At 72.6% G+C, this 112,941-nt stretch carries 103 protein-coding genes, 1 other RNA gene and 3 riboswitches (2 of these 107 cut by a window edge); of the genes, 55 read left to right on the forward strand and 49 right to left on the reverse strand.

What is annotated here, in order from left to right; genetic code table 11:
* On the reverse strand, positions 1-450 hold the 5' portion of the coding sequence (locus RB608_RS16855) for a response regulator transcription factor (RefSeq protein ID WP_308089201.1). It extends 222 nt beyond the left edge of the window; only the first 450 of its 672 coding nucleotides appear in the window; the start codon lies at positions 448-450; its stop codon lies beyond the left edge, outside the window.
* A 127-nt stretch (positions 451-577) separates the two neighbouring features.
* Between RB608_RS16855 and RB608_RS16860 the strand changes: the two genes are divergently transcribed.
* The 6 genes from RB608_RS16860 to RB608_RS16885 are packed head-to-tail and all read left to right on the forward strand — an operon-like array spanning position 578 to position 9,305.
* Positions 578-1,639: an Acg family FMN-binding oxidoreductase gene (locus RB608_RS16860; protein ID WP_308089202.1), complete on the forward strand. Its 1,062-nt coding sequence runs from the start codon at positions 578-580 to the stop codon at positions 1,637-1,639.
* A gap of 39 nt (positions 1,640-1,678) precedes the next feature.
* Positions 1,679-3,112: a cytochrome ubiquinol oxidase subunit I gene (locus RB608_RS16865; RefSeq protein WP_308089203.1), complete on the forward strand. Its 1,434-nt coding sequence runs from the start codon at positions 1,679-1,681 to the stop codon at positions 3,110-3,112.
* Positions 3,113-3,133: 21 nt separating this feature from the next.
* Positions 3,134-4,162, forward strand: coding sequence for a cytochrome d ubiquinol oxidase subunit II (cydB, locus tag RB608_RS16870; protein ID WP_308089204.1), 1,029 nt, complete (start codon positions 3,134-3,136; stop codon positions 4,160-4,162).
* Positions 4,159-7,527 (forward strand): thiol reductant ABC exporter subunit CydD, encoded by a 3,369-nt coding sequence (cydD, locus tag RB608_RS16875; RefSeq protein ID WP_308089205.1) that lies wholly within the window; start codon positions 4,159-4,161, stop codon positions 7,525-7,527. The genes cydB and cydD overlap by 4 nt, the downstream gene beginning before the upstream one ends.
* A complete protein-coding gene (locus tag RB608_RS16880) occupies positions 7,524-8,459 on the forward strand; it encodes a universal stress protein (protein ID WP_308089206.1) in 936 nt (311 codons plus the stop codon). Before cydD ends, RB608_RS16880 begins: the two co-directional genes overlap by 4 nt.
* Positions 8,460-8,468: 9 nt before the next feature.
* Complete coding sequence (locus RB608_RS16885; protein WP_308089207.1) at positions 8,469-9,305, forward strand: universal stress protein; 837 nt, start codon at positions 8,469-8,471, stop codon at positions 9,303-9,305.
* On the opposite strand, the gene RB608_RS16890 is transcribed toward RB608_RS16885, so the two are convergent.
* The 4 genes from RB608_RS16890 to RB608_RS16905 form a co-directional block, all read right to left on the reverse strand.
* The gene (locus RB608_RS16890) at positions 9,306-10,061 is read right to left on the reverse strand and encodes an endo alpha-1,4 polygalactosaminidase (protein WP_308089208.1); all 756 of its coding nucleotides are present in this window, start codon (positions 10,059-10,061) and stop codon (positions 9,306-9,308) included.
* The gene (locus tag RB608_RS16895; protein ID WP_308089209.1) at positions 10,061-10,411 is read right to left on the reverse strand and encodes a UBP-type zinc finger domain-containing protein; all 351 of its coding nucleotides are present in this window, start codon (positions 10,409-10,411) and stop codon (positions 10,061-10,063) included. The genes RB608_RS16890 and RB608_RS16895 overlap by 1 nt, the downstream gene beginning before the upstream one ends.
* Positions 10,412-10,449: 38 nt before the next feature.
* Complete coding sequence (locus RB608_RS16900; protein WP_308089210.1) at positions 10,450-11,685, reverse strand: endonuclease/exonuclease/phosphatase family protein; 1,236 nt, start codon at positions 11,683-11,685, stop codon at positions 10,450-10,452.
* Positions 11,686-11,808: 123 nt separating this feature from the next.
* Positions 11,809-13,344, reverse strand: coding sequence for an SDR family NAD(P)-dependent oxidoreductase (locus RB608_RS16905; RefSeq protein WP_308089211.1), 1,536 nt, complete (start codon positions 13,342-13,344; stop codon positions 11,809-11,811).
* 133 nt (positions 13,345-13,477) lie between these two features.
* A riboswitch (glycine riboswitch) is annotated at positions 13,478-13,574 on the forward strand.
* A 155-nt stretch (positions 13,575-13,729) separates the two neighbouring features.
* On the opposite strand from RB608_RS16905, the gene gcvT reads away from it, so the two are divergent.
* The 3 genes from gcvT to RB608_RS16920 all read left to right on the forward strand — a co-directional run bounded on the left by gcvT (position 13,730) and on the right by RB608_RS16920 (position 16,734).
* Complete coding sequence (gene gcvT / locus RB608_RS16910) at positions 13,730-14,848, forward strand: glycine cleavage system aminomethyltransferase GcvT (protein ID WP_308089212.1); 1,119 nt, start codon at positions 13,730-13,732, stop codon at positions 14,846-14,848.
* A gap of 24 nt (positions 14,849-14,872) precedes the next feature.
* Positions 14,873-15,253 (forward strand): glycine cleavage system protein GcvH, encoded by a 381-nt coding sequence (gene gcvH, locus RB608_RS16915; RefSeq protein WP_308089213.1) that lies wholly within the window; start codon positions 14,873-14,875, stop codon positions 15,251-15,253.
* 98 nt (positions 15,254-15,351) lie between these two features.
* Positions 15,352-16,734, forward strand: coding sequence for an L-serine ammonia-lyase (locus RB608_RS16920; RefSeq protein WP_308089214.1), 1,383 nt, complete (start codon positions 15,352-15,354; stop codon positions 16,732-16,734).
* 25 nt (positions 16,735-16,759) lie between these two features.
* Here the strand turns inward: RB608_RS16920 and RB608_RS16925 are convergent, their stop codons facing one another.
* Positions 16,760-17,356 (reverse strand): helix-turn-helix domain-containing protein, encoded by a 597-nt coding sequence (locus RB608_RS16925; protein WP_308089215.1) that lies wholly within the window; start codon positions 17,354-17,356, stop codon positions 16,760-16,762.
* A gap of 50 nt (positions 17,357-17,406) precedes the next feature.
* On the opposite strand from RB608_RS16925, the gene RB608_RS16930 reads away from it, so the two are divergent.
* Both RB608_RS16930 and RB608_RS16935 read left to right on the forward strand, forming a co-directional pair.
* The gene (locus tag RB608_RS16930) at positions 17,407-18,252 is read left to right on the forward strand and encodes an oxygenase MpaB family protein (RefSeq protein ID WP_308089216.1); all 846 of its coding nucleotides are present in this window, start codon (positions 17,407-17,409) and stop codon (positions 18,250-18,252) included.
* Between the two features lie 18 nt (positions 18,253-18,270).
* Positions 18,271-19,461, forward strand: a complete 1,191-nt coding sequence (locus tag RB608_RS16935) for an acyl-CoA dehydrogenase family protein (RefSeq protein WP_308089217.1) — start codon at positions 18,271-18,273, stop codon at positions 19,459-19,461.
* On the opposite strand, the gene RB608_RS16940 is transcribed toward RB608_RS16935, so the two are convergent.
* The gene (locus tag RB608_RS16940) at positions 19,455-21,137 is read right to left on the reverse strand and encodes an EAL domain-containing protein (RefSeq protein WP_308089218.1); all 1,683 of its coding nucleotides are present in this window, start codon (positions 21,135-21,137) and stop codon (positions 19,455-19,457) included. The genes RB608_RS16935 and RB608_RS16940 overlap by 7 nt on opposite strands.
* A 166-nt stretch (positions 21,138-21,303) precedes the next feature.
* On the opposite strand from RB608_RS16940, the gene RB608_RS16945 reads away from it, so the two are divergent.
* Both RB608_RS16945 and RB608_RS16950 read left to right on the forward strand, forming a co-directional pair.
* Complete coding sequence (locus tag RB608_RS16945; protein ID WP_308089219.1) at positions 21,304-22,707, forward strand: glycosyltransferase family 2 protein; 1,404 nt, start codon at positions 21,304-21,306, stop codon at positions 22,705-22,707.
* A complete protein-coding gene (locus RB608_RS16950) occupies positions 22,704-22,937 on the forward strand; it encodes a hypothetical protein (protein ID WP_308089220.1) in 234 nt (77 codons plus the stop codon). The genes RB608_RS16945 and RB608_RS16950 overlap by 4 nt, the downstream gene beginning before the upstream one ends.
* Before the next feature lie 170 nt (positions 22,938-23,107).
* Here RB608_RS16950 and RB608_RS16955 read toward each other — a convergent pair whose 3' ends face one another.
* The 3 genes from RB608_RS16955 to RB608_RS16965 all read right to left on the reverse strand — a co-directional run bounded on the left by RB608_RS16955 (position 23,108) and on the right by RB608_RS16965 (position 28,363).
* On the reverse strand, positions 23,108-26,035 hold the full coding sequence (locus RB608_RS16955; RefSeq protein ID WP_308089221.1) for a bifunctional [glutamine synthetase] adenylyltransferase/[glutamine synthetase]-adenylyl-L-tyrosine phosphorylase: 2,928 nt from the start codon (positions 26,033-26,035) through the stop codon (positions 23,108-23,110).
* 289 nt (positions 26,036-26,324) lie between these two features.
* Positions 26,325-27,665 carry a glutamine synthetase family protein gene (locus tag RB608_RS16960; RefSeq protein ID WP_308089222.1) on the reverse strand — a complete coding sequence of 447 codons (1,341 nt, stop codon included), beginning with the start codon at positions 27,663-27,665 and terminating at the stop codon, positions 26,325-26,327.
* 23 nt (positions 27,666-27,688) lie between these two features.
* Positions 27,689-28,363: a helix-turn-helix domain-containing protein gene (locus tag RB608_RS16965; protein ID WP_308089223.1), complete on the reverse strand. Its 675-nt coding sequence runs from the start codon at positions 28,361-28,363 to the stop codon at positions 27,689-27,691.
* Between the two features lie 122 nt (positions 28,364-28,485).
* Here RB608_RS16965 and RB608_RS16970 point away from each other — a divergent pair, with 122 nt between their 5' ends.
* Positions 28,486-28,950, forward strand: coding sequence for a hypothetical protein (locus tag RB608_RS16970; protein WP_308089224.1), 465 nt, complete (start codon positions 28,486-28,488; stop codon positions 28,948-28,950).
* A gap of 6 nt (positions 28,951-28,956) precedes the next feature.
* Here RB608_RS16970 and RB608_RS16975 read toward each other — a convergent pair whose 3' ends face one another.
* Positions 28,957-30,972: an NAD(+) synthase gene (locus RB608_RS16975; protein WP_308089225.1), complete on the reverse strand. Its 2,016-nt coding sequence runs from the start codon at positions 30,970-30,972 to the stop codon at positions 28,957-28,959.
* 9 nt (positions 30,973-30,981) lie between these two features.
* Positions 30,982-32,613 carry a SigE family RNA polymerase sigma factor gene (locus RB608_RS16980; protein ID WP_308089226.1) on the reverse strand — a complete coding sequence of 544 codons (1,632 nt, stop codon included), beginning with the start codon at positions 32,611-32,613 and terminating at the stop codon, positions 30,982-30,984.
* A 117-nt stretch (positions 32,614-32,730) separates the two neighbouring features.
* Between RB608_RS16980 and RB608_RS16985 the strand changes: the two genes are divergently transcribed.
* Positions 32,731-33,192 (forward strand): VOC family protein, encoded by a 462-nt coding sequence (locus RB608_RS16985; RefSeq protein WP_308089227.1) that lies wholly within the window; start codon positions 32,731-32,733, stop codon positions 33,190-33,192.
* Here the strand turns inward: RB608_RS16985 and RB608_RS16990 are convergent.
* On the reverse strand, positions 33,176-33,754 hold the full coding sequence (locus RB608_RS16990; protein WP_308089228.1) for a TetR family transcriptional regulator: 579 nt from the start codon (positions 33,752-33,754) through the stop codon (positions 33,176-33,178). The genes RB608_RS16985 and RB608_RS16990 overlap by 17 nt on opposite strands.
* A gap of 64 nt (positions 33,755-33,818) precedes the next feature.
* Here RB608_RS16990 and RB608_RS16995 point away from each other — a divergent pair, with 64 nt between their 5' ends.
* The 3 genes from RB608_RS16995 to RB608_RS17005 all read left to right on the forward strand — a co-directional run bounded on the left by RB608_RS16995 (position 33,819) and on the right by RB608_RS17005 (position 36,441).
* Positions 33,819-34,253, forward strand: coding sequence for a DUF3995 domain-containing protein (locus RB608_RS16995; protein ID WP_308089229.1), 435 nt, complete (start codon positions 33,819-33,821; stop codon positions 34,251-34,253).
* A 139-nt stretch (positions 34,254-34,392) separates the two neighbouring features.
* Positions 34,393-35,268: a 3-methyl-2-oxobutanoate hydroxymethyltransferase gene (panB, locus tag RB608_RS17000; protein WP_308089230.1), complete on the forward strand. Its 876-nt coding sequence runs from the start codon at positions 34,393-34,395 to the stop codon at positions 35,266-35,268.
* 45 nt (positions 35,269-35,313) lie between these two features.
* Positions 35,314-36,441: a PQQ-dependent sugar dehydrogenase gene (locus RB608_RS17005; protein WP_308089231.1), complete on the forward strand. Its 1,128-nt coding sequence runs from the start codon at positions 35,314-35,316 to the stop codon at positions 36,439-36,441.
* 25 nt (positions 36,442-36,466) lie between these two features.
* Here the strand turns inward: RB608_RS17005 and RB608_RS17010 are convergent, their stop codons facing one another.
* Positions 36,467-38,494, reverse strand: coding sequence for a M3 family metallopeptidase (locus RB608_RS17010; protein WP_308089232.1), 2,028 nt, complete (start codon positions 38,492-38,494; stop codon positions 36,467-36,469).
* Positions 38,495-38,503: 9 nt separating this feature from the next.
* On the reverse strand, positions 38,504-39,691 hold the full coding sequence (locus RB608_RS17015; RefSeq protein ID WP_308089233.1) for a hypothetical protein: 1,188 nt from the start codon (positions 39,689-39,691) through the stop codon (positions 38,504-38,506).
* A gap of 132 nt (positions 39,692-39,823) precedes the next feature.
* Here RB608_RS17015 and RB608_RS17020 point away from each other — a divergent pair, with 132 nt between their 5' ends.
* Positions 39,824-40,495, forward strand: coding sequence for a thymidine kinase (locus RB608_RS17020; protein WP_308089234.1), 672 nt, complete (start codon positions 39,824-39,826; stop codon positions 40,493-40,495).
* Here RB608_RS17020 and RB608_RS17025 read toward each other — a convergent pair whose 3' ends face one another.
* The 4 genes from RB608_RS17025 to RB608_RS17040 form a co-directional block, all read right to left on the reverse strand.
* Positions 40,496-41,293, reverse strand: a complete 798-nt coding sequence (locus tag RB608_RS17025) for a hypothetical protein (protein WP_308089235.1) — start codon at positions 41,291-41,293, stop codon at positions 40,496-40,498.
* 23 nt (positions 41,294-41,316) lie between these two features.
* Positions 41,317-42,465 (reverse strand): alkaline phosphatase family protein, encoded by a 1,149-nt coding sequence (locus RB608_RS17030; RefSeq protein WP_308089236.1) that lies wholly within the window; start codon positions 42,463-42,465, stop codon positions 41,317-41,319.
* A gap of 4 nt (positions 42,466-42,469) precedes the next feature.
* Positions 42,470-43,039 (reverse strand): DUF5998 family protein, encoded by a 570-nt coding sequence (locus RB608_RS17035; RefSeq protein ID WP_308089237.1) that lies wholly within the window; start codon positions 43,037-43,039, stop codon positions 42,470-42,472.
* A gap of 71 nt (positions 43,040-43,110) precedes the next feature.
* The gene (locus tag RB608_RS17040; RefSeq protein WP_308089238.1) at positions 43,111-45,834 is read right to left on the reverse strand and encodes a GNAT family N-acetyltransferase; all 2,724 of its coding nucleotides are present in this window, start codon (positions 45,832-45,834) and stop codon (positions 43,111-43,113) included.
* A 71-nt stretch (positions 45,835-45,905) separates the two neighbouring features.
* Between RB608_RS17040 and RB608_RS17045 the strand changes: the two genes are divergently transcribed.
* From RB608_RS17045 to RB608_RS17060, 4 genes are read left to right on the forward strand one after another with little or no spacing between them, the layout of a single operon-like run.
* On the forward strand, positions 45,906-48,386 hold the full coding sequence (locus tag RB608_RS17045; RefSeq protein ID WP_308089239.1) for a DNA topoisomerase IV subunit A: 2,481 nt from the start codon (positions 45,906-45,908) through the stop codon (positions 48,384-48,386).
* A 4-nt stretch (positions 48,387-48,390) separates the two neighbouring features.
* Positions 48,391-49,113: an LppX_LprAFG lipoprotein gene (locus tag RB608_RS17050; RefSeq protein WP_308089240.1), complete on the forward strand. Its 723-nt coding sequence runs from the start codon at positions 48,391-48,393 to the stop codon at positions 49,111-49,113.
* A 10-nt stretch (positions 49,114-49,123) separates the two neighbouring features.
* Positions 49,124-50,857: an MFS transporter gene (locus RB608_RS17055; protein ID WP_308089241.1), complete on the forward strand. Its 1,734-nt coding sequence runs from the start codon at positions 49,124-49,126 to the stop codon at positions 50,855-50,857.
* 10 nt (positions 50,858-50,867) lie between these two features.
* On the forward strand, positions 50,868-51,362 hold the full coding sequence (locus tag RB608_RS17060) for a carbonic anhydrase (RefSeq protein ID WP_308089242.1): 495 nt from the start codon (positions 50,868-50,870) through the stop codon (positions 51,360-51,362).
* On the opposite strand, the gene RB608_RS17065 is transcribed toward RB608_RS17060, so the two are convergent.
* Positions 51,323-52,717: an MFS transporter gene (locus RB608_RS17065; RefSeq protein ID WP_308089243.1), complete on the reverse strand. Its 1,395-nt coding sequence runs from the start codon at positions 52,715-52,717 to the stop codon at positions 51,323-51,325. The genes RB608_RS17060 and RB608_RS17065 overlap by 40 nt on opposite strands.
* A gap of 133 nt (positions 52,718-52,850) precedes the next feature.
* Between RB608_RS17065 and RB608_RS17070 the strand changes: the two genes are divergently transcribed.
* Entirely contained in the window at positions 52,851-53,441 is a 591-nt protein-coding gene (locus RB608_RS17070) for a TetR family transcriptional regulator (RefSeq protein WP_308089244.1), read from the forward strand.
* On the opposite strand, the gene RB608_RS17075 is transcribed toward RB608_RS17070, so the two are convergent.
* Entirely contained in the window at positions 53,438-53,824 is a 387-nt protein-coding gene (locus RB608_RS17075) for a hypothetical protein (RefSeq protein ID WP_308089245.1), read from the reverse strand. The two genes, RB608_RS17070 and RB608_RS17075, sit on opposite strands and share 4 nt — an antisense overlap.
* Positions 53,825-53,834: 10 nt before the next feature.
* Positions 53,835-55,832 (reverse strand): DNA topoisomerase IV subunit B, encoded by a 1,998-nt coding sequence (locus tag RB608_RS17080; RefSeq protein ID WP_308089246.1) that lies wholly within the window; start codon positions 55,830-55,832, stop codon positions 53,835-53,837.
* A gap of 423 nt (positions 55,833-56,255) precedes the next feature.
* Here RB608_RS17080 and RB608_RS17085 point away from each other — a divergent pair, with 423 nt between their 5' ends.
* From RB608_RS17085 to RB608_RS17110, 6 genes are all read left to right on the forward strand, one after another.
* On the forward strand, positions 56,256-56,477 hold the full coding sequence (locus tag RB608_RS17085) for a hypothetical protein (RefSeq protein ID WP_308089247.1): 222 nt from the start codon (positions 56,256-56,258) through the stop codon (positions 56,475-56,477).
* A 134-nt stretch (positions 56,478-56,611) separates the two neighbouring features.
* Positions 56,612-57,631 (forward strand): ABC transporter substrate-binding protein, encoded by a 1,020-nt coding sequence (locus RB608_RS17090; RefSeq protein ID WP_308089248.1) that lies wholly within the window; start codon positions 56,612-56,614, stop codon positions 57,629-57,631.
* A 7-nt stretch (positions 57,632-57,638) separates the two neighbouring features.
* Positions 57,639-58,685 (forward strand): iron ABC transporter permease, encoded by a 1,047-nt coding sequence (locus tag RB608_RS17095; RefSeq protein ID WP_308089249.1) that lies wholly within the window; start codon positions 57,639-57,641, stop codon positions 58,683-58,685.
* Positions 58,682-59,758: an iron chelate uptake ABC transporter family permease subunit gene (locus RB608_RS17100; RefSeq protein ID WP_308089250.1), complete on the forward strand. Its 1,077-nt coding sequence runs from the start codon at positions 58,682-58,684 to the stop codon at positions 59,756-59,758. The genes RB608_RS17095 and RB608_RS17100 overlap by 4 nt, the downstream gene beginning before the upstream one ends.
* Positions 59,755-60,558, forward strand: a complete 804-nt coding sequence (locus tag RB608_RS17105) for an ABC transporter ATP-binding protein (RefSeq protein ID WP_308089251.1) — start codon at positions 59,755-59,757, stop codon at positions 60,556-60,558. Before RB608_RS17100 ends, RB608_RS17105 begins: the two co-directional genes overlap by 4 nt.
* 37 nt (positions 60,559-60,595) lie before the next feature.
* Entirely contained in the window at positions 60,596-61,987 is a 1,392-nt protein-coding gene (locus tag RB608_RS17110; protein WP_308089252.1) for a CapA family protein, read from the forward strand.
* Here RB608_RS17110 and RB608_RS17115 read toward each other — a convergent pair.
* From RB608_RS17115 to RB608_RS17135, 5 genes are all read right to left on the reverse strand, one after another.
* Positions 61,977-62,852 carry a M28 family peptidase gene (locus RB608_RS17115; RefSeq protein WP_308089253.1) on the reverse strand — a complete coding sequence of 292 codons (876 nt, stop codon included), beginning with the start codon at positions 62,850-62,852 and terminating at the stop codon, positions 61,977-61,979. The two genes, RB608_RS17110 and RB608_RS17115, sit on opposite strands and share 11 nt — an antisense overlap.
* 200 nt (positions 62,853-63,052) lie before the next feature.
* Positions 63,053-64,552: an RNA polymerase sigma factor gene (locus RB608_RS17120; RefSeq protein WP_308089254.1), complete on the reverse strand. Its 1,500-nt coding sequence runs from the start codon at positions 64,550-64,552 to the stop codon at positions 63,053-63,055.
* Between the two features lie 148 nt (positions 64,553-64,700).
* Positions 64,701-65,264, reverse strand: a complete 564-nt coding sequence (locus RB608_RS17125; protein ID WP_308089255.1) for an HhH-GPD-type base excision DNA repair protein — start codon at positions 65,262-65,264, stop codon at positions 64,701-64,703.
* Positions 65,219-65,425, reverse strand: coding sequence for a hypothetical protein (locus RB608_RS17130; protein WP_308089256.1), 207 nt, complete (start codon positions 65,423-65,425; stop codon positions 65,219-65,221). Before RB608_RS17130 ends, RB608_RS17125 begins: the two co-directional genes overlap by 46 nt.
* 62 nt (positions 65,426-65,487) lie before the next feature.
* The gene (locus tag RB608_RS17135) at positions 65,488-66,153 is read right to left on the reverse strand and encodes a helix-turn-helix domain-containing protein (RefSeq protein ID WP_308089257.1); all 666 of its coding nucleotides are present in this window, start codon (positions 66,151-66,153) and stop codon (positions 65,488-65,490) included.
* Positions 66,154-66,236: 83 nt separating this feature from the next.
* Between RB608_RS17135 and RB608_RS17140 the strand changes: the two genes are divergently transcribed.
* Positions 66,237-67,118 carry an SDR family NAD(P)-dependent oxidoreductase gene (locus RB608_RS17140; protein WP_308089258.1) on the forward strand — a complete coding sequence of 294 codons (882 nt, stop codon included), beginning with the start codon at positions 66,237-66,239 and terminating at the stop codon, positions 67,116-67,118.
* Positions 67,115-68,359 (forward strand): NADH:flavin oxidoreductase/NADH oxidase family protein, encoded by a 1,245-nt coding sequence (locus tag RB608_RS17145; RefSeq protein WP_308089259.1) that lies wholly within the window; start codon positions 67,115-67,117, stop codon positions 68,357-68,359. Before RB608_RS17140 ends, RB608_RS17145 begins: the two co-directional genes overlap by 4 nt.
* Before the next feature lie 23 nt (positions 68,360-68,382).
* Here RB608_RS17145 and RB608_RS17150 read toward each other — a convergent pair whose 3' ends face one another.
* Genes RB608_RS17150 through RB608_RS17160 form a run of 3 tightly spaced genes read right to left on the reverse strand, consistent with a single transcriptional unit; the run spans position 68,383 to position 69,325 of the window.
* Positions 68,383-68,661, reverse strand: a complete 279-nt coding sequence (locus RB608_RS17150; RefSeq protein WP_308089260.1) for a hypothetical protein — start codon at positions 68,659-68,661, stop codon at positions 68,383-68,385.
* Positions 68,662-68,698: 37 nt separating this feature from the next.
* A complete protein-coding gene (locus RB608_RS17155; protein ID WP_308089261.1) occupies positions 68,699-68,893 on the reverse strand; it encodes a hypothetical protein in 195 nt (64 codons plus the stop codon).
* A gap of 9 nt (positions 68,894-68,902) precedes the next feature.
* Positions 68,903-69,325: a tetratricopeptide repeat protein gene (locus RB608_RS17160; RefSeq protein ID WP_308089262.1), complete on the reverse strand. Its 423-nt coding sequence runs from the start codon at positions 69,323-69,325 to the stop codon at positions 68,903-68,905.
* Positions 69,326-69,377: 52 nt separating this feature from the next.
* On the opposite strand from RB608_RS17160, the gene rnpB reads away from it, so the two are divergent.
* Positions 69,378-69,752, forward strand: an RNA gene (gene rnpB, locus RB608_RS17165) — RNase P RNA component class A.
* A 51-nt stretch (positions 69,753-69,803) separates the two neighbouring features.
* On the opposite strand, the gene RB608_RS17170 is transcribed toward rnpB, so the two are convergent.
* The 7 genes from RB608_RS17170 to RB608_RS17200 all read right to left on the reverse strand — a co-directional run bounded on the left by RB608_RS17170 (position 69,804) and on the right by RB608_RS17200 (position 78,750).
* Positions 69,804-70,790 carry an ABC transporter permease gene (locus RB608_RS17170; protein ID WP_308089263.1) on the reverse strand — a complete coding sequence of 329 codons (987 nt, stop codon included), beginning with the start codon at positions 70,788-70,790 and terminating at the stop codon, positions 69,804-69,806.
* The gene (locus tag RB608_RS17175) at positions 70,787-72,322 is read right to left on the reverse strand and encodes a sugar ABC transporter ATP-binding protein (RefSeq protein WP_308089264.1); all 1,536 of its coding nucleotides are present in this window, start codon (positions 72,320-72,322) and stop codon (positions 70,787-70,789) included. Before RB608_RS17175 ends, RB608_RS17170 begins: the two co-directional genes overlap by 4 nt.
* Positions 72,323-72,326: 4 nt before the next feature.
* Positions 72,327-73,343 (reverse strand): sugar ABC transporter substrate-binding protein, encoded by a 1,017-nt coding sequence (locus RB608_RS17180; RefSeq protein ID WP_308089265.1) that lies wholly within the window; start codon positions 73,341-73,343, stop codon positions 72,327-72,329.
* A 146-nt stretch (positions 73,344-73,489) separates the two neighbouring features.
* Positions 73,490-75,070: a helix-turn-helix domain-containing protein gene (locus RB608_RS17185; RefSeq protein WP_308089266.1), complete on the reverse strand. Its 1,581-nt coding sequence runs from the start codon at positions 75,068-75,070 to the stop codon at positions 73,490-73,492.
* A gap of 32 nt (positions 75,071-75,102) precedes the next feature.
* Positions 75,103-76,098, reverse strand: a complete 996-nt coding sequence (locus RB608_RS17190) for a membrane dipeptidase (protein WP_308089267.1) — start codon at positions 76,096-76,098, stop codon at positions 75,103-75,105.
* 31 nt (positions 76,099-76,129) lie between these two features.
* Positions 76,130-77,680: a hydantoinase/oxoprolinase family protein gene (locus RB608_RS17195; protein WP_308089268.1), complete on the reverse strand. Its 1,551-nt coding sequence runs from the start codon at positions 77,678-77,680 to the stop codon at positions 76,130-76,132.
* Positions 77,680-78,750 carry a DUF917 domain-containing protein gene (locus RB608_RS17200; RefSeq protein ID WP_308089269.1) on the reverse strand — a complete coding sequence of 357 codons (1,071 nt, stop codon included), beginning with the start codon at positions 78,748-78,750 and terminating at the stop codon, positions 77,680-77,682. The genes RB608_RS17195 and RB608_RS17200 overlap by 1 nt, the downstream gene beginning before the upstream one ends.
* A gap of 141 nt (positions 78,751-78,891) precedes the next feature.
* Here RB608_RS17200 and RB608_RS17205 point away from each other — a divergent pair, with 141 nt between their 5' ends.
* Complete coding sequence (locus RB608_RS17205) at positions 78,892-79,890, forward strand: hypothetical protein (RefSeq protein WP_308089270.1); 999 nt, start codon at positions 78,892-78,894, stop codon at positions 79,888-79,890.
* Positions 79,891-80,329: 439 nt separating this feature from the next.
* A complete protein-coding gene (locus RB608_RS17210) occupies positions 80,330-81,364 on the forward strand; it encodes a leucyl aminopeptidase family protein (RefSeq protein WP_308089271.1) in 1,035 nt (344 codons plus the stop codon).
* A gap of 156 nt (positions 81,365-81,520) precedes the next feature.
* Here RB608_RS17210 and RB608_RS17215 read toward each other — a convergent pair whose 3' ends face one another.
* Positions 81,521-83,941: a DUF262 domain-containing protein gene (locus tag RB608_RS17215; protein WP_308089272.1), complete on the reverse strand. Its 2,421-nt coding sequence runs from the start codon at positions 83,939-83,941 to the stop codon at positions 81,521-81,523.
* A gap of 73 nt (positions 83,942-84,014) precedes the next feature.
* A complete protein-coding gene (locus RB608_RS17220; protein ID WP_308089273.1) occupies positions 84,015-84,539 on the reverse strand; it encodes an ACT domain-containing protein in 525 nt (174 codons plus the stop codon).
* 146 nt (positions 84,540-84,685) lie between these two features.
* Between RB608_RS17220 and RB608_RS17225 the strand changes: the two genes are divergently transcribed.
* Positions 84,686-85,708, forward strand: a complete 1,023-nt coding sequence (locus RB608_RS17225) for a PASTA domain-containing protein (RefSeq protein WP_308089274.1) — start codon at positions 84,686-84,688, stop codon at positions 85,706-85,708.
* Between the two features lie 4 nt (positions 85,709-85,712).
* Here the strand turns inward: RB608_RS17225 and RB608_RS17230 are convergent, their stop codons facing one another.
* From RB608_RS17230 to RB608_RS17240, 3 genes are read right to left on the reverse strand one after another with little or no spacing between them, the layout of a single operon-like run.
* The gene (locus RB608_RS17230; RefSeq protein WP_308089275.1) at positions 85,713-86,174 is read right to left on the reverse strand and encodes a MaoC family dehydratase; all 462 of its coding nucleotides are present in this window, start codon (positions 86,172-86,174) and stop codon (positions 85,713-85,715) included.
* A complete protein-coding gene (locus tag RB608_RS17235; RefSeq protein ID WP_308089276.1) occupies positions 86,171-86,908 on the reverse strand; it encodes a 3-oxoacyl-ACP reductase family protein in 738 nt (245 codons plus the stop codon). Before RB608_RS17235 ends, RB608_RS17230 begins: the two co-directional genes overlap by 4 nt.
* A gap of 16 nt (positions 86,909-86,924) precedes the next feature.
* Positions 86,925-88,070 (reverse strand): acyl-CoA dehydrogenase family protein, encoded by a 1,146-nt coding sequence (locus RB608_RS17240; protein WP_308089358.1) that lies wholly within the window; start codon positions 88,068-88,070, stop codon positions 86,925-86,927.
* Positions 88,071-88,404: 334 nt separating this feature from the next.
* Here RB608_RS17240 and RB608_RS17245 point away from each other — a divergent pair, with 334 nt between their 5' ends.
* The 3 genes from RB608_RS17245 (at position 88,405) to RB608_RS17255 (ending at position 91,683) form a co-directional block, all read left to right on the forward strand.
* Positions 88,405-89,025 (forward strand): TetR/AcrR family transcriptional regulator, encoded by a 621-nt coding sequence (locus RB608_RS17245; RefSeq protein ID WP_308089277.1) that lies wholly within the window; start codon positions 88,405-88,407, stop codon positions 89,023-89,025.
* Between the two features lie 112 nt (positions 89,026-89,137).
* Positions 89,138-90,049: a hypothetical protein gene (locus RB608_RS17250; RefSeq protein WP_308089278.1), complete on the forward strand. Its 912-nt coding sequence runs from the start codon at positions 89,138-89,140 to the stop codon at positions 90,047-90,049.
* 68 nt (positions 90,050-90,117) lie between these two features.
* On the forward strand, positions 90,118-91,683 hold the full coding sequence (locus tag RB608_RS17255) for a multicopper oxidase family protein (RefSeq protein ID WP_308089279.1): 1,566 nt from the start codon (positions 90,118-90,120) through the stop codon (positions 91,681-91,683).
* 133 nt (positions 91,684-91,816) lie between these two features.
* On the opposite strand, the gene RB608_RS17260 is transcribed toward RB608_RS17255, so the two are convergent.
* On the reverse strand, positions 91,817-92,020 hold the full coding sequence (locus RB608_RS17260; RefSeq protein WP_139621200.1) for a cold-shock protein: 204 nt from the start codon (positions 92,018-92,020) through the stop codon (positions 91,817-91,819).
* Between the two features lie 197 nt (positions 92,021-92,217).
* Positions 92,218-92,282, forward strand: a riboswitch (guanidine-III (ykkC-III) riboswitch).
* Between the two features lie 15 nt (positions 92,283-92,297).
* On the opposite strand from RB608_RS17260, the gene RB608_RS17265 reads away from it, so the two are divergent.
* Together RB608_RS17265 and RB608_RS17270 are read left to right on the forward strand one after the other, a co-directional pair.
* Positions 92,298-92,612 carry a multidrug efflux SMR transporter gene (locus RB608_RS17265; protein WP_308089280.1) on the forward strand — a complete coding sequence of 105 codons (315 nt, stop codon included), beginning with the start codon at positions 92,298-92,300 and terminating at the stop codon, positions 92,610-92,612.
* Positions 92,613-92,665: 53 nt separating this feature from the next.
* The gene (locus RB608_RS17270; RefSeq protein WP_308089281.1) at positions 92,666-92,929 is read left to right on the forward strand and encodes a hypothetical protein; all 264 of its coding nucleotides are present in this window, start codon (positions 92,666-92,668) and stop codon (positions 92,927-92,929) included.
* A gap of 6 nt (positions 92,930-92,935) precedes the next feature.
* On the opposite strand, the gene RB608_RS17275 is transcribed toward RB608_RS17270, so the two are convergent.
* The gene (locus RB608_RS17275; RefSeq protein ID WP_308089282.1) at positions 92,936-93,451 is read right to left on the reverse strand and encodes a 2'-5' RNA ligase family protein; all 516 of its coding nucleotides are present in this window, start codon (positions 93,449-93,451) and stop codon (positions 92,936-92,938) included.
* Positions 93,452-93,489: 38 nt separating this feature from the next.
* Here RB608_RS17275 and cobT point away from each other — a divergent pair, with 38 nt between their 5' ends.
* The 3 genes from cobT to RB608_RS17290 are packed head-to-tail and all read left to right on the forward strand — an operon-like array spanning position 93,490 to position 96,177.
* Entirely contained in the window at positions 93,490-94,548 is a 1,059-nt protein-coding gene (gene cobT / locus RB608_RS17280; protein ID WP_308089283.1) for a nicotinate-nucleotide--dimethylbenzimidazole phosphoribosyltransferase, read from the forward strand.
* Positions 94,545-95,312 (forward strand): adenosylcobinamide-GDP ribazoletransferase, encoded by a 768-nt coding sequence (locus RB608_RS17285; RefSeq protein WP_308089284.1) that lies wholly within the window; start codon positions 94,545-94,547, stop codon positions 95,310-95,312. The genes cobT and RB608_RS17285 overlap by 4 nt, the downstream gene beginning before the upstream one ends.
* On the forward strand, positions 95,305-96,177 hold the full coding sequence (locus RB608_RS17290; RefSeq protein WP_308089285.1) for a DUF1707 domain-containing protein: 873 nt from the start codon (positions 95,305-95,307) through the stop codon (positions 96,175-96,177). Before RB608_RS17285 ends, RB608_RS17290 begins: the two co-directional genes overlap by 8 nt.
* Positions 96,178-96,196: 19 nt before the next feature.
* Here RB608_RS17290 and cobU read toward each other — a convergent pair whose 3' ends face one another.
* Together cobU and RB608_RS17300 are read right to left on the reverse strand one after the other, a co-directional pair.
* Complete coding sequence (cobU, locus tag RB608_RS17295) at positions 96,197-96,718, reverse strand: bifunctional adenosylcobinamide kinase/adenosylcobinamide-phosphate guanylyltransferase (RefSeq protein WP_308089286.1); 522 nt, start codon at positions 96,716-96,718, stop codon at positions 96,197-96,199.
* A 7-nt stretch (positions 96,719-96,725) separates the two neighbouring features.
* Positions 96,726-98,183 carry an RNB domain-containing ribonuclease gene (locus tag RB608_RS17300; RefSeq protein WP_308089287.1) on the reverse strand — a complete coding sequence of 486 codons (1,458 nt, stop codon included), beginning with the start codon at positions 98,181-98,183 and terminating at the stop codon, positions 96,726-96,728.
* Positions 98,184-98,206: 23 nt separating this feature from the next.
* On the opposite strand from RB608_RS17300, the gene yaaA reads away from it, so the two are divergent.
* Positions 98,207-98,986 (forward strand): peroxide stress protein YaaA, encoded by a 780-nt coding sequence (gene yaaA / locus RB608_RS17305; protein ID WP_308089288.1) that lies wholly within the window; start codon positions 98,207-98,209, stop codon positions 98,984-98,986.
* 82 nt (positions 98,987-99,068) lie between these two features.
* Here yaaA and RB608_RS17310 read toward each other — a convergent pair whose 3' ends face one another.
* Genes RB608_RS17310 through RB608_RS17320 form a run of 3 tightly spaced genes read right to left on the reverse strand, consistent with a single transcriptional unit; the run spans position 99,069 to position 102,125 of the window.
* A complete protein-coding gene (locus RB608_RS17310; RefSeq protein ID WP_308089289.1) occupies positions 99,069-100,244 on the reverse strand; it encodes a bifunctional RNase H/acid phosphatase in 1,176 nt (391 codons plus the stop codon).
* Positions 100,241-100,984 (reverse strand): C4-type zinc ribbon domain-containing protein, encoded by a 744-nt coding sequence (locus tag RB608_RS17315; RefSeq protein ID WP_308089290.1) that lies wholly within the window; start codon positions 100,982-100,984, stop codon positions 100,241-100,243. Before RB608_RS17315 ends, RB608_RS17310 begins: the two co-directional genes overlap by 4 nt.
* Before the next feature lie 10 nt (positions 100,985-100,994).
* Complete coding sequence (locus RB608_RS17320) at positions 100,995-102,125, reverse strand: Nif3-like dinuclear metal center hexameric protein (RefSeq protein ID WP_308089291.1); 1,131 nt, start codon at positions 102,123-102,125, stop codon at positions 100,995-100,997.
* Between the two features lie 31 nt (positions 102,126-102,156).
* A riboswitch (cobalamin riboswitch) is annotated at positions 102,157-102,333 on the forward strand.
* A 54-nt stretch (positions 102,334-102,387) separates the two neighbouring features.
* On the opposite strand from RB608_RS17320, the gene RB608_RS17325 reads away from it, so the two are divergent.
* The 10 genes in view from RB608_RS17325 to cobC are tightly spaced (at most 6 nt apart) and all read left to right on the forward strand, a layout consistent with a single transcriptional unit that may run on beyond the window.
* A complete protein-coding gene (locus RB608_RS17325; RefSeq protein WP_308089292.1) occupies positions 102,388-103,260 on the forward strand; it encodes a nitrite reductase in 873 nt (290 codons plus the stop codon).
* Complete coding sequence (locus tag RB608_RS17330) at positions 103,257-103,922, forward strand: precorrin-8X methylmutase (protein WP_308089293.1); 666 nt, start codon at positions 103,257-103,259, stop codon at positions 103,920-103,922. Before RB608_RS17325 ends, RB608_RS17330 begins: the two co-directional genes overlap by 4 nt.
* Positions 103,923-103,927: 5 nt before the next feature.
* Positions 103,928-105,490, forward strand: coding sequence for a precorrin-3B C(17)-methyltransferase (gene cobJ / locus RB608_RS17335; RefSeq protein WP_308089294.1), 1,563 nt, complete (start codon positions 103,928-103,930; stop codon positions 105,488-105,490).
* Positions 105,478-106,683 carry a precorrin-6y C5,15-methyltransferase (decarboxylating) subunit CbiE gene (cbiE, locus tag RB608_RS17340; protein ID WP_308089295.1) on the forward strand — a complete coding sequence of 402 codons (1,206 nt, stop codon included), beginning with the start codon at positions 105,478-105,480 and terminating at the stop codon, positions 106,681-106,683. Before cobJ ends, cbiE begins: the two co-directional genes overlap by 13 nt.
* Positions 106,680-107,438, forward strand: a complete 759-nt coding sequence (locus RB608_RS17345; protein WP_308089296.1) for an SAM-dependent methyltransferase — start codon at positions 106,680-106,682, stop codon at positions 107,436-107,438. The genes cbiE and RB608_RS17345 overlap by 4 nt, the downstream gene beginning before the upstream one ends.
* Entirely contained in the window at positions 107,435-109,453 is a 2,019-nt protein-coding gene (locus RB608_RS17350) for a VWA domain-containing protein (protein ID WP_308089297.1), read from the forward strand. The genes RB608_RS17345 and RB608_RS17350 overlap by 4 nt, the downstream gene beginning before the upstream one ends.
* On the forward strand, positions 109,450-110,103 hold the full coding sequence (bluB, locus tag RB608_RS17355) for a 5,6-dimethylbenzimidazole synthase (protein ID WP_308089298.1): 654 nt from the start codon (positions 109,450-109,452) through the stop codon (positions 110,101-110,103). Before RB608_RS17350 ends, bluB begins: the two co-directional genes overlap by 4 nt.
* Positions 110,096-110,692 (forward strand): cob(I)yrinic acid a,c-diamide adenosyltransferase, encoded by a 597-nt coding sequence (gene cobO, locus RB608_RS17360; RefSeq protein ID WP_308089299.1) that lies wholly within the window; start codon positions 110,096-110,098, stop codon positions 110,690-110,692. The genes bluB and cobO overlap by 8 nt, the downstream gene beginning before the upstream one ends.
* 6 nt (positions 110,693-110,698) lie before the next feature.
* Positions 110,699-112,063, forward strand: coding sequence for a cobyrinate a,c-diamide synthase (locus RB608_RS17365; RefSeq protein WP_308089300.1), 1,365 nt, complete (start codon positions 110,699-110,701; stop codon positions 112,061-112,063).
* On the forward strand, positions 112,056-112,941 hold the 5' portion of the coding sequence (gene cobC, locus RB608_RS17370; protein WP_308089301.1) for an Rv2231c family pyridoxal phosphate-dependent protein CobC. Its footprint extends 107 nt past the window's final position; the window shows 886 of its 993 coding nt (coding positions 1-886); it begins with the start codon at positions 112,056-112,058; its stop codon lies off the right edge, out of view. The genes RB608_RS17365 and cobC overlap by 8 nt, the downstream gene beginning before the upstream one ends.

The following is a 112,941-nucleotide window of genomic DNA, read 5'->3' on the forward strand; positions in this document are numbered from 1 at the left end:
GGAGCGGATCCGGTCGAGCACCTGCGCGGTCACCGACGGATCGAGGGTCGACTGCCCGGCAGCCACCCGGCGCACGATGTCGAGCAGGTCGTTGCCGCGCACCTGCTTGAGCACGTAGCCGGCCGCGCCGGCCATGATCGCCGAGAAGAGCGCGTCGTCGTCGTCGTACGACGTCAGGATCAGGGCCTTGATCGACGGGTCCTGCGAGCGTACGTCGCGGCACACGTCGATGCCCGAGCCGTCGGGCAGCCGGCCGTCGAGGATCGCGACGTCGGGACGCAGCGCGGGGATCCGGCGGGTCGCCTCCTGGGCGGACTCCGACTCGCCGACGACGACGATGTCGCCCTCACTCTCGAGCAGGTCGCGGATCCCCCGACGGATCATCTCGTGGTCGTCGAGCAGGTAGACCCGGATCTGGGCCGCGGCGGTCGCCGTCGCATCGTCACTCACCCCACCCACGGTAGCCGCGAACCGAGCCTCCGGGGAGGACCGCGCGCCCGCCGGCTCGGGACCTTCGACCCTCCCGTGGACGACGCCGGGCGAGCAGGCTGGTCCGGAGACCGAGAGGAGCAGCGCCATGAGCAGTCCCGCTGTGCCGCGCATCGAGCCCGCACCGACGACCGACGTCGAGCGCCTGGTGTCACTGGCCTGCCGGGCGCCGAGCGTGCACAACACCCAGCCCTGGCGCTGGCGGTACGCCGGCGGACTGCTCACCCTCTCCGCGGACCTGTCCCGCCGCCTGGCCGTGGAGGACCCGCGCGGCCGCGACCTCACCCTCAGCTGCGGAGCGGCCCTGCACCACCTGCAGTTCGCGGCCCGGGCGCTCGGCTGGGCCACCGACGTCGAACGGCTGCCGCCGGGCCCCGACGAGACCGAGCTGGCGCGGATCCGGGTGCACCGGACCGACCGGACCGTCGTCGTACCCGAGGACCTGGAGCTGCTGGACGCCCGCCGTACCGACCGCCGCCGGTTCACCGCATGGCCGGTCCCCGGGCACCGGCTCGATGACCTGTGCCGCCTGGCCGCGCCGTGGGGCGTACGCGCCGCCGCGGTGAGCGACGACGGCGCCCGCTTCCGGCTCGAGCTGCTCGCCAACCAGGCGCTGACCGCCCTGGAGCTCGACGCCCGCCGCCAAGCCGAGCAGGACCACTGGATCGGCCGCGGCAGCGCCGACGGCATCCCCCCAGACCTGCTGCCCGACGAGCCCGATCCGCTGCAGGCCCGCTCGCGCTTCCGGCCCGGGCTGCTGGAGGACACCCGAATGGTGCTCCACGGCGGGGACCGGGTGATCGCGCTCGGGGGTGCCGACGACGACGTGGCCGGGTGGCTGCGCTCCGGCGAGGCGATGAGCGCCCTGTGGCTCGAGGCCACCCGTGAGGGGCTGTCGGTGGTCCCGATGAGCCAGCCGACCGAGGTGGAGGAGACCCGCCGCGAGATCGGCCGCTCCGTGTTGGGCGGCGCCTTCGAGCCGCATGTCCTGCTCCGCGTGGGGTGGCAGGCGATCGGCCGCGGCGGGCTCCCCCGGACACCCCGGCGCCCGCTCGCCGACGTCCTCGAGGTCCAAGGCCCAGCCTGGGGGCCGAAAGTCCCGTCGCGCGGGGGATTCCGGCCGTGGGGCCGCACCCCGGGTGCTTCCTAGCGTGGGCCTGTCAGCCCCCGCCCTCTGCCAGGAGCACCTGTGGACCCGACCGACATCGCGCGATGGCAGTTCGCCATCACGACCGTCTACCACTTCCTGTTCGTCCCGATCACGATCGGCCTCTCGGCGATCATCGCCGGCTACGAGATCACCTGGTTGCGCACCCGGGACGAGCGCTGGCTGCGGCTGACCAGGTTCTTCGGGAAGCTGTTCCTGATCAACTTCGCCATCGGTGTGGTGACCGGCATCGTGCAGGAGTTCCAGTTCGGGATGAACTGGAGCGACTACTCCCGCTTCGTCGGCGACGTGTTCGGCGCGCCCCTGGCGATCGAGGGCCTGTTGGCGTTCTTCCTCGAGTCGACCTTCCTCGGCCTGTGGATCTTCGGCTGGGACCGGCTGCCCCCGCGGCTGCACGCCGCCTGCATGGTGCTGGTGCACGTCGGCACCCTGTTCTCGGCGTACTTCATCCTCGCCGCGAACTCGTGGATGCAGCACCCGGTCGGCTACGCCTTCAACCCGGACACGGGACGCGCGGAGATGAACGACTTCGCCGCCGTCCTCTTCAACAAGGTCCAGCTCGTGACCTTCCCGCACGTCGTGCTGTCGGCCTACATGACCGGCGCGGCCTTCGTGGTCGGCATCGCGCTGTGGCACCTCCGGCGAGCGCGCACCCCCGAGGACCGGGCGGTCTATCGCCCCGCAGTCCGCACCGGCGCCTGGATCGTGCTGGTCGCGGCGCTCGGCGTCGTCGTCAGCGGCGACGTCCAGGGCAAGATCATGACCGAGGTCCAGCCGATGAAGATGGCCGCGGCCGAGGGCCTCTACGAGACCGAGGCGCCCGCCGACTTCTCCGTCTTCCAGCTCGGGACGCTCGACGGTGAGCACGAGACGTTCTCGATCAAGGTCCCCGGCCTGCTGTCCTTCCTCGCGACCGGCACGCCCGGCGGCGAGGTCGACGGGATCAACGACCTGCGCGAGAAGTACCGGGAGACGTACGGCGCCGATCCTGGCGCGGCGTACTACTCCCCCGGCGACTACACCCCGGTCATCCCTCTGACCTACTGGTCCTTCCGGCTGATGATGGGCCTGGGCATGGCCGGGGCGGCGATCGCCGCGTGGGTCCTGTGGGCTACCCGCCGCGGCCGCGCACCCACCGGGAGAGCCGTGCTCGCCGCGGCCATCGCGCTCCCCTTCCTGCCGCTGTTCGCCAACTCCTTCGGCTGGATCTTCACCGAGCTGGGCCGCCAGCCCTGGGCCGTCTTCGGCCTGATGACGACCGAGCACTCGGTCTCCCCGGGGCTCTCGACCGGCGAGGCCTGGACCTCGCTGATCGCGCTGACGGCGGTCTACGGCGTGCTCGCGGTGGTGGAGGTGCGCCTGCTCCTCACCTGGATCCGGAAGGGCGCCGAGGAGCTGCCGCCCGACGTACCGACCGATGCCGGCGAGGATCGCCCGCTCGCCTTCGCCTACTGAGAACCGGAGACAGACACCGCCATGGAGCTCACCACCGTCTGGTTCGTCCTGATCGCCGTCCTGTGGATCGGCTACTTCACCCTCGAGGGGTTCGACTTCGGTGTCGGCATGCTGCTGCCGGTGCTGGGCCGCGACGACACCGAGCGCCGCGTCATGATCAACACCATCGGACCCGTGTGGGACGGCAACGAGGTGTGGCTGCTGGTGGCCGGCGGCGCCACCTTCGCCGCGTTCCCGGAGTGGTACGCCACGCTGTTCAGCGGGTTCTACCTCCCGCTGCTGCTGATCCTGCTGGCGCTGATCGTCCGCGGCCTGGCCTTCGAGTACCGCGCCAAGCGTGACGACCTGCGCTGGAAGGGCCGCTGGGACCTGGCCATCATCGTGGGCTCGTTCGTGCCGTCGCTGTTGTGGGGAGTGGCGTTCGCGAACATCCTGCGCGGAGTGCCGATCGACGCGGACCTGGAGTACGCCGGCGGCTTCTTCAACCTGCTGAGCCCCTACGCACTGCTCGGTGGCCTGACCACGCTGGCCCTCTTCCTCACCCACGGCGCGCTCTTCATCGCACTCAAGACCGACGGGGAGATCCGGCACCGGGCCCGGCGCCTGGCGGTCCCGCTGGTCGGCGTGGCCGCGCTCCTCGCGGTGGCCTTCCTCGCCTGGACCCAGCAGCAGACGGGGACGGCGGGCTCCGCGGTCGCCTTCGTGGTGGCGGCGCTGGCCCTGGTCGGCGCGGGTCTGGGGGCCCGCGCCGGCCGGGAGGGCTGGGCGTTCCTCGGCACCTTCGTGGCGATCGGGCTCGCGGTCGCGGGGCTCTTCCTCGCGCTCTTCCCCGACGTGATGCCGACGACCCTCGCCGACGGCGCCGGACTGACGACGACCAACGCCGCCGCGACGGCGTACACGCTGAAGATCATGACGGTCACCGCGGTCGTGTTCACGCCGCTGGTGCTCGCCTACCAGGGCTGGACCTACTGGGTGTTCCGCAAGCGGATCGCCACGCACCACATCCCGCCCGCTCCCGCGGCCACAGTGACCGCGGCCGCCCGATGAGGCCCTCGGACCCGCGCCTGCGCGCGATGCTCGCCCCGGCCCGCGCCGGCCTCACCGGCGTCGTCGTGGCCGGGGCGCTGGGCGGGGCCCTGGTCATCGCCCAGGCCTGGGTGGTGGCGGGGCTGATCATCGCCGTGCTCCGCGGCCAGGAGCTGACCGGGTGGGCGCTCGGCGTCGTCGGGATCCTGACCCTGCGCGCGGTGGTCGGCTCCGCCGCGGACCAGTGCGCCGCACGCGCGGCCGCGGTGATCAGCACGGTGCTGCGGCACCGCCTGGTCCGCGCCCATGTCGAGCGGACCGGCGCCGCGGCGACGTCGGGCGAGGAGGCGGTGCTGGTCACCCGAGGCGTCTCCGCCGCCGAGCCCTATGTCACGCGCTACGTACCCGCCGTCGTGGTGGCGGCGGTCCTCCCGCCGCTCACCGTGCTCGCGATCGCCACCCAGGATCTGCTGAGCGCGATCATCGTGCTCGCCACGCTGCCGCTGATACCGGTCTTCGGCGCGCTGGTCGGCCTGGCGACGCGGGACCGCGCCGAGGAGCAGTGGCGCGCGATGGCCTCCCTGTCGGGACACTTCCTCGACGTCGTGCGCGGCCTGCCGACCCTGGTCGCGCACCGCCGGGCCCGCGCCCAGTCCGGCCGGATCGCGGAGGTCACCGACCGCTACCGCCGCGCCTCGCTGCGCACGCTGCGGGTCGCGTTCGCCTCCTCCGCCGTGCTCGAGCTGGTCGCGACGCTCTCGGTCGCGCTGGTGGCCGTCACGATCGGGGTTCGGCTGGCATCGGGGTCGGTCGGCCTGCAGACCGCACTCGTCGTGCTGCTGCTCGCTCCGGAGGCGTACTGGCCACTGCGTCGGGTCGGTGCGGAGTTCCACGCCGCCGCCGAGGGCGCGGCGACGTTCACGGAGGCGCACGACCTGCTCGCCGACGGCCTGACCGAGACCGTCGACGCTGCTGCCCCATGGGGCGCGCCACTCGTGCTCGACGGCGTCACGGTGACCTACCCCGGTCGGGCCGTCCCCGCCGTGGCCGACGTCTCCGCGCTCGTCCCCGCGCGCGGGATCACCGCGCTGGTGGGGCCGTCGGGCTGCGGCAAGTCGACGCTGCTCTCGGCCGTCGCGGGCCTACTCCCGGTACCGGCCGGGAGCATCACCGCCGGCGGCCGGCCGGTCGGCGGCCCGTCGTGGCAGACGCAGGTCGCCTGGCTGCCACAGCAGCCGCGGTTCGTGGCGGGAAGTGTCGCCGACAACCTCCGTCTCGCGCGCGCCGATGCCGACGACGAGGCACTCTGGGCGGCGCTGCGCGAGGTCGCCCTCGAGGAGCGGATCCGCGCGCTCCCCGCCGGTCTCGCCACGCCGCTGGGCGAGGACGGGCTGACCCTCTCGGCCGGAGAGCGAGCCCGGCTGGCGCTGGCCCGGGTGGTGCTGGCCGAGCGGCCCTGGGTGCTGCTCGACGAGCCGACCGCCCACCTCGACGACCTGACCGAGCAGGTCATCGCCGACACCATCGTCGCCCTGGGCCGGCGCAGCGCCGTCCTCGTCGTCGCGCACCGGCCACGGCTGGTCGGCCTGACCGAGCACCGGATCGTGCTGCCGGCCGCCGCATCCCGGCCTGCCCCGGCGTCCGGTCCCGCGCCCCGGATCACGGTCCCGACCGGCTCCACCAGCACCTCGATGCCGGCCACCACCTCCGCTCCGGCCGTCCGTGAGCGCCGCCTGCTCGCCGGCGCCGCCGTGATCGGCGCACTGGCCTCCGCGTCCGGTGTGGCGCTCACCGCGACGGCCGGCTGGCTGATCGTCCAGGCCTCGACCCGCCCGGCCGTGCTCACGCTGCTCGTCGCGATCGTCGGCGTCCGAGCCTTCGGCCTCGCCCGGCCCGTGCTGCGCTATGTCGAGCGGTTGCGCGCCCACGATGCGGCGTTGCGCCTGCTCGCCCGCCGCCGGGTCGAGATGTACGACCTTCTCGTCCCCCTGGTGCCCGCCCGGTTGGGCCGCCGACGCGGCGACCTGCTCAGCTCCGTCGTCGACGATGTCGACAGCGTCGTGGACCGCCAGCTGCGGGTCCGGATGCCACTGGTCCAGCTCTGCCTCGTCGGCCTGCTGGCGAGCGCGGGCGCGACCCTGCTGCATCCGCCGGCGGGCATCGTGGTCGCGGGCGCGGTGCTGGCCGGGCCGATCGCGTTCCTCGTCGCCCGCCACGGCGCTCGCTCGGCCGAGCGCAGGCTGGTCGGCCTGCGCGCCGAGCTCTCGGCGTCCGTGGTCGAGGCGGTCCAGGTCGCGGACGAGCTGCGCATGTGGCAGCGCGCGACGGCGACGGCCGACCGGGTCGCAGCGACGAGCGCCCGGATGGGCGCCATCGCCGCCGTCGCCGTCCGCTGGCTGGCCGCCGCTCGCGCCCTGGTCCTGGTCGGGAGCGGCGCAGCCGTGGCCGCCACCGCCGCCGTGACCACGGGAGCCGTCGCCGACGGATCACTCTCGGGTCCGCTGATGGCGCTGCTGGTGCTCCTGCCCCTGGCACTCGCCGACGTCGCGCTCCCCTGCGCCGACGCGGGCCTGCTCGCCGCGCGCACGGCAGCCGCCGACGCACGGCTCCGGGCGCTCGAGCACACGACACCCGCGGTTGCCGACGTCCCGGGCCGCGCCGCCCCGCACGGTCACGACATCACGCTCGACCGGATGGAGGCCCGGTGGGACACCCGGGCGCCCCTGACCGCACCGGTCTCGCTCGAGCTCAGACCGGGCGACCGGGTCGCCGTGGTCGGGCCGTCCGGATCCGGCAAGAGCACGCTCGCCGCGGTCCTGCTGCGCTTCCTCGACTCCGCCCGCGGCACCGCGGAGCTCGGCGGCGCGCCGCTGGAGCACCTCGGCCTCGACGACGTACGACGCCGGGTCGGTCTCGTCGACGACCACCCGCACGTCTTCGCCACCACCGTGGCCGAGAACGTCCGTCTGGCCCGGCCGGAGGCCACCGACGCCGAGGTCGACGACGCGCTGCGCCGGGCCCACCTGGGCCCCTGGCTCGACGCGCTGCCCGACGGACTCGGCACCTGGGTCGGCGCGGGGCATGCGGACGTGTCCGGGGGCGAGCGGGCCCGGATCGGCGTGGCCCGCGCGCTGCTCGCCGACCAGCCGGTCCTGGTGCTGGACGAGCCGACGGCCCACCTCGACGGGGCGACCGCCGCCGCCCTGGCCCGCGAGGTCCTCGCCGGGGCGCGCGAGCGATCGGTCCTGTGGATCACCCACGGTGCCGCGGGACGGGACCTGGTCGACCGGACGGTCCGTCTGACGCCGCGGGCCGAAGGTCCTGCCCGGTCCAGGGCCTCGGCCCGTGTCGCGCCCGGCCCGCTCCCGGAAGGCTTGGATCCATGACCACCACCGACACCGACACCGGTGAGCACCGGATCGCACCCACCAGCATCGTCGTCGCCACCGACGGCTCCGACGATGCCGACCGGGCGGTCCACTGGGCTGCCGAGCAGGCCTTCCTCGAGCGGCGGCCGCTGACCGTCGTGACCGCCATCGGCATACCCGGCGTACCGGCGGTCGCGTGGAGCGGAGTGGGCGCGGCGTACGCCTACGACCCCGAGCAACTCCAGGAGAGCGGCCGCGCCATCACTCGTCAGGCGGTCGAGCTCGCCCGGCACCTCCACCCCGGACTGGACGTCTCGAGCGTCGTCCTGGTCGGAGATCCCCGCAGTGTGCTGGTCGACCTCTCCCGCGATGTCCACCTCATCGTGATGGGCTCCCGCGGACGGGGCGTCTTCCGCAGCAAGGTCCTGGGCTCGGTGAGCGCGGCGGTCAGCCGCGACGCCGACTGCCCGGTCGTCGTATGCCGACCCCAGCGGCACGAGCAGCCGCCCGACGGGGGCGTCCTCGTCGGCGCCGACGGCACCCCGGAGTCGTTGCCGGTCCTCGAGTTCGCGTTCGCCCAGGCCTCCCTGATGGACCTGCCGCTCACCGTGGTCCATGCCGTCTGGGACGAGATCGGCGCCGCGCACGGACCGGTGATGGTCTCTCCCCGCGAGTCCGGCCTGGACGAGTACCGCGTGCTCCTCGGCGAGAGCGTCGCCGGCATCTCGTCGAAGTTCCCCGAGGTCGCCGTCGACCTGCGGTTGGCCCGCGGCATGGCCGAGGACTGCCTCACCGACACGAGCGCGACGTGGAACCTGATCGTCGTCGGCCGTCACCCGGTCGACTCGCTGCTGCGCCTGGTCACCGGCGCGGTCGCCACCACCGTCGTGGAGAGGTCGCGGACCACCGTGGCCGTCGTACCGCAGGCCGACCCGCCTGCCGAAGTCTGAGGAGGATCCTTGAACACCATCCGACCGGGCAGCATCGTGGTCGCTGCCGACGGCTCCACCCACGCCGCCCGCGCCCTCGACTGGGCCGCGACGCAGGCGGCCCTCGAGGGGCGGCCGTTGGCGGTGGTGACCGCCGGCGAGGGCGACGTACGGCGGGTCAACGACGCGGCGCTCCGCCAGGCCGGGGAGCTCGCCCCCGACGTCGACGCGATCGGGCTGACCGCCCCCGGCGACCCGCGCGCGGTCCTGGTCGACCTCTCCCGCGACGCCCACCTGCTCGTCCTGGGCTCCCGCGGTCGCGGCACCGTGCGCAGCATGCTGCTCGGCTCGGTGAGCACCGCGGTGAGCGGGCTCGCCTCCTGCCCCGTCGTCGTGTGCCGGCCACAGGCCGACGAACACCCGGGCAAGGGCGTGATCGTCGGCATCGACGGCACCGCCTCCTCGCTCCCCGTCCTCGACTTCGCCTTCGCCCAGGCGGCGCTGCGCGGCCAGGGCCTCACCGTCGTCCACGTCGTGTGGGACGTCGTGGCCGCCGTCGCCGGGCTCCGCAACGTGCGGGTCGACGACCTCGACCTGGGTCCCGAGGACGAGGCGCACCTCCTCCTCGCCGAGTCCGTCGCCGGATTCGGCGAGAAGTACCCCGACGTGCGGGTCACCCTCCGCGTCACGCACGGACTGGTGGACGACGTGCTCGGCAGCCGCACCGCGGCCTGGGAGCTGGTCGTCGTCGGTCGGCATCCCCTCGACACCGTCGGCCGCCTGGTCACCGGGTCGATCGCGACCGCCGTCGTCGAGCGCGCCCGCACCACCGTCGCCGTCGTGCCCGAGCCGTCGGATCAGAGCTGATCAGCACCACGCCCGGCGGCCGTCGGGAGCCAGGTCCCGGTCGTGGAGCACGATGCCGAGCCGGGAGCCGTAGGCCGCGCAGGCCCGCCGGAAGTCTCGGGCGCGGTACTCGACGACCAGCACCCGGTCGCCGTACGACGCGACGTAGCAACCGCACTCGTCGTAGCGCCCGCACTCCTCGGCGACCGCGAAGTCGAAGCCGAGGGCGCGCCCGTCCAGCCCCGCCCAGTTCTTCTGGGCGATCGCCAGACCGGCGGCGTGGGCCCGGGCGGTGAGCAGCCGGGCGTACCGCTTCGCGTGGCGGGGCCGGAGCAGGCCGTGGCTGCGGGAGAAGGAGTCCAGGTTGTCGATCTCGACGGCGTCGTACCCGGCCTGGGCGCAGCCGTCGATCCAGCGGCCCACGACCCTGGCCAGTCGCTCGCGCTTGGCGGCCGTGCGGATGTCGAGCAGCCACTCGCCCCAGGCATCGTCGACCACCGGCCGGCCGCCGTCGCGCAGGACCAGCGCGGGATGCCGGAGCCACCGCCTCCGCTCGTCCGGCTGGGTCTGGAAGCCGTTGACGTAGCAGACGTTGTAGCGTCCCGGCTCCGGCGCCGCCCGCCTGTCCCGGACGACGATGCCGACGGTCGCGGCGGGCGGGACCGCGCCACCGAGCTGGTAGTCGAGGTCCACCCCACCCGGCGGCGGAGTCACCGGCGGGGTCGCCGGCGCCGACCCGAGCGCGAGCGCGAGACCGAGCAGGAGCGCCGGCAGCATCAGTGGATGAGCTCGCGCCAGTTCAGCGGCACCCGGCCACGCGGGCCGGGCGCCGGCTGGTCGTCGGGATGGCTGGTCGGCGCCGCGAGCTCCGGGCCGGACCCGTAGTCCTCGGCGGCGTAGTCCCAGAACCAGTCCTCGCCCGGCTCGAACGACTGGACGACGGGGTGTCCGGTCGCCCGGAAGTGTGCGCTCGCGTGCTGGGCGGGCGAGCTGTCGCAGCAGCCTACCCGTCCGCACGCGGCGCACCGCCGCAGGTGCACCCACCAGCCCTCCGCTGCCGCGCAGTCGGCGCAGCCCGGCCCGCTGGGTGGGACGTCGGTCGCGATCGCGGGGATCTCCTCAGCCATGTCCCGACCCTAGGAACCGGGCCAGGGGATGTACAGCCTCACGGGATGTACAGCGTCGCCTTCACCGGGTTGTGGTCGGAGGCCATCGGGGTGGCGTAGCGGCCACCCGCGAGGGCCGCGAGGTTCTCCCACCGCGGCACCGTGATGCCGGGCGAGACGAAGATCCGGTCGACATGGGTCGGCCAGGTCGACGAGCGCGGCGGGTTGGTGTCGAAGCCGTGCGCGGAGTTGAGGTACGGGTAGGTGAGCTGCGCGGCGATGTCGACGGCGTCGGCGTAGCCGGCCGACTCCATCACCAGGCGCGGGGTGTCGGTCTGGCCACGGCGGTCCAGGCCGCGGTGGGAGTTGTAGTCGCCCAGCAGCACGGTCGGCACGCCCGGGAACGCGGAGGTCACCCGGTCGACGACGTACTTGGTCTCCTGCTGCCGCAGGCCGTCGGCGCCGCCCTTGCCGTCGCGGAGGTGGACGGCGCCGACCGCGACCTGCTTGCCGGTGCCGCGGTGCTGGATCAGCGCCTGGCAGAAGCCGTGGTCACGGTCGCCGAACATGGTGAAGCGGGTGCCCTTGCTGTTCTGCTTCTTTCCGACGACGGCGTACGCGCTGGTGCGCACATAGGCGGTCTGGCTGAACAGCTTGCGCTTCTTGCTCTTCTGGGTCTGGCAGGCCAGCGTGTAGCCGCGCTTCTTCATGACCTTGCCGATCCAGCGCTTCTTCTTGCCGTACTTGTGGGCGAGATGGCCCTCGACGAACACCATGACGTCGGCATTGACGCGGCCGATGTCCGCGACGACCTTCTTCTGGCGCTTCTTCCACTTCCAGCCCTTGTTGCAGTTCTTCTTGGCACCGCACGCGACGTTGAAGGTGGCCGCCGTCGTCGACAACGCGGTCGCCACGACGGCGCGCGAGGCCGGGGGCGTCACCTTGCAGGAGCGGGGGCCGCCGTTGCCGTTGCCCCTGCCGTCGCCGTTGACGACGACAGCGAAGCAGTAGGTCGTGTTCGGGGTCAGCTGCCGGATGTCGGCGTGGTTGCCGGCGATCCCGCCCAGCGTGATCCGGTGCGGGTCCTCGCCCGGGTAGGTGTCCGGTCCCGCCGTGGAGATCCAGACGTCGTACGACGAGGCGCCGGCGACCGGGTCCCAGTCGAGGTTGACGGTGACGGCGCCGCCGGTCACCTGCTGGCCGGAGACCCAGGGGGCGTCGGGGGTGGCCGCGGCCCGCGCCGGCGAGGCGGAGGCCAGGACCGCCAGCCCGAGGGCGAGGGCGGTGAGGAGCACGAGGGCATGACGACGTAGGGGGGTTGTCGAACTGGGAGCCATAGATCTACCTTCTCGTGAAGTGGCACCAAATGTGGAGCGAAACAAGGAATCCGGTCGCGACCGTTCTCTTCGGCACGCGCGTCACCAAGGTGAGGGTTGATAGTCCTTGACGAAGCAGCCGTAGAGATCGTCGCCGGCCTCGCCGCGCACGATCGGGTCGTAGACCCGGGCCGCCCCGTCGACCAGGTCGAGGGGCGCGTGCCAGCCCTCGGCGGCGATCCGCAGCTTCTCGTGGTGCGGCCGCTCGTCGGTGATCCAGCCGGTGTCGACGGCGGTCATCAGGATCTTGTCGGTCTCGAACATCTCGCCCGAGGACGTGCGCGTCATCATGTTCAGCGCGGCCTTGGCCATGTTGGTGTGCGGGTGCCCGGCGCCCTTGTAGCGGCGGGAGAACTGACCCTCCATCGCCGAGACGTTGACGATATATGCGCGGCGGGCACCGTTCTGCACCGCGGCCCGCAGCGCCGGGCGCAGCCGGGAGTTGATCAGGAAGGGCGCGATCGAGTTGCAGAACTGCACCTCGAGCAGCTCCAGCGGGTCGACCTGGTCGAGGACCTGGGTCCAGGAGTTGTTGTCCTGGATGTCGGGGATGAGCCCGCCCGCGTCGACAGCCGTGCCGGCGAGGTGGGCCTCCAACGAGGCGTTGCCGGCCTTGAGCGCCAGCGCGGTGAGCGACGCGGCGTTGTGGGAGGCCAGGGCGGACTCGGCCGACTCCCCCTCGTGGTGGGCGACGGCATGGTCGGCCAGGGCGCCGGCGATCGCCGCCGGGTGCGCCTCGGAGATCGAGTCGAACGCCACCATCTCGGGCAGCTCCCTGACTCCGAGCGCTGAGGCGGTCGGCAGCGGCGCCAGCTCGCCCTCGGTGAGGTGCGTGTAGGCGCCCGGGAGGCGTCGTACGGTCTGGCAGGCGTTGTTGATGATGATGTCGAGCGGGCCGTCGGCCGCTACGTCGTCGGTCAGCGAGATCACCTGGGTGGGGTCGCGCAGGTCGATGCCGACGATCTTGAGCCGGTGCAGCCAGTCGGCCGCGTCCTCCATCGCGGCGAACCTGCGCACGGCGTCCTTCGGGAACCGGGTGGTGATCGTGGTGTGCGCGCCGTCGCGGAGCAGGCGCAGCGCGATGTACATCCCGATCTTGGCGCGGCCGCCGGTGAGCAGCGCGCGCTTGCCCGTCAGGTCGGTGCGCTGGTCGCGCTTGGCGTGGCTCATCGCGGCGCAGCGCGGGCACAGCCAGTGGTAGAACGCGTCGACGAGGGTGAAGTCCTCCTTGCAGATGTAGCAGCCGCGCGCGGTGAGCAGCTCACCGGCGAAGGCCCCCTGCGCCGTCGAGACCAGCGGGATGCCCGCGGTCTCGTCGTCGATCCGCAACGCGGAGCCGGTCGCCGTCCGCTCGATGATCTCCTGGTCGTGCTTCTGCCGCTCCATGCGGATCTCGGCGCGCCGGGCCCGCTTGATCATCTTGTACATGTACGACGCCGCGCGCTTCACCGTGCGGATGTCGTCGTGGTCCGGGGGCAGCTGGGGCAGCTGGCCGAGGACCTTGAGCGCGATCGCGAGCTCGTCGGGGTCGATCCCGGCCAGCTGCTCGGAAGGATCGACGAAGTACGGGCTGGGCACCGGCGCATCGTACGTGCGGGTCGGCCCAAGTCACGGATCAGGACCGCCACCCCACGTTGACCCCACCGTCGCGGGCTCCTAGGCTCGGCCGCGCACCACCCCCCACCGCACGACAACTGAACATCGCGCCGTTCGAACCCCGGCGGGAGAGTCTCCGTCCCACGAGGACGGGGCGCCGAAGGAGCAAATCTCCCCAAGAATCTCTCAGGCACCCTGACCGCCGGGACGAGGCGAACTCTGGAAAGTCGGACCGGATCCACCGGCCCGCACCCACGGTGCAAGCCGTCCGACCGGGCGGTGAAGCTCTCAGGTAGCGATGACAGAGCGGGGAGGCAACCCAGCCACGAGCCGGCGTACGCCGTGCTCTCCACGAGGAAGCCTCCCGATGACCACTCCCTCAGGGACCCCGCGGCTCACCCCGCTGCACCACGTCCATAGCGCCCTCGGCGCGTCGTTCACCGACTTCGCGGGCTGGCAGATGCCGGTCCGCTACGGCTCGGAGACCGCGGAGCACCGCGCGGTCCGCACCCGGGCCGGGCTCTTCGACCTGACCCACATGGGCGAGATCGAGCTGACCGGGACCGGCGCCGGCGCGGCTCTGGACCACGCGCTGGTGAGCCGGCCGTCCGCGATCGGCGTCGGCCGGGCGCGCTACTCGATGATCTGCGCCGAGGACGGCGGGGTCATCGACGACCTCGTCGTCTACCGGCTCGCCGAGGAGCACTTCCTGATCGTCGCGAACGCGAGCAATGTCGCCGTCGTGGCCCCGGAACTGGCCGTCCGCGCCGAGGGGTACGACGTGCAGGTCCGTGACGCGTCGGCGGACTGGGCGCTGCTCGCGGTGCAGGGCCCGGCCTCGGCCGCCATCGTCGCCGACCTGACCGACCTCGACGTCCCGTCGCTGCGGTACTACGCCATCGACGCCGGCACCCTCGCCGGGATCGACGTGCTGCTGGCCCGCACCGGCTACACGGGCGAGGACGGCTTCGAGGTCTACTGCCGGCCGGCCGACGCGGCGGCCGCCTGGGCCGCGCTGTCCGCGGCCGGCGAGCCGCACGGGCTGGTCCCGGCCGGGCTCGCCTGCCGCGACACGCTGCGCCTGGAGGCGGGGATGCCGCTCTACGGTCACGAGCTGGACCGGAAGACCACGCCCTTCGAGGCCGGCCTCGGGCGGGTCGTCGTCCTCGACAAGCCGGGGGGCTTCGTCGGCGACGCCGCCCTCGCCCGTCGCAAGGAGGAGGGCGTGCAGCGCACGCTGGTCGGGATCGTGTCGAGCGGCCGTCGCTCGCCGCGCGCCGGCTACCCGGTCCATGATCCGGCCACCGGCGCCGAGGTCGGCGTCATCACCAGCGGCGCGCCCTCCCCCTCGCTGGAGAAGCCGATCGCGATGGCCTACGTCGCGCCGGCGCTGGCCGCACCGGGCACCCGCCTCGCCGTCTCGCTGCGCGGCACCCTCGAGGACGCCGAGGTCGTCGAGCTCCCGTTCTACTCCCGCACCCGCTGACCCACCGACCTCCAGGAGACCCCCATGAGCAACCCCACGCACCTGCGCTACACCGCCGAGCACGAGTGGATCGCCGTCGACGGCGCTGGCGGCGACCTCGCCAAGGTCGGCGTCACCGCGTACGCCGCCGACGCCCTGGGCGATGTCGTCTACGTCGACCTCCCCGGGGTCGGCAGCGGCGTCACCGCCGGCGAGACCTGCGGCGAGCTCGAGTCGACCAAGTCCGTCAGCGACCTCTACGCCCCCGTGACCGGCGAGGTCGTCGAGGTGAACGGTGCGGTCGACGCCGACCCCAGCCTGATCAACAGCGACCCGTTCGGTGAGGGCTGGCTGTTCGTCGTCAAGGTCACCGGCACCCCCGAGCTGCTCGACGCCGCCGCGTACGAAGCCCTCCTGGAGGCCTGAGGTGGGCGGCATGCCCGACCGGTCGGCGGCAAGCCACGGATCCAGGCTCAGGGCCTCGTTGTACCGTCGAGTCATGGACCGCAGGAGCCCGTGATCTCATGGCGCTGAGCGTCTTCGACCTCTACTCGATCGGCATCGGGCCGTCGTCCTCGCACACGGTCGGGCCGATGCGCGCCGCGCGCATCTTCGCGGAGGGGCTCGCCGCCGACGGGGAGCTGCCCCGCGTGGCACGGGTCCGAGCCGAGCTGTTCGGCTCGTTGGGCGCGACCGGCCACGGCCACGGGTCCGTCAAGGCGGTCATCCTCGGCCTGGAGGGCGACGACCCGGCCACGACCGACACCTCGACGTACGACGCCCGGGTCGCGGCGATCCTCCAGCGGGAGGAGCTGGACCTGGCCGGAGACCGCCGGATCCGGTTCGTCGCCGACGACGTCGTCATGCACCGGCGCCAGTCCCTGCCCGCGCACCCCAACGGCATGGTCTTCACGGCGTACGACGACGCGGGCACCGCGGTGCGGGCGCGGACGTACTACTCGGTCGGGGGCGGCTTCGTCGTCGACGAGCACCAGGCCGGCGCGGGCCGTGTGGTCGCCGACGAGACGGTGCTGCCCTACCCCTTCAGCACGGGCGGCGAGCTGCTCGCCGTCTGCGAGCGCGAGGGCATGTCCGTGTCCGACGTGATGCTCGCCAACGAGCTGACCTGGCGCGACGACGCGGAGATCCGTGCCGGGCTGCTGGAGATCTGGCGGGTGATGGCGGCCTGTGTCGAGGAGGGCTGCCATCACGAAGGCGTGCTGCCCGGCGGGCTGAAGGTGCCCCGCCGAGCACCCGAGCTCTACGCGAAGCTCTGTCGGACCGGGAGCGACGACCCGCTCGACGTCATCGACTGGGTCAACCTGTTCGCCCTGGCCGTCAACGAGCAGAACGCCTCCGGCGGCCGGATCGTCACGGCACCCACCAACGGCGCCGCCGGCATCGTGCCCGCGGTGCTGCACTACTGGGTGCGCTTCGCCGCAGCCGGGCGCACGCCCGAGCAGGTCGACGACGGCATCGTCCGCTTCCTGCTGACCGGCGCCGCGATTGGCATCCTGGCGAAGATGAACGCCTCGATCTCCGGCGCCGAGGTGGGCTGCCAGGGCGAGGTCGGCTCGGCCTGCGCCATGGCCGCCGGCGCGCTCGCCGAGCTCCTCGGTGGCACGCCCGCTCAGGTCGAGAACGCCGCCGAGGTCGGCATCGAGCACAACCTCGGCCTGACCTGCGACCCGGTCGGCGGCCTGGTCCAGATCCCCTGCATCGAGCGCAACGCGATCGCGTCGGTCAAGGCGATCAACGCCGCTCGACTGGCGATCCACGGCAACGGCTCGCACAAGGTCAGCCTCGACAAGGCGCTCAAGACGATGCGCGAGACCGGTCGCGACATGAAGACGAAGTACAAGGAGACCTCGCGCGGCGGCCTCGCCGTCAACGTGATCGAGTGCTGAGCACCGGCCGGCCGCGGCATCGGGCTCAGAGGCCGGGGAGCACGTCCCGCACGATCGCCAGCAGAGCCTCCCTCAACAGCAGGTGCGCCTGCTCGCGGCTGAGTGTCCGCTCCCGCGACCACTCCCGGATCGCTCCCCGAGCCAGCTCGCCGAACGAGCGCACGACGGCCCGGGCCGCAGGGTCCGCCGGGTCGCCGCCGACCATCTCCAGCACCCGGCCGGCCGCCAGGTCGTGCGCGCCGTCGAGGATCGCGCGGACCTCGGCGTCCTCCCCCACCCCCTCCGGGCCCCGCACCGTGAGATAGGTCGCCCGCTCGGGCGTGATCGAGCCGAGGAACCAGTACACGGCCGCGTCGACCCGCTCGGTCAGCGAGCCCGTCGGCAGCGGGACGTCCTCGAGCGTCGGCAGCAGCGAGGCGCGCCGGACGACCTCCAGGTAGAGGCTCCGCTTGTCACCGAAGTAGTGATTGAGCAGGCCCCGGGCGACCCCGGCCTCGCGGGCGATGCCGGTGGTCGACACCTCGACGTAGGGCCGCTCGGCGAAGAGCCGCTCGGCGGCCACCAGGATCTGCTCGCGCCGCTCGTCGGGGGCAAGGCGCTGGCGACGAGCGGTCTCGGTCATGACCCCAACCTACTATTGGCACTGTGCCAATAAAAGGCTACCTTGAGCCCATGGCGACCAACCTCCGGGTCCGCGATCTCCCCGTCCCCGCCGGCTTCGACATGCGCGACCACGTGTCCGGCGTCGGCGCCCACCTCGCCGGCCCGGCCAACGTGATCATGCAGCTGAGCTGGCCCGGCGTCGGCTACGGCGTCATGAACAGCCGGGTGCACGACGGAGCGGCCATGCGGCGTCCCTTCAAGCGCGGCCGGACGACGTTCACCTACCTCGCCGTCGCGCTTCTCGGCACCGACGACGACCGGGCGGCCTTCCGCAAGGAGGTCAACCGCCAGCATGCGCAGGTCGTGTCCCGGCCCGACGAGAAGGTGCAGTACCGCGCGATGGACCCGCGGCTGCAGACCTGGGTCGCCGCCTGCCTCTACTACGGCACCGTCGACATGATCGAGCGAATGCACGGCCCCCTGCCCGACGCCGAGGCGGACGCGCTCTACGCCCACTGCGCCCGCTTCGGCACCACGCTGCAGATGCCGGCCGACGCCTGGCCCGCGGACCGGGAGGCCTTCCGGCGCTACTGGGAGGAGGCCGAGGCCGAGGTCGACATCGATCCCGCGGTCGCGTCGTACCTCATGGACCTGACCCGGCTCCGCAACTTCCCGAGGCCCTTCCGCCCGCTCGGCCCGTTCGTGGTATTCGTGACGACCGGCTTCCTGCCACCGCTGTTCCGGGAGGCGATGGGCCTGACCTGGACCGCGGGCCAGCAACGCCGCTTCGACCGGCTGCTCCGGACGGCCGGCGCGGTCGAGCGCCGCCTGCCCCGCTTCCTGCGGAACTTCCCGTTCAACCTGTGGCTCGCCGACCTGCGCCTGCGCCGCCGGTTCGGCCGCCGCCTCGTGTGACCCACCAGGAGCACCCCGATGGACTTCGACCTGCCCGAGAGCGCCCTGGCCGTCCGCGAGGGCGTCGCCGCCGTCGCCGCGCGCTACGACCACGCCTACTGGTCGCGCTGCGAGGAGGAGCACCGCTTCCCGCGGGAGATCTTCGACGACCTCGGCGCCGGCGGCTGGTTCGGCCTGTGCATCCCCGAGGAGTACGGCGGCGGTGGGCAGGGCCTGCTCGAGCTGGCGGTCGCCAACATGACGCTGTGCGCCTCCGGCGGTGTGGCCGGCACCTTCTTCTACGTCACCACGCCGGGCTTCGGCGCCATGACGCTCACCCGGCACGGCACCGACGAGCAGAGGCAGCGGATCCTGCCGGGCCTCGCCGACGGCTCACTGCAGTTCTGCCTCGCGCTCACCGAGCCCGACGCCGGCAGCAACGCCATCGAGATCAAGACCGCCGCCCGCCGCGACGGCGACGAGTTCGTCATCAAGGGCCAGAAGGTGTGGATCTCCAACGTCGAGAACGCAGACTGGATGATCGCGGTCACCCGCACCGTCCCCGCCGCCGAGACCACCGCCCGCGGGCTGTCGCGCACCGCCGGGTTCACCCTGCTCCTCGTCGACGTGAAGCAGGCGCTGGCCGACGGCACCCTGTCGTACACGCCGATCCCCAAGATGGGCAGCAACATCCTGCACTCCAGCCAGGTGTTCCTCGACGACGTACGTGTGCCGGCGGCCAACGTGATCGGTGAGGTCGATGCCGGCTTCGCCGTGCTGTGGGACGTCCTCAACCCGGAGCGGATCCTCGCCGCGTCCGGCGGCATCGGCACCGCCGACGCGGCCCTCGCGATCGCCTGTGACTACGCCCGGCAACGCGAGGTCTTCGGTCGTCCGATCGGCGCCAACCAGGGCCTGCAGTTCCCGCTGGCGCAGATCAAGGCCAAGACCGAGCTGGGCCGGCTGATGACGTACCAGGCGGCGTGGCTCTTCGACCAGGGCCGGCCCTGCGGCAACGAGGCCAACGTCGCCAAGCTCACCGGCGCCCAGGTCGGCTGGGAGGCGGCCAACCAGGCCTTCCAGACCCTCGGCGGGATGGCCTACTCCAAGGAGTACCCGGTCGAGCGGATCTTCCGCGATGCCCGGATCGCCAAGAACATCCCCGTCGCCGAGGAGCTCGTCCTGGCCCACATCGGCACCCAGATGCTGGGGCTGCCGAGGAGCTACTGACGCGACAGCGCCCGGGCCACCATCCCCAGGGATCCGGCCGGGACACCGGGGCTGTAGAGGTAGCCCTGCACCTCGTCACACCCTCGCCGGCGCAGGTACTGCTCCTGCTCGGCCGTCTCGACGCCCTCGGCGACGACCGTCATGCCCAGGGCGTGGGCCATCACGATGATCGCGTCGACGATCGCCGCGTTCTCGGCGGAGTCGATCTCCTGCACGAAGGACCGGTCGATCTTGATCCGGTCGATGGGGAACCTGGTCAGGTAGGCGAGGCTGCTGTAGCCGCGACCGAAGTCGTCGATGACGATCGAGACGCCGAGTGAGCGCAGGGACTGGAGCGTCGCGACGACATCGCCGTGATCCTCGATGAGCAGACCCTCGGTGATCTCGACCTCCAGCTGCGACGGCTCGATGCCGGCGTCCGCGATGGCCGTGGCGATCTCCTCCAGCCAGGCCTGCCCCCGCAGCTGGCGTGGGGAGACGTTGACCGCGAGCCGCAGTGGGCGGCCCAGCTGCTCCTGCACCCGCGCCAGCGCGGCACAGGCGGTGGTGAGGACCCAGGCGCCCAGCTCGGCGATCATCCCGCCGTCCTCGGCGACCGGGATGAAGCGGTCCGGCGGTACGGGGCCCAGGGACGGGCTGGCCCAGCGGGCCAGCGCCTCGACGCCCACCACCTCGCCGGTGCCGAGGTCGACCTGGGGCTGGTAGACCAGCGAGAGCTCATCCTGGTCCAGCGCTTGTCGCAGCGCGGCGGACAGAGCGAGCCGGTCGTTGTTGTCCACCAGCATCTGCGGCTCGAACCAGCGGATCGCGTTCCGGCCGGCCGCCTTCGCCTGGTCGAGTGCGATGTCGACGTGCTTGAGCAGCGCCCCCGGATCCCTGCCGTCGGCGGGGAAGCGCACCGCACCCAGGCTGGCCGTGACGGCCAGCTCGTAACCGTGGAGCACCACCGGCGCGAGGACGTCGGCCATCAGCTCCTCCAGCCGCCGGTCCAGCTCGGCGCCCGAGCCCGGCTCGGCGAACACGATGACGAACTCGTCGCCCCCCAGACGCGCCACCAGGTCGTCGGTGCCGGACCACGCCAACAACCGCTCCGCGACGACGATCAGCAGCTCGTCCCCGATGTGGTGGCCCAGCGAGTCGTTGACCCGCTTGAAGTGGTCGAGATCGAGCAGCACCAGCGCGAGGTCAAGCGAACTCCGCTCGGCCCGCTCCAGCGCCTGGTCGAGGTGCCGGACGAGCAACGAGCGGTTCGGGAGGTTGGTGAGACTGTCATGGGTCGCGACGTGCTCGACGCGGCGGCGGTCCTCGATCCGGTGGCTGATGTCGAACGCCACCACGAGGAAGCCGCCCGCCGCCCCCTCGTCGGGGGCGAGGGGGACGATCGCCTCGTAGACCGGCACCGTGGTGCCGTCCTCGCGGCGGTAGGTCCACTCCGCCTCGTTCCCTGCCTCGTGGGCGAGGACCGGCGAGCCGTCCGGGTAGCGCTGTCGCTCCGCGCCGTCGATCTCGACGAGAGAGCGGCCGACGAGCTCGCACTGCTCGCGGCCGACGAGCGCCGCCGCCGCAGGGTTGGCGATCCGGATCCGGCCGGACGCGTCGGTCGCCAGGATGCTGAACGGGATCGAGTCGACGATCGCGCCCGCGAGCGCGTCGCTCTCCGCCCCGGGGTCCGTCACCCCTCCCCCATCGGCCCGGAGCCCGGCGATCAGAGCGGACCGGGACCTTGGTCCTGGGGTGCGCCGCCGAACGGTCGGCATCGTCGGGTTCCTCGACGTACGGCGCGGCGCCGTGCCTAGGGTCGAGTCGAGGGAAGGGGATCTCGTGGGTTGGTTGCAGCGAGCAGTGGGACTGCTCATTCTCGGGACGGCGCTGGCCGGCGCCGGCCTGCTCTGGTGGTCGGTGTCGGACACGGCTCGGGGCCGGGCGGCGCCGTCCGACGGCCTCGTCCTCGGGGCCTGGCACATCCTCTACGACACGGAGGCGCCGACGGTGCCGACCCTGGCTGCCGCCGGGGGCCTGGCCCTGCTCTTCGCCGCGGGTGTCGCGGCGCTGGAGCGGCGGATCGCCACCCGGGCACGTCGCAGCGACGACGGCGCCGGGCTGCCGCTCTCCCCCCGACACGTGATGGCCGAGACCCGCGGGGTCTTCCACGGCCCGGTCACCCTCACCGTCCTGGTGCCGGCCCACGACGAGGCGCAGGGCATCGCGGCCACGCTCGCCTCCCTCGCCGGCCAGTCGCGCCCGCCCGACCGGATCGTCGTCGTTGCCGACAACTGCACCGACGACACCGCGGAGATCGCGCGCCGCTCGGGGGCCGAGGTGGTCGAGAGCATCGGCAACCGGCACAAGAAGGCCGGCGCGCTCAACCAGGCGCTGACCCGGATCCTGCCCGGGCAGGGCGAGAACGACCTCGTCATGGTGATGGACGCCGACACCGTGCTCGACGACGGCTTCCTCGACGCGGTGGTGCGCCGGATGACCGACGACCGCGCACTGATGGCGGTCGGCGGCCTGTTCTACGGCGAGGAGGGCAAGGGCCTGATCGGGCAGTTCCAGCGCAACGAGTACACCCGCTACGCCCGCGACCTGCGCCGCCGCCGGGGCCGGGTGTTCGTGCTGACCGGCACGGCCACGGTGTTCCGTCCCCGCGCCCTGCGCACCGTCGCCGCCGAACGCGGCCGGCTGCTGCCCGGCGTCCCGGGCGACGTCTACGACACCCTCGTCCTCACCGAGGACAACGAGATCACGCTGGCCCTCAAGGCCCTCGGCGGCCTCACCCTCTCGCCGGCCGAGTGCACCGTCGTCACCGAGGTGATGCCGACCTGGCGGTCGCTGTGGGCCCAGCGGCTGCGCTGGCAGCGCGGCGCCCTGGAGAACCTCGGCGCCTACGGCCTGCGTCCTGCCACCTTCCGCTACTGGGCCCAACAGCTCGGCATCGGGTACGGCGTCATCGCGCTGTTCTCCTACCTGCTGCTCATGCTCCTCATGGCACTCTCCTTCGACAGCTGGGTCTGGTTCCCGTTCTGGCTCGGCACCGGCCTGGTGTTCACCGTCGAGCGGATCGTGACGGTGTGGCACGGCGGCTGGCGGGCTCGGCTGCTCGCGGCGACGCTCTTCCCCGAGCTGGTCTACGCGCTCTTCCTCGACATCGTCTACCTGAAGGGCATCATCGACATGTCACTGGGCCGCAACGCCGACTGGAAGCACGTCGTGAGCACCCCTCGCGGCGCCCGGGTGGACGCATGAGCCACCTGATGGGCACCCCGCTGCTGTCGTCGCTGGGCATCGTGTTCCCCGAGTCGTTGGTGCGCTCGCACGCGTTCGCGGTCCTGGCCGCGTTCGTCGCGATCAACACGATGGTCTACGTGACCCTGGCGGTGGCCAAGGCACTGCCGAAGGTGTTCGTCGGCGACCACCTGCCGCGGACCTACGAGCGAGCGGAGACCCGGAGCATCCATCCCGACGGGCCGCGCTGAGGGGCCGCGCCGAGGGGCTGCGGCGAACATGCCTGGGCGTCGGGCCGCGACCTCTGGGGGGGTCGGTCGCGGCCCGACATCGGACATCATGACATACCAACGGTTCATTTGGGCCGGTTGGGTGAGCATTGCCTGACACGTGTCCATCTACGTGAACAGCGGCCCTCTGGCTACTCCCAGAACACCCGATCGACGACCGCGTGGGCATGCCGCGCGACCCGCAGGTAGTCGTCGAGGAGGCGGTCGGTCTCGGAGAGCTGGTAGCCGAGGATGCCCGCCACCGCGCGGCGCTCCAGGAGCGCGCGGGGGAACTCGTCGCCGCCCCGGCCGCGCGCGAGGAGGACGGCGTTGCGAACCCGGGTGGCGAGGCGCCAGGCGGTGCCGAGCGTCTGCGCGTCGTCGTGGGTGATCAGGCCGGCCTCGGCCGCCGCCTCCAGCGCAGGGAGGGTCTGGGTGGTGCGCAACCCGGGGACCTCGGCGCCGTGCCGCAGCTGGAGCAGCTGGACGGTCCACTCGATGTCGGCCAGCCCCCCGCGCCCCAGCTTGAGGTGGAGGGCCGGGTCCGCTCCCCGCGGGAGACGCTCCTTGTCGACCCGGCCCTTGATCCGGCGCACCTCGACCACGTCGTCCTCGGTGAGGCCGCCGACCGGGTAGCGCAGCGGGTCGACGAGCGCGGTGAACCGGTCGCGCAGGCCCTGGTCGCCGACGACGGCGTCGGCGCGCAGCAGGGCCTGAGCCTCCCAGACATGGGACCACTTGGCGTAGTAGGCGGCGTACGCCTCCAGCGTCCGCACCAGCGGGCCCTGGCGCCCCTCGGGGCGCAGGTCGGCGTCGACGACGAGTGCCGGGTCGGGGCCGGGCACCGCGAGCACCCGGCGCACCTCCTCGGCGACGATCCGCGCGAAGGTCGCGGCCTCGTGGGCGTCGGTGCCCTCGACCGGGTCGTGCACGAAGAGCACGTCGGCATCGCTGCCGTAGGACAGCTCGAAGCCGCCGTAGCGGCCCATCGCGATGACCGCCATCCGGGTCGGCGCGTCGTCGATCCCGCGGGCCCGGAGAGTCGACTCGATCGCGCCCTGCAGGGTCGCCTCCAAGGTCGCGTCGGTGAGCCGGGTCAGCGCGTTGCCGACGTCGATGACGTCGACCAGCCCGAGGACGTCACCGGCGGCGATGCGCAGCAGCTCGCGGCGGCGCACCGCACGCAGGGCGAGCACCCCCTTCTCGAAGCCCTGCTGACGGCGGCCGGTGGCGAGCATCTCCTCGGTCAACGCGGCCGAGCCGAGCGGGCGCAGATCGCCGCCGAGGAGCCGGACGCCGGCCGGCTCGCGCTCCAGCAGGTCGGTGCAGTAGCGGGAGGTCGCGAGCAGGTGGGCCAGCCGCTCGGCGGCCTCGCCCTCGTCGCGCAGCGTCGAGAGGTACCACGGCGTGCGGCCCAGCGCCTCGCTGATCCGGCGGAAGCCGAACAGCCCGCCGTCCGGGTCGGAGCACTCGGCGAACCACTGCAGCATGGCGGGCAGCAGGGTGCGCTGGATGGCCGCGGTGCGGCTGACACCGGACGTCAGCGCCTCCAGGTTGCGCAGCGCGGCCTGGGGGTCGGCGTACCCGAGCGCGGCCAGCCGCTCGCCCGCGGCCTCCGAGGACAGGCGCACCTCGTCGGAGCCGATCCGGGCGACCGCGGTGAGCAGCGGCCGGTAGAAGATCTTCTGGTGCAGCCGGCTGACCTCGCGGCGGTGGTCCTGCCAGGTCTCCTCGAGCTGCTTGCGCGACTCCTTGAGGAAGCCCAGGCTGCGTCCGAGGCGACGCAACGACGCCTCGTCGGCCGGGAGGACGTGGGTGCGCTGCAGCCGGTGGAGCTGGATCCGGTGCTCCAGCTGACGCAGGAAGGCATACGCCCGGTGCAGCGCCTCGCCGTCCTCGCGGCCCACGTAGCCCCCCTCCGTCAGGCGGGCCAACGCGCTCAGGGTCGTCGGCGGCCGGATCGAATCATCGGCGCGGCCGTGCACCAGTTGGAGCAGCTGGACAGCGAACTCGACGTCGCGCAACCCACCGGCGCCGAGCTTGAGCTGGCGGTCCGCCTCCTTGGCCGGGATGTGCTCGAGGACCCGCCGTCGCATCGCCCGGGCGGCGTCGACGAAGCCCTCCCGGCCCGCGGCCGACCACACCATCGGCGCGGTCATCGCGACGAACTCGGCACCGAGCGCGAGATCGCCGGCGACCGGGCGCGCCTTGAGCAGCGCCTGGAACTCCCACGGCTCGGCCCAGCGCTCGTAGTAGCTCTGGTGGCTGGCGAGGGTCCGGCTCAGCGGCCCCGCCTTGCCCTCGGGACGCAGCGCCGCGTCGACCGGCCAGATGGTGCCCTCCGCGGTGTGGTCGGCGCAGACCTGCATCAGCTGCGCGGCCAGGCGCGCGGCGACCCGCTCGTCGCCGTCGTGCACGAAGAGCACGTCGACGTCGGAGACGTAGTTGAGCTCGTGGCCGCCGCACTTGCCCATCGCAACAACCGCCAGCCGGGTGTCGTCGGCCGCCGCGCCCAGTCGCACCCGGGCGACCGCGAGCGCCGCGTCGAGCGTCCCGGCCGCGAGATCGGACAGCTCCGCGGCCGCGTCGTCCACGCCGAGGTGGTGGGTCAGGTCGCGCGCGGCGAGCCGCAGCAGGTGGCGGCGGTACTCCACGCGCAGCGCGTCGACGGCCTCCCGGTCGGGCTTCCCGGCGACCGCGTCGAGGAGCGCAGCACGCACGGCCCAGGCCGCGGGCCGGGTCGACCCCAGCGCCGGGTCGGCGAGCTCACGCCAGTGCGTCGGGTGGGTGGCCAGATGATCGGCCAGCGCCGCGCTCGCGCCGAGGACACCGAGCAGCCGCATCGCGGTCCCCTCGTCGTCGCGGACCGCGGCCAGCAGCGCGGCGCGCTCGCCCGTCTCCTCAGCGGCCTCGGCGAGGCGGCACAGCCCCCGTAGCGCGGCGTCCGGGTCGGCGGTGCGGCCCAGCAGCGCGAGCAGGTCCGTGCCGCCCGGCCCGAGCTGCTCGAGGTCCGCGACCGCCCGGTCGAGGTCGACGAAGCCGAGTCTGAGCAGCTCGGTGCGCGGCGTGGCCCGGATCACCGGAGTCCCTTCCCTCGTCTTGCCGCCAGGCGGGGGGCAGCGTGGCGCCCGCGCGCAGCGCATCGGAGGCAAGCATGGGCCCGAAGGGTCCGTGCGCAGCCTTCGATAGGCGACACGCTCGGCCCCACAGTCACAGGACCGTTCCCTGGTGCCGCCAGGCGGCCGCAACCACCGACCGCCTCGACCGCGCGGCCGGCAGCGTGGCGCCCGCGCGCAGCGCATCGGAGGCAAGCATGGGCCCGAAGGGTCCGTGCGCAGCCTTCGATAGGCGACACGCTCGGCCCCGACATCACAGCACGGGCAGCATGCGGTCCCGCTCGAAGGCCGAGACCTGACCGCGGTACTCGTCCCACTCGGCCCGCTTGTTGCGCAGGAAGAAGTCGAAGACCTGCTCCCCCAGCGTCTCGGCCAGCAGCTCGGAGTGCTCGGCCACCTCGATCGCCTCGTTCAGGCTCTTCGGCAGCGGCTCGATGCCGAGGCTGCGGCGCTCCCGCTCGGTCAGCGCCCAGACGTCGTCCTCCGCCTCGCGGGGCAGCTCGTAGTCGTTCTCGATGCCCTTCATTCCGGCGGCGAGCACGGCGGCGTACGCGAGGTAGGGGTTGCACGCCGAGTCGATGGTGCGCAGCTCGACGCGGGTCGACTGGCCCTTCATCGGCTTGTACATCGGCACCCGCACCATCGCGGAGCGGTTGTTGTGGCCCCAGCAGATGTACGACGGCGCCTCGCCGCCGAACATCATCCGCTTGTAGGAGTTGACCCACTGGTTGGTGACCACGCTGATCTCGCTGGCATGGCGCAGGATGCCCGCGATGAACTGACGGCCGGTACGCGAGAGCTGGTACTCCGCACCGGCCTCGTAGAAGGCGTTCTGGTCGCCCTCGAAGAGGGAGAGGTGCGTGTGCATGCCGGAGCCGGGGTGCGTGGTGAACGGCTTGGGCATGAAGGTCGCCCAGATGCCCTGGTTGAGCGCGACCTCCCGGATGACGGTGCGGAAGGTCATGATGTTGTCGGCGGTGGTGAGTGCGTCGGCGTAGCGCAGGTCGATCTCCTGCTGGCCGGGACCGCCCTCGTGATGGCTGAACTCGACCGAGATCCCCATCGCCTCGAGCATCGTGATCGCCTCACGGCGGAAGTCGGAGCCGTGCGAGTGCGCGGCATGGTCGAAGTAGCCGCTGCGGTCGATCGGCACCGGCTCGTCGCCCGCGCGCGGCTCGTCCTTGAACAGGTAGAACTCGATCTCGGGATGGGTGTAGAAGGTGAAGCCCTGCTCGGCAGCCTTGCCCAGGGTCCGCTTGAGCGCGTTGCGCGGATCGGCGTACGACGGGGAGCCGTCGGGCATCACGATGTCGCAGAACATCCGGGCCGTGGCCGGTCCCTCGCTGCTGCGCCACGGCAGGATCTGGAAGGTCGTCGGGTCGGGCAGCGCGAGCATGTCGGCCTCGTAGACCCGCGCGAAGCCCTCGATCGCCGATCCGTCGAACCCGATGCCCTCGGAGAAGGCCCCCTCGAGCTCCGCGGGGGCGACGGCCACCGACTTGAGGAACCCCAGGACGTCGGTGAACCACAGGCGCACGAACCGGACGTCGCGCTCCTCGAGAGCGCGCAGGACGAAGTCCTCTTGCTTACCCATGGCCGCAGCCTAGTGTCGCCGTGTCACGGGCGTGTTGCGGCACCGTCGACCCGGACGCAGCACCCGGGCCCCGGAGCGATCGCCACCGCGGTGTCGTCCGGGCCGGCGAGCCGTCGCGCCAGGCTCCCGACAAAGGCGTGGTTGAGCCCGCAGACCAGGCCGCGGTGATCGGCCGCCAGCCGGTCGAAGGGACAGTTCGCCAGGGCCAGTCCGCCCTCGGCGGCACGGGGCTCGTACCCCAGCGCGGCCAGCGCGTCGGCCAACGAGTGCCCGCCCCGCAACTGCCCCGCCACCTGCTCGGCGGCGTCCTCGGCGGCCGCGGTCAGGGCATCGGCCATCGAGGTCCCCTCCAAGGTCCGCTCCACCGCGTCGGCCAGCACCTGCCCGGCCAGGTCATAGCGCCGGCTCGGCACACTCACCGACAGCTCTCGGCGCGAGCGGCGGTAGAGCTTCGCGGGTCGCCCCGCGCCGGGGCCCGTACGCCCGGTCAGCCGGCGGAACTCGGTCACCAGCAGGCCTTCGGCGACGAGTCGCTCGAGGTGGAACTTCGCCGTGTGCCGGGGTACGTCGACGCCGCTGGCCGCCTGGTCCCGGCTCACCGCGCCGGGCTGCTCGGCGACGAAACGGTAGAGCGCGCGGCGCACCGGATCGGCCAGCGACCCCACCCGCGCGACCCGTTGCCCGAACGCCTCGTCCATCTCGGCCCCTCCCCCCGGACTGCGCGGAATCTCTAGCAGACACGAGTCTTGCCGAAAGATCCGCACAGGTCTACCGTCAATTGTGGTGTCCCTTACAAGGGGACCTCAGAAAGGGGCCGGACATGGCCAGCACCCACGCGTGGGACAACCTCACCCACGAGATGCGCGAGGAGATGCACGACCTCACGCACTTCGCCACCGCCGACGCCGCTCACCAGGGCCGCGTGGCCCTCTGGGCGACCTTCACCCTGCTCCCCATCCTGTGGGGACTCGACATGATGACCAGCCTCGTGACGGAGACCGCCACCTGGGAGGCCACGATCGCGACCTGGACCGACAACCTGCTGCCCGGCGACGCCGGCGACGCGGTGATGTGGGTCGGCGCGATCACGCTCGTGATCGGGCTGCTCGTCGCTGCCATGCCCCAGTTCGGCGGGGATGCCCTCGGCATCTGGTTCACCCTCCTGGCCGTCAACCTGTTCAGCGTCGACCAGATGGAGTTCCTCGGCCTCGGGATGCTCGCCCTCGCGGTGTGCTGCTTCGCGATGGCCCGGATGATGCGGGGCGACCACCGCAGGGAGGCGTAGCGCCCGTCAGTCTGTGGGGACGTCGGCCGCCAGCTCGGCCAGCCAGGCGGCCGGGCTGGCGTCCGACGGCATCCGCCAGTCGCCGCGCGGCGACATGGTGCCGCCGGGGCTGACCTTCGGTCCGTTGGGCAGCGCGGAGCGCTTGAACTGGCTGCTGAAGAAGCGCCTGACGAACACCTCGAGCCACCTGCGGATCGTCGCGAGGTCGTACGACGCCTCACCGCTTCCCCACGCGTGGTGGGCCAGGAAGGCGATCTTGCTGGGCCGGTAGCCGCGGCGCAGCACGTGGTAGAGCGTGAAGTCCTGCAGGGCGTAGGGGCCGACCGAGTCCTCGGTGCGCTGCTCGCCACCGGGGATCAGCTCGGGGGTGATCTCCTGCTCCAGGATCGCCTGGAGCACCTGATCGGCCTCGTCGTCGTAGTGCCCGTCGTGGAGCTGGTCGGTGTCGATCACCCAGCGGATCAGGTGCTGGATCAGCGTCTTCGGCACGCCCGCGTTGACGTTGTAGTGCGACATCTGGTCGCCCACGCCGTACGTGCACCAGCCGAGCGCCAGCTCGGACAGGTCACCGGTGCCGAGCACGATGCCGCCCCGGTGGTTGGCGAGCCGGAACAGGTAGTCGGTGCGCAGGCCGGCCTGGACGTTCTCGAAGGTGATGTCGTAGACCGGCTCGCCGTCACTGAACGGGTGGTCGAGGTCGCGCAGCATCTGGGTCGCGGCCGGCGTGATGTCGAGCTCGGCGAAGGTGCAGCCCAGCGCCAGGGAGAGCCGGGTCGCGTACGACTTCGTCGCCTCGCCCGTCGCGAAGCCCGGCAGCGTGAACGCGTGGATGTCGCTGCGCGGGCGGCCCAGCCGGTCCATCGCCTTGGCCGCGACGATCAGCGCGTGCGTCGAGTCCAGACCGCCGCTGACGCCGATCACGATCTTGGGCTGGCCGATGGCCGACAGCCGCTGCTCGAGCCCGGAGACCTGGATGTTGTAGGCCTCGTAGCAGTCCTGGGCGAGCCGGGCGGGGTCGTCGGGGACGAACGGGAACCGGTCGACCTTGCGGCGCAGCCCGATGTCGCCGGCGGGCGGCTCGAGCTCGAACTCCACCCGCTCGAAGTGCGTCGGCTCGACGCCCTCGGCGACCCGGTTGTCGTCGAAGGTGCCCTGCCGCATCCGCTCCTGGCGCAGCCGGTCGAGGTCGACGTCGACCACCGTGGCGCGCGGGCCGTCGGGGAAGCGCTCGCTCTGCCCCAGCAGGTCGCCCATCTCGTAGACCATCGTCTGGCCGTCCCACGACAGGTCGGTGGTCGACTCGCCCAACCCAGCCGCCGCGTAGACGTACGCCGCGTTGCAGCGGGCGCTCGCGCTGCGGGCGAGCAGGTGGCGGTCCTCGGCGCGGGCGATGGTGATCGGGCTGCCGGAGAGGTTGGCGAGCACGGTCGCCCCGGCCAGGGCTGCGGTCGCGCTGGGCGGGATCGGCACCCACATGTCCTCGCAGACCTCGACGTGCAGGTCGAGACCGCGCACGTCGGTGGCCGAGAAGATCAGGTCGTTGCCGAACGGCACCTGCTCGCCGTTGAGCTCGATCGTGCTGCCGTCGGTGGCGCGCTGCGTGGCCCCCGAAGCGAACCAGCGCGCCTCGTAGAACTCGCGGTAGGTCGGCAGGTACGACTTCGGCGCCACGCCGAGCACCCGCCCGCCGTGGATCACCACGGCGCAGTTGAACACCCGGTTGCCGCTCGCCAGCGGCGCGCCGACCACGAGAACCGGCCGCAGATCGGCCGAGACGACGGTCAGGTCGAGGATCGCCTCGCGCACCGCGTCGAGCAGCGTGTCCTGGAGGACGAGATCGTCGATCGCGTACCCGGACAGGCCCAGCTCCGGGAAGACCGCGACCGCCACCCCGTCGGCGTGGAGTGCGCGCGCCTGCTCGACGGTGCGGGCGGCGTTGGTCGCCGGGTCCGCGATGGCGACGGGCAGCGTCACCGCGGCGATCCGGGCGAACCCGTGGGCGTAGGCCGAGTAGAAGTCCACGGGCCGAGTCTAGGGACCGGCGAGGGTGCCGACCGCGACGCTCGCCTCGCGCAAAGCCGCGGACCCGCTGGTCAGCCGCTCGAAGGAGCCGGTGTCGGCATGCCAGACGGCGAGGTACCAGGTCTCGTCGGCCGGCTCGATCGTCGGCTCGCTGACGGGCGAGGCGCGTAGCAGCACGGTGTCGGCGTCGAGCAGGTCGACGACGGAGAGGTACTGCCCGTTGCCATAGACACCGTTCGGGTCCGGCGCGGTCGCGGCGGCGAGGAGCTCTCCGGTCGCGGCGTCGAGCAGCAGCGGTCCCGTCTCCTCCGTCGGAAGCCGGGTGCCGGCGCCGACCGCCGCGACCCGGCCGTACCCGAGGGCGACGCTGTTGGTCCAGAGGTTCGACGGCAGGCTGCGCACCTCGCTGTCGCCCTGCCACACGTCGAAGCCCGCGAAGGCCTCCGGCTGCTCGACCACGTCCCCGCCGGGGCGTGGGTCGATCCCGAGACCGAGTCCGTAGCCCGCGCCCCACGGCGGCTTGCGCGACGAGCCGTCGAGCCCCATCACCCAGGTGTCCCGCCAGTGCAGCACGGCCAGCTCCTCGCCGCCGGGGAGCCAGCGCAGCTCCGGCGTGGCGTCCCAGGGACCCGCGAGCGAGTCGGGCCACGGCAACACCGCGTCGTCGCCGGTGCTCAGGTCGACGACCCGCACGCCGGCGGCGGTGCCGAGGGCGAGCCGGCGGCCGTCGTACGAGAGGGCGGTGGTGACCTTGTCGCTGGTGTCCGGGACGCTGCTCCACTGTTCGTCGTCGCCGAGCAGCAGCACGTCACGGTTCGGCCGGGGCCAGGCCAGCAGGGCTCGGCCCGGCAGCCGGTCGCGGATGCTCGGTGCACTCGCGGGCGGGTCGACGCGGCGCGGCAGCAGGGACGGGCGCACCGGGGCGGCGGCCAGCGTGAGCGGGTCCCAGGCGTCGATCCGGGCCTCTACAGCGGTCTCCGTCACCCCCGTCGTACCGCTCGTCGGTGCGACGGGCGGCGGCTCGGCATCGCCTCCCTGCCGGGTCACCAGAACGCCGAGCAGCACGATCAGCACGACGGCCAGCGCCGCGCCGCCGACCACCCGCTGCTGCGTACGCCGCCGTCGCGCCTCCCGCACCGCCGCCTCGCCCCGGGCAGCGGGCCGGACCAGGTCGAGCAGCTCCGGCGCCCCGGTGCGCAGCCGGGCCAGCGCGGCGGCGTTCTGGCTCTTCACCGTCCCGATCGCGACACCGAGGACCTCGGCGGTCTCGCGCTCGGTCAGGTCGTCGAAGTGGCGCAGCACCACGACCGCCCGCTGTGCCGACGTCAGCCGCGCCAGTGCCTTCTGCACGACGAGCACGGCGTCGGGGTCCGAGGACACCGCGGCCGACCGAGCGACCGGATCCGAGGCCGGGACCTCCCGCCCGTTCCGGCGCCACAGGGACACGTGGTCGCGGGCGATCACCCGCCGCGCGTACGCCGTCGGGTGCCCACTCCGCAGCCGGCGCCAGCGCAGGGCGACCTTGACCAGGGCCTCCTGGACCAGGTCCTCGGCCCGGTGCAGGTCGCCCGTGAGCAGGTACGCCGAACGCAGCAGCGGCGCCTCGGCGCCCGCCGCCCATGCGCTGAACTCGTCGTCCATCGTCCTCGGTGCTCCCGTCGGCTCCGGTCTGCCTCTGCCCATCCAACGCCACGGGCTCGCTCGATGGTTGGCGCGACTTCGCGATGAGTCGGCGGCCCGGTACCGGTCTGCACCGCCATGAGCATCGCGAGCAACCACATCCAGCCCTGCCTGTGGTTCGACGACGACCTGGAGGAGGCCGTCCGCTTCTACACCGCGATCTTCCCCAACTCCTCGATCGACCACCTGGGTTCGGGCGCCGGGGAGTTCACCCTCGACGGCCTGACCTTCCGCGCGATCAACGGCGGGCCGGCGTTCGCGTTCAGCCAGGCGGTGTCGTTCGCGATCTCCTGTGCGGACCAGTTCGAGGTCGACTACTACTGGGACTCCCTCGCCGACGGCGGCGAGGAGTCGGTCTGCGGGTGGCTGAAGGACCGGTTCGGCCTGTCCTGGCAGATCGTCCCGGCGCGCCTCTACGAGCTGGCCGCCGACCCGGATCCCGAACGGGCCCTGGCCGTCGGCCGGGCGATGCTGGGGATGCGGCGGATCGTCGTCGCGGAGCTCGAGGCCGCCGCCGATGCGGTCAATCGCGCGGAGTGAGCATCACCAACAGGTGTGCGAGCGCCTCCGCTGCCGGTGACTCCCGGGAGGCAGCGGTCTCGGGCACGATCCCCGGTGCCGCGCGACGCAGCTCGATCCAGCCCAGATAGGCGGCGTAGGTCGCCACCGCCTGCCGCCGCGCGGCAGCTGCGTCGAGTCCGACCTCGGCGAACAGCGACGTCAGGTGGTCCAGCCGTCTCTCGGTGACCCGGGCCAGCACCGCTCCGACGACGGGGTGCTGGGCGTGCGCGACGATCGCCGGCTCGAGCCCGGCGACGGTGTCGTCGGTCAGCGCACCGTAGAAGAGCGCCTCGAGGCGTGTCCGAGGATCGACGATGTCGGACAGTCCCGCGATGAAGCCGACGGTGGACTGCTCCTCCCAGAGCAGCAGCGCCTCCTTCAGCAGCGCGGCCCGGTCCTTGAAATGCCAGTAGAAGCTGCCCCGGGTCACGCCCAATTTCTTGGCGAGCGGGTCGACCGCCACCCCGCTGACACCGCTCGCCGCCAGCGCCGCCAGCGCCGCGAACAACCACTCCTCGCGCGTGACCTTCACCTGCGGCATATCCATACAGTACCGTATGGATATCCATACAGAGTTGTATGGAACTGTGTCGAAGGAGTCCGCCATGCCCGTCCTCGCCGCCGCCATCGGAGCCGCACTGCTCGCCATCGCGGCACTCCACCTGACCTGGGCCGTCACGCCCTGGCCCCTGCCCACCGTCGCCGACCTGGCACGCGACGTCGTCGGGCGCAGCGACGGATCGCTGCGTCGCGCGGTGTTCGTCCCCGCGACCGTCGCGGTCGCCGCCGCGCTGACCGTCGCCGCCTGGCTGGTGGCGCTGCACGGGGAGGTGTTGTCGTCCCCGCTGTCCGACGACATCACCCGCGCCGGGACCTGGGGCGTGGCGATCGTGCTCCTCGGCCGTGGCGCGCTCGGGCTCGCCGAGGCCGGCTCGGGACGGGGCGACCGCCCGCCGTCGTACCGCCGCCTGAACCTGCGGATCTACTCGCCGCTGTGCCTCGTGCTGGGAGCTGCGACAGCGACCGTCGCGCTGGCGTGACACTGACGCGACAAGGGCTGCGGGGTGACCGAGCACACAGCGCGCCGGGCCCCTCCGCGCGACTAGCCTCGTCAGTGCCCGTCACACGAACGTGGACCCGCATGCGCGGGCCGCGAGTCACCACGAACGGAGCTCGACGATGAGCAGCACCACCCCCGAAGAGACGGCGCCGTACGGCGGCGCCCCCGCCGCGTCCCCGGCACCGTCCGGTTCGGCGCCGATCAGGCGGATCCGCACCCACCATCTGCGTGAGATGAAGCAGCGCGGCGAGCGCTTCTCGATGCTCACCAGCTACGACCAGCTGACCGCCCAGATCTTCGATGAGGCAGGCATCGAGGTCCTCCTCGTCGGCGACAGCGCGTCCAACAACGTGCTCGGCAACACGACCTCCCTGCCGGTCACGGTCGACGAGCTGATCCCGCTCACCCGGGCGGTGAGCCGCTCGGTGTCCCGCGCCCTCGTGGTCGGCGACCTGCCGTTCGGCAGCTACCAGGCCTCGCCCGAGCAGGGCTACCTGACCGCCGCCCGGTTCATGAAGGAGGGCGGCGCCCACTGCGTCAAGCTCGAGGGCGGCGTCGAGATGGCCCCGCAGATCGAGCGGATGACCCGCGGCGGCATCCCCGTGATGGCGCACATCGGGTTCACCCCCCAGTCCGAGCACACCCTCGGCGGCTACCGGGTCCAGGGCCGCGGCGACGCCGCCGACCGGGTCCGGCGCGACGCCCTCGCGGTCCAGGAGGCCGGTGCCTTCTCGGTCGTCATGGAGATGGTGCCCGGCGACGTGGCCGCCGAGGTGACCGCCGAGCTCGAGATCCCGACGATCGGGATCGGCGCCGGCAACCGCTGCGACGGCCAGGTGCTCGTCTGGCAGGACGCCTTCGGGCTGCGCACCGGCAAGATGCCCCGCTTCGTCAAGCAGTACGCCGACCTGCGCTCGGTCCTGCTCGACGCCGCCCGGTCCTACGACACCGAGGTCAAGGACGGCAGCTTCCCCGGCCCGGAGCACACCTTCTGAGGTTCGCGCCCGGATGAGACCGGCCGGGCGGCGTACCGTCACCCCATGCGCGTGCGTCCCGCCGTCCTGCCGGTCCTCGTCCTGGTCGCGACCCTGCTCGCCCCCGCGCCCGCCGGCGCGGTCGCGTTGCGGGTCGACGTGGTGGCCGACGGCCTCGACCACCCGTGGGACGTGGCGGAGCTGCCCGGCGGCGACCTGCTCGTCACCCAGCGCGACCGGAGCACGCTGACGCTCGTCCCCGCCGGCCCGGGCACCCCGCGAGACCTCGACTTCCCGAGCTCACGGGTGTGGCGTCTCGGCGAGACCGGACTGCTCGGACTCGCCGTCGACCCGGCGTTCGCCACCAACCGGCGCGTCTACACCTGCTCGGGCTGGCTCGCCAACGACGGCAGCCGCGACATCCGCGTCAACGCCTGGACCCTCGACACCGCGTTGAGCGCGGCGACCCTGGCCAGCCCGTTGCTCACCGGTCTGCCGACCAGCCCGACGGGACGTCACGGCGGCTGCCGCCTCGTCGTCGCGCGCGACGGGTCGCTGCTCGTCGGCACCGGGGACGCCACCCGGTCCCGCGCACCGCAGAGTCGCCGCTCCCTCGGTGGCAAGGTGCTGCGCCTCGACCGGTTCACCGGCCGCCCCGACCCGCGCAACCCGTGGGCCGACCGCAAGGGCAAGCGCCGCTACCTGCTCACCTACGGCCACCGCAACGTGCAGGGGCTCGCCCAGCGCGCCGACGGCACGCGGTGGTCCGTCGAGCACGGCACCGATCGCGACGACGAGATCAACCTGCTCCGGCGTGGCCGCAACTACGGCTGGAACCCGGGCCCGGGCTACGACGAGACCCGTCCGATGACCGACCAGCGCCTCCCCGGCCGCCAGCACGCCGCGCGCTGGCGCTCCGGCTACCCGACCATCGCCCCCTCGGGCGCCGCCTTCGTCACCGGCCCCGGCTGGGGTCGCCTCGACGGATGCCTCGCGGTCGCCGTCCTCAAGCGTCAACGGCTGCTGTTCGTGAAGCTCGACGACCGCGGCCGGGTGCGCTGGACCCGCGCGCCGCGCGAGCTGCGCGGCTACGGCCGGCTGCGCGATGTCACGGCCGCCTCCGACGGGGCGCTGCTCGTCACGACCGACAACGGTGATGGGCGGGACCTCGTGCTGCGGATCCGGCCGGCCTGAGCGATCGGGTGGGCCGGGGCGGGACTCAGACGAGTCCGCGGCGCACCAACAGGGGCTCGATCGGCGCGGGCCGCCCCCGCCACTCCTCGTAGGACTCCAACGGGTCGCGGGTCCCGCCGATGCCGATCACGTGGCGCAGGTACTGCTCGCCGTTCTCGCGGGTCAGCCCGCCGTTCTCGCGGAACCAGGCGACGGTGTCGGCGTCGAGGACCTCGCTCCAGATGTAGGAGTAGTATGCCGAGGCGTAGCCGGAGCTGAAGCTGTGGGCGAAGTACGGCGTGGAGTAGCGCGGCGGCACGGCCGGGTTGTCGAGTCCGGCGGCCGCCAGGGCGCGCTGCTCGAAGACCGTCACCTCGGCGGGGTCCCTCGGCACGTCGTCCGGGCCGAGCTCGTGCCAGGCGAGGTCGAGCAGCGCGGCGGCGAGGTACTCGCTCGTCGCGAAACCCTCGTTGAACGTCTCCGCCGCCCGCAGCCGCTCCACGACGTCGGCGGGGATCGGCTCGCCGGTCTCGTGGTGCACGGCATAGCTGGCGAGCACCTCGGGCCACAGCACCCACATCTCGTTGACCTGGGAGGGATACTCCACGAAGTCGCGGAAGACCGCGGTGCCCCCGAACTTCGGGTAGGTGGCCCGCGCGAGCAGCCCGTGCAGCGCGTGACCGAACTCGTGGAACAGGGTGCGCGTCTCGTCCCAGGTCAACAGCGTCGCCTCCCCCGCGGCCGGCTTGGGCACGTTGAGGTTGTTGACCACGACCGCCGACTCGACGCCGAGCAGACCCGACTGCGTGACGAAGCTGCTCATCCACGCGCCACCCCGCTTGGTGTCACGGGTGTAGAGGTCGAGCAGGTAGAGACCGATCGGGCTGCCGTCGCGGCTCACCTCGAAGACCCGCACGTCCGGGTGGTAGCCCGGCAGGTCGGTCCGCTCGGCGAAGGTCAGGCCGTAGAGCCGCCCCGCGGCGAAGAAGACCCCGTCGCGCAGCACCCGCTCCGCCTCGAACCAGGGGCGCAGCGCGGCCAGGTCGACGTCGTACCTGGCGGTGCGGACGCGCTCGGCGTAGAACGGCCAGTCCCACGGCTCCACCGAGAAGCCGGCCAGCTCGGACATCGCCTGCTGCTCGGTGCGGGCATTGCGGGCGGCGGGCACCGCGAGCCGCTCGAGCAGGGAGCGGACCGCCTTGGGCGTACCGGCGGTGTTGTCGGCGGTCACCGCCGCGGCGTGGTTGTCGAAGCCGAGTAGCCGGGCCCGCTCGGCGCGCAGCCGCAGGACGTCGAGCGCGATGGCCCGGGTGTCGTGCTCGCCGCCACGGCTGCCGCGGCTGCGCTGGGCCTCGGAGAGCCGGCGGCGCAGGTCGCGGTCGGTGAGCGAGGCGAGGTGGGGGTGCGCGGTCGGGAGCACGAGGGTGAGCAGGTGCTGCCCGGTCAGGCCGCGCGCCTCCGCCGCGGCGGCCGTGGCCGAGATCTCCCCCGGCGTCAGGCCCGCCAGCGCCGACGGGTCGTCGACGACGACCGCGAGCTCGTTGCTGTCGGCCTGCAGCGCCAGCTCGAAGGCGGTCTCCTGGCTGGAGATCCGCTCGTTGAGCTCGCGGAGGCGGGCCTTGTCGGCGTCGCCGAGAGCCGCGCCCGCCAGACGGAACTCGGTGACGTAGCGCTCGATGAGGTACGCCGCCTCCGGCTCCAGTCCCGCGCGGTCCGCGGACACGGCCTGCAGCCGGGTCCACAGCGCCGGATCGAGCAGGATCGCGTCGCCGTGGGCGGCGAGCCGGGGCGCGAACTGCGCCCGGACGGCGTCGATCACCGGGTTGGCGTCGGCGCTCGCCTTGTTCCAGAACACCCGCAGCACCCGCGCCAGGGTGGTCCCGCTGAGCTCCAGCGGGACGAGGGTGTTGGCGAAGGTCGGTGGCTCGGGGTCGGAGCTGATCGCGGCGACCGCCGCGAGCTGTTCCGCCATCGCCGCCTCGATCGCCGGGGCGTAGTCGTGGTCGTCGATGTCCGCGAACCGCGGCAGCAGGTGCGGGAGGTCGCTGGACCCGAGAAGTGCGTCCGTCGTCACGGACTCACCTTAGGAGATGGGTCCGGCCTCCGGCTCGGTCGCGGGCACGATCTCGGCCTCAGCGGTCGTCTCGGTGGTCGCCTCGGTGCCGGGCTCGGTCGCGGGCGGCTGGTCCGCCGGCGTCTCGGGCCCTGTCGTGGACCCCGGCCCCGGAGTGGGCTCGGGCTCCGGGGTGGGCTCCGGCTCCGGCTCGGGCTTCGGGTCCGGCTTGGGCTGCGGGGCGGGGCCGGTGGTGGGCGGCGGACCCGACGCCGCCGGCTGTCCGGCCGGTGCCGGCGGGGGCTGGGGCAGGCCGACCGGGGCGTTGAGCACCGCGACGACCTGGGCCAGGGTCGAGACGATGTCGGTGCAGTCGCAGACCGCAGGCGCCGCTGCGTCGAGTGGTACGGCGACCGGGACGGTCGTCGTGCGCGCCAGGGCCAGGGCCGCCGCGGACATCTCCACCGCCTCGGCCTGGTAGCCGGCCACGAGCCGGCGGACGGTGCGGGGGAAGCCCGGCGAGGCGTCGTAGGTGCGCAGCGCCACGCCCAGAGCCTGGTCGTCGGAGAGGTCCTTGCCGCCTGCGCAGAGCAGCACGGCCACGCCCAGGGTGGCGTCGTCGATGTCGTTGACGTCGCGCACCGAGTCGCCGTCGGCGTCGACCGCGACCCGCGACCAGATCTCGGGCAGCAGGCCCATGGGTCCGACCGGCGCGTCCCAGCGCGGGTTCCCGTCGAGCGCGCCGGCGTCGGTGTCGGAGACCCGGCTGCGCCCCGCCCGGCCGTTGAGGGGCCGGCCGACGGCAGGACCCTGCCCGTGGCTCGACGCGAGCTTGCCTAGTGCGGCCAGGACCATCCAGTCGAGGTTGCAGGGCGCTGCCGCGTTGATGACCGTCGCCGCCCGCTGGTAGGCCATCACGATCTCGGTGGGCGCCTCGGCCAGCCGGTCGTCGTCGCGGGTCCGGGCGGCGACACTGCGGACCACCAGGTCCGGGACGCTCTCCGCGGCGGGCGCCAGGGCGGCCGGGGGCGCCGGGGCCGGGGCGACCGGGACGGGCGCCTGCGTCGGGGTCGCGGCGGCCGGGCGGTCGGTGTCGGAGGACGAGCGATCGCCGACGACTCCGGTCGTGGTCAGGACGACGGCGACGGCGGCCAGCACCGACACGATCGTGACGCCCCGTCGGACGCCACGCCCGGACGGCCGGACGACGACCACCATGGGTCCACCTGCTTCCTGGTCAGAGAGTCACTAGTCTCGCTCGAAATCCTGCCGTGCTCACGCAAACCGCAAGAACTTGTCCGGCTGGTCACGAAGTTGTCACCCGGGTGAGGGGCGGAGGAGGATGCGCGGGTGGCCGAGCTGATCTTCCGAACCGGGACGATGGACACCGGAAAGTCGACACTGGCCCTGCAGACCAATCACAACCACGCGGCCCGCGGTCGGCGGGGACGGCTGTTCACCTCCCACGACCGGGCCGGCGCGGCGATGGTGTCCTCGCGGCTGGGCCTGGTGGCCGACGCGCTCGAGGTCGCCCCCGACCTCGACTTTTGGCGCTACACCGTCGATGCCCTGACCCAGGGCGCCCGGATCGACTACCTGATCTGTGACGAGGCGCAGTTCTACACCGCCGAGCAGGTCGACCAGCTGGCCAAGATCGTCGACGAGCTGCAGATCGACGTCTTCTGCTTCGGCATCCTCACCGACTTCCGGACCCGGCTCTTCCCCGGCGCCGCCCGCCTGGTCGAGCTGGCCGACCGCACCGAGGTCCTCCAGGTCGAGGCCCTGTGCTGGTGCGGCAAGCGCGCCACCCACAACGCCCGCACGGAGAACGGCGTCATGGTCACCGAGGGCGAGGTGATCGTGGTCGGCGACGTGGACGACCTCGCCGAGCAGCCGCCCGCCGTGGTCGACGACGCCGACGTGGCCTACGAGGTGCTGTGCCGCCAGCACCACCGGCGCGGGCTGACCGCCGCGCGAGCGCGGGCGGTCAGCCTCTCGCCGGAGCCGCTGCCGTTCGTCTGATCAGCAGGCGCTGTAGGCCCGGCTCGCCCGCCGCGACTTGCTGCCCTTCACCTTCATCACGACCTCGACCGACGACGCGCTCGCCGGCACGCCGCGCAGCAGCACCCCCTTCTTGGCGACCCTCCCCATCCGGCCGGCCTTCACCTTGGCCACCTTGACGCCACCAGCACGGAACACGAGCTGCGTGATCGCGCCGCTGCGGGCGAGCTTCCGGCCCTTCTTGGTGAGGGTCGCGCGTGCCGTGGCGCCGGCGCAGACGACCTGCGCCGGGAGGGCGACATACCTGGTCGCCTTACCCACCGCCGGGGCGTTGTTGGAGCCGGGCTGCAGCACGTCGAGGGTCCACGGCGTCGTACGCTCGACGAGCGCGTTCATCTTGTCGCCGATGAGCACGTCGACCCGGTCGCCCTTGGCGATCTGGACGCCCTCGACGTCGACCAGACCTGGCGTGTCCAGATCGGAGTCGTCGTCCGGAGCGTAGTCGGCGGCGACGCACACGCCGTTGCGGAACACCCACAGCTGTGGCGTGGGCTCCGCCGGCGCGATCAGCACGAACCGCCGCGGGCCGTCGGTCGTCGACACGAAGGTCACCGTCTCGACCCGGGTCTGGGGAGAGTCGTCCGGCGCGGCGCAGGTGTCGTTGACCTCGTCGGGCCAGGCGAGCGGCGCGCTCGGCATCGGATCGCTGGAGTCGAGGACGCCGGAGTAGTGCTGGTCGGCATGCGCGGCCGGAGCGGCCAGGACGACAGGAGCGAGGGTGGCGGCGCACAGCGAGGCGAAGACCCGAGAGAGCTTCATGCCCGGGAGGATACGGCGTGCGCTCAGTCGACGAGGACCGGGATCAGCATCTCCTCGGGCGTCAGGGACCCGTGCATGCCGATCAGCTTGGTCTCGTACGGGAATCCCTCGGTCGAGAGCACCGCGAAGTCGCCGCGGCAGGCCACGATCACGTCGCCGATCCGGGGCAGGACCGACGGGTCGACCGGGCCGAACCAGCCGCGGCCGATCGCCTCGGCCCGGGTCAGCACCTCGGCCCGTTCGCCCAGCCGCTCGCGCCAGGTGGCGACCACGTCGGGCACCGCGCCGCCGGTGCAGTAGAGGTGGCGGAACCGGGCCTCGCCACCGACCAGGGCCACGCCGGAGCGCAGGTCGTCGTCGGCGGACACGTCGATCCGGGCGTCGGACGGGACGTCGACCATGCCGTGGTCGGCGATCACGACCAGGCGCCGGTCGGCCGGCAGCGCCTCGCGCAGCTGCTCGGCCTCGTGGTCGATCATGGCGAGCTGCTGGAGCCACTGGCTGGACGCCACACCCCAGCGGTGGCCGGTCCAGTCCAGGTCGCCGTCGTAGACGTAGGTCAGGGTGGACTGCCGCGGCGCGGGCCGGGAGGCGGCCACCACGGCGGCGATCCGCTCGCCGACCCGGTCGACGCCGACATACTCGGCTCCCCGGTGCGCGGCGACGGTCAGCCCGCTGCCGTTGAACTCGCGCTTGTTGACGACGGTGACCCGCACGCCGGCGGCCTGCAGCGACGCGAACGCCGTCTGGTGCGGCTGCCACTGGACCGGATCGATGTCGGCGTCCCACAGCAGCGCGTTGAGCAGGTCGCCCGTGCCCGGGATCCGGGTGGTGAACCCGACCAGACCGTGCGCACCCGGCGGCAGCCCGGTGCCGAGACTGGTCAGCGAGGTCGAGGTCGTCGACGGCACGCTCGCGGTCGCCGGGGTCGACGTCGCCAGCAGCGAGGAGAGGTACGGCGCCGCGTGGGCGTACCTCTCGAGCAGCCGGGCACCGAGCCCGTCGATGAGGAAGACGACGTACGACGCCGCACCGGGCAGCACCAGCCCGGTCGGGGCCGGGCCGAGCGGACTGCCGAGCGCATGGGCCGCGGCGGGGACGATGTCCCCGAGCGAGCGGACGCCGTACGCCGGCTCGCAGAAGGCGGCGACCGACTCGATCTCCCCGGGCAACGCCTCAGCCCCTCGTCAGCGCCGACAGCGACGCGGCGAAGGACAGGAGCCCGCCGACGGCGTCCTTGCCGTCGGCGGCGGCGGAGACCCGCAGCGAGAAGTCGTCGGAGGACATCGTGCCCGTGTAGCCGTGGTCGGCCTCGCATTGAGGGTCGTTGCATCCGGCCGGCTCCAGATCGACCCGGCTGACCGCGCCCCAGCCGATGGTGAGGACCGCCTCGGCGGGCGGCCGCGGGCCGGCGGTGGGGTTGGTCGTCATCCGGGTGACGACCACGGAGGCCACGGAGCGGAGCGTGACGGCCTCGGTCGAGGTCGAGGTGTACGGCTCGGGCAGCAGATCGTCGCCGGCGTGCTCGTCGGTGTGGGCCAGGATCAGCCGGGAGGGCGTCACCACGATCACCGTCTGGTGACGGCGCACCTCGTCACGCTCGAACGTCGGCTCGTGGTGGACGTAGAACGACACCACCGGCTCCCCCGCGACCGCGTCGACCACCGCGTCGGTGACGACCTCCGGGTAGTAGCCGGTGCGGTTGATCGCCGTACGCAGTTCGGCGCTCCGGTCCCGGTCAGTCATGCGCGCATCCTCGCACGACGAGCACACGGCGCCGCGCGCGGCCGGTGGCTCCGGCCGCTCGGCCCGAATAGTCAGTCGGGGATGGTCGTCGCGAGGTCCGGCATCCGACGGACCAGGGAGTCGGGCCGCGGGTCCTTGACGGCAGCTACCCGCGCCGAGGCCGTCAGCACGGACGCCGAGTCGACCCCGGCGAGCACCAGCGACAGCTCCACGGAGCTCACCTGCGGCAGGTCGTTCTGCAGGACGGCGACCCGGGTGATCAGGTCCTCGATCGCCGCGACGTCGACCGGGTCCGCGCCGCGGTAGCCGAACAGGAGCGGCGAGGCCTTCACCTCGCGCACCATCGAGGCCACCTCGTGCGCGCCCAGCGGCGGGATCCGGTAGGACCAGTCCCCCACCAGGTCGATGACCGGCCCGGAGACGCCGAAGGACACGGCCGGTCCGAACAACGGGTCCTCGAAGGACCGCACCGCGATCGGTACGCCGGTCGGCGCGTTGCGCTGCACGACGAACCGGCCGACGGCGGGGTCGATCAGCCCGGCCAGGTAGTCCCAGGCCTCCTTCATGTCGTGCGCGTCGGGGATGTTGCGCCAGACGTGGATCTGGTCCGGCCGCTCCCGCACCGACGCGAGCGTCGACTTCAGCACGACGTCCCAGCCGAGTCGCTCGCCCGCGGCGACGGCCGCGGGCAGGTCGGCGACCTCCTCCGAGGGCCACAGCTCGATGCCGTAGGCACGCAGGAGCGTGGTGACCTGGTCCTGGTCGAGTTCGACCTCGCGGTCGGAGGCGATCACCTCGGGATCGGCGAGGACCCGCTCCACGAGGCGCTTGGCGCTGCGCGCGTCGACCTCCCCCGCGTCCGCGGCCGGCCCGTCGGGGGCATGCAGCCACACGGCGTACTCGACGACGCGGGCCAGCGCCCGGACCGCCGCCTCCACCGCCGGGTACGACGGCACCGAGCCACGTCCGGCCGAGGAGCCCGCGACGTCGGGGACCCGCAGCAGCTCCGGGATGCCCTCCGCGCCGAGGAAGGACGAGACCAGCGGCTTGTCCGACTGCTCCCCCACGGCCGCGAGGACGTTGGCGACCTCCTCGCCCGACACGTCGAGCGGCGGGATGTAGACGGCGATGACCGAGTCGACGTCGGGGTCGTCGATGGCGTCGTCGAGGGCGTCCTCGAAGTCCTCGGCGGTGGCGTCGGCGCCGAGCGCGACCGAGCGGTTGACGACGAGGCCGACCGCGGACGCGGCGTCGGCGGCGAGCAGCCCGAGCGCGTCGGAGTTGCCGACGATGGCGACCCGGCGCCCGCGCGGCAGCTGCTGGTGGGCGAGCAGCTGCGCGACGTCGAACATGTCGTCGAGGGTGTCGACCTGGATCACGCCCGCCTGGCGGAACATCGCGTCGACCGCGGCCTGCGGCGCGCCGATCCGGCGCACCGTGTGGCCCATCGGCACACCCTGCGTCGTCCGGCCGGACCGCACGGCGACGATCGGCTTGCGGGCCGAGACGCGGCGCGCGATGCGGGAGAACTTGCGCGGGTTGCCGATCGACTCGAGGTACATCATGACGACCTCGGTCGCGTCGTCCTCCTCCCAGTACTGGAGGAGGTCGTTGCCGGACACGTCGGCGCGGTTGCCGGCGCTGACGAAGGTCGAGATGCCGAGGCCGCGGTTCTTGACCTTCTCCAGGATCGCCGAGCCGAGGGCGCCGGACTGGCAGAAGAAGCCCGCGCGGCCGCGGGCCGGCATCACCGACGACAGCGACGCGTTGACCTGCACCACCGGGTCGGTGTTGAGCACGCCGAGGCAGTTGGGGCCGATCAGGCGCAGCCCGTAGGACCGGCACAGCCCGGCCAGGTGGCGCTGCCGCTTGCGGCCCTCCTCGCCGGTCTCGGCGAAGCCCGAGGAGATCACGATCAGGCCGTGCACGCCCTTGTTGGCGCAGTCGAGGACGACATCGGTGACGGCGTCGGCCGGGACGGCCACGATGGCGACGTCGACGTCGTCGGGGATCTCGTTGACGTTCTTGTACGCCGGGATGCCCGAGACCGCGGGCGCGCTGGGGTTGACGACGTAGACGCGGCCGGTGAAGTCGCCGTTGACCAGGTTGCGCACCAGCACCTGGCCGATCGTGTCCTGCCGCCGGCTGGCGCCGATGATCGCGACCGAGCGCGGGTGGAAGAAGCGGTGGATCGACGCGGCCTCGGCGGCGTGCTCGCGGTCGTGCATGACCCCGATCGCGGTGTCGGTCGGGTCGATCGGGAACTCCATGGTGATGACCCCGTCGTGGTAGCCGCTGACCACCCGGTAGCCCGCGTCGCGGAAGGTCTGGATCATCCGGGAGTTGTCGGGCAGCACCTCGGCGGTGAACCTGTCGACCCCGCGCTCGCGACCGGCCTGGGCGAGATGCTCGAGCAGGAGCTGCGCGATGCCGCGGCCCTGGTGCTCGTCCTCCACCAGGAAGGCGACCTCGGCCTCGTTGTCCCCCACGACGTCGTACCGGCCGACGGCGATCATCCGCTCCTGGAGGATGAGCACCAGCGCCACCCGGTCGCGGTGGTCGACATGGGTGAACCTGCGCACGTCGCGCTCGGAGAGGACCGGCATCGGGGAGAAGAACCGGTAGTACTTCGACTCGTCGGAGACCCGGGCGTAGAACTCGACGAGGAGCTCGTCGTCCTCGGCCCGGATCGGCCGGATGTGCGCGGTGCGGCCGTCCCGCAGCAGGACGTCGCCCTCCCAGTGCGCGGGGGGCGCCTCGATCTCGTCGGTGGGGGTCGGGTCGCCGGGGCTCACAGGGAGAAATCTATCGGGTCATCCGCGAGCCCCCGGCCGGCTGCTCGTCGGCACCCGGAAGAATGAGCCCCATGGCACGGCGTACGAAGCAGGAGCCCCTTCCGGAGGACTTCGAGGAGCACATCCTCGACACCGACATCCGCGACGAGATGCAGTCGTCGTTCCTGGAGTACGCCTACTCCGTCATCTACTCCCGGGCGCTCCCCGACGCGCGCGACGGGCTCAAGCCCGTGCAGCGCCGGATCCTCTACACGATGAACGACATGGGCCTGCGGCCCGATCGGGGTCACTCCAAGTGCGCCCGCATCGTCGGTGAGGTCATGGGTCGCCTGCACCCGCACGGCGACGGCGCGATCTACGACGCCCTGGTGCGCACCGCCCAGCCCTGGGCGCTGCGACTGCCGATGGTCGACGGCCACGGCAACTTCGGCTCCCCCGGCGGCGAGGACCCGCCGGCCGCGATGCGGTACACCGAGGCACGGATGGCGCCCCCGGCGGTCGCGATGACCGAGTCGATCGACGAGGACACCGTCGACTTCAAGCCCAACTACGACAGCCGTGAGTACGAGCCGACCGTGCTCCCCTCGGCGATCCCCAACCTGATCGTCAACGGCACGACCGGCATCGCGGTCGGCATGGCGACCAACATGGCGCCGCACAACCTGGTCGAGGTGGTCCAGGCCCTGCGCCACCTGATCCAGCACCCCAAGACCGACCTCGACGGGCTGATGAGGTTCATCCCCGGCCCCGACCTGCCCACCGGCGGCAAGATCGTGGGCCTGGACGGCATCCGCGACGCCTACGAGACCGGGCGCGGCATCTTCAAGATGCGCGCGACGGCCCGGATCGACACCATCGGCCGGCGCAAGGGCATCGTCGTCACCGAGCTGCCCTACAACATCGGCACCGAGAAGATCGTCGAGCGGATCAAGGTCCTCGTCCAGTCCAAGAAGCTGCAGGGCATCGCCGACGTCAAGGACCTCACCGACCGCGAGAACGGCCTGCGGCTGGTCATCGAGATCAAGAACGGCTTCGTCCCCGAGGCGCTGTTGGAGCAGCTCTACAAGCTCACCCCCCTCGAGGACTCCTTCGGCATCAACAACGTCGCCCTCGTCGACGGCCAACCCCGGACGATGGGCCTCAAGGAGATGCTCGAGGTCTTCCTCCAGCACCGCTACGACGTCGTCCACCGCCGCTCGAAGTTCCGTCGTGGCAAGAAGGCCGACCGGCTCCACCTCGTCGACGGCCTGCTCATCGCGCTGCTCGACATCGACGAGGTCATCCAGGTCATCCGCACCAGCGACGACTCGGCGGCGGCCAAGGAGCGCCTGATGACGGTCTTCGAGCTCTCGCAGATCCAGGCCGAGTACATCCTCGAGATGCAGCTGCGCCGGCTGACGAGGTTCAGCCGGCTCGAGCTGGAGAAGGAGCAGGAGCAGCTGCGCCGCGAGATCGAGGAGCTCGACGCCATCATCAACGACGAGACCCTGCTCAAGAAGCTCGTCTCCTCCGAGCTGGCCGAGGTCGCCAAGACGTTCGGCACCCCGCGGCGCACCGTCCTTCTCGAGTCGGCCGGCAGCACCGCGGTGGCGGCCGCGGCCGCGCCGCTCGAGGTCGCCGACGACCCCTGCTTCGCACTGCTCTCCTCGACCGGCCTGCTGGCCCGCACCAGCAACGCCGACGAGATCGGCACCGGCGGCGGTCGCGCCAACCACGACGTCGTCATCTCGGCGGTCCGGACCTCGGCCCGCTCCGACATCGGCGTGGTCACCTCGGCCGGGCGGCTGCTCCGGCTGGGCGTGCTCGACCTGCCTGCCATCCCGCCGTCGGCCAACGAGCCCAACCTCCAGGGTGGTCTCCCGCTCGCTGAGGTGCTCGAGCTCTCCGCCGGGGAGCGCGCGCTGGCCCTGACCACGCTGGCGGCCGAGGGCCCCGGCCTCGCGCTCGGCACCCGCCAGGGCGTCGTGAAGCGGGTCAACCCGGAGGTCCTCAACAAGGACGAGTGGGAGGTCATCGGCCTCAAGGACGGCGACGAGGTCGTCGGCGCCGTCGAGCTGCGCACCGGCCAGGAGGAGCTCTGCTTCGTCACCTCCGACGCCCAGCTGCTCCACTATCCCGCCGACGCGGTCCGCCCGCAGGGCCGCTCGGGCGGCGGCATGGCCGGGGTCCGGGTGGCCGACCGCGAGCGGGTCGTCTGGTTCGGCGTCCTCGATCTCAACTCGGCGGGCGGCGTCGTCCTGGTGACGTCCTCCGGCTCGTCGACCGCCCTGCCCGGCACCGAGCCCGGCTCGGTGAAGGTGACCGACTTCTGGGAGTACCCCGCCAAGGGACGTGCCACCGGCGGCGTGCGCTGCCACCGCTTCCTCAAGGGCGAGGACGCGCTCGTGTTCGCCTGGGCCGGCCCGGGGCCCGCCCGGGCGGCGGCGAGCAGCGGAGCGCCCGTCGACCTGCCGGAGGCCAACGGCCGCCGTGACGGCTCCGGCGTCCCGGGCAGCCAGGCGCTCGCCGCGGCTGCCGGGCCGCTCCTGGTGACCTTGGGTGTGTCAGGGTGAGCGCATGACGACCCCGACCCGCGTGGCCGCCGGCCTGCTCTCCGCACTCGTCGCCGTCGGCGGCCTGACCGCCTGCTCGGGAGGTGACGACGGCGGCGGCTCGAAGAAGACGGAGTCCTGGTCCGACACGGGCGCGAAGGCCAAGGAGCTGCTCGACGGCACCAGCGGCATCGAGGTCTCCCTCTCGACCGGCGACGACCCGGGCACCGACTACCTCTCGTCGGCGAGCGGCACCATCGTCGCCGACCCGCCGGCCTTCGAGGGCACCGTCGCGGGCCGGGTCAGCGGCTTCGAGGCGAGCTCGATCGACGTCGTCTCGGTCGACGGCACGCTGTGGATCAAGGCGCCGATCCTGGGCTGGACCGACCAGTACCAGCCGGCGGACCTGTGCGCCCCCGACCCGGCCACGCTGCTCGACCCGACGACCGGCGTCGCGACCGTGCTCACCAGCAGCACCGACGTGAAGGCCGGCAAGTCCGAGCGCGGTGGCACGGACAACAAGGAGGTCTTCCACACCTACACCGGCACCGCCACGGGCGACTCGATCCGCACGATCCTGCCCTGCGCCGAAGGTGACGACTTCGAGGCGACCTACCGCCTCGACGACGAGGGCTACCTGCGCACCGCTCGACTCACCGGCGTCTTCTTCAAGGACTCCGAGCCGCTGACGTACACCATCGACGTCACGAAGTACGACGTCACGAAGGACATCTCGGCGCCGAAGTGAGTCGCCACCGATGAGCACGGCCAACCGGCTGCTGCTGACCTTCTGCGCCATCGCCGTCGCGTTCGCGGCGGTCGACACCTATGTCGTGGTCCTGGCGCTGCCGGACATGATGGCGGGTGCCGGGATCCCGGTCGAGGAGCTGCAGCGGGCGGCGCCGATCGTGTCCGGCTTCCTGCTGGGCTACGTCGCGATGCTGCCGCTGATCGGCCGGATCGCCGACCTGCGCGGGCAGCTGCCCGTCCTGGCGATGTCGCTGGTCGTGTTCGCCGCCGGCTCGCTGGTCACCGCGATCTCCTACGACCTGCCCAGCATGGTCGCCGGCCGCTTCCTCCAGGGAGTGGGCGGTGGCGGGCTGGTCCCGGCGACGATGTCCCTCGTCGCCGCGCTCTACCCCGTCGACCGGCGTGGGCTGCCCCTCGGGATCGTCTCCGCGGTCCAGGAGTTCGGCAGCGTCCTCGGCCCGCTGTTCGGCGCCTTCGTCCTCTCCTTCACGTCCTGGCGCGGGATCTTCGCGATCAACCTCGCCGTGGGCGCCCTGCTCGTCGTCGCGGTCGGCCTCGTCGCCCGCGTCACCGGGACCGGGACCGGCACCGACGCACCCCGCGCGCCGCGGAGCCGACGCGGGATCCTCGACCGGCTGCTCGCCCTGGTCCTCCTCGGTCTCGCCCTCGGCGCCGGCTTCCTCACCTTCGTCCAGCCCGGCGCCCTCCAGCGCGACCTGAGCTGGGGCCGGCTGTTCATCCCGTACGTCGACGGCGGCAGCCGGTGGGTCACACCGGTCGGAGTCGCGACGATCGCCGCGTCCGTCCTGCTCGTGGCGTGGTGCTGGCTCCGGCCGCGTGCCCTCGTCGACCTCCGCGGCTGGCTCGGCCACCTGCTGGCGGCCGACCTGCTGGGAGCGAGCCTGCTCGCCGTCGTCCTCGGCGGGATCGTGCTCGCCTTCGCGACCGCCGACCCCGAGGTCGCCGTGTTCTCGCCCCAGGGACCGTGGTTCCTCACCGGCTCGGCGGTCGGGGTCGTCCTCCTCTTCCTGCACCTGCGCCGGGCCCCGGCACCGATCGTGCCGCGCGGCACGCTGCGACCGGTCCCGGCGTGGGGCGCGCTCGCCGTCAGCTTCCTGGTCGGCTGGGCGCTGATCGCCGCCCTCGTCGACATCCCGCTCTTCGCGCGCACCACCACCGAGCAGGACTCGCAGTTGGGTGCCGCCCTGGTCCTGCTCCGGTTCCTGGCGGCGCTGCCCGTGGGCGCGGTCGTCGGCGGCTGGCTGCTGCGCCGGGTCGACGCCGGCGTACTCACCGCCGTCGGCATGGCCACCGCCGGTGGCGCCTTCCTCGCGATGGGCCAGTGGGACGCCGACAGCCTCCACGGGTTCGGTGCCAACGTCCCGCTCGTCCTCGGCGGCCTCGGCTTCGGGCTCGCGCTGGCGCCCGTCAATGCCGCCATCCTCGCGGTGACCGACGACGACACCCACGGGCTGGCCAGCGCCCTGGTCGTGGTGGCCCGCATGGTCGGCATGCTCGTCGGCATCTCCGCGCTGACCACGATCGGGCTGCGCCGGCTCTACGCCGCCCAGGAGTCCGACCCGGGCCTCGGCATCACCGAGCTCGGCATCGTCCAGGAGCAGGCCGTCTTCCGGGGCGCCGCGGTCGCCGCCTTCGCCGCGGCCCTTCTCGCTGTGATCGTGCTCTCCCGGGTGCGCACCCAGAACGTGGACACCGCGGAGGCGCTGCGCGCGGGGGGATAGCCTGCCGGACATGGGTGACTTCGACGATCTGCTGAAGGCCAACCGCGACTTCGCCGAGACGTTCGACCATGCCGGGTTCGACGGCAAGGCCCATGCCGGCGTCGCGATCGTGACCTGCATGGACTCCCGGATCGACCCGCTGCGGATGCTCGGGCTCGACTACGGCGACGCCAAGATCTTCCGCAACCCCGGTGGCCGGGTCACCGAGGCCGCCCTCGAGGCTCTCGTTCTCGGCGCCCACCTGCTCAACGTCGACCGGGTCCTGGTCATCCCGCACACCCGCTGCGCGATGGCGTCGAGCACGGAGGCCGAGATCCACGACAAGATCGGCGCCGCGGTCGGTCACGACGTCAGCTGGCACGCCTTCCACGTGATCGCCGACCAGAGGACGGCGCTGGCCGAGGACGTCCGCAAGGTCACCTCGCACCCGCTGATCCCCGACTCCGTCAAGGTCGGTGGGTTCATCTACGACGTAGACACCGGGCTGCTGGACCAGGTCGTCTGATCGGGGCCCGGCCTGATCAGCGTGATGGTCAGGACCGCGGCCGCCCCCGTCAGTGCGGCGGCGACCAGGAGAGCGACCCGCCATCCGTCCGTCGTCGCCTGGGCAGCCGCCGCGCCACTGTCGGCCGTGACCTGAGCGCTGATGGTGGTCAGCACCGCGAGACCGAGCGCGCCGCCGATCTGCTGACCCGCGTTGAACATGGCCGAGGCGATGCCCGCGTCGGCAAGGCCCGCGCCGGACACCGCGGCCGAGGTGAGCGGCACGAACGTGAGCCCGAGGCCGATGCCCCCGACGACGAGGCCCGGGAGCAGCGTGGCGACGTAGCCGGAACTCGGCTCGATCCGGGTCAGTAGCACCAGGCCCACCGACACCAGGGCGGCACCCGTCCCGGCCAGCCGGCGGGGGCTGACCCGAGCGGCGAGCGCCCCCGAGACCCGTGCGGCCACACCGATCGCGACCGTCATCGGGACGAACGCCAGGCCGACCTGAACGGGGTCCTTGCCCTGGACCGAGGACAGGAACAGGCTGACGAAGTAGAAGAGCGCGTAGACGGCCACGCCCAGGACCAGTCCGACGACGTTGGCGGCGACCACCGTTCGGTCACGGAGGAGACTTCTCGGCAACAGCGGAGCGACGCCTCTCCCCTGCGAGACCGCGAAGGCCCCCAACAGCCCGGCCGAGGTCGCGAGGACGAGGAGGGTTCCCGCCGACCAACCGGGGTCGGCGACCCGGGTCAGGCCGTAGACCAGCAGGGTCAGGCCGCCGGTGACGGTCGCCACCGCGACCACGTCGATGCGTGCCCTGCCCACGCCGGACGCCCGCGGCAGCACCAGCAGGCCGGCGACCACCACGACGACCACGACCGGAGCGTTGATCCACAGCACCCAGCGCCACGACAGCGTCTCGGTCAGCACACCGCCGAGCACAGATCCGAGCGCGGTGCCGGCGGCAGTGACCCCCGCCCAGACGCCGAGGGCGAGAGCCCGCCCGCGGCCCGGCGGGAAGACGTGCATCACCAGCGCCAACGCCGCGGGGGCCATCATCGCCGCACCGGCACCCTGCACGGCCCGCGCGACCGCGAGCACCGCCGGAGCCCCGGCCGCACCGCCGACCAGCGACGCGATCCCGAAGACGCCGGCGCCGAGAAGGAACAGTCGCCGGTGGCCATAGCGGTCCGCGAGCCGACCCGCGACGAGGAGGAGCCCTCCGAACGCCAACGTGTAGGCCGTGACGACCCAGGGCAGGTCGGCGTCGCTGAATCCCAGACCGTCACGGATAGGCATCAGGGCGACGTTCACGATGGTGGCGTCCACCACGATCAGGAGCTGGCTGCCTGCCAGCAGCGTTAGGGCCACCAGGGCACGCGGGTCCAGCCGCTCCGATGCCGATGCCGATGCCGACGAGCGTCGGTCGTCCACTCTTCGCGTTTTCACTCAACGAGCGTAGAGCCAAGGACGATGCTCGGTCAACACGTGTAGAGTGAACCTCGTGGTCGAGGAACGCCCGATGGCACGGGCCGAGCGGCGCCGCCGCACGGAGGAGGCGATCCTGGCCGCCGCGCGCCGCCAGTTCGGCGAGGCGGGATACGAGCGGACGAGCATCCGCGCGGTCGCCGCCGAGGCCGGCATCGATCCGGCCCTGGTGATGCAGCTGTTCGGCAACAAGGAGTCGCTCTACTCGGCGGCCGCGGCGCTCGGCGTGGAGCTCGACGTGCTGAAGGCAGCCACCGTGGACGAGCTGGCAGCCACCGCCGCGGCGCACCTGTTCGCCGTGTTCGAGGATCCCGGCGACCGGGCCGGCGCCGAGGCACTCCTCCGCAGCTGCCTCACCCACCCCGCGGCCGGTGCGGCACTGCGCGATCAGGTGATGGCGCCGACGCAGGCCGCCGTCGCGGAGACCATCGGGGGCGACGACGGCGACCTGCGCGCCGCGGTGCTGAACGCCTGCACGCTCGGCGTGACGATCGCCCGCTACCTTCTGCGCGACCCCGTGCTGGCAGCCGCCGATCGCGCCGCCCTGGAGGCGATCCTCCAACCGGCCCTCGACGCGGTCATCGATCCCGGCCGGGCCGCACCCTAGGATCCGGCGACACCCCGGAGCAGGTCGCGCAGCCGCTGGTCCACCAGCGCCCCGGGGAGGTCCCCCAGGCTGTCGCCGAGGGTGCCCAGGTCGCCGATCGCGGTGATCCGGTCGACCAGCGCCGTCGTGGCGCCGAGCGGGTCGGCGCCGAGCGGCACGTCCATCAGCAGCGGGCAGTCGACGGCGCCGCCGTCGGGCTCGGGCGGCAGCGCGGTGGTCCAGCAGCCGACCTCGAGTCGCAGCGGCGGAGTCGGCCCGCGGCCGTCGGCCAGCACGTCGACGTACCAGAACAGCTCACCGGCCGGGATCCGCAGATGACCCCGCCGCGCCTTCGCGCCCCGCGCCTTGAGCAGCTTGAGGACAGCGGCGCGCTCGGCGCTCACGGGACCCGCCTCATGCGTCGAGCGTCTCCATGTCGACCTCGTACGCCCCCTGGATGATGAACTCCTTGCGCGGCGCCACGTCGCTGCCCATCAGCAGCTCGAAGACCTCGGAGGCCACCTCGAGCTCGTCGACCGTCAGCCGGCGCAGGGTACGACGGCGCGGGTCCATCGTGGTCTCGGCCAGCTGGTCGGCGTCCATCTCGCCGAGACCCTTGTAGCGCTGGACCGGGTCCTTCCAGCGGACGTTCTTCTTCTTGAGCTCGGCGAGCTTGCGCTGCAGCTCGTCGTCGGAGTACGTGTAGACGTACTTGTCCTGGCCCTTCTTCGGGTTCGAGATCTCGATCCGGTGCAGCGGCGGAACCGCCGAGTAGACCCGCCCGGCCTTGACCAGGTCGGGCATGTACTTGAAGAAGAGCGTCGCGAGCAGGGTCCGGATGTGGGCGCCGTCGGAGTCGGCGTCGGCCATGAAGATGATCCGGCCGTAGCGCCGTGCGTCCAGCTCGAAGGTGCGACCGGACCCGGCGCCGACGACCTGGATGATCGAGGCGCACTCGGTGTTCTTGAGCATGTCGCCCACGGACGCCTTCTGGACGTTGAGGATCTTGCCGCGGATCGGCAGCAGCGCCTGGAACTCGGCGTTGCGGGCGAGCTTGGCGGTGCCGAGCGCCGAGTCGCCCTCGACGATGAACAGCTCGGTGCGCTCGTTGTCGCCCGAGCGGCAGTCGGCGAGCTTGGCCGGCAGCGTCGAGGACTCCAGGGCGCTCTTGCGGCGCTGGGTCTCCTTGTGCTGGCGCGCGGCGATCCGGGTCTTGGAGGCGGCGACGACCTTCTCCATGAGGAGCTTGGCCTGCGCCTTCTCCGCCCGCTTGGTCGAGGTGAGGAACTCCTTGAGCTCCTTGGCCACGACCTTGCGTACGACGGTCCGCGCGGCCGGCGTGCCGAGGATCTCCTTGGTCTGGCCCTCGAACTGCGGCTCGGCGAGCCGCACCGTGACGATGGCGGTCATCCCCTCGAGGACGTCGTCCTTGATGACGTCGTCGTCGTTGACCTTGAGCGCCTTCGAGGCGCGCATCGCGTCGTTGAACGTCTTGGTGAGGGCGCTCTCGAAGCCGGAGACGTGGGTGCCGCCCTTGGGCGTCGCGATCACGTTGACGAACGAGCGCAGCTCGGTGTCGTAGCCGCTGCCCCAGCGCAGCGCCACGTCGACGCTCAGCTCGCGCTCGACGTCCTGCGGGGTCATGTGGCCCTGGTCGTCGAGCAGGGGGACGGTCTCGGTGAAGACGTCGCTGCCCTGCAGGCGCAGCACGTCGGTGACCGGCTCGCCGGTGGCGAGGTAGTCGCAGAACTCGCCGATGCCACCGTCGTGACGGAACTTCTCCTCGGTCCACTCCGCCTTGTCCGCGGAGCGCCGGTCGCTGATGACCAGCTCGAGGCCGGGGACGATGAACGACGTCTGCCGGGCGCGCCCGACCAGGCCGTCGAGGACGAACTCGGCGTCCTTGGTGAAGATCTGGCGGTCCGGCCAGAACCGGACCCGGGTGCCCGACCTGCCCTTCGCGACACGACCGCCCTTGCGGGTCAGGCCCGACCGGGGGGTGAACCCCGCCTTCGGCCCCTCGCCGTCGAAGACGCCGGGGACGCCGCGCTGGAAGCTCAGCCCCTGGCTCGCCGGCGAGCGGTCGACGTCGATGTCCATCCGACTGGAGAGCGCGTTGACGACCGACAGGCCGACGCCGTGCAGACCACCCGTGGCGACGTACGAGCCGCCGCCGAACTTGCCGCCCGCGTGCAGCTTGGTCGCCACGACCTCGACACCCGGCAGCCCGGTCTTGGGCTCCTTGTCGGTCGGGATGCCGCGTCCGTCGTCGTAGACCTCGACGGAGTCGTCGGCGTGCAGGATCACCTCGACCCGGTGCGCATTGCCGCCGAGCGCCTCGTCGACGCCGTTGTCGATGATCTCCCACAGGCAGTGCATCAGCCCCCGGGTGTCGGTGGAGCCGATGTACATCCCGGGACGCTTCCGCACGGCTTCGAGGCCCTCGAGGACCAGGAGGTGGGCTGCGTTGTAGGTGTTGTCGGCGATGGCCGGCTCCTCACGGGTGGATCACGGGTACGTCCAAGCACCTGAATCTACCCGCGACACGCCGGGCAGCGATGCAGGGACACGGCTGCCGCGCGATGTCGAATGACCGACAGGACCATCGCCGGGTCCGGCGGATCACCCGATGCACCGGACCGGATGATCACAAGCTGGTTTCGAGCAGTGGAAAATCACCGAACGATCCTCCGGCGGGTGCTTGGATGGTCCTGAAGCACACGTCGACACAAGTGGAACGGAACACACGCGGGCGGGAATCTTTGCCCCGGCCGCTACGTTGATCCCGACGACACCCGATGAGGGTGTCATCGCATCGATCGAGAGAGGCCCGAGATGACAACTGCTGTTGCTCCCAGCGCCGCGTTGACCGCGGAGGACCGCTGCGACCGTTGTGGCGCCCAGGCCTACCTCCGCGTAGAGCTCGTCTCGGGCGGAGAGCTGCTCTTCTGTGCCCACCACGCCCGCGAGCACGGAGACGCCCTCAAGGACATCGCCGCGCGGTTCCAGGACGAGACCCACCGACTCACCGAGAAGCCGACGCCGGTCGCCGACTGACCTCCGACCGAAACCTCACTGACCTCCGACCAGCCGCGCCGGTCGACCGCCCAGGCCCCGAGCCCGCTCGGGGCCTGGGGCGTTTTTCGAGACTCCCCGCACCCCGGCGATCCAAGCCAGGCTAGCCTTACCTCATGAGACTCCGCCTCGCCCTCGCCACGGCTGCCAGCCTGGCCCTGGCCCTGTCCGCCTGCTCCTCCGACGTCGCGGACGACGACGGTGCCGAGCCCGCCTCCGGTGCCTCGGCGACCCCCGAGGGTCCGTGGACCTTCACCGACGGCTCCGGCGAGGTCGTCGAGCTCGCCGAGGTACCGACCCGGATCATCGCGCACGCCCCGGCCGCCGCGGCGCTCATCTCCTACGGCATCCGCCCGGTCGGGATCTACGGCGACGAGTCGGTCGACACCGACCCGAACCTCGACGGGGTCGACCTGACCGGCATCGAGATCCTCGGCGAGGAGTGGGGCTCGATCGACGTCGCGAAGGCCTCGACCCTCGACGCCGACCTGATCGTGGCCGACTGGTGGCCCGCCGAGAAGGCGCACTCCGGGCTCGAGAACAGCGTGAAGGCGAAGAGCAAGAAGCTCGCCGAGCTGGCGCCGGTCGTCGGCCCGTCGCAGGGCGGGTCGATCCTCAACCTGGCCGAGGGCTACGAGGACCTGGCCGAGAGCCTGGGCGCGGACGTCGAGAACTCCCAGGGCGCCGAGGACAAGGCGGCCTTCGAGAAGGCCCGCGACGCCTTCGCCGCCGCCATGGCGGACAAGGACCTGACCGCCCTGGCCGTCTCGCCGACGGCCGACCTGCTCTACGCCGCCAACCCGGAGTTCGCGCCCGAGCTGCTCGACTTCACCGAGTGGGGCCTCCAGGTCGTGACGCCGGACGCGCCCGACCCGGACTTCCCGTACTGGGAGAACCTGAGCTGGGAGAACGCCGACAAGTACCAGCCCGACGTCCTCCTCATCGACAGCCGCAGCTTCGAGGAGGCCAAGAAGACCGTCGCGGCGCAGCCGACCTGGACCTCGATCCGCGCCGCCGAGGCCGGCCAGCTCATCGAGTGGCCCGCCTTCTGGCTGCACACCTACGCCGACTACGCCGACGCGCTGACCAAGCTGACCGCCGACCTCGCCGACGTCGACGACACCATCGGCGACTGATCGCCGGGTGTCCGCAGCAACCGCCGCCGCCACCGCGGCACCCCGCCGGCGGCGGGCCTCCGGGCTCGCCGTCGGGTTGGTGCTGCTCGCGGGGCTCGTCCCGGTGCTGGCCTTCCTGAGCGTCACCCAGGGCTCGCGCGACATCGCGCTGCGCGACGTCCTCGACGCGTTCGGGCACTTCACCCAGTCCTCGTCGGTCGACGACACCGTGACGGTGCGGCTGCGGGTGCCGCGCACCATCCTCGGCCTGCTCGTCGGCGCCGCGCTGGGCCTGGCCGGCACCCTGCTCCAGGGCCTGACCCGCAACGCCCTCGCGGACCCGGGGATCATGGGGGTCAACGCAGGCGCCGCCTTCGCCGTCGTCGGCTCGATCACCCTGCTGGGGGTGAGCGGCCTCGCGTTCCACGTCGCGGCGGCCTTCGTCGGCGCGCTCGCCGCCACCGCCCTCGTGTACACCGTCGGCTCGCTCGGTCGCGACGGCGCGACGCCGGTCAAGATGGCCCTGGCCGGCGCCGCGATCACGGCCGGGCTGACCGCCGTGACCACCGGCCTGCTGCTCACCGACCTCGCCGCCCAGCAGCAGTACCGCTTCTGGCAGGTCGGCTCGCTGGCCGGCCGCTACGCCCCGATCGTCACCGGCGTGGCCCCGTTCCTGCTCGTGGGCCTGGTGCTGGCGCTGCTGTGCGGTCGCTGGCTCAACGCCCTGGCGCTCGGCGACGACGCCGCACGGGGCCTGGGTGTCTCGCTGACCCGCACCCGGGTGGCGACCTTCCTCGTCGTCGGCCTGCTCTGCGGCGCCGCGACCGCCGCCTGCGGCCCGATCGTCTTCGTCGGCCTGGTCGTGCCCCACGTCGCGCGCTTCCTGTGCGGCCCCGACTACCGCTGGCTCCTCCCCTACGCCCTGGTGCTCGGCGCCCTGCTGCTGCTCGGCGCCGACATCCTCGGCCGGGTGCTCGGCGGCACCGGCGAGCTCCAGGTCGGCGTGGTCCTCGGCATCCTCGGCGCCCCGTTCTTCGTGCTCCTCGTCCGCTACGCCCGGCTGGCGGAGCTATGAGCGTCCCCGTTCTCGCGGTGGACTCGGCTCCGGCGCCGACTCAGCCCGCCGCGGCCGCCCTGCGGCGTACCCGCCGCGCGCGCCGGATCCGCGCCGGTCTGGTCCCCGCGGTCCTGCTGGCCGTCGCGGCGCTGCTCGCCCTCCTCACCCTCTGCTTCGGCTCGGTCCGCCTCAGCCTCGACCAGGTGGTGGCCGCGATCCTCGGCGCCGGCGACAACGACGCCGTCGACTTCATCGTCCGGGAGCTGACCGGGCCACAGGTCAAGGCGGCGGTGTGCGTCGGCCTGGCGCTCGGCGCGGCCGGCACCATCTTCCAGCAGCTGCTGCGCAACCCGCTGGCCTCACCCGACTTCGTCGGCATCTCGGCGGGCGCGAGCGTCGCGGCGGTGGCGGGCATCGCCGTCCCCGCCTTCGCCGGCGCGAGCCTGCCCGTACTCGCCTTCGTCGGGGCGCTGGTGACGGCGGCGGCGATGTACCTGCTGGCCTGGCGCGACGGCATCACCGGCTACCGGTTCGTCCTCATCGGCATCGGCACCGCGGCCTTCTGCACGGGTGTCACCGGCTACCTGCTCACCCGCACGTCGCTCACCGAGGCCCGGGCGGCGCTGCACTGGCTGACCGGCTCGATCGGCCAGGCCGGCGACACGGAGAACGACGTGCTGCTGGTCGCGCTCCTCGTCCTGGTGCCTGTGCTGCCGCTGCTCCAACGGATGCTGCGCACCATCGAGCTGGGTGACGACACCGCGCGCGGGCTCGGTGTGCGGATCGAGCCGACCCGGCTGGTCCTCATCGGCGCCGGCGTCCTGCTCACCGCGCTCGCCACGGCGGTCGCGGGCCCGATCACCTTCGTCGCCCTCGTCGCCGGCCCGGTCGCCGACCGGCTGCTCGGCAGCGCCCGCGGCGGGATCGTCGCCGCCGGCGCGGTCGGCGCGATCCTGTGCCTGGTCGCGGACTACGTGGCCCAGTACCTGCTGCCCGTCGAGGTGCCGACGGGCGTCGTCACCGGCGCCGTCGGCGCGCCGTACCTGCTGTGGCTGATCGCCACCACCAACCGGAGAGGAATGGGCGGATGACCCTGACCGAGTCCCCCGCGTCCCCCCGCCTGGCCGCCCGCGGCCTGTCCCTGGGGTACGACGACCGGGTCGTCGTCGACGGCCTGGACCTCGACGTGCTGGACGGCCGGGTCACCGCGATCGTCGGCGCGAACGCGTGTGGCAAGTCGACCCTGCTGCGCGGCCTCGCCCGGCTGCTACGGCCCGCGTCGGGCGAGGTGCTGCTCGACGGCACGCCGATCCTCGACCGCGGCTCCCGCGAGGTCGCCCGGATCCTCGGCCTGCTCCCCCAGACGCCGGTGGCACCCGACGGCATCACCGTCGCCGACCTGGTCTCGCGCGGCCGACACCCCCACCAGGGGTGGTTCCGCCAGTGGAGCGCCGGTGACGAGGCGGCGGTCACCGACGCACTCGCCGCCGCCGATGTGGTCGAGCTCGTCGACCGGCCGCTGCACGCGCTCTCCGGCGGTCAGCGGCAGCGGGTCTGGATCGCGATGGCGCTGGCGCAGGAGACCGACCTGCTGCTGCTCGACGAGCCGACGACGTACCTCGACATCAGTCACCAGGTCGACCTGCTCCGGCTGCTGCGGACCCTGAACCGGGCCACCGGGCGCACCATCGTCACGGTGCTGCACGACCTCAACCTCGCGTGCCGCTACAGCGACCACCTCGTCGTGATGGCGGGCGGCCGGATCCTCGCCGAGGGGCCACCGGCCGAGGTGGTCACCGCGGACGTCGTCGAGGAGGCCTTCGGCCTGCCGTGCGTCGTCGTCCCGGACCCGGTGGCCGGCACGCCGATGATCGTGCCGGCCGGCGACTGAGCCGCTCGGGCCGCCGACCGAGTGCGATCATGCCGGGGTGACCCGGCGCGGCCTCCCCCTCGGGCTCGGCGTCCTGGTCGCCGGGCTGGTTCTCGGCTGCTCCGCACCCACCATGCCCGACCGCCCGGGCGGGGCGGCACCGGGGCCGTCGGCGTCCTCGGCCGCACCGACCACCCCGCCCTCGCAGGAGCCCCTCGTCGTCGCCGTGCACGCGACCCGGCCGGCACCGCGGCTGACCCTGACCGAGGCCCGGGCCGTCGCGGCGGGCGAGGTGGGCACCTGGCGGACGCTCGACGGGACCGACCGTCCGCTCCGGCTGGTCGCGAGCCTCGGTGAGGTGCGCCGGGACCGGGACGCGGTGGCCGTCCTCCCGGCGTCCCGGATCGACGCGAGCATCCGGGCGGCACGCGTCGACGGGGTCGATCCGCTGCGCCGCCCGGCGGACTACCCGCTGTCGGTGGACGGCCCCGCACCGCCCGCGGTGACGACGCTCACCGTGGTGGGCGACATCATGCTCGGCCGCCGGGTCGGCACCCGGGCCGCCGCCGCGGGTGACCCGGGCGCTCCCTTGCGCCCGCTGCAGGGGCGGCTGCGCTCGGCCGACCTCACCGTCGGGAACCTCGAGAGCGCCCTGTCCGCCGACGGTCCGCCCCAGCAGGGCGGGGACTCGTTCGCCGCCCCACCCGCCGTGGTCGACGGGCTCTCCGACGCCGGCTTCGACGCGCTCTCCCTGGCCAACAACCACACCGGCGACTACGGCGAGCAGGCGTTGCTGGACACCCTGGACCTCCTCGCCGACGGCCCGGTCAGGGCCTTCGGGGCAGGACGCGACCTGGCGGAGGCCGGGCGGGCCTACGTCGCCGAGCGCAACGGCGTGCGCTTCGGCTTCCTCGCCTTCAACGCGATCGGTGAGACACCGCGGGCGACCCGCAACCGTCCGGGCGCGCTCTCGGTCCGGATGCCGCCGCGCACCGGGCCGCTGGTGGAGCGCGACCTGACCCGGGTCGAGCGACGGGTCCGCCGGCTCGACGGCGAGGTCGACGTGGTGGTCGTGCTGCCGCACTGGGGCACGCAGTACACCCATGTCGCCGAGCCCGTGCAGGCCCAGGTCGCGCGTCGCTTGGTCGACGCGGGCGCCGACCTGGTGGCCGGTGGCCACCCGCACTGGGTGCAGGGGGTCGCGTGGTACGACGGCGCGCTGGTCGCGCACTCGCTGGGCAACTTCGTGTTCGACATGGACTTCATGACGCAGACCCAGCAGGGCGTCGTACTGGAGGCGGTGTTCTGGGGCGGCGACCTCAAGGGATTCCGGCTGGTGCCCTACGCGATGGACGGGTCCTTCGCGCCCCGGCCGGCGCGCGGAGCCGTGGCCGCCGACATCCTGGGCGACGTCTGGCGGCACAGCGCCGGCCCGTTCCTCAGTCCCTGAGCCAGGCCAGCACCAGCCGGCCGACCCGATCCAGCTGGTCGGCCTCGATGAGACCCGGCAGATCGCGGGCGTCGTGATAGCCGGCGTAGGGCGTGCTGCCGACCCGTAGGCCGGGCAGCCCGGCCCGCACGAACGACCAGTGGTCGCTGGAGCGCTGCCGGCTCTCGGCGGCGGTCGGCACCCCGGCCCGGCGCCCCGCCCGCACCAGCGCGGTCGGCGGCTCATCGGTGGCGCTGCCCACCGGCACCGCCTCTCCCACCCCGACCCGGTCCAGCGCCAGCATGCCGCGCACCGCCCGGCGCGCGGGCGCGGTGAGCCGGGTGACATGCTGCCGCGAGCCGTAGTGGTGGTCGTCGTCGCCCGGGCCGCGAGGCTCCTCCGCCCCGAACAGCACCAGGACGACCGGGAGCCGGGACCGCAGGTCGGTCCGGGCGAGCGTCAGCAGCACCCCGACCCCGGACGCGTTGTCCTCGGCGCCGGGCGAGACGGCCACCGTGTCGAGGTGCGCGCCCAGGACGAGGTGCGGGCGCGCCGGGTCGAAGCCGGGTGGCTCGGCGACGACGTTCTGGCTGCGGCCGGCGGCCACCGGCACTCCCCACGAGTCGCCGGCGGGGACGTCGAAGCGCTCGCGCCGGACGTCGTACCCGGCGGCGCTCAGCTCCCCGGCCGCCCAGTCGGCGGCCCGCCGGAAGGCCGGCCCCGTCGCGAGCCGTGGGCCGATCCGGCCGGCCAGGTGCGCCACCGCGGCGACGGCCACCGCGGCGTCGAAGGTGCGGGCCGGCGGAGGAGTCGACGGGTTTGGGGGCGTGGTGGTCGCCGGAGGCGCTGAGGCCGCCGCGGGCCTGCTCGCAGGCGGAGCGGTCACCGACGGCGAGTCGGTGGACCGGTCACTGCAACCCGCGAAAAGCGCAGCGAGGACGACCAGCGTCCCCGACACGCTCGCGCCCGACCAACCGCGCGGCAGCGTGGCGCACGCGCGAAGCGCGTCGTGCGACGCTCGCGGGCCGAGCGAAGCGAGCGTCCGGGCGGCGAGCACGACCTGCGACACGCTCGCGCCCGACGAACTCAGTCGAGGTAGTCGCGCAGGACCTGCGAGCGCGACGGGTGCCGCAGCTTCGACATCGTCTTGGACTCGATCTGGCGGATCCGCTCGCGGGTCACGCCGTAGACCTTGCCGATCTCGTCGAGGGTCTTGGGCTGGCCGTCGGTCAGGCCGAACCGCATGCTCACCACACCGGCCTCGCGCTCGGAGAGCGTGTCGAGGACGGCGTGCAGCTGCTCCTGCAGGAGGGTGAAGCTCACCGCGTCGGCCGGGACGATCGCCTCGGAGTCCTCGATCAGGTCGCCGAACTCGGAGTCGCCGTCCTCACCGAGCGGGGTGTGCAGCGAGATCGGCTCACGGCCGTACTTCTGGACCTCGACGACCTTCTCGGGGGTCATGTCGAGCTCCTTGGCGAGCTCCTCCGGGGTGGGCTCGCGGCCGAGGTCCTGCAGCATCTGGCGCTGGACGCGGGCGAGCTTGTTGATGACCTCGACCATGTGCACCGGGATCCGGATGGTGCGGGCCTGGTCGGCCATGGCGCGGGTGATCGCCTGCCGGATCCACCAGGTGGCGTACGTCGAGAACTTGTAGCCCTTGGTGTAGTCGAACTTCTCGACCGCGCGGATCAGTCCGAGGTTGCCCTCCTGGATCAGGTCCAGGAAGAGCATGCCGCGACCGGTGTAGCGCTTGGCGAGCGAGACGACGAGGCGCAGGTTGGCCTCGAGCAGGTGATTCTTGGCGCGGCGACCGTCCTCGGCGATCCACTCGAGCTCCTCGCTGACCTTGGGCGAGAGCTTGCCGCCCTTGGCGAGCTTCTCGTCCGAGAAGAGCCCGGCCTCGATCCGCTTGGCGAGCTCGACCTCCATCTCGGCGTTGAGGAGCGGCACCTTGCCGATCTGCTTGAGGTAGTCCTTGACCGGGTCGGCGGTGGCGCCGGCGACCATGACCTGCTGGGCAGGCTCGTCGGTCTCGTCGGCGGCCGACACGACGAAGGAGGACGTGGCGCTGGCCTCCTCCTCGTCCTCCTTGATGCTGGGGTCGGCGGCGACGTCCTTCTCGAACTGCTCGTCGGAGATGTCGGGCAGCACCTTCTTGCCGTCGGGGCCCACCGCGGGCGCCTCGGCCGCACCGGAGCCGGCCGGGGCCGCCTTCGGGGCAGCCTCCTTGGCCGCCGGGGCGGGGGCGGCCTTCTTCGCAGCGGCCGGCGGCTTCGGGGTCGCGGGCGGCCGGGGGGCCGGCGCCTTCTTGGCGGTCGTCGCGGTCGCCGACGCCGGCTTGCGCGCGGCCGCGGCCACGGCGCGCTGCTCGACCGGCGAGCCGAGCTCGACGGAGATGCCGAGGCCCGACAGGTGGGCCATCAGGGCCTTCAGCTGGGCCGGAGCGACCTCAGCGGCGGCGAATGCCTGGCGGAGCTCCTCCGCCGCGACGCGGCCCACCGGCGCGGCGCGCTCGACCAGGGCCGCGATCGACGGGTGACTGAGCAGGGCGGGCGGAACCGAACGATGGCTCGAAGACACGAACACCTCTCGATGCTGATGGATCTAGGGCGCGGCAAAGACCGGAGGTGTCAAGACCGCTCTCGTCATTCTGCCACGGCACCCCCAGCCGTTCGCGCATCGGGGCTCAGCGCCGCCTCAGCGTCGGCTCAGGGTCCGCTCAGCAACCGCGAGGTCAGCCGGCCTTCGCCGCGGCCTTGGCTGCCTTCTTGTAGTCGCGCACCTTCTGCAGCGACACCGGGTCCACCACGTCGGCCACCGACCGGTAGCCCTCCAGCGCGTAGTCGCCGGCCGCCTTCTCCCAGCCCGCCGGGCGTACGTCGAGCTGCTTGGCCACGAGCGCGACGAAGATCTTCGCCTTCTGCGCGCCGAAGCCCGGCAGCGCCTGGATCCGCTTGAGCAGGTCCTTGCCGTCGGCGGCCTCCATCCAGATCCGCTCGGTGTGCCCGTCGTACTGCTCGACGACGAGGCGCGCGAGCTCCTGCAGCCGCGCCGCCATCGACCCCGGGAACCGGTGGATCGCGGGCGTCGTCGAGCAGAGCGCGGCGAACTCCTCGGGGTCCGCGGCCGCGATCGCGGCCGGGTCGAAGCTGCCGAACCGGCCGATCACCTTCTGCGGGCCCAGGAAGGCGTGCTCCATCGGGTACTGCTGGTCGAGCATCATCCCGACGAGCAGCGCGAACGGGTTGGAGCTCAGCAGCTCGTCGGCCGCCGGGTCGTCGGTGATGTGGATCGCCATGGGGACATCCTGCCCCACACCACCGCGACCGTGGCAGCGCCTGCCGACAGGGCGGCGGCGAGCGCGAAGGGCAGGGCGGCTCCCCCACCGGCGAGCACTCCGGCGCCGGCGGTGCCGAGCGCGCTGCCGCTGTTGACGCCGACGTCGACCCAGGTCGACATCTCGGTACGTCGCCGCGCCGGGACCCGCTCGTCCGCGGCGGCGTCCTAGTGGTCCCGGGAGGTCATGCGGGCGAGCCCAGCCGCTCCAGGCTCTCCAGCAGGTGCGCCCGCAGCACCGGCCAGGTGGGGTGCGCCCCTGCGGCGCCGGGGATGTTGGCGACCAGGACGGTCCCGCGGACGGTGGCCATCGCGATCTGGACGAAGTCGGCGAAGCCCGCGCGCCCGGCGTACGACGGCAGGACGGCGGCGGCGATGGCCTGGACCTCGCCCATGCCGCCGCACACGATCTCGGCGACGCGCTGGGCCAGGGCCGGCTCGGTGCGGGCGACGTTGAAGAGCTCGAGGACAGCCGGGGTGATCGGGAGGTGGTGGATCTCCCAGATCAGGTCGAGCAGCGCGCCGGCGCGCTCGTGCTCGGTGCCGACGTCCAAGCCGCGGGAGGCCGCGTCGGCGAGGAGCTGCTCGACCAGACGCACCATCGCCGCGTCGACCAGGGCGGCCTTGGTCGGGAAGTAGTGCTGCTGCGCTCCCTGGCTGACGCCGGCCCGCTCGGCGACGCGGCGGGTGGTCGTCGCGACGTACCCGTCCTCGGCGAGGCACTCGATGGTCGCGTCGAGGAGCCGCTCGGTGGTCGCGGCGCGGCGGTCGACCTGACGACGCGCCCGCGTCTCCCCCACCGTGCCCCCCACCGTGCCCGCTGCCGTGCCCGCCACCGCGCCCGCTGTCATGGCGCGATCGTGGCGCAGGTCTCGCGCACTTTGCAAGTCAGATGACTTGTCAAGTCGCCTGACTGGGAACTAGGTTCCCGGCTATGAAGGACTTCCGGGACAAGGTCGCCGCCGTCACGGGCGCGGGGTCGGGCATCGGCCGGGCGCTCGCGCTCCAGCTCGCCGCCGAGGGTGCGCGGGTCGCGATCAGCGACTGGGACGCCACCGGCCTCGCCGAGACCGCCGCCCTCTTGGAGGAGGCGGGCGCGACACCGCACAGCACCGTGCTCGACGTACGGGACCGGGCGGCGGTGCACGCGTGGGCCGACGCGGTCGCCGACCGCCTCGGCGGGGTGAACCTGGTCGTCAACAACGCCGGCATCACCATCTTCGGCACGGTCGAGGAGAGTCCCTACGAGGACATAGAGAAGGTCATCGACGTCGACTTCTGGGGCGTCGTGCACGGCACCAAGGCGTTCCTCCCCCACCTGATCGCCTCCGGCGACGGCCACGTCGTCAACGTCTCCAGCGTGTTCGGGCTGTTCGGCGTGCCGACGCAGAGCTCCTACAACGCCGCGAAGTTCGCGGTGCGCGGGTTCACCGAGGCACTGCGCCAGGAGATGCTCGTCGACGGCCACCCCGTCGGCGTCACCTGCGTCCACCCCGGCGGGATCCGGACCAATATCGTCAACAACGCGACGGCCAGCAACGCCGCCGACATCTCCGGCATCGCGCGGGTCTTCGAGGAGCGGCTGACCCGTACGTCGCCCGAGACCGCCGCGCGCACCATCCTGCGCGGCGTCCGCGCCCGCCGGCCCAAGGTGCTCATCGGCGCCGACGCCGTCGCGGTCGACCTCGTCGTGCGGGTCCTCGGGGCGGCGTACCAGCGACCGTTCGCGGCGGTGTCGCGCCGGTTGACCGCCTCGCTCCAGGCCCCCACCACCCGTCCCGTGGGCGCCGCCGCCCGGAAGAAGGCCTCCGCATGACCACCCACCTCGACTCCCCGATCGCGCTGCCCCACGGGCAGAAGCTCGCCAACCGGTTCATGAAGTCCGCGCTGAGCGAGTCGCTCGGCGACCGCGACGGCGGGCCGTCCGAGCGACTCGAGCGGCTCTACGGACGCTGGGCGGACGGCGGCTACGGCCTGGTCGTCACCGGCAACGTGATGATCGACCGGCGCCATCTCGGCGAGCCCGGCAACGTGGTGGTCGAGGACGACCGCCACCTCGACCGGCTGCGGACCTGGGCGTCCGGCTTCCAGGACGGCGGCACTCCGCTGTGGATGCAGGTCAACCACCCGGGCCGCCAGGCCAACGCCCTCGTCGGCCGCAACCGCCCGGTCGCGCCGAGCGCGATCCAGGCCAAGGTGCCCGGCGCCGTCAAGCCGCGCGCGCTCGAGGACGCCGAGATCCGCGAGATCGTCGACAGGTACGCCGCGGCGGCCGCCGTCGCCGAGCGGGCGGGCTTCGCGGGCGTGCAGATCCACGGCGCGCACGGCTACCTCGTCACCCAGTTCCTCTCCCCGCGCACCAACCAGCGCGACGACGCCTGGGGTGGCGACCCCGAGCGACGCCGGCGGTTCGTGCTCGAGGTGCTGCGCGCGATCCGCGCGACCACCTCCCGCGGCTTCGGGGTGGGGATCAAGCTCAACTCCGCCGACTTCCAGCGCGGCGGGTTCACCGAGGAGGAGTCGCGCGAGGTCGTCCGGTCCCTCGTCGCCGACGACATCGACCTGATCGAGATCAGCGGCGGCTCCTACGAGGCGCCCGCGATGATGGGCACCATGCGCGCCTCGACCGCCGCGCGCGAGGCCTACTTCCTCGAGTACGCCGCGTCGGTGCGCGATGTCGCCGGCGACGTACCCATCGCCGTGACGGGCGGCTTCCGCTCCGCCACGGCCATGGAGTCCGCCGTCGCGTCGGGCGACTGCGACATCGTCGGTCTGGGCCGCCCCACCTGCCTGCTGCCCGACGCGCCGCGCGCCATCCTGCGCGACGGACGCGCGACGCTGCCCACCGCGCGGGTGCAGGCCGGTCTCCGCCCGGTCCTCGGCAAGGTGGCCGACCTCAAGCAGCTCGACGGCGCGCTCGACCTGTCCTGGCACACCGACCAGCTGCACCGGCTGGGCGCCGGCAAGGAGCCCGACCCGGGCCGGTCGTGGGCCGAGGCCGCGCTGTGGCTGGGCCTGCGCAACGGACCGGGGGCGTTCCGCGCCCAGCGCGGCTGAGCCCCGGGTGGGTCAGGCTTCTCTCACGCCGACCAGTCGAGCAGGATCCCGCCCGCGGTGATCGCCACCCACCACCACACGAACGAGACGACCCCGAGCACGACGGTCCGCTTCGGGTGCGAGCTCCACCAGACGAAGCACAGCACGAACATCGCCAGCCAGGTCAGCAGCAGGACGACGACCGCCCACGCCGGCGCGAGCAGTCCCGCGGCGGCGTAAAGGAAGAACGACGAGACCAGCAGCACCAGGCCCACGAACGGCCATGGCGAGATCCGCTGACCGGAGGCAGGATCGATCGCCACCGGGCGGATCCGGCGGCGGCGGGAGAACGCCAACGGACTACTCGTCCTCGGTGCGGTCGTTCCACACCGGGTCCTCGTCCCACTCCTCGGTGCGCTCCGCTGCCTTCTCCAGCGCCCGCGCCGCCTCGGCCTGCGTCGGGTACGGGCCGAGGCGGTCCTTGTTGGGGCAGCCCTCGACGCCCTCGACCGTGTGGTGCTTGAGACAGAACCAGTACTCGGAGTCCGTGGACATGGTCCGAACCTACTCCAGCCGACCCGCCAGCCGCTCGACCCGCAGCACGTCGTACTCGTGCTCGGGATCGCCCGTCATCGCCGCCGCCAGCCGCAGGTGCGGCAGCGCCTCGCCGTACTTCGCCTGACGCTCCAGCGCCCGTCCGAGCGCATGCCTGCTCCACGCGTCGGCCGGGTCGTCGGCGACCAGGCCGGTCAGCTCGTCGGCTGCCTTCTGGAGCTGGGCGCGCATCAGGTAGGCCCACGCCCGCAGCGAGCGCAGCCCCCGGTTGTCGGGCTCCTTCTCCAGCGCGGGCTCGAGGACCTCGAGCGCCTCGCGCGGCGCCCGCCGGGAGAGGAAGTCGTGGGCGGTCCGGTAGGCCACCTCGTGGCGTGCGCTCGTGCCCGGGAAGATGATCGGCGGCAGCACCTTGATCTCGGGCATCTCGTCCATGTCGGCCTCAACTGTCCCGGAGGACCCCTTGTTCCCTAGAGTGTGCCGCGGACGGGCTGGCCGGGCGACCGCGTGATCCATCGCCGTGAGGCGTCGGATCCCGAGGAAAGTCCGGGCTCCACAGAGCAGGGTGGTGGGTAACACCCACCCGGGGTGACCCGCGGGACAGTGCCACAGAGAACAGACCGCCTCGCCCCTCGGGGCGAGGTAAGGGTGAAACGGTGGGGCAAGAGCCCACCAGTGCGCCGGGAGACCGGCACAGCTAGGCAAACCCCACCCGGAGCAAGACCAGACAGCACACGTTCGAGGGCGGCTCGTCCGAGTGTGCGGGTAGGTCGCTGGAGGCTGTCGGCAACGGCAGTCCTAGATGGATGGTCGCCCCCCTGGTGACAGGGGACAGAACCCGGCTTACAGGCCAGCCCGTCCCCCGCACCGCCACCAGTTGCGGACGGGTCGACGGCCGCGCAAGGGCATCCGGTCAGTTCGTCAGACGTCGGCGAGCCGTGGCGTCGAGCGCGACCGCGAGCAGGATCACGACGCCGAGGATGATGCGCTGGTAGATCGGGTCGATCTGGTTCAGGTTGAGTCCGTTGCCGATCATCGCGATGAACACCGCACCCACGACCGTGCGCCAGACGGCGCCGGACCCGCCTGCGATCGAGGTACCGCCGACGACCACCGCAGCGATCACGGTGAACACGAAGCCGAAGTCGTCCGTCGCCTGGGCGCTCATCCCCTGGGACGCGTTGACGAGGCCGGCGAAGCCGGCCGACGTGCCGACCAGCACCAGCGTCGCCGCCACGATTCCGCCGGTGCGGATGCCCGAGAGCCGGGCTGCGTCCGGGTTCGCGCCCGTGGCATACACATAGCGGCCCATCCTGCTCCGCGTGAGCAGGAACCAGGTGATACCGACGACCAGGGCAGCCAGCCAGGTTGCCGAGGTGACTCCGAGGATCTGCTTCGTCGCCAGGTCGCGGAACGCGGCATCGCCGGGGGTCAGGATCGCCTGATCGCTGACCAGGTAGCCGACGCCGAAGAACACGTACGAGGTGGCGAGCGTGGCGATGAACGAGTTCACCCTGAGAAGGACGACGAACGTCGCGTTGACGGCCCCGCAGAGCACACCACAGGTGAGCGCGACCAGAACGGCCAGCGGAATCGACCCCGTCTGGTTCTGGACCTGGATCGCGGCGAGCGGTGCGAGCACGTAGACCGCTGAGGCGCTGACGTCGAAGACTCCCGCGATCACAGCCAGGGTGAGGGGTGCCGCGACGATCAGGACCGTGGCCTGCTGGTCGAGCAGGTTCCGCAGATTGTCGGTTGTGGCGAAGCCGGGAGTCGTTACGGCCAGCACCGTGAAAAGGGCCAGGGTCGCCCACAGGACGCCGTACTGGGCACCGGCCCGCAGGCTCGGCAAGCCGCGGACCGCGCGTGGCGTTCGAGGGTTGATCGTCTCAGCGGTCATGACGTTCCTCCTGCATCGTTGCTGGGTGACCCACCGGCCGGCCTGTCGAAGGCGAGCGCGGCGATGTTGGCTTCGGTGATGTCCGGGCCGGCAAGCTGACCCGCGACGCGTCCGGTCCGCATCACCACGACGCGGTGAGCGAGCCCAAGGACCTCTTCCATCTCGGAGGAGACGACGAGGACGCCCAGCCCGCGTGACGCCAGATCCACGAGCACGTCGTAGATCTGCCGCTTTGCCTGGACGTCGACGCCGCGAGTCGGCTCGTCGGCGACCAGAAGCACCGGGTCGCCCGACAGCGCCTTGGCGAACAGCACCTTCTGCTGGTTCCCACCGGACAAGGTCGATACCGGCAGCGCCGGGTTAGCGGCCTTCACCCCCACCCGGGTGATCGCCGCTGCCACCAGCTCGCGTTCGCGCGCCCGGCTGATGCTCAGGCCCCGGGTGAGCTTCTTGAGCTGCGGCAACGACACATTGCCGTTGACCGAGGTCTCCAGGAGCAGACCGTGGGTCTTGCGGGACTCCGGGACGTAGGCGATGCCTGCGTCGACGGCCGCCCGGGGATGGCGGAACCGCTTGGTCGCCCCACACAGTCTGACCGTTCCGTGGTCCGCTCGGCGGTCGCCGACGATGCACTGCAGGACTTCGCTGCGGCCCGCGCCGACAAGACCGGTGATCACCACCACCTCACCAGGCCGGACCTCGAGGTCGATGCCGGCGAAGACGCCGTCTCGACCAAGATTCTCGACCTCGAGCAGTGGGGCGGCGGACGCTGGAAGCTGCTTGGCAGGGAACGCAGAAGCGAGAGAGCGACCGACCATCGCCTCGACGAGCGAATCCGCGGTGTGGTCGTCGGCCGGTGACGTGCTCACCAGTTGGCCGTCGCGCAACACCGTGACCCGGTCAGCGACCTGGAGTACCTCGTCGAGGAAGTGCGAGACGTACACGATGGTGGTGCCGCTCGCCGCGAGCTGACGCAGGATCGTGACCAGACCTTCTGCCTCGTGGCTTGCCAGCCGGGCAGTGGGCTCGTCCATCACGATCGCCTCAGCTCCCCGGGCCAGGGCACGCAAGATCTCGACCTTCTGCTGATCGGCTATCGACAGGTCCTGGACGCAGGCATCCGGCGGTACGGCGATCCCGGTCCGCTCGGTGAGCTCGGCGAACCAACGGCGCAGTAGACGCGTGCGTACCACCGGGCCGCGGTGCGGCTCAGAGCCGAGGTAGACGTTCTCCAGGACCGAGCGCGGCTCGACCAGCGCGAGCTCCTGCGCGACGATCGTGATCCCATGCCCCAGAGCGTCCCGGGGGCTCTGGAGATCGACTGTTCGCCCCTGGACCTGGACCGTGCCCCGGTCCGGCCGGTGCAGCCCAGCCATCACCTTGCCCAGGGTCGACTTGCCCGCGCCGTTCTCACCGACCAGCGCGTGAATCGTCCCCGCCTCGACGGTGATGTCCACGCCGCGGAGCGCATGGACCGCCCCGAACGACTTGTGGACATCGGTGAGCCGAAGGAACGGCACGGGCGTCGTCATCGGGTCAGCCCTTCCACTGCGGTGCGAACAGCGTGACGTTGTCCTGGGTGATCAGGCCACCGTTGGGCAGGTCCTCGGCCGTGTCGATGCCACCGGTCACGGTGCCGTCGGCCATGGCGGCGATCAACGCCTCGATGGCCTGGGTCCCTTCATCGCCCGGCACACCCGCCACGTCGCCGTACCAGGTTCCTGCCTTGATCGCTTCGATCGCCGGCTCCGATCCACCGACACCGATGACCTTCACGCCCTTCTTGCCGGCGTCGTCGAGCGCAAGGAGTGCTCCTCGGATCTGCTGGTCTCCGGTGCCGACGAGGACGTCGAACTCCGGGTGCGACTGGAGGATGTCCTGCACGGTCTTGCGAGGCTGATCGGTGCCGAGATAGCCGCCTTCGCCCTCCGCGATCACCTCGATGTCGGGGTTGCTCTCGATCGTGGCGTCGAAACCGGTGCGCTGGGCGCTGTCGAGAGGCGTGCCCTTGGCCCCGTAGAGGTAGACGACCCGACACGGCACGACCCCCTCACAGGCCGAGAGCGCGAGCTCGCCCATCCGCTCCCCCGTCTTGAGCGGCGGCGACAGCACCGACGCTGCGACGCCGGGGACCTGCGGCTCGGCAGTGTCGAGTTCCTTGCCGATGACCTGGTTGAGGACCACGACGTCGAGGCCGGCCTTGATCGCGTTCTCGAGAGCGGGCTGGACGCCGACGCCGTCGACCGAGGCGATCACGATCCCGTCGTACTTCTTCGCGCTGATGATGTCCTGGATCTGCTTCGACTGGAGCCCGGGCGTGAACTTGGCGTCGAACTCGGTGATGGTGACGTCACGCTCGTCGGCAACCTTCTGCATTGCCTCCCGCGACGAGGCCAGCCAGGTGTTCGCGGCGCTTGCCGACAGGTAGGCGACGTCGTACCCGTCCTTCCCGCTGGACGAATCGTTCGACACCGCGCACCCGGCGGCGGAGATGGACAACACCGTGAGCGCGGCGATGCTCCTGACGAACGAGGAGGTTCGGGTCGATTCCATGGTCTTCTCCCGGGGCTTCCAAGGGCTGGTTCCCTTGTCGTGACCCGCACCATAAAGTCGGTCAGGCACCGCTGTTCAGGTGCGATCCGCACACCCGAAGGCGCAGCCGGTGTGCGGTGCACACTCCGTACGACCGAAGCTGGGCGTCAGCCCAGGAGATGCGACACCCGACAGGCGAGCTGGACCGCGAGGCGCTGGTCCGGCTCGTCCAGGTCGACCGCGAGAAGGTCGCGGATACGCGCCACTCGCTTGATCACCGTGTTCCGATGGACCCCGAGGACCTCAGCGGTCACGGTGGGCGAGGACTCGTTGTCGAGGTACACCTCAAGGGTCTTGAGCAGCTCGTCCTCGCGACCAGCGGCAGTCAAGGGCCGGAGCAGGGTCGTCGCGAAGGCGCGGAACTCCTCCGATGCGTACCAGCCGACCAGAATCCGCTGGACGCCCATCTCGTCGACGTGCTTCACCGCCGTGCGCGTACCCCCGGCCTGCGCGATCGTGACGGCCTCCTGCGCCTCGCCGAGACTCTTCCGCAACCCGGGGATGCCCACGTACGGACGTCCGATCCCGGCATAGACACGCAACCCCGGCCGGTTGGAGGCGAAGGCACGCAGTGCAGCCGCGACAGCCTTGGTCGTGGTCGTGTACTGATCGGCAGGCGGTTCCTTCGACGCCGTGATCCACGTCGTCCAGCCGTCGGGACGCTCGACCAGGTGGTGGTCGAGCCCGATGTCGCCGAGCAGGTGGCGGATGTCGTCGGACATCGCGAGAAGCCGTTGCTGGTCGATCGGCCCGGCAGCGAGGACGTGGACCGCGGTGCACCAGCCGTCGACCTTCCAGCCGAGTGTGCCGATCTGCTCGACCAGGACCGCCTCGGGGAACTCAGCCGAGGCGATGACCGAGTTCAAGACACCCAGCCTGAACCGGGCGTCACGTTCCTGCTCCAACCGGTTGGCGATCAGTCTGGTCGCGATGTAGGTGCTGGCCAACTGCGTTCCGGTCGAGGCCGCCCGCCGCCAGGCCGACGTCGGGGAGCGACGCTGCGTGACCAGCCAGAACGTGGGCGCCTCCCCCGCTGCGAGCGCGACAGGTTGGATGACCGCTGCCCGGTCACCGACGACCCCGGTCGTCTGCACGGGAAGCCGGTCAGCCTCGGGTAGCGGATCGTCCAATGGCTCCCCAACCAGCACGACACCGTCGTACCCGACCAAGGAGGTCGCGGCGTCCAGGCAGCCGTCGATCGTGGCGAGCAGACCCTCCACGCCTTGGCGCTCGGTGACCCGACCGAGACGCTCGACCAGGTTGATGACCTGTTCCGCCAGCGTCCGCGCCGGCGCCAGCACCTGCTCACGCAGACCGTCCGCCAGCAGGACCGGATCTGCGTCGATCACGACCAGCGGGACTGCGACCTTGTTCGCCAGACGGCGACTGGCCAGGCCGATGTCGGACGCTGGCCGGACGACCACCAGCATCGACGCGCCGGTGTTGGCGGCCCACCGGAGCGCGAAGTCGACCTCGAAGGTGTCCTCGGTGAATCGAGTGCCGTCCAGGAGGACCACGCAGCCGGGAACGCCCTCGCCCTCCAGCTTGCCCGTCGGCGCGGTCAAGACCTGGCGGACCACCTTGACGAGGCCGCTGCCGCCACCGAGCACGTCCGCCGCAGCGAGCATCGGGAGCGCGACCAACTGGTGGCCCGTCAGGGCATCGGGGTCGCTCGCGCGATCGGCCATGTGGACAGTGTGCCGACCCCACGGGCCCGTCACTAGGGCAGTGCCCGCGTCAGGAACTCGACCAGGTTCTTCCCGGCCACCCGTGCGGCGAGATCTGCCCCGAGGCGTCGACCCAGAGCGGTCACCAGGCGAGGAAAGTCCGCGGGCCGCTCCAGACCGGGCGTCACCGGGATGTCCGAGGATGCCAGCAACCCGGTCAGAATCGGGTCGACGGTGGCGGCGACGTCGCCGATGAAGTCGGTCCCGAGACCCACCGCGTGCGCGCCCATCACCGAGACCGCGTGCTCGACGTGGTCGACGAAGTCGGACACCGTCGCCGGAGCCGTCTCGGCGAGGAAAGGCCCGAAGGCGTTCACAGCCACGAATCCGCCCTGCCGGGACAGGATCTCGAGCTGTGCGTCGCTGAGGTTGCGAGGATGCCCGCAGACCGCGCGGCACGACGAGTGCGACGCGATCATCGGCCGGGACGCGATCTCCACGAGGTGGAAGAAGCCGGCTTCCGACAGGTGCGAGACGTCGACGACCACCCCGCGGTCCTCCAGACAGCGCACGGTGTCGACCCCCAGCCCGGTCAGCCGCCCTCCGGTGTCGCGTTCGCCGACGCCGTCGGCCATCATCGTGCGGCGATTCCAGGTCAACGAACACATCCGCACGCCCTGACGCCAGAGCACGTCGACGAGCTCGACGCTCTGGCCGAACGGCTCCGCGCCCTCGATCGCGAGGACCAGAGCGATCCGGCCGGCCTCCAGCGTCTCGGTCAACTGCCGACTCGTGGTCACGATGGCGACATCCCCCGCGTGCGCGTCGGCGAGCCTGTGCGCCTCGTCGAGCATGAGCAGGCACCGGCGCAGCGCGCCCTCGCCGACGTACTGCTCCTCCGTGCAGACCGGGAGCACCTGCAACCCGACACCTCCGCTCCGCAGCTGCGGGAGCCAGAAGTCGCCGAACGGGTCCTGGTGACCGCGTTCGCGAAGGTGCCGCACCGCCATCAGCAGGTCGTTGTGGCAGTCCGCAACCATCGCAGTCATGGTGATCTCCGACGCTGATTCAGGTGACCATTCATCGAGCCAACGGCCCGGCCGCCTTGACTTGGACCCGTGAGGCCTCACCGGGCACATAGGTCAGTGGCACCTCGACCATCGAGGTGATCCGCACTGCCTCACGCGCGGCACCAGCCCGCACGGCAGCGTCGACGGCCAGTCCTCGGGCCTCCTCCAGGCAGGCCGCGCGTCCTCGGTCGCCGTAGCGGAACACGCGGTCGATCGAGCCAGACGCCTCCGCGATCGCCGCCCCGAACGCGTTCGCGACCGCATGATTCTCCGGGCGGACAACCTCGCTCACCCCACGCACGTGGTCCGCCACCAGGTGGCTGCCTCCGCCCACGGCGATCAGAGGCAGGCTCTCCCGACTGGCCTTCATGCGGTCCGCCATCGACTCGACCTGCTGGTCCACCCAGGCCATCGCCAGTCGGACGACAGCGTCGTCCAGGTCCCCGAGCAGCTCGCGGTCACCGAAGCCGTGCAGCCGACCGGCCGCGACCGAGAGATCGGAGAGGGTGAGCACCTGACCGCCGCGAACCCGCGCCTCCGTCACCACCCGGTAGCCCACCGAGTCGGGTCCCACGGTCACGTCGCCCCCCTGGTTGCGGACGACGCTGCCGCCGCCGAGACCGATGGAGATGAGGTCGGGCATCCTGAAGTTGGTGCGCACCCCGCCCACCTCGACTGCGGCGGTCGACTCGCGGGGGAAGCCGTCGACCAGGATGCCCACGTCGGCGGAGGTGCCGCCGACGTCGACCACGATCGCGTCAGCGATCCCGGCGAGCGAGCAGGCGCCCCGCATCGAGTTCGTCGGGCCGGACCCGAGCGTCAGGACGGGGAAGCGCACGGCCTCCTCCGAGGACATCAGGGTCCCGTCGTTCTGGGTGAGGTAGGAATCCACGTCGAGGCCGTTCTCCGCCAGCGCAGCGTGGAACCCGGCCACAACGCTCCGGGCGACCCCGAGCAATGAGGAGTTCAGGATCGTCGCGTTCTCACGCTCGAGCATCCCGAGCGCACCGACCTGGTGGCTCAAGGACACCGCGAAGTCCGAGCCGAGCTCCTCGGCCAGGATCTCGGCCGTCCGCAGCTCGTGGTCGTGGCTGGCCGGTGAGAAGGGCGCCGACACGGAGATGGCTCCGACTTCTCCGCCGCAGCTCGCGGCGAACCGCCGGACGGCGTCCTCGTCCAGCGGCGCGATCTCCGCGCCGTCGTACTCGTTGCCACCAGCGATCACCTCGCTCCGTGCGATGATCGCCTGGTGCAGGTCCTTGGGCCAGCCCGCTCCGGGTCGCACCCCTTGGGTTGCCGGCGCCGCGAGTCGCAGGACACCGACCCGGTCCAGGTCGCGGCGCTGGATGATCGCGTTGGCGGGATGAGTGGTCCCGAGCATGGCCTGGGAGATCAACGAGGGGTCCACCTCGCCCACGACCTTCGAGAGCGACGTCCTGATCCCGTCGAACGGGTCAGGGGTGGTCGCCGACTTCGTCGACGCCACGACCTTTCCGTCGTCGTCGACGATCGCTGCGTCGGTGTTCGTGCCTCCGACGTCGATGCCAATGCGCAGACTCATCAGTTGCCTCCGAAGTTCACGTAGTCGACGTCGTAGCCGAAGGCACGCGGCCCGACCACATCCAGGAATCCATCGCGGTGCCACTCCGACGCACAGGGGAGTCCGAGAACACGGACGCGCTGCCCGTAGGCGAGTGTCTCGGTGGTGATCGGCTCAGCCGTCTCATGGTCGAGCAGGCAGATCAGGTCGGGGGGTGTGATGACGGTGCGACCATCCTCGATCCCGAGGAGCAGTTCGTTCTGGATCTCGATCCGCATCGTCCGGGAAGTCTCGTCGAACGCCTCGATGACCACCGTGCCACGGGCGAAGCCCGTGGTGGTGCGTCGATCGAGGTCGATCACCTTGCCCTCGAACAGGGTGCGGCCCTCGGTGAACTTGTAGAAGGCCTCCCACGAGCCCGGCTCGTTCCGCTGGACAGCGAGCAAGAGGTCGCCGACCTTGATGGCGTACTCCATCGAGCCGACGATCGCCGCCTCCTTGAGCTGCCTGACGGTCATCGCGTAGAGCGCGATCGCGTTCGCGAGACCGAGCATCATGGCCGACCCCCGGACGAGCCTCTCGCCGACCTGGTTCGACGTCGCCTCGAAGGCGATCTTGTTGCCCTTCTCGTCAGCTAGACACATCGGGGAGGCGGACAGTCCGGCCAAGGTGAACGTGGTCATCTCGATCTGCGGGAATGCTCGCCGCATGCCGTCTGCGTCGACGCAGGGAAGGCCCAGCTCGGACGCGACCGTCAGCGGGATCAAGGTGTTCATCCCGCCGACCTCGACCGGCATGATCGCCTTGATCTCCTGCCCGAGGTACGACGAGAGTGCCTCGACGGCCGCGACGAACTCCGGACCGGACGGAACCTTCTCGATGATCACCGTCGGTGCACCGATGACCGCCACCGTCACCACCAGGTCGTCGTCATCCAGCTCGTCAGGCGCGACGACCCTGATCGGGCCGTTGTCCTCGATGGCCTGATGCGTCATCAGACGGGCGATGAACGGGTCACCGCCACCACCGGTCCCGAGCAGTGTTGCCCCGAGGGTGATTGCCTCGAGGTCGTCGATGTCTACCAAGCGCATAACGCCTCCTCCTGCTTCAGTTGGCTGGACAGTAGGACGGGGCTTGACCGCCCCACGATGTGCAGGACGCCTTGGCCCAGTCGGTGATCGTGTGCGGATCGCCACTCCGGTGCGTGCGGATACCCGGCCACGATGAGGCCTGTGAGCCCACTGACGGAAGACCCGGTCGAGACGTCCCTACTCGTGCTGAGCGGAGACGAGGTACGGCGGCTCGACCTGCCCAGCGTGATCACCTCACAGCGGACCGCGTTCCTCGGACTCAGTTCGGGCGAGGCACTTCTCGGACCGCGGGTGCTGCTTGCCGGGCCCGAGGACTCGATGGTCTTCTCCTACGCCGCGCGCACCCGAGTGGACAGCACGCCGGTAGCGAAGTTCGGCTGCGTCGCCCCAGCCAACGCCCGACGTGGGACGCCGGTCGTCTCGGCGGTCGTGTTGGCTCTGGACCCGGTCAACGGGCGCCCCGCAGCGGTCGTGAACGGCGAAGCGGTCACGGAGATCCGCACGGTGGCGACGTCCATGCTCGCCGCCGACGCGCTGACCGCGGCGGCGGATCGGATCACCGTGATCGGCTCGGGCACCCAGGGGCGGCTGCACGCGCGAGTCGCAGCGGAGCGCTTCCCATCTGCGGACCTGAGAATCTGCTCCCCACTCGACCGCACGCTGCCGGCCTTCGTCGACGAGCTGAGTGCGACGGGCGCGACGATCACGGCCGCGGAGTCGGTCCAGGAGGCAGTGGGCGGCGCCGATCTCGTGTTCACCTGCACGACCGCCCGACAGCCGATCCTGTACTGGCCGTGGGTCAGCCCGGGCGCCACGCTGATCTGCATCGGGGGGTTCGCCCCCGACAGATCCGAGGTCGACGTCGACACGGTAGCCCGCTCCCGAGTCGTCGTCGACGATCTCGCGACAGCCCAGACCCAAGCCGGTCCGATCGTGGCCGCGCTGGCTGCAGGGCGGCTGACGTCATCGCAGCTGACCGGCCTCGGCGATGTGCTGGCGACCGGGCGCTCACCACGAACAGAGGCCGAGGACGTCGTGCTCTTCAACAGCGTCGGACTCGGCATCCAGGACGCCGCACTCGTCGACCTCCTGCTCGAGCGCAGCCACGAAGAGGGCTGGGGATCGCCGGTCCGGCTCTGATCCGCAACGGGGTGCGACGACGGACGCCGGCGTCGTGCCGGATATTCGAGGAGAATCGATGAACCTGATGACCGACGAGCCAGTCTCCATCCGACTCCGCAGAGGCGGACACTCCCGCGATCTCGCACCCGAGACTCTCCTGGTCGTCGACCAAGGACCTCCGGGAACCGCCCGCCCGGTCCTGCTCGGCCCGATCCTGCCTGGAGGCAGTGCTCGCCTGGTCGTCCGGCCCTGTCCGACGGACCTCTCCCCGGAGAGCTTCTCGCGGTGGGGCGTCGAGGTCGGAGCTGCCGTCGTCGGCCATGTGGGCGATTGCCAGAACGTGATCCTCGACCTCCTCGGCGATGTCGTCGACGAGACGCTGTTGACCCGTGCCATCGCCGGTGTGCTCCGCGGGCTCCGCGGCGGCCGCCCAGCGGCCCCGCTCCCGCTCGAGGTCGTGCATCCCGGCGGCGTACCGGCTGACCGGGCGTTGGCCCGCGCCCTGACCGTGGACGCTGCCGTTCGAACCACACAGCGGCTCGTCGACGCGCGGGGCAACCAGTGCCCACCGCGGGAGCTCGCGAATCAGGCGGTCGCCATCGCATCGGCAACCGGCTTCGCGGTCCGGGTGCACGAGCACTCCGACCTCGTCCGCGAGGGAATGGGCGGTCTGCTCGCGGTCGCGGCCGGATCCTCCGAAGAGCCATTTCTCGTCGAGCTGTGGCGCAATGCCGACGGCACCATGCCCAGCGAACCTCCCATCGGCGCGCTTGCCCTGGTTGGCAAGGGCGTGACGTTCGACAGCGGCGGCCTCTCGCTCAAATCGGCCGAGTCGATGGTGGGAATGCACACGGACAAGGCAGGGGCCGCGACCGTCCTCGGCGCGCTCTCGAGTCTCGCGAGCCAACCGACCACCCATGCCGTCCACGCCGTCCTGCCGCTGGCGGAGAACATGCCGGGCGCCGGCGCCACCCGCCCCGGCGATGTCGTCACGACACTGTCCGGCATCGGGATCGAGATCGTCGACACCGACTTCGAAGGGCGGGTCATGCTCGCCGACGCTCTTGCCTGGGCGAGCCGTGCGCGGCCTCGAGCGATCCTCGACCTTGCGACGCTGACGTATCAAGCCGTCATCGCTCTCGGCCCCGACATCGGGGCCCTGATCGCCCGTGACCCGACACTCGGGCGTGCCGTCGAGGCCGCGGCCCGTCGGGCGGGCGAACCTCTGTGGTCGCTGCCTTGGGCACCGAGGTACCAGGACCAGTTGGTCTCGACGGCGCCGGGTGCCACGCTGCGCAACCACCCGGGAACGTCGACGGCCAGGGCCCTGACCGCGGCGCTGTTCCTGGGAGAGTTCGTCCCCGATCACATTCCGTGGGCGCACCTCGACTTCGCGGGCCCTGCCGCCGTCGGCAGCGGAGCGCGGCAGACGAGCACCGGATATGGAACCCATCTGTTGCACGAGCTCCTGCTCGGCGAGGCTCTCTCATGATCTGAACTCGACGGCGCGAAGGTCAGGAGCGATGACGAGCGGTTCCCACCGGTCGAGGCTGTGCCTGAGCGACCCACCCACGCGCTTGAAGCACTTCGTCCGCCCAAGGTGGTGCAGAGGCAGGTTGACACCACCCACGACCCCGGCTGCGCCGGGCTATTCGCCCTCGGCGATCAACAACCCCAACGCCTCGCTGTCCAGGCGCTGGTCGGCGGCCGCCACGCCGCCGACCAGCATCACGCCCTCCTCACGCAGCAGGTCCGCGGGGTCGCGGGTGTCGTCCGGGTCGGACCACTGGAAACCGGGGGCGATCCGTCCGTCGGAGGTGAGGACCCGCCAGGCGTTCGCGCACTGGGTGCACTTCGAGAGGTGTGCGCCGAGCGGCTGCGGGGCGGTGCCGACCGCGTCCGCGAGGTCGCGGTACGAGGTCCATCTGCCCGGGGGAAGGGCTTCGAGGACTTCGTGGAGAATCGACCAGTCGAATCCCGCAGGACGGTCCGCCTTCTCTCCCCGGTACTGCGCGCGCACGTCGCCGAGGCGACGCCCGTCGTCCAGGACCCAGAAGTTCCAGCCGTTGGCGCCGCGGCCGCCCTTGGCGTGATAGCCGGCGCTCGACGGGCTCTGGTAGGTCGTGCCCTCGAACTCGACCTGGCCGTCCGCCAGCACCGTCGCCCGACGGCCCTCCCACTGCCCGGGCCGCGAATGCAGGACGGTGCCGGCAGGCAGCAGACCCGCTGCCACGAGATGCTTGACCTCGACCCAGGAGTTCACCTTGGTCGAGCCGTCACTGATGGCGCCGGTGTGCCCCGCCGGCACGGGCCAGACCTCCAACAGCAGCCCGGTCAGCACGCCCGTGCGCTCGTCGATCGTCGCCTCGTCCCAGTGCCGGGCCTCACGGAAGTGGCGGTTGAGGAGGAAGACGTCGTTGGCGACGACGTGCTCCTTCTTGCTGGTCCAGGGGCCGTTGGAGACGGTGGCGTTGAGACTGGCGGTGAGGAGGGTCAGGTTGCCCAGCCGGTGCACATGCTCGCCGCGCGTGAGCTCGGCCTCGAGCCCCTCGACCGGCCAGTGCGTCTCCCACTTCTGGGGCAGCACGTGCTCGATGTGATAGCCGAGGCGCGGGACCTGGGGGTTGTCGTGGCGCGAGCGCAGGTGGTCCTCGACCGCCTCGAGGAACATCCGCATGCGCCCGCGGGGATAGCGGCGGTACGACTGCTCCGTCGCGAGGTGCGAGCGGACCTCGTCGTCGCCGGGCCAGTAGTTGGAGTTCACGTTCAGTCGTGACAGGTGGTGACGGACGCTGTCGACCAGCTCCGCCGCCGGCGTCGTGCGGTTGGACTTGATGATCTCGGCGACGATGCGACCGAGATCCGCCGACGTGAGGCGCAGCAGCTGACGGCGGACCACCCACGACTCGAGCATTGCGAGGACCTCGTCGGCGACACCGGTCGGGATCTCACGAGCGGGGTCGTACAGCCAGATGATCGCGGGCTTGAGGACCTCGACCCCGCCGGCGCTCATCCGATAGAACGCCAGCTCCGGACGGGTGAGGATCCGGGAGCTGTCGGCCGCGTGCTCGGTCCAGGTGCGGTAGAGCCGCGCCTGCTCCTTGATCGCGAGCAGCAGCTCCCCCATCTTCGAGCCGGCCTCGTAGTCGACGTAGGTCTTGAACCGGACGAAGGTCTGCCGCGGGCTCACCTCCTCACCGAGTCGGCTGCCGAGCCACTGGCTCAGGAAGAGCGACCCGCGGCTCATCGTGTAGCGCCCGACACTGACCTCCTGCTCCCAGAACGTGGCCTCGAAGGGCCAGTCCTCGGCGTACGCACGCTGCGTGTCGGCGCCCTCCGCCTCCAGACGCTGGAAGACGAAGTTCTTGATCAGGTCCGCAGCGGTCAGGGGGGTGCCGCGGGCGTTGAGCGTCTCGAAGATCTCCTGCGAGTTCTCCTGCGCCTGCAGGTCGATGACGACGACCTGCAGCCCCTGCCCGACCGCCTGCGCCAGCGCGTCCGCGCGGGACCGCGCCTCCTCCCCGGTGCCCAGCCACTCATCCACCCGCGCCGCGAAGAAGGCGTGCGCGCGGGTCATGCGCGAGCCCGCGTGCTTGAGGGAGGCGTGGTCCACCGGCGCCTCCGCGTTCATCACCTCCCGGAACGCGACGCCGTCCTGGTTCGAGTGCGCCAGCTTCAGACTGGCCTCGACGACTCCTCCGTAGGCACGGTTGTGGGTCAGGTCGCCGAACTGATCGGCGAGGCCGTCGAATCCCCTGCTCTCGAAGACCGCCGCGGCGGCGTCGATGAAGAGCTGGAGCGTCGTCAGTCGCTGCTGGCCGTCGATGACGTTCTTCGAGGGAACCGCGCCGTGCTGACCCTCGACCGCCTGCAGCACGACGGCGCCGAGGAAGTGCGTGGGCTGGGCGTAGGGATCCCTCAGTCGCAGCTCCGCGAGGCGAGAGATGTCCTGCCACAGCGGCAGCCACTGGTCGGTCTCGTCCCAGACGTACGGACGCTGGAACAGGGGTACGACGAGGTGCTGGGGGAGGTAGAACACGGCCTGCGGCGTGAGCACGTCGGTCTTCACGGGTCGCAGACTATTGAGGAGTCCACCGATGTCTCAGGGCTTCGGGCATTTTTCGCCGGCCCGCCCGGCCGGCCTAGGCCGGGTCGGCGTCCGAGAGGCTGATCTCCACCATCAGCTCGTCGGCGAGCGCCTCGAGCATCGAACGCAGGTCGTCCGCGCTGGTGGTGGCGGGGGCTCCGAGGACGGCCTTCGCCTCGAACAGCCTCCCGCCGGCCATCGGCGCCTCGCGGACGTCGGTGACCAGCTCCTCGATGCTCACCCCCCTGCCGGCGAGAGCGGCGGAGATCTCGGCGACGATACCCGCGCGGTCCGCCCCCAGCAGCTCCAGGTTGATGCGCAGCGCCGGTGCCTCCGCGGGTGCGTCGGTCCGCTCGAGCGTCACGAGGAGACCGATGTCCTTCAGCGCGGTCAGCGCGGCGACGAGGGCGTCGGCCTTGGCGTCGGGGACGTCCAGCAGCAGGATCCCGGCGAACTTGCCGCCCAGGCGCGCCATCTGGCTGCGGTCCCAGCTCGCACCGTGGGCGTGGATGGGCGCCGACAGATCCGACACGAGCCCGGGGCGGTCGTCTGCGATGCAGGTCAGCGTGAAGGTCGCCATGAGCGCAGACTACGAGACGCGCCGCCGCGAGTCGCCGGACGCGGCGGCGCACGGACTTCTCCTGTTTCGATCACAGGCTCGGTTCGGTCGATCTACCGTGGCCCCGACCTCAGATACGGCACCAACGCAGACGTGAGTAGGAGCAGATGCCGACGTTGCCACCCGGTTGGTATCCCGACCAGAACACGACCGGCCTCCTCCGGTACTGGGACGGACAACGCTGGACCGCGCACACGGCCCCGACGCATGCGGTCCTCCCCGTGGCCCGGGCGTCGGCGGTACAACCGTCCGCTCTCCCCCGGTGGCAGTCCTGGTGGGTGATCGTCCCCGGCCTGCTGCTCTGCTTCCCGATCGGCCTGGTCGGCCTCTGGAAGCGCCCAGGCTTGCCGACCAGCCTGCGGTGGATCCTGACCGGTGCCACCGCCGCCTTCCTCCTCCTCGCGCTGGCGCTCCCCGACCAGCGGCCGGCGACGACCGACGATCCGCCAGCCGCGTCGGCCTCCCCCAGCGAGACGATCACTGAACGGCCGTCTCCAGACAGCGAGCCCGCCGACCAGGAGTCTGCTTCGGCTCCGACCAGCGAGCCGCCGGCCCTCGCGCTGATCCCCGACCTCACGGGACGCAGCCAGGACGAGGTACGCGCGGCTCTGGAGCAGGCCGGTCTGGTTCTCGGCGAGATCGCGACCAAACCGTCGCGTCGCGCTGCCGACACCGTCCTGCGGCAGAGTGTGCCTGCCGGAACAGAGGCTGCCCCCGGCACAGCTGTCGGTGTGGTCCTTGCGATCCCCTTGCCTGTGGTGCCCGACGTCAACGGACTCCGCGAGGAGCAGGCAGTCAAGCAGCTCCAGAAGGCCGGGTTCGTCGTTGAGGTCACGACCAGGGTGACCAGATCGGGTGCCGACGGGGTCGTGCTGAGCCAGACCCCAGGCCCGGACGTGGGCAAGCGGCCCGGCGCGACAGTCAGGATCGTGATCGCGGACGTACAGATCGCGCCCCTGGCCCAGCCCAACTGCACCAGCGGCTATTCCCCCTGCCTCGCACCGGCCAGCGACTACGACTGCGCGGGCGGATCAGGCGACGGACCGCGCTACGTCAACGGGACGGTGAAGGTCACCGGAAGCGACCCGTACGATCTCGACCGCGACGGCAACGGCATCGGCTGCGACTGACGGCTCAGCGCACCACGAACCGGGTCAGCACCTCCGCCACGGCGACCGGCCCCTCGGTCCGGTCGCACTCGACGACGACACTGCTCTTCACCTGGTAGCCGCCCCCGCGTGCGTCGGCCTCGGCCACGGTCACCTGCCCCCGGATGCGGGAGCCGGAGGGCACCGGGGCGATGAAGCGGACCCGGTCGAGGCCGTAGTTGACGGCCGACTCGGCGTCGTCGACCGCGAAGGCCTCGAAGAGGAACCGCGACACCAGGGAGAGGGTGAGGTAGCCGTGCGCGATCGTCGTACCGAAGGGGCCGGACGCGGCCCGCTCGGCGTCGACGTGGATCCACTGGTCGTCGAGCGTCGCGTGCGCGAACGCGTCGATCCTGGCCTGGTCGACCTCGACCCAGTCCGAATGCGCCAACGGTACGCCGACCAGGTCGGCGAGCCCCGCGCAGCTGGTCGCGACCGGCGCGCTCACATCGACATCCCGCCGTCGACGGGGAGGACCACACCGGTGATGTACCCGGCCTCGTCGGAGGCCAGGAAGCTCACCGCGGCGCACATCTCCTGCGGGGCACCGAACCGGCCCAGCGGGATGGCGGCGGCGAGCTCGGCCAGCTTGTCGGCCGGGATGGAGGCGATCATCCGGGTCTCGGCGTTGGGCGAGATGGCGTTGACGGTGACCCCGAACCGGCCCAGCTCCTTGGCCGCGGTCTTGGTGAACCCGATGATCCCGGCCTTGGCCGCGGCGTAGCTCGCCTGGCCCACGTTGCCGCGCAGACCGGAGTAGGAGGTGACGTTGATGACCCGCCCACCCCCCTGCGCCCGGAAGTGGGGCACCGCGGCGCGGGTGAGCCGGAACGCACCACCCAGGTGCACCTGCTGGACCAGGTCCCAGTCGGCGTCGGAGGTCTTCCACAGCACGCCGTCGCGGAGCAGGCCCGCGTTGTTGACCACGATGTCGAGCCGGCCCGTCTCCTCGACCGCGGTAGCGACGGCGCGCTCGACGTCCGCGGTGTCGCTCACGTCGGCGCGCACGCCCGCGGCGCCGATCTCGCCCGCCGCCGCGGTGACGGCGGCCTCGTCGACGTCGGCGAGATAGACGGCCGCGCCGCTGGCCCGCAGAGCCCGGCCGATCTCGAGGCCGATCCCCCGCGCCCCGCCGGTGACGATCGCGGTGCGGCCGGTGAAGTCGAAGCTGATGGTGCTCATGTCGTCTCTCCTTCGGTCAGAACCCGAGCTCGCGGCCGATGAGTTCCTTCATGATCTCGTTCGAGCCGGCCCAGATCTTCGTGACGCGGGCGTCGCGCCAGGCCCGCGCGACCCGCTGCTCGTTCATGTAGCCGTAGCCGCCGTACAGCTGGACGCAGTGGTCGAGGACCTGGTTCTGGACCTCGGCCGACCACCACTTCGCCTTGGCGGCGTCGACGCTGCTGAGCTCGCCGTGGGTGTGGGCGAGGACGCACTGGTCGACGAACGCCTGGGTCACGTCGATCCGGGTGACCAGGTCGGCCAGCAGGAACTTGTTGTGCTGGAAGCTGCCGATCGAGGCACCGAAGGCCTGGCGCTCCTGCGCGTACGCGATGGTCTCGGTCAGGATCTGGCGGGCGTGGGCGACATTGGTGACCGCGGACCCGATCCGCTCCTGCGGCAGCCACGACATCATGTGCCCGAAGCCGCCGTCGACCGTGCCGATGACGTTCTCGTCGGGGACGTGGACGTTCTCGAAGAACAGCTCGGCGGTGTCCGCCTCCGGCTGGCCGACCTTGTCGAGCTTGCGCCCCCGGCTGAAGCCCTCCATGCCCTGCTCCACCACCAGCAGGCTGATCCCCCTGCTGCGGGTGCCGGGGCTGGTGCGGGCCGCGACGATCACCAGGTCGGCGTTGTAGCCGTTGGTGATGAAGGTCTTGGCGCCGTTGAGCAGCCAGCCGCCCGGGACCCGCTCGGCGCTGGTGCGCAGCGCGGCCAGGTCCGAGCCGCCCGACGGCTCGGTCATCCCGATCGCGGTGACGATCTCGCCGGACGCGCACCCGGGCAGCCAGCGGCGGCGCTGCTCCTGCGTGGTGAGCTCGACCAGGTAGGGCATGACGACGTCGAAGTGGATCCCGCTCGAGGAGGCCAGCGCCATGTTGACGTGGGCGAACTCCTCGTTGAGGACGGCGTTGAACCGGTAGTCCTCGGCGAACGAGCCGCCGTACTCCTCGGGGATCTCCAGCCCCAGGAATCCCTGCCGCCCCGCCGCGAGCCAGTACTCCCGCGGCAGCTGGCGCTGGTCGATGAACCGGTCGACGTGGGGCCAGGCCTCGCGGGCCAGGAACTCGCGGACCGACGCGCGAAAGTCCTCGTGCTCGGTCTCGAAGAGGGTGCGCTTCAGCATCAGATCCTCCGGAAGAGCGCGGCCGGCGCCTGGCCGCCGCCGAAGCTCCCGATCGGGGTGCGGGCACCACCGAGCACGACGATTCCTTCGAGTTCTGCCATGACGGATCCCCTTCGGTCGGAGGCGCGGGCGCGGTCCTCCATGCCCTTTTCTAAGCGACTGCTTAGATTCTGGCCACGATTGGACCGCCTCCCCGCACCCGGCGTCAAGGACGACCGCCTGTGCCGCCCGTCACAACACCCGGCGCTGCTGCCTGGGCCGCGCCACCGCGCCGACTACAGTCGGGCCGGTCGGGCCGACCGCGCGCCGGCGGACGATCCAGGAGGCGCACATGTCGCAGAGCCCGGCGCCCCCGCGCCGCCGCCGCGGCAACGCCCGGGGAGAGCAGACCCGCTCGGTCCTCCTCGCCGCCGCGGTCCGGTCGTTCGCCGACCGGGGGTTCCACGGCACCAGCACCCGCGACATCGCGCTGGCCGCCGAGATGAGTCCGGCCGTCATGTACGCGCACTACGCGACCAAGGAGGAGCTGCTCTTCGAGCTCTCCATCGACGGTCACCGCTCGGTCCAGGCCCTGCTGGAGACGGAGGTCCGCCGCCACACGACCACGACCGACCGGCTGCGGGCCGCGGCGGCGTGCTTCGGGCAGTGGCATGCGGAGTTCCACCTGCAGGCACGGGTGGTCCAGTACGAGCTCGACGCGCTCAGCGAGGAGCATCTCGCCGAGGTGACGGTGCTGCGCCGGGCCATCCAGGGACGCTTCGGGGAGCTGATCCGCAACGGCGTCGACGAGGGCTCGTTCCAGGTCGCCGACGTCGAGATGACCGCGATGAGCCTGACCTCCCTCGGCATCGACGTGGCGCGGTGGTACCGCTCCACCGGGAAGTGGACACCGGAGCAGATCGGGCGCCACCACGGCCGGCTCGCGCTGCGGGCGGTCGGCGTCGCCGGCTGAGCCGTGGCCGGCCCCGGGATCCGCCGAGCGCATCCGCGGCGGTCCGGCGTCCCGGAAAGTCGTGACCAGCGAACCTGACGACCGGGTCACCGGGCCGTCGAGGCTCACCCCCATGACCGACACCACGCCTGCGCAGCGCCGTCCTCGCGACGGACGAGCGACCCCACGTCGCAGCCCGCTGTCCCGTGCCCTGCTCGCACTGACCACGGCCGCCGTCCTCTCCGCCGGCCTCACCGCGTGCGACTCCTCCGACGACGAGCCGGCGGCCGAGGACCGGTCGACCGCGACCGCGGAGCCGACCCTCACCGCCGCGCAGCAGGCGGCCTGCGACGGGCTGCTCGACGCGGCCACGGCGCTGCTCGACCTCGGCGGCTCGGGCGACGACGGACCGAGCGACGAGCAGCTGACCCAGGTCGGCGATGTCTACGAGGGCCTCGCGTCCGGGCTGTCCGGCGACGAGCAGGCGGCCGCGACCAAGGTCGCCGCGACCATCGACGAGGTGGTGCAGACGGGCAACAAGAAGCTGCTCGAGGACGAGAGCCTCCTCGGGGCCATGCTCGCCCCGGCCGCGGCGGGACGCGCCCTGTGCGCCTACGCGCCGGTCGACTTCATGGCCCACGAGACGCCGGCGGCCGGCGCCGACGGCACTCCCGAGATGGCGTACATGGGCCTGCCCGTCGCGCTCCCCGCCGGGCGGACCAGCTTCCAGCTGACGAACGAGGGCCAGGACTTCCACGAGGCCCTGGTCATGAAGGTCAAGGACTCCTACACCGGGACCATGGACGACCTGCTCCAGCTCGACGACGAGGCGATGATGCAGGCCGCCGACATCGTCGCGGCCACCATGACCGCGCCGGGCGAGACGGCCTTCACCAACGTCGACCTGGCCACGGGTCGCTATATCGTGCTGTGCCACATCCCGGTGATGGACGGCGCGGGACCGGACGCCCAGCCCAAGATGGGCGCGACCGGACCGATCTGGCACTACACCGTCGGCATGGCGCACGAGGTGACGGTCAGCTGACCGGCGAGCACCTGTCCGGTCCCGCCACCGGATGGACCCGCCGCCGGCTGCTCCGGACAGTCGGCGGCATGACCGCGGCGTCCCCGCTCCTCGTTCTGACCGGCTGTGACGACCGGCCCGGCCCGGGTCGGCGGTCCACCCCGTCGCCGCGGGGCGGGCCGGTCGTCTACGAGACCGGGAGCGAGCCCGGACAGCTCGGGCCGGTCCTGCGGAGCCAGCGGACCCGGCCCACGCCGTACGTCCGCCCGCTGCCCGTCCCCGCCCCCGCGCGGCCGATCGCCGTCACCGCGACCGAGGACGTCTACGAGGTCACTGCCCGCCCCGGCACGGTGCGGATCCTCGACGACGTCGACACTCCGGTGTGGGGGTACGACGGCGGCTTCCCCGGTCCGCTGTTCGAGAGCCGCCGCGGCCGGTCGATGCGGGTGCGGCTGCGCAACGAGCTGCCGGTGCCGACCGTGCGGCATCTGCACGGCGGGCACACCCCGCAGGAGTCCGACGGCTACCCGCTCGACTACATCCTCCCGGCCGGCACCCCGCACGGCGGCGGCAGTCACCACCTCCACCCCGGCGGCCGGGTGCACCACGGAGAGTTCGAGTACGTGTACCCGCTCGACCAGCGGGCCGGCCTGCTCTGGTACCACGACCACCGGATGGACTTCAGCGGCCCGCAGGTGTGGCAGGGTCTGGTCGGGCTGCACCTCCACCGCGACGACGAGGAGGAGGCGCTCGGCCTGCCCGACGGCGACCACGAGATCCCGCTGCTCGTCTGCGACCGCTCCTTCGGGCCCGACGGGCAGCTGATCTACCCGTCCCTGGATCCCGAGCTGGCGACGACGCCCGGCGTCCGCACGGAGTTCGCCAACGGCGTCCTCGGCGACACCGTGCTCGTCAACGGGGTGCACGCGCCCTTCCACGAGGTCCGCCAGGGCAGCTACCGGCTACGGATCGCGATCGCGAGCAACGCCCGCCACTACCGGATCGGCGTCGACCGGCTGCCCGCCGACGGGGAGCCGTTCACGATGATCGGCACCGACGGCGGCCTGATGAGCCGCCCGATGCTCGTCCGCAGCTTCGTCCTGGCGCCCGCCGAGCGTGCCGACGTGGTCGTCGACCTGTCCGGCTACCCGGTCGGCGCGACGGTGCGCCTGCAGAACCTCTCCGGCGGCACCGGCACCACCGACCTCGTCGAGTTCCGGATCACCGGCCCCGACGACCGGCCGGCCTGGCGGGCGCCCGCGCGGCTCACCGAGATCGAGCGTCTCGACCCGGCGGACGCTGTACGCACCCGCTCGTTCTTCTTCAGCAAGGTGCCGACCGCGAACGGGCCGACCTTCCAGATCAGCCACCACCTGTTCGACCCGGACCGGGTCGCGGCCGATCCCCGGCAGGGCGACATCGAGATCTGGGAGTTCACCACCGACCAGCAGCACCCCGTCCACGTGCACAACTGCCACTTCCAGGTCCTCGACGACGACGGTCCCCTCGCCTGGAAGGACGTCGTCAGCCTCGGCGTCAACGACCGGCGCCGGATCATCACCCGGTTCGACTCGTACCGCGGCAGGTACCTGCTGCACTGCCACAACCTCGAGCACGAGGACATGGGGATGATGGCCAACTACGAGATCCGCTGACCGCACCACTCTCGCGTCGTACCCGGCATTTCGGTCGCCCCTCTCATCCCGGACGAACCGGAATGCCGGGTACGACGAAGGCCCCCGACACCAACCGGTGCCGGGGGCCCTCTGAAGCGTCAGACGGGATACGTCAGACGGCGCGGACGTTCTCCGCCTGCGGGCCCTTCGGGCCCTGGGTGACGTCGAACTCGACCTGCTGGTTCTCGTCGAGGGACTTGTAGCCGTTGCCCTGGATGGCAGAGAAGTGGACGAAGACGTCCGGGGTGCCGTCGGCCGGGGCGATGAAGCCGAAGCCCTTCTCGCTGTTGAACCACTTGACGGTGCCCTGAGCCATGATTTTCTCCTTGGTGTTCGTCACCCGACGACGTGTCGGGCTTGGTGCTGAAGACATCCCTTGCCTGATGCCCAGCTGAACCGAAGACCAAGAGCGACAAGATGTTCTGCGCCCCATGTCGGACGCAGGAGGCCCCTTGCGGGGCACTCTTCAACGAGGCGAGCCTAGCAGCGCCTGCCCGCTCGCGTAGGATTGGCGCACAGCCAATTTTCTCGGCTGCCGGACGATGGAGCCGTACCCGGAGCGCGACAAGACGGCCACGAGAGGTGTGGTGGTCATGGCGTGGTTGGTGCTGACGGTCTCCGGAGTGCTCGAGGCGGTGTGGGCGACGGCCCTGTCCCGGTCCGAGGGATTCAGCAGGATCGGCCCCTCGGTGGTGTTCCTGGTCGCGCTGGTGGCGAGCATGGTCGGCCTGGGGTACGCGATGCGCACCCTGCCGGTCGGGACCGCGTACGCCGTCTGGGTCGGGATCGGCGCGGCGCTCACCGTGGTGGTCGCCATGGTGAGCGGCGACGAGCCGGCGAGCGTGCTGCGGATCCTGCTGCTGCTCGGCCTGATCGGCTGCGTGATCGGGCTCAAGCTGGCGCACTGACGCCCGTTCGCTGGGCGGGTTCGCCGGGCGGGTCGCGGGGTACCACCCCTGACATGCCCGTCTTCCTCGCCTGGTCCGCCGCCGCCGTGCCCGAGGACGTGCGGGGCCCGTGGACGGAGCTGCGCCGGCTCACCGACGAGCTGAGCCTGGTCGAGAGCACGGAGAGCCTGTCCCGGGTCTACCACGAGCTGAAGTGGGCGCTGCCCGAGGGGACGGCCCTGCTCGTGGCGCCGCTGTCCGAGCGGCCCAAGCTCAAGGGCCTGCCGGCGACCACGACGACCTGGCTGCGAGACCGGATCGCCGGCCCGCACCGCTGACCCACGTCAGCCGAGCGGCCAGCTCTCGAGGACCCGGCAGTCGCCCTCGGCGTACCGGTGCAGCTCGAGGCGCTCGGCGCGGGCGCGCGCCGGCAGCAGTCCCGCGAGGTCGGCCGTCACCGAGACGGTCGACACCGCGGGGCCGATCCGGTCCAGCGTCAGGTGGGGGACGACGTCGGCGAACTCCCCCGCGTAGGGCGGGCAGGCCGGGAACTCCCGCCACAGCCGCGCGGTGAGCTCGGCGAAGGGCCCGGCGGGCGTGGGCACGGCGTGCACGATCCCGTCCGGGAACGCCGTGACGTCGTCGAGCACGAAGTCGAAGGCCGGCCGGGCGCGGGCGATCGCCGCGACCCGGGCCAGGTCGGCCTCCGACGGCGAGGGCAGGAAGGGCGCCAGCGCGGTGATGTGGGCGTGGGTGAAGGCCGGGTCCGGGGAGACCCAGGCCGGGTCGTAGTGCTCCCAGCGGCCGCGGACGTAGCCCTCGAGCGCCGGCACCGGGACGACGAGGACGGTGTGGGCCACGCCCCGAGGATAGGCGCGAGAAGGATAGGTTGCGGTGCATGAGCGCCGCCGTACCACCGCCCGATCCCGACGTCCGCTCGGCTGCCGCCGAGCGCCTTGCCGGGCTGGCGACCCCGGCCGGCGCGCTGGGCCGGCTCGGCGACCTCGGGGTCTGGATCGCGTCCACCCAGGGCGCCGTGCCACCCCGGCCGCTGGACGACGTGCGGCTGGTGATCTTCGCCGGCGACCACGGCGTCGCGCTGCACGGCGTCTCCGCCTATCCCCCGGCGATCACGCCGGCGATGGTGCGCACCTTCGTGCTCGGCAAGGCGGGTGTCTCGGCGCTCGCCGCCGCCCACGGCGTCCACGTGCGGGTGCTCGACATCGGGGTCGACGACGACCTGGCCGGGGTCCCCGCGGAGGTTCAGACGCACAAGGTACGGCGCGGCAGCGGCGCCATCCACCTCGAGGACGCCCTCACGGCCGAGGAGACCGCACGGGCCTACGAGGCGGGCCGCACCGTCGCGCGCGAGGAGATCGCGGCGGGCGCACAGCTGCTGCTGTCGGGCGACATGGGCATCGGCAACACCACGCCGGCGGCCGCGATGGTGGCCGCGGCGCTGGGTCTGCCGGCGGCGGACGTCACCGGTCGCGGCACCGGCGTCGACGACGACGCGCTCCTGCGCAAGCAGGCCCTCGTCCAGCAGGCGCTGGACCGGGCGGGCGGCCGGGCCGACCTCCACACCGGCGATCCGCTCGACGCGCTGACGGCGTTGAGCAGTGCCGACCTGGTGGCGACCGTCGGCTATCTCGTCCAGGCGGCCGAGAGCGGCGTACCCGTCCTCCTCGACGGGCTGATGTCCGTCGCCTGCGCGCTGTACGCCGACCGGATCGCGCCCGGCGCGTCCGCCTGGTTCGCCGCCGGCCACCGCTCGACCGAGCCGGCCCAGGCGCTGGCGCTGGAGAAGCTCGGGCTGGAGCCGGTTCTCGACCTCGGGCTGCGCCTGGGCGAGGGCTCGGGCGCGGTGGCGGCGGTCCCGGTGCTCCGCTCGGCCGTGGCGCTGCTGCGCGACGTCGCGCTGCTCGCGGACCTGATGCCCCCGGCGCCCGGCCAGTGAGCGTCGCCGTCGTCGGTCGCAGCCTGCGGCTGTCGATCGGAATGCTGACCGCGCTGCGCGTCCCCGCGGTCCTGCGGGTCACGCCCGGCGTCGCCACCGGCGCGCTCCTGCTCGCCCCGCTCGCCGTCCTCCCCCTCGGCGTCCTCGTGGGCGGCGTGGTCTGGGCCGGCGGCCGGCTCGACCTGCCCGCTCTCGCGGTCGCGTTCGTCGCCCTCGCCGCCCTCGCGGCCGGCAGTCGCGCACTGCACCTCGACGGCCTGTCCGACGTCGCCGACGGGCTCACCGCGTCCTACGACCGGGAGCGGTCGCTGGCCGTCATGAAGAGCGGTACGGCGGGCCCGGCGGGTGTCGCCGCCGTCGTCCTCGTGCTCGGGGCGCAGGCCGCGGGCCTGACCTGGTTCGTCGGCCTCGGCGGGGAGACGCGTACCGCCGTCATCGCCGGCATCGCCGTCTGCGCCTCCCGCGCGGCGCTGTGGATCACCGCCTGCACCCTCGCTCCCCCTGCCCGCGAGGACGGACTGGGCGTGACCTTCACCCGCCGGGTGCCGGTCCTGGTCGCGGTGCTGGGCTGGGCCGGCCTGGCCGCACTGGCCCTGCTGGTCGACCCGGTGCGCGGTCCCGTCACCGTGGCCGTCGCGGCGGTGGTCGTCACCGTGCTCACCGCGCACGCGGTCCGCCGCCTCGGCGGGGTCACCGGCGACGTGTTCGGGGCGGGCATCGAGCTGGCGCTGGCCGTGCTCCTGATCGGACTGGCTGGTGTCTGAGGACCCGACCGCGCTCCCCGACCGCGCGCCCCGCGACGCCGAGCGGCTCTCCGTGGTCCGGGCGCTCACCGAGGCCCGGGCCCGGGGCGAGATCAGCCACGACGACCAGCTGGAGCGCACTGACATGGCGGTCCGGGTGACGACGCTGGCCGAGCTGGCCGCGCTGGTCCAGGACCTCCGCGAGCCGCCGCGGCTCCCCGGACCCCTGCCCGGCCGCCGCGGCGTGCTCCTCGGCGCGGTCGGGCTGGTCGCCGCGGGCGCCGGGTTCGCCGTCCTCAACCGCGGGGACGACCCCCCGGTCACGACGCCGCGGCCCGCGCCCGCGAGCAGCTCCGCCGCACCCCGGACCACCCCGACACCCACGCCCACCCCGACGCCGGCCCCGACGCCGACGCCCCTGCCGGACGTCGACCTCTACACCGTCGCGGGTCTGGAGGTGCTCTTCACGGAGTACCACGCGACGCTCGGCACCTGGAAGGCCTACGACGTGTCGGTCACCGACCGCACCCAGGCCAGCGCCGACGCGGCGGTCCTCCCGATCCGCAAGCGGCGCCTGCAGTGGTGGAGCTGGAGCCCTGACGAGCGCTGGACCACCAACTTCGACCCGCAGACCGTCACCAGCGACCGCCAGCAGGTCATCGACCTGCGCAAGGTCGACCTGGCCGCCGCGGTGGCCAACATCGCCCGGGCCCGGCGCTCCTCGAACGTCGAGGAGCCCGACGCCCCGGGCATCTCCTTCGGCTACGACCCCGAGTACGGCGGAGTCGTCGAGTTCCACATCAGCAACCAGTACAGCGAGGTCGGGACGATGACGACCGACCTGTCCGGCCGGATCCTGGAGCGCCGTCCGTTCGTCCGCTCCTGACCCGGGTGCACGCGCGGGCTCAGAGGCGCAGGACCCGCCCCGCGACCACCAGGTGCACCTCGTCGCAGGCCGCGGCGACGCGCTGGTTGATCGTGCCGAGCAGGTCACGGAAGAGGCGCGCCGAGCGGTGCTCGGGTACGACGCCGAGGCCGACCTCGTTCGTCACCAGCACCACGGCCACCCCGGTCGCCGTCAGCGCGGCGAGCAGCGCGTCGAGGTGCCCGAGCACGCGGCCCTCGACCTCCTCGACCGGCGCCTCCCACAGGCCGGCGTCGTCGATCACGCCGGTGAGCCAGGTGCCGAGGCAGTCGACCAGGACGGCCCCGTCGGCCGCGGCCAGCACCCCGGCGACGTCCCGCGTCTCGGCGGTCGACCAGCCGGCGGGCCGACGCGCGCGATGAGCCGCGATCCGCGCGGCCCAGTCGGCGTCGTCGTACGCCGGTCCGGCGGCGATGTAGGTGACGCCGGGCGCGTCGGCGAGCAGGGACTCGGCGTGGCGGGACTTCCCGGAGCGGACGCCGCCGGTGACCAGGACCTTCACCGCCGGCTCACGGGAGCGTGAAGGCGACCTTGCGGGTCGCGAGGTCGGCGGTGACGAGGGTGACGGTGAGCTCGTCGCCGAGCGGGAGCGGCCTGCCCTCGGGTGCCGGGGCGGAGGCGACCGGAGCCTCGACGCCGACGTCGGCGAGGACGACCACGCCGGTGGCCCGCTCGTCGTCGCGCACGCTGGTGATGACGCCGTCGAACTCCTTCCCGACCCGGTCGGCGAGCACCGCGGCCTCGATCAGGTCGAGGACGGCCCGCTCGTAGGAGCCGGCGCGGCGGGCGGAGTCCTGCAGGATCTTCGGCAGCCCGGGCAGCGCCGCGACCACCCACTCGGGGACGGGTGTGCCGGCGCAGATGGCGAGGCAGACCTCGCCGGCGTACCTGTCGCCGAGGCGGCGCAGGGGCGCGGTGACGTGGGCGTACTCGGCGGCGATGGCGGAGTGACGGGTCTGCTCGGGCAGCTCGCCGTCGAAGGCGGCGTACCCGCTGCCGCGCAGCAGGCGGGTGCACGCGACGACCATCGCCTGGTGCCGCGAGACCTCCGGGTCGAGGGAGCGGACGAACTCGGGGTAGTCCAGGTCGGGCGGCCAGGAGATCCGCAGGCCCTTGGCCACGCGGCGCAGCCGCGCGACGTCGCGCGGGTCGGCCGGCGGCAGCGTGCGCAGCATGCCGACCCGGGCTCCGACCATCAGCGACGCCGCCGCCATCCCGGTCAGCAGGGAGATCTGCGCGTTCCACAGCTCGACGGGCAGCTGTTCGCGGAACACCAGCCGGAGGCCGCCGTCGGTCTCGTCGACCTCCTGCTCCGGCAGGGGCAGCGAGATGCCGCCGCGGGCGACCTCCTGCCGCTCGCGGAGCCGGCCGATCTCGCGGAGCAGCTCGAGGATCTCGATCCCGGGCCCGGCGGCGCCGTCGTCGAGTGCCCGCTGCGCGTCGACATAGGACCACCGCGCGGTCGAGCGCACCCGGGCCCGCTCGACCCGGACGTCGGTGGTCGTGCCCTCCGCGTCGAGCCGGATGGTCCACAGCAGCGCCGGGCGGACCTGGTCGGGCAGCAGCGAGGCGGCGTTCTCGGACAGGACGGGCGGGTGCAGCGGGATCCGGGTGCCGGCGCCGTACAGCGTCTCGCCGCGCTCGTTGGCCTCGACGTCGACCGGGTCACCCGGCCGGACGAACGCGGCGACGTCAGCGATCGCGTAGTGGACGACGAAGCCGGCGCCGTCCCGCGCCAGGTGCAGTGCCTGGTCGAGGTCCATCGAGCCCTCGGGGTCGATGGTGAGGAAGGGCAGGTCCGTGCGGTCCAGATCGGGGAGGACGACCTCGGCGGCGGCCCGCTCCGCGGCGGCGGTGACCTCGGCCGGGAACCCGCCGGGCAGGTCGAGCTCGGCAGCGATGGCCGCCAAGCCCTCCTGGATCTCGGGGGAGCTCGTCTTGACCCGGACCACGAGATTGCTCGGCATGCCCGTGACTTTATCGTTGGCCCGTGCTGATCCTGTTGCCGCCGAGCGAGGGCAAGGCCGTTCCGCGGCGTGGCCGGGCGCTCGACCTCGCCTCCCTGTCCTCGCCCGCGCTCACCGAGTCGCGCCGCGAGGTGCTGGACGCCCTGGTCGCGCTCTGCCGCGAGGACCCGGCCAAGGCCGCCGAGGTCCTCGGTCTGTCGGCCGGCCAGGCCGACCTCGTCGAGCGCAACGCCGGCCTGCCGGGCGCGCCGACCGCGCGGGCGGACCGGATCTACACCGGCGTGCTGTACGACGCCCTCGACGTCGCGACGCTCTCGGCCGGTGCCAAGCGCCGGGCCACCGCCCGGGTGGCGGTCGCGTCCAGCCTGTTCGGCATGGTCCGCCTGGGCGACCGGATCCCGTCGTACCGGCTCTCCGGCGACGCGTCCCTCCCCCGGCTCGGCCCGGTCGCCGCCGTGTGGCGCGACGCGCTGCCGGCCGTGATGACCGAGGCGCTCGGCCGCGGGCTGCTGGTCGACCTGCGCTCGGGGATGTACGCCAACTTCTGGAAGCCCGCCCCCGACCTGGCCGCGCGGGTGGCGACGGTGCGGGTCCTGCACGAGCACGACGGCGCCCGCAAGGTGGTCAGCCACTTCAACAAGGCGACCAAGGGGCGCATCGTCCGGGCGCTGCTGGAGGACGGAGCGGACCCGCGCACGCCGGCCGCCCTCGCCACCGCCTTGGAGCGGCTGGGCTGGACGGTCGAGGTCGGTGCCGCCGGGAAGTCCGGGACCCAGCTCGACGTGATCGTCAGCGAGCTGTAGGTCACGCGTCGTACCGGACGAAATGGTCGTGAGATCGCCTGATCCACAACCATTTCGTCCGGTACGACGACGGCGTCGTGACCTACCAGCGCCCCGTGTCGCGCAGGGTGCGCCGGCCCGGGGCGAGCGCGTTGAAGAACCGCATCGAGCCCTTCTGCTCGCCGGTGCGCGGGTCCGCGTAGAACGCCAGCACCGAGACCGCGGCGGGGGCGAGCTCCATCCGGAACAGCGTCTCCAGCGGGGCGTCGAGCGCGTGCGCGACGAGGGTCTTGATCGGCGTCACGTGGCTGACCAGCACGACGGTCCGGCCGGCGTGGGCCTCCAGCAGCCGGGCCAGGCCGGCCAGCACCCGCTCCTGCACGGTCACGAACGACTCCCCGCCCGGGGGCGCCGCCGTCATGTCGGCGAACCACGCCTCCATCCGCTCCTGGTCACGCTCGGCGACCTCGGCGAAGCTGAGCCCGTCCCACTCGCCGAACTCCATCTCGGCGAAGGCCGGCTCCTCCTCGACGGCCAGCCCCAGCGCGGCGGCGACGATGTCGGCCGTCTCGCGGGTACGCCGGACCGGCGAGGCCACGACGACGTCGACGCTCTCCTTCAGCTCGGTGAGCCAGTGCGCCACCTCGGCGGCCTGGGCACGACCCTCCTCCGACAGCGCCGGGTTGTCGCCGCCGAGCCCGCCGGAGAACCGGCGGCCGGTGGTGTGCGGGGTGACGCCGTGACGGACGAGCACGATCGTGGTCGGCCGGCCGGGGCCGGTCGCCGGCGAGGATGCCTCCTCGGCCGCGGACTCGGGCTCGTCGGGGATGCCGTCGCCCGGCACGCTCACCCCGGACCGGGTGCCGTCGAGGGCCTCGTTGGCCAGCCGGTCGGCGTGGGCGTTGCGGGCGCGCGGCATCCAGGTGTACGTCGTACCCGCGGCGGCCAGGGCACGGGCCTCGGCCGCGAGGGCCTGCATGTCGGGGTGCTTGATCTTCCAGCGGCCCGACATCTGCTCGACGACGAGCTTGGAGTCCATCCGCACCTCGACCTGCGCACCGGGCGCGTACTCGGCCGCGAGGGCCAGGCCGGCGACGAGGCCGGCGTACTCCGCGACGTTGTTGGTCGCGATGCCCAGGGTGCGGGCGTCCTCGGCCAGCACCTTCCCGCTGGCCGCGTCACGCAGCACGGCGCCGTACGCCGCCGGCCCGGGGTTGCCGCGGGACCCACCGTCGGCCTCGACGACGACCCGCTCGACGGGGCCCGGTCGTCCGGTCACAGGCCGCTCTCGGGGGTGCGGACCAGGATCCGCTGGCACTCCTCGTGACGGAGCACGGTCTCGGCCGGCGTGGCCCGGATGGCGGCGAGCTCGCCGGCGTCGAGGCTGAGCTGGCAGCCGCTGCACTGGCGGGCCCGCAACGTGCCCACGCCGATGCCGCCCTTGCTGGCGCGGAGCTTCTCGTAGAGGGCGACCAGGTCCGCGGGGATCTCGGCGACGATCGCGGCCCGCCCGCCGGAGACGGCGCCGATCTCGGCGTCCAGAGCGGCGAGCTTCTCGTCGCGGGCGGTCGTGAGGACGCCGAGGCGGCTGTCGAGGTCCTCGACCGCAGCGGTCAGCTCGGTCAGCGCCGACTGCGCCTCCTCGAGCTGCTCCATCACCTCGAGCTCCTCGTCCTCCAAGGTGGTGATCCGGCGCTCCAGCGACTCGAGCTCGTGCTGCATCCGCTCGAGGGCCTTGGGGTCGGCGACGGCGCCGGAGTCCATCCGCTCCCGGTCCCGGGTGCGACGGGCCTTGACCTGCTCGACGTCGGTGTCGGCCTTGGCCTGGGCGGCGGCGAGGTCGTCGACGACGATGCGCTGGTCGCGCAGCCGGCCGTCGACGTCGACCCGCTTGCCGAGCAGATCCTTGATCTCCGCGGCCTCGGCCGGGTTGCCGCGCTGGTGGCGCAGCTGGTCGACCTGTGCATCGAGGGCCTGCAGGTCGAGCAGGCGGAGCTGGGCGGCGGGGTCGGCGTTCACAGGGGCATCCTCACAGGCGCATTGTCCAAGGATCGGTCGAGATCGCACTCACCCGGGTCTCGACCGTGTCGCCGAGGGCCGCGCGCAGCAGTTGATCGACCACCGGCAGCCAGGTCCACTCGGCCGCCCAGTGGGCGACGTCGACGAGCGCCGGACCGTCCTTCTCGAGGAACTCCGCGGCCGGATGGTGGCGCAGGTCGCTGGTGACGTAGACGTCGGCGTCGGAGCCGGCCAGCCGGTCGAGCAGGAAGTCGCCGGCGCCCCCGCACACCGCGACCCGGCGCACCGGGCGGTCGGGGTCGCCCGCCACCCGCACACCGTGCTGGGTCGGCGGCAACGCCGCGGCGACCACCTCCGCGAACCCAGCCAGGGTGGTCGGCTCGACGGTGCCGATCCGGCCGGTCCCCACCTCGGCGAGCTGCGGGTCGGCGAGCTCCACGACGTCGTACGCCGGCTCCTCGTAGGGATGGGCCACCAGCATGGCGCGGACCACGGCCGCCCGGCGCCCGCGCGGCAGGACCACCTCGACCCGGACCTCGTCGACGGTCTCCAGCTCGCCCACGGTGCCGATCATCGGACTGGCGCCGTCGAGCGGCCGGAACCGGCCCTCGCCCGGTGCGCTGGTGAAGGACGCGAAGTCGTAGTCGCCGATCTGGCCCGCGCCGGCCTCGGCGACGGCGGCGCGCACGGGGGCGGCGGCGTCGGCGGGGACGAAGACGGTGAGCTTGTCGAGCGGCCCCGTCGGCCCCGTCGGCGCCGGGACGATGGGGATGAGGTCCTTGAGCCCCAGCGCGACGGCGAACGCCTCGGACACGCCGCCGACGGCCTGGTCGGCGTTGGTGTGGGCGGTGAGGAGCGCGCAGTCGGCCTTCGCCAGTGTGTGCAGGGTCCGGCCCTTGGGCGTCGTGGCCGCGACGCCGTGGACACCCTTGAGGAACAGCGGGTGGTGGACAAGCAGCAGGTCGGCCTTCCAGTCCGCGGCCTCCGCCGCCACGTCGGGCGTGGGGTCGACGGCCAGGAGGACCTTCTTGACGGGCTGCTCCGGGTCGCCGTACACGAGTCCGACGGCGTCCCAGCTGTCGGCGGTCGCGGGCGGGTACCAGCCGTGGACCAGGTCGACGAGATCCTTGAGGGAAGGCATGACGGCCAGGCTACCGATCGGGTCGGCGACCTCCTCTTGCTATGGTGCCGGTGCCAGCGAAGGGAACCCGGTGCGAGTCCGGGACTGACGCGCAGCGGTGTGGGTGACGGCCGGAGCATTGATGTCACTGGACCTCCAGGGGTCTGGGAAGACGCTCCGAACCGGGTGATCCCGAGTCCGAAGACCTGCTGGCCCTTGCGGCCACCCGTCGCGAGGTCGATGTGGGGCGATCGCGAGGAGCCCCGGCCTCCAAGGACCAGCGATGGCGCAGACCGCGCGCAGCCGCCCCGACCGGTGCCCCGGCGTGGTGCACCCGTGGCCGGCCGACGACGGCGGGCTGGCCCGGATCCGGGTACCGGGCGGACGGGTGCCGCTCACCGCGCTGCGGGCACTGGCCGCGGTCGCCGAGGAGTACGGCGACGGGCGGGTCCGGGTCACCGGCCGCGCCAACCTCCAGGTCCGCGCGCTGCCGCTGGCGCCGGACGGCCTGCTCGCGGCGCCGGCGCTGGCCGCGATGGAGGCCACCGGGCTGCTGCCCTCCCGGGCCCACGACCGGGTCCGCAACGTCCTCGTCTCGCCGCAGACCGGTCTCGCCGGCGGCCGGGCCGACCTGCGGCCCGTGCTCGCCGCCCTCGACGCCCTGCTGCTGGCCGACGACGCGCTCGCCGGCCTTCCGGGCCGGTTCCTGTTCACCCTCGACGACGGCCGCGGTGACCTCGCCGACAAGCACCTCGACCTCGGCCTGGTCGCGCTCGACGCCGCGACCGCCCAGCTGCGGGTCGGCGAGGGATGGGGCGAGGTGGTCACCCTCCGTGACGCGCCGGGCGCGCTCGCCGCCCTCGCCCGGGCGTTCCTCGCCGTGCGGGGCACCGGTCCGGATGCGGCCTGGCACGTCCCCGAGCTCGCCCGGCCCCTCGCCCACCCGCTCGCCGCCGCGGTGCCGCCCGCACCGGACAGCGGCGTCGTGACCGGGCCGCTTCCCTTCGGCCCGGTCGCGGGAGGCCGCCATGTCGCCGTACCCGACGACGGGCTGGACAGCCCGACCATCGCGGCCTGGACCGCACCGACCGTGATCGTGACGCCCTGGCACGGCGTGATCGTCCCCGAGCCCGGACCCCTGGAGGCAGGCGCATGACCGAACCCACCGCTCCCCCGCGCCGTTACGACTACATCGCCGACGGACCGGCGATCTATGTCGACTCGTTCGCGACCATCCGCCGCGAGTCGGACCTCTCCGGGGTCCCGGCCGAGGCCGAGAAGGTCGCGGTGCGGATGATCCACGGCAGCGGACAGACCGACCTGGTCCGCGACCTCGTCATCCACCCTCGGCTGGTGCCCGCGGCCCGCGCGGCGCTGAACGCCGGCGCGCCGATCCTGTGCGACGCCCGGATGGTCGCGATGGGGATCACCGCCGGCCGGCTCCCGGCGGGCAACCCGGTGCACTGCTTCCTCACCGACGAGCGGGTGCCGGCGCTGGCGGCCGCATGGTCGACCACCCGAACGGCAGCCGCGGTGTCGTTGTGGGAGCCGCTGCTCGACGGCGCCGTCGTCGCGATCGGCAACGCACCCACCGCGCTCTTCCACCTGCTCGAGCTGATCCTGGCCGGCGGCCCGCGCCCCGCCGCGATCGTCGGCTGCCCGGTCGGCTTCATCGGCGCCGCGGAGTCCAAGGACGCACTCGCCGCCTTCGCCGACGAGCACGGGATCGACATCCCGTTCGTCACCGTGCGCGGCCGCCGCGGTGGGTCGGCGATGGCGTCCTCGGCGGTCAACGCCCTCGCGCAGGAGGAGGAGTGACCTCGATGACCGGGCGCTTCCTCGTCGTCGGCATCGGCCCCGGCGACCCCGAGCTGATCACCCGCAAGGCCGAGCGACTCATCCGCGCGGCACCCGTCGTCGCCTTCCACGCCGGGGTGCGCAGGGAGTCCCACGCGCGCCGGATCGCCGCCGACCTGATCCCGGCCGGCGCGATCGAGGAGGAGCTGCGCTACCCGGTCACGACCGGGACCACCGACCATCCCGGCGGCTACGTCGGCGCGCTGGCCGACTTCTACGACAGCTGTGAGGCGCGCCTGGCCGCACACCTCGACGCCGGCCGCGACGTCGTCCTGCTCGCCGAGGGCGACCCGTTGTTCTACGGCTCCTCGATGTACCTCGTCGACCGCTTCCGTGACCGGTTCCCGGTCGACGTGGTCCCCGGGGTCCCGGCCTTCGCCGCCGCCGCCGCGACCATCCCGGCCCCGCTGGTACGGCAGACCGACGTGCTCACCGTGCTCGCCGGCACCCTCCCGGAGCCGGAGCTGGCCCGTCGCCTCGCCGACACCGACGGCGCGGTCATCATGAAGCTCGGCCGGACCTTCCCCGCCGTCCGATCCGCCCTCGCCGCCGCCGGCCGGCTGGAGGGGGCGCTGTACGTCGAGCGCGCCTCCCAGCCCGAGGAGCGCTGGCTGCCGGTGGCCGACGTGGACGCCGGCTCGGTGCCGTACTTCTCGCTCATCGTCGTCCCCGGCGACTCCGCACGCCCCGCCTCGACGGACCGGATGCGGGCGGCCCCCACGCGCGTCGATTGGGCAGAAACCGCACGTCCAGAGCCCGAAATGTTGCGGTTTGGGACCAAACCGCAACCCGCGGAGCTGCTCGTGATCGGCCTCGGCCCCGGCCCGGACGGCTGGCTGACCCCGGAGGCGAGCGCCGCGCTGGGCGAGGTCGAGCACGTGGTCGGCTACGCGCCGTACGTCAACCGGGTGCCCCAGCGTCCCGGCCTCCGGCGGCATGCGTCGGGCAACACGGTCGAGGTGGACCGGGCCCGGCTCGCGCTCGACCTGGCGCTGCGCGGCGAGCGGGTGGCCGTCGTCTCCGGCGGCGACGCGGGCGTCTTCGGGATGGCGGCGGCGGTGTTCGAGGCCGCGGCCGACCCCGCTCACCCCGAGCACGCGACCGTTCCCGTCCGGGTGCTGCCGGGTGTCAGCGCGGTCCAGGCCGTCGCCGCCCGCGCGGGTGCGCCGATCGGTGCCGACTTCGCGGTCATGAGCCTCTCCGACCGGCTCAAGCCGTGGCCGGTCGTCGAGCGGCGGCTCCGGGCGATCGCGGAGGCCGACCTGGTGCTCGGTGTCTACAACCCGGCCTCGCGCTCGCGCCGCGACCAGGTCGTGGCGATGCAGAAGATCCTGCTGGAGCACCGCTCGCCCGACACCGTCGTGGTCGTCGGCCGCGACGTCGGCCGGGCCGAGGAGTCCCTGACCGTCACCACGCTCGGCCTGGTCGACACCGACAGCATCGACATGAAGTGCCTGCTCATCATCGGCGCCTCCGCCACCCGCGTGGAGCCCAACGGCATCGTCTGGACGCCCCGATGGGTGGACTGATCACGGTCGTCGGCATCGGCGCCGACGGCCACCTGCCGCCGGCGTCCCGGGCACTGGTCGGCAACGCCGAGGTGCTGCTCGGCGGTGAGCGCCACCTCGACCTGGTCCCGGCCGTACCCGGTCAGGTACGCCGCCCGTGGCCGCGCCCGCTGTCCGCGCTGCCGGGCGTGCTGAAGGAGCACGAGGGCCGCCGCATCGTGGCGCTGGCGTCCGGCGACCCGCTGGTCTCCGGAATCGGCACCACGCTGATCCGGCTGCTCGGCGGCGACGCGGTCGACGTCGTCCCCGCCGTGTCGTCCGTGTCCCTCGCTCGTGCCCGGATGGGCTGGTCGGACGAGGAGTCAGCGGTCGTGACCCTGGTCGGCCGCGACGTCGACGCGCTGCGCCGCGAGCTCGCCCCCGGGCGGCGGCTGCTCGTGCTGTCCTCCGACGAGAGCACGCCGGCCGCGGTCGCCGCGCTGCTCGCGGACGCCGGCTTCGGCACCACCACGATCCACGTGCTCGGCGATCTCGGTGGCGCCGCCGAGTCCCGGACCGACCTCGTCCCCGGCGCGCCGGTCCCCGACGACCTCCCACGGCTGCACGTCCTCGCGCTCCAGGTCGCCGGCGCCGGCCTCGCCACCTGGACGACCGGCCTGCCCGACGACGCCTTCGAGCACGACGGCCAGTTGACCAAGCGCGACGTCCGCGCCAGCGCCCTCGCCCGGCTCGCGCCGCGGCCCGGCGACCGGCTGTGGGACGTCGGCGCCGGCGCCGGCTCGGTCGCGATCGAGTGGCTGCGCGCCCACCCGCTCACCACGGCCGTCGCCGTCGAGGCGGATCCCGAGCGGGCCGCCCGGATCGGCCGCAACGCCGCCACGCTCGGCGTACCCCGGCTGGAGACCGTCGTGGGGCGCGCCCCCGACGCGCTCGCCGGACTCCCCCGTCCCGACGCGGTCTTCGTCGGCGGCGGCGCGACCGCCGACGGACTGCTCGACCTGTGTCGCGCCGCCCTGGCCCCCGGCGGGCGGCTGGTCGCGCACGGCGTGACCCTGGAGACCGAGCGGCTCCTCGTCGAGGCCTTCCACGCCTACGGCGGCGAGCTGACCCGGCTCGCCGTCGAGCACGTCACCCCGCTCGGCGGGCGGTTCACCGGCTGGACCCCGGCCCGCGCCGTCGTCCAGTGGGCCTGGACCAGGGAGCCGCGGCGATGACCGTCCACTTCGTCGGCGCCGGTCCCGGCGCGGCCGACCTGATCACGCTGCGGGCCGCGGCGCTGCTGGGCGGCGCGGACGTGGTCCTCTTCCCCGGCACCTACCTCGACGCAGAGGTGCTCTCGCACTGTCGTCCCGACGCACGGCGGGTCGACACCCAGGACCTCGACCTCGACCGGATCACCGCCGCGATGGTCGAGGCGCACGCCGCCGGACACGAGGTCGTCCGGCTGACCTCGGGCGACCCCTCCCTCTACTCGGCCCTGCACGAGCAGACCCGCCGGCTCGACGCCGCGGGCGTGCCCTGGGACGTGACGCCCGGCGTACCGGCGTACGCCGCCGCGGCAGCGACCGTCGGTCGTGAGCTCACCGTGCCGCTGGTCGCGCAGTCGGTCGTGCTGACCCGCACCCAGGCCCGGTCGACGGCCATGCCCGAGCGCGAGTCGCTGGCGGCGTTCGCGGCGACCGGCGCGACGCTCGTGCTGCACCTCGCGATCACCCGCGCCCGCGCACTGATGGCCGAGCTGGCGCCGCACTACGGCGCGGACTGCCCGGTCGCCGTCGTCTCCCGCGCCTCCCAGCCCGAGGAGCTGGTGCTGCGCGGCACCATCGGCACCATCCCCGATCTCGTCGAGGAGGCCGGACTGCGGCAGGCCGCCGTGATCCTCGTCGGCCCGGCGCTGGCATCCGCGTCGGACGCCGAGTCGTACCTCTACTCCACCGAACGCGTCACCCGAAAGGAGCGCCTGCGATGAGCTCCCCCACCATCCCTGCCCCCACGGTCCACCACTTCCCCTTCAGCGCCGTGGTCGGGGCCGACGGCCCCGACGGCCCCGACCCGATGGCCCTGGCGTTGATCCTCACCACCATCGCCCCCGACGTCGGCGGCGTGCTCGTGCGTGGCGAGAAGGGCACCGCCAAGTCCACGATCGTGCGCGCGCTGGCCGCCGTCCTGCCACCGGTCGACGACCGTCCCGTCCCCCTGGTCGAGCTGCCGATCGGCGCCACCGAGGACCGGGTCACCGGCTCGATCAACCTCGAGAGCGCGCTGGCGGAGGGCAAGGCCGAGTACGAGCCCGGCCTGCTCGCCAAGGCCCATCGCGGGATCCTGTACGTCGACGAGGTCAACCTGCTGCACGACCACCTCGTCGATCTGCTGCTCGATGCCGCCGCCATGGGCCGCGCGACGGTGGAGCGCGACGGCGTCTCGATGACCCACGAGGCGCGCTTCGTGCTGGTCGGCACGATGAACCCCGAGGAGGGCGAGCTGCGCCCGCAGCTGCTCGACCGGTTCGGACTGACCGTCGAGGTCGCGGCACCGCGCGACCCCGCGCTGCGGGCCGAAGTGGTCCGCCGGCGGATGGCCCACGACACCGACCCGGCCGGGTTCGCGGCGTCCTACGCCGATGCCGAGGGCGCGCTGCGGACGCGGATCGCCGGCGCCCGGGCCCTGGTCGCCACGGTGCGCCTCTCCGACGCCGGTCTGCTCAAGATCGCCGAGGTCTGCGCGGCGTTCGACGTCGACGGGCTGCGCGCCGACATCGTCACCGCGCGGACCGCCGTCGCCCACGCCGCCTGGTCCGGCCGCACCCAGGTCACCCTCGACGACATCCGGGTCGCGGCCCGCCTGGCGCTGCCGCACCGGCGCCGGCGCAAGCCGTTCGACGCGCCGGGGCTGGACGAGGACCTGCTCGACCAGGTGCTCGGCGACGACGACCTGCCGCCGGAGCCCGAGCCGGACGGCCCCGAGCCGGACGGCCCCCAGCCCGAGGGTGACCAGCCGGACGGCCTCCAGCCCGACGGTGACCAGCCGGGGAGTGACCAGCCGGGGGGTGACCAGCCGGGGGGTGACCCCGACGACACTTCGTCCGATCCGGACGCAACGTCATACGTTCCGGGGGCTCAAGCCCACGGAGCGAATGACGCTACGCCGGGAGAGGCGCCGAGCGGCGTCGCACCGACCGAGTCGGCGTACCGCACCCGGCTGCTGACCGTCCGCGGCGTCGGCACCGGCACCGCCGGACGCCGCAGCCGCGCGCGCACCAGCAACGGCCGCCGGATCGGCGCGACCACCCCCGGCCGCCGGGGCGGGGGCGACGGCCCGATCCACCTGACCGAGACCATCCGCGCGGCGGTTCCGCACCAGTTCGCGCGGGGCCGCACCGCCGGGCCACTGCGGCTGCGGCCGGTGGACCTGCGGGTCGCCGTCCGCGAGGGGCGGGAGTCGAACCTGGTCCTCTTCTGCGTCGACGCGTCCGGCTCGATGGCCGCGCGGCGGCGGATGGAGCAGGTCAAGACGGCGGTGCTGAGCCTGCTGCTCGACGCCTACCAGCGCCGCGACAAGGTCGGGCTGGTGACCTTCCGCGGTCACGACGCCGAGGTGGCGCTGCCGCCGACGCACTCCGTCGACGCGGCCGCGCAGCGGCTGGCGGAGCTGCCGTCCGGCGGGAGGACGCCGCTCGCCGAGGGTCTGCTGGAGGCGGCGCACCTGCTCGCCGTCGAGCGCACCCGCGACCCGCAGCGCCGCCCGCTGCTCGTCGTCGTCACCGACGGCCGGGCCACGTCCGGCGCCGACGCGGTGGCGCGGTCCCGGCTCGCCGCGGGGCTGCTGGCCGAGGCCGGCATCGCCAGCGTGGTCGTCGACTGCGAGTCCGGCCCGATGCGGATGGGCCTGGCCGGCACGCTCGCCGAGCACCTGGGGGCCGAGCACGTCCCGATCGGCGAGGTGAGCGCCGAGGCCCTGATGGACGTGACCCGGCGAGCCGCATGAATCACCCCACGGACAGCCTGTACGACGTCATCGAGCGCCGCCGCGACGTCCGCGCCGAGTTCACCGGCTCCCCCGTGCCCGACGACGTGCTGCAGCGCGTCCTCGGCGCGGCGCACCGCGCCCCGAGTGTCGGGATGAGCCAGCCGTGGGACTTCGTGCTGGTGCGGGACCCGGAGACCCGGGCGAGCTTCCGTGACCACGTGCGCACCGAGCGCGCGTCCTTCGCGGCCTCGCTGCCGCCCGAGCGCCGGGCGAGCTTCGACCGGATCAAGGTCGAGGGGATCTGCGAGTCGTCCCTCGGCGTGGTGGTCACCCACAGCCAGACGCGGGGCGGGCCGCACGTGCTCGGCCGGCACGCGATCGCCGACGCCGGGCTCTACTCGACGGTGCTGGCGATCCAGAACCTCTGGCTCGCCGCGACCGCGGAGGGCCTGGGCCTGGGCTGGGTGTCGTTCTACCGCGAGGACGTCCTCCGGCAGCTGCTGGGGATCCCGGCCGACGTGCGCCCGGTCGCCTGGCTCTGCCTCGGGACGGTGAGCCACCTCGAGACCGTGCCCGACCTGGAGCGGCACGGCTGGCGCGCGCGCCGGCCGCTCGCCGACGCCATCCACGAAGACACCTGGCAAGCAAGGGAGCAGGACCATGCCTGAGGGCCAGCCGCTCGTCGTACCGGACGACGGGCTCACCACGCGTCAACGCCGCAACCGGCCGCTCGTGATGGTGCACACCGGTGACGGCAAGGGGAAGTCGACGGCCGCCTTCGGGCTGGCGCTGCGCGGCTGGAACCAGGGCTGGGACATCGGGGTGTTCCAGTTCGTGAAGTCGGCGAAGTGGCGCCTGGGCGAGCAGACCGCGTTCGAGCAGCTGCCGTCCGGGTTCGGCACTATCGAGTGGCACAAGATGGGCTCCGGCTGGTCCTGGTCGCGCAAGGCCGGCTCCGAGGAGGACCACGCCGCCGACGCCGCCGAGGGCTGGGCCGAGATCAAGCGCCGGATCGCGGAGGAGCGGCACGACCTGTACCTGCTCGACGAGTTCACCTACCCGATCAACTGGGGCTGGATCGACATCGATGACGTCATCTCGACGCTGCGGGAACGGCCCGGCCACCAGCACGTCGTGATCACCGGCCGCCGCGCCGACCCGAAGCTGGTCGAGCTCGCCGACCTGGTCACCGAGATGACCAAGGTCAAGCACCCGATGGACGCCGGCCAGAAGGGTCAGAAGGGCATCGAGTGGTGACCGCGCATGGCTGAGCTGCCCCGGGTCGTCGTCGCCGCCCCCGCCACCGGTCAGGGCAAGACGACCGTCGCCACCGGTCTGATGGCCGCGCTGGCGGCCGCCGGGCACGCGGTCAGCGGGCACAAGGTCGGCCCCGACTACATCGACCCCGGCTACCACGCGCTCGCGTGCGGCCGGCCCGGGCGCAACCTCGACCCGCACCTGGTCGGCGAGGACCTGATCGCGCCCCTCCTGCTGCACGGTGCGACGACGCCCGTGCCCGCGGACATCGCGGTCGTCGAGGGCGTGATGGGCCTGTACGACGGCCGGATCGGCGGCGACGGCTTCTCCTCCACCGCGCACGTCGCGGCGCTGACCCGCACCCCGGTCGTCCTCGTCGTCGACATCTCCCGCTCCTCACGCTCGATCGGCGCGGTCGTGCACGGGATGGCGACCTGGGACCCGTCGGTCCAGGTCGCCGGCGTGATCCTCAACCAGGCGGGCTCACTCCGGCACGCGGAGGAGGTCCGCTCCTCGATCTCCCTGCCGGTGGTCGGCGTGATCCCCCGCGACGCGTCGATCGCCACCCCCTCCCGGCACCTCGGCCTGGTGACCGCCGCCGAGCGCGGGGACTCCCAGGCCGTGGTCGCGCGGCTGGCCGAGGTCGTCGCCGAGCACGTCGACCTCGGCGCGGTATTGGCGATCGCCCGATCTGCTCCCCCGCTCGCGGCTGATCCCTGGTCCGCCGACCCGGCGCAGATTGAACTCGAGAACGCGCCCGCCCGGCGCAGATTGAACCGTAGGCGGGTCGCCGTGGCAGCGGGCCGGGCCTTCACCTTCCGATACGCCGAGACCGCGGAGCTGCTCGAGGCCCACGGCTGCGCGGTGGTGCCGTTCGACCCGGCCGCGGACCCCTCGCTGCCCCCCGGCACCGCGGGGCTCTACCTCGGCGGCGGCTTCCCCGAGGTGCACGCGGCCGACCTCGCGGCCAACACCCCGCTGCTGGCCGAGATCCGCGCCGCCGTGCTCGACGGGATGCCGACGGTCGCGGAGTGCGCCGGCCTGCTCTACCTGTGCCGCACCCTCGACGGCGTCCCGATGGCCGGCGTCCTCGGTGCGGACGCGGCGATGACCGAGCGGCTGACCCTGCGCTACCCGGTCGCCACCGCGATCGCCGACACGCTGCTCACCCGCGGCGGCGAGCAGGTGACCGGGCACGAGTTCCACCGCACGACGGTCACGCCGGCCACCGCCGGCACGCCCGCCTGGCGGATCGACGGCGACGACGTCGGCTTCGCGTCGGACACCCTGCACGCGTCGTACCTCCACACGCACTGGGCCGGCCATCCCCACCTGGCCGCGCGGTTCGCGGCGGCGGTGCACCGTGGCTGACCCGCTGCGCCACCACGGCGACGTCGAGGCCCGCGGGATGCTCGACCTCGCCGTCAACGTGTACGACGGCGCCCGGCCGTCCTGGCTCGACGACGCCCTGCGCGCCTCGCTGGACGCGGTCGGCGCCTACCCGGACCCCCGAGCCGCTCAGGCCGCCGTGGCCGCCCACCACGGTCGGTCGACCGACGAGGTGCTGGTCACCGCCGGCGCCGCGGAGGCGTTCACGCTGGTCGCGCGGCGGCGGGCCTGGCGGCGCCCCGTGGTGGTGCACCCGCAGTTCACCGAGCCGCACGCGGCGCTGGAGCAGGCCGGTCGCGCGGTGACGCCGGTGGTACTGCCGGAGCCGTTCACGCTCGACCCGGTGCTCGTGCCGGAGGACGCCGACCTCGTCGTGATCGGCAATCCCACCAACCCGACGGGGGTCCTGCACCCCGCCGAGCTGCTCGCGGGCCTGCGCCGTCCCGGCCGGCTGGTCGCGGTCGACGAGGCGTTCATGGACTGCGTCCCGGGCGAGCCCGAGTCGCTGGCCGGCGTACCGCTCGACGGGCTGCTGGTGCTGCGCTCGCTGACGAAGCACTGGGGCATCCCCGGCATCCGCGCGGGCTATGTCGTCGGCGACCCCACCGTCGTCGCGGACCTCGCCCGAGCGCAGACGCCGTGGTCGGTCGGCACGACGGCGGCCGCCGCGGTCGTCGCCTGCACCTCCGCCGCCGCCGCTCGCGAGGCGCGCCGACGGGCCGAGCTGATCGGGGACTGGCGCGAGCACCTCGAGAAGGGCCTGGCCGACCTCGGCATCCACCACCTGCCGTCCACCGCGTCCTTCGTGCTCGCGCAGGTCGGCGACGGCGTGCACGCCCGGCTGCGCGCCTCCGGCATCG

The sequence above is a fragment of the Nocardioides sp. LHD-245 genome, from assembly GCF_030929495.1.
Lineage (GTDB): Bacteria > Actinomycetota > Actinomycetes > Propionibacteriales > Nocardioidaceae > Nocardioides.

Excerpts from the sequence above, each read along its gene's own strand:
- RB608_RS16860 (WP_308089202.1), top strand. The coding sequence starts at position 578 with ATGAGCAGTCCCGCTGTGCCGCGCATCGAGCCCGCACCGACGACCGAC.
- cydB (WP_308089204.1), top strand. The coding sequence starts at position 3,134 with ATGGAGCTCACCACCGTCTGGTTCGTCCTGATCGCCGTCCTGTGGATC.
- cydD (WP_308089205.1), top strand. The coding sequence starts at position 4,159 with ATGAGGCCCTCGGACCCGCGCCTGCGCGCGATGCTCGCCCCGGCCCGC.
- RB608_RS16880 (WP_308089206.1), top strand. The coding sequence starts at position 7,524 with ATGACCACCACCGACACCGACACCGGTGAGCACCGGATCGCACCCACC.
- RB608_RS16890 (WP_308089208.1), bottom strand. The coding sequence starts at position 10,061 with ATGCTGCCGGCGCTCCTGCTCGGTCTCGCGCTCGCGCTCGGGTCGGCG.
- RB608_RS16895 (WP_308089209.1), bottom strand. The coding sequence starts at position 10,411 with ATGGCTGAGGAGATCCCCGCGATCGCGACCGACGTCCCACCCAGCGGG.
- gcvT (WP_308089212.1), top strand. The coding sequence starts at position 13,730 with ATGACCACTCCCTCAGGGACCCCGCGGCTCACCCCGCTGCACCACGTC.
- gcvH (WP_308089213.1), top strand. The coding sequence starts at position 14,873 with ATGAGCAACCCCACGCACCTGCGCTACACCGCCGAGCACGAGTGGATC.
- RB608_RS16920 (WP_308089214.1), top strand. The coding sequence starts at position 15,352 with ATGGCGCTGAGCGTCTTCGACCTCTACTCGATCGGCATCGGGCCGTCG.
- RB608_RS16925 (WP_308089215.1), bottom strand. The coding sequence starts at position 17,356 with ATGACCGAGACCGCTCGTCGCCAGCGCCTTGCCCCCGACGAGCGGCGC.
- RB608_RS16930 (WP_308089216.1), top strand. The coding sequence starts at position 17,407 with ATGGCGACCAACCTCCGGGTCCGCGATCTCCCCGTCCCCGCCGGCTTC.
- RB608_RS16935 (WP_308089217.1), top strand. The coding sequence starts at position 18,271 with ATGGACTTCGACCTGCCCGAGAGCGCCCTGGCCGTCCGCGAGGGCGTC.
- RB608_RS16950 (WP_308089220.1), top strand. The coding sequence starts at position 22,704 with ATGAGCCACCTGATGGGCACCCCGCTGCTGTCGTCGCTGGGCATCGTG.
- RB608_RS16960 (WP_308089222.1), bottom strand. The coding sequence starts at position 27,665 with ATGGGTAAGCAAGAGGACTTCGTCCTGCGCGCTCTCGAGGAGCGCGAC.
- RB608_RS16965 (WP_308089223.1), bottom strand. The coding sequence starts at position 28,363 with ATGGACGAGGCGTTCGGGCAACGGGTCGCGCGGGTGGGGTCGCTGGCC.
- RB608_RS16970 (WP_308089224.1), top strand. The coding sequence starts at position 28,486 with ATGGCCAGCACCCACGCGTGGGACAACCTCACCCACGAGATGCGCGAG.
- RB608_RS16980 (WP_308089226.1), bottom strand. The coding sequence starts at position 32,613 with ATGGACGACGAGTTCAGCGCATGGGCGGCGGGCGCCGAGGCGCCGCTG.
- RB608_RS16985 (WP_308089227.1), top strand. The coding sequence starts at position 32,731 with ATGAGCATCGCGAGCAACCACATCCAGCCCTGCCTGTGGTTCGACGAC.
- RB608_RS16990 (WP_308089228.1), bottom strand. The coding sequence starts at position 33,754 with ATGCCGCAGGTGAAGGTCACGCGCGAGGAGTGGTTGTTCGCGGCGCTG.
- RB608_RS16995 (WP_308089229.1), top strand. The coding sequence starts at position 33,819 with ATGCCCGTCCTCGCCGCCGCCATCGGAGCCGCACTGCTCGCCATCGCG.
- panB (WP_308089230.1), top strand. The coding sequence starts at position 34,393 with ATGAGCAGCACCACCCCCGAAGAGACGGCGCCGTACGGCGGCGCCCCC.
- RB608_RS17005 (WP_308089231.1), top strand. The coding sequence starts at position 35,314 with ATGCGCGTGCGTCCCGCCGTCCTGCCGGTCCTCGTCCTGGTCGCGACC.
- RB608_RS17015 (WP_308089233.1), bottom strand. The coding sequence starts at position 39,691 with ATGGTGGTCGTCGTCCGGCCGTCCGGGCGTGGCGTCCGACGGGGCGTC.
- RB608_RS17025 (WP_308089235.1), bottom strand. The coding sequence starts at position 41,293 with ATGAAGCTCTCTCGGGTCTTCGCCTCGCTGTGCGCCGCCACCCTCGCT.
- RB608_RS17035 (WP_308089237.1), bottom strand. The coding sequence starts at position 43,039 with ATGACTGACCGGGACCGGAGCGCCGAACTGCGTACGGCGATCAACCGC.
- RB608_RS17045 (WP_308089239.1), top strand. The coding sequence starts at position 45,906 with ATGGCACGGCGTACGAAGCAGGAGCCCCTTCCGGAGGACTTCGAGGAG.
- RB608_RS17050 (WP_308089240.1), top strand. The coding sequence starts at position 48,391 with ATGACGACCCCGACCCGCGTGGCCGCCGGCCTGCTCTCCGCACTCGTC.
- RB608_RS17055 (WP_308089241.1), top strand. The coding sequence starts at position 49,124 with ATGAGCACGGCCAACCGGCTGCTGCTGACCTTCTGCGCCATCGCCGTC.
- RB608_RS17060 (WP_308089242.1), top strand. The coding sequence starts at position 50,868 with ATGGGTGACTTCGACGATCTGCTGAAGGCCAACCGCGACTTCGCCGAG.
- RB608_RS17080 (WP_308089246.1), bottom strand. The coding sequence starts at position 55,832 with ATGTACATCGGCTCCACCGACACCCGGGGGCTGATGCACTGCCTGTGG.
- RB608_RS17085 (WP_308089247.1), top strand. The coding sequence starts at position 56,256 with ATGACAACTGCTGTTGCTCCCAGCGCCGCGTTGACCGCGGAGGACCGC.
- RB608_RS17090 (WP_308089248.1), top strand. The coding sequence starts at position 56,612 with ATGAGACTCCGCCTCGCCCTCGCCACGGCTGCCAGCCTGGCCCTGGCC.
- RB608_RS17100 (WP_308089250.1), top strand. The coding sequence starts at position 58,682 with ATGAGCGTCCCCGTTCTCGCGGTGGACTCGGCTCCGGCGCCGACTCAG.
- RB608_RS17105 (WP_308089251.1), top strand. The coding sequence starts at position 59,755 with ATGACCCTGACCGAGTCCCCCGCGTCCCCCCGCCTGGCCGCCCGCGGC.
- RB608_RS17125 (WP_308089255.1), bottom strand. The coding sequence starts at position 65,264 with ATGGCGATCCACATCACCGACGACCCGGCGGCCGACGAGCTGCTGAGC.
- RB608_RS17130 (WP_308089256.1), bottom strand. The coding sequence starts at position 65,425 with ATGTCGACCTGGGTCGACGTCGGCGTCAACAGCGGCAGCGCGCTCGGC.
- RB608_RS17135 (WP_308089257.1), bottom strand. The coding sequence starts at position 66,153 with ATGACAGCGGGCGCGGTGGCGGGCACGGCAGCGGGCACGGTGGGGGGC.
- RB608_RS17140 (WP_308089258.1), top strand. The coding sequence starts at position 66,237 with ATGAAGGACTTCCGGGACAAGGTCGCCGCCGTCACGGGCGCGGGGTCG.
- RB608_RS17145 (WP_308089259.1), top strand. The coding sequence starts at position 67,115 with ATGACCACCCACCTCGACTCCCCGATCGCGCTGCCCCACGGGCAGAAG.
- RB608_RS17155 (WP_308089261.1), bottom strand. The coding sequence starts at position 68,893 with ATGTCCACGGACTCCGAGTACTGGTTCTGTCTCAAGCACCACACGGTC.
- RB608_RS17160 (WP_308089262.1), bottom strand. The coding sequence starts at position 69,325 with ATGGACGAGATGCCCGAGATCAAGGTGCTGCCGCCGATCATCTTCCCG.
- RB608_RS17170 (WP_308089263.1), bottom strand. The coding sequence starts at position 70,790 with ATGACCGCTGAGACGATCAACCCTCGAACGCCACGCGCGGTCCGCGGC.
- RB608_RS17175 (WP_308089264.1), bottom strand. The coding sequence starts at position 72,322 with ATGACGACGCCCGTGCCGTTCCTTCGGCTCACCGATGTCCACAAGTCG.
- RB608_RS17180 (WP_308089265.1), bottom strand. The coding sequence starts at position 73,343 with ATGGAATCGACCCGAACCTCCTCGTTCGTCAGGAGCATCGCCGCGCTC.
- RB608_RS17185 (WP_308089266.1), bottom strand. The coding sequence starts at position 75,070 with ATGGCCGATCGCGCGAGCGACCCCGATGCCCTGACGGGCCACCAGTTG.
- RB608_RS17190 (WP_308089267.1), bottom strand. The coding sequence starts at position 76,098 with ATGACTGCGATGGTTGCGGACTGCCACAACGACCTGCTGATGGCGGTG.
- RB608_RS17195 (WP_308089268.1), bottom strand. The coding sequence starts at position 77,680 with ATGAGTCTGCGCATTGGCATCGACGTCGGAGGCACGAACACCGACGCA.
- RB608_RS17200 (WP_308089269.1), bottom strand. The coding sequence starts at position 78,750 with ATGCGCTTGGTAGACATCGACGACCTCGAGGCAATCACCCTCGGGGCA.
- RB608_RS17220 (WP_308089273.1), bottom strand. The coding sequence starts at position 84,539 with ATGGCGACCTTCACGCTGACCTGCATCGCAGACGACCGCCCCGGGCTC.
- RB608_RS17225 (WP_308089274.1), top strand. The coding sequence starts at position 84,686 with ATGCCGACGTTGCCACCCGGTTGGTATCCCGACCAGAACACGACCGGC.
- RB608_RS17235 (WP_308089276.1), bottom strand. The coding sequence starts at position 86,908 with ATGAGCACCATCAGCTTCGACTTCACCGGCCGCACCGCGATCGTCACC.
- RB608_RS17245 (WP_308089277.1), top strand. The coding sequence starts at position 88,405 with ATGTCGCAGAGCCCGGCGCCCCCGCGCCGCCGCCGCGGCAACGCCCGG.
- RB608_RS17250 (WP_308089278.1), top strand. The coding sequence starts at position 89,138 with ATGACCGACACCACGCCTGCGCAGCGCCGTCCTCGCGACGGACGAGCG.
- RB608_RS17255 (WP_308089279.1), top strand. The coding sequence starts at position 90,118 with ATGACCGCGGCGTCCCCGCTCCTCGTTCTGACCGGCTGTGACGACCGG.
- RB608_RS17260 (WP_139621200.1), bottom strand. The coding sequence starts at position 92,020 with ATGGCTCAGGGCACCGTCAAGTGGTTCAACAGCGAGAAGGGCTTCGGC.
- RB608_RS17265 (WP_308089280.1), top strand. The coding sequence starts at position 92,298 with ATGGCGTGGTTGGTGCTGACGGTCTCCGGAGTGCTCGAGGCGGTGTGG.
- RB608_RS17270 (WP_308089281.1), top strand. The coding sequence starts at position 92,666 with ATGCCCGTCTTCCTCGCCTGGTCCGCCGCCGCCGTGCCCGAGGACGTG.
- cobT (WP_308089283.1), top strand. The coding sequence starts at position 93,490 with ATGAGCGCCGCCGTACCACCGCCCGATCCCGACGTCCGCTCGGCTGCC.
- RB608_RS17300 (WP_308089287.1), bottom strand. The coding sequence starts at position 98,183 with ATGCCGAGCAATCTCGTGGTCCGGGTCAAGACGAGCTCCCCCGAGATC.
- RB608_RS17320 (WP_308089291.1), bottom strand. The coding sequence starts at position 102,125 with ATGCCTTCCCTCAAGGATCTCGTCGACCTGGTCCACGGCTGGTACCCG.
- RB608_RS17325 (WP_308089292.1), top strand. The coding sequence starts at position 102,388 with ATGGCGCAGACCGCGCGCAGCCGCCCCGACCGGTGCCCCGGCGTGGTG.
- RB608_RS17330 (WP_308089293.1), top strand. The coding sequence starts at position 103,257 with ATGACCGAACCCACCGCTCCCCCGCGCCGTTACGACTACATCGCCGAC.
- cobJ (WP_308089294.1), top strand. The coding sequence starts at position 103,928 with ATGACCGGGCGCTTCCTCGTCGTCGGCATCGGCCCCGGCGACCCCGAG.
- cbiE (WP_308089295.1), top strand. The coding sequence starts at position 105,478 with ATGGGTGGACTGATCACGGTCGTCGGCATCGGCGCCGACGGCCACCTG.
- RB608_RS17345 (WP_308089296.1), top strand. The coding sequence starts at position 106,680 with ATGACCGTCCACTTCGTCGGCGCCGGTCCCGGCGCGGCCGACCTGATC.
- RB608_RS17350 (WP_308089297.1), top strand. The coding sequence starts at position 107,435 with ATGAGCTCCCCCACCATCCCTGCCCCCACGGTCCACCACTTCCCCTTC.
- bluB (WP_308089298.1), top strand. The coding sequence starts at position 109,450 with ATGAATCACCCCACGGACAGCCTGTACGACGTCATCGAGCGCCGCCGC.
- cobO (WP_308089299.1), top strand. The coding sequence starts at position 110,096 with ATGCCTGAGGGCCAGCCGCTCGTCGTACCGGACGACGGGCTCACCACG.
- RB608_RS17365 (WP_308089300.1), top strand. The coding sequence starts at position 110,699 with ATGGCTGAGCTGCCCCGGGTCGTCGTCGCCGCCCCCGCCACCGGTCAG.